Here is a 115,343-nt window from a genome sequence, read left to right as displayed (position 1 = left end):
GACCCAATTAGTGAAAGTGAAGTTTACCAGAACTATTTGCAATTTTCGAAAGGAAAAATGGCCTTGTTTATTTCACATCGCTTGGCATCTACTCAATTTTGTGATCGAATCATTTATTTGAGAAAAGGTCAGGTGATTGAGGAAGGAAACCACCAATCATTATTAGCTTTAAAAGGGGCTTATTATCACTTATTTGAAACCCAAGCCTACTATTATCGCGATGAAATTGAGGAAGCGCCAGAAGAAGTCATTATGGAAGGGGGGATTATCTAATGAATAAGAAGCAGTTGTTTATTAGGACGTTTAAAGATGTTTGGAAGATTGGTAAAGGAGCTTTTCTTTATCAGTTGATGACTTCCTTGTTGGTGGGGGCTGTCCCTTTTCTAAATTTTATCTATTTATCTAAAATAGTGACCACTCTTGCCCAAGGTCGTTTCGATGAAGTTTATACCTATGTTTGGCATTATTTACTTCTCTTTTTTACGGTGAACTTTTTAGCAAGTTGGCTTCAACCCATTGCTTCGAAGAAGGATCAATTAGTTAAGAAAAAAATATTAGCGGTTCCTTATGAGAAGATATTGACGACGAATTTTCACTATGCAGATGATTCCGAAACGAAGGAAAAGCTCTTTCAAGTACATCGAGACCAGTTTAATAATGGGTCGAGTTTTCATCTAATCTATCAGCATTTTTACGGATTGATAAGAAATGCGGCTAATTTATTCTATGCCCTGTTACTATTATGGCCCCTTTGGCAAGCTAGGGCTCACGAGACAATAAATGGTCTCCATCCGTATTTTATGAATATCATTTTGATCATAGTCGTTGTTTTGGTTGCTGTATTTCAAACTTACTTATCTCAGAGAACCATGCAAGGAGTAAATGAGTTAGCAGAATGGTTGGTAAAAGCGAATAATTTATTTTCTTATTTTTATATCACCTTGATAGAAGTTGAAGCAGGAAAAGAAATTAGACTTTACCATTTATATCATAGAGTGAGAGATACAATGGAGCGCTTTTTTTCTGAATTATCAACTTTTCAGCGCGTGTATTATGGTGGCTTTGGTAGGGTGCGTTTAACGAATCATGTAGGATCACAGATTGTTACAAGTTTTGTATATCTCTTAATTGGAATTCGAGTAATTCTTGGAAATATGCCCATCGGAATGTTGATTCAGATGATAGGAGGAATTGGGCAATTAATGTCGGCTTTAGTGGACACCCTGAATTTCCTGACTCTTTTTGCACAAACGGCCCCGATGGAACGATTCTATGAAATTATGGATCTTCCAGATGAGAATGCTAAGGGATCTATTCCGATTGAAAAGCGCTTAGATAATCATTATCAATTATCGGTTGAAAATTTATCCTTTACGTTTCCTGGTAGTCAAGAGCCAACGTTGAAGAATATAAGTGAAGAGTTTGAAATTGGGAAGCATTATGCCATTGTGGGTGAGAATGGCTCAGGTAAAACAACTTTTATTAAATTACTGATGCGTTTGTATGAACCAAACCAAGGCAAAGTTTTCTTGAATCATATTGAGGCAGATAAGTATTCACTGAGCGAGTTTTATCAATTGTTCTCCGTTGTTTTTCAAGATTTTCGCTTGCTAGGATTGACCATTGCAGAGAATATCGCAGTCCATCCCAACTATGAAGCGGATAGAGTTCGAAATTCTTTGGAAGAAATTGGTTTGACTTATTTCACTGATTCTCTTGAAGAAGGGGTCAATACTTATTTAGGAACAGAGTATGATGAGAATGGGGTTGAAGTGTCGGGAGGACAGGCACAAAAGATTGCAATGGCACGTGCGATCTATAAAGATGCACCGATCATGATCTTGGATGAACCAACGGCTGCACTAGATCCTGTGGCTGAGTTTGAAATCTATCAGAAATTTTCGGAGATTGTTAAAGACAAAACGGCTTTTTATATTTCACATCGCTTATCTAGCTGTCGCTTTTGTGATGAGATTCTCGTCTTTGATCAGGGGAGCATTATTCAGCGAGGCACTCATGAAGAGTTAGTTAAAGAAAGGGGGAAATATCAAGACCTATGGCAAGCTCAAGCTCAATATTACCAATAGAGTGATATTTCTAAATGCATAGACGATGCTCACCGTTTTAATTAGTGAACGGAAAAAGAATAATTAATTGATCCTAATATTAATAAATGATAAAATTTAACCTATCAATAATTAATTATATTTAATTTTGAAAGGATGATTTTGATGAAAAAAATTTTTTCGTTGTTGACTGTCATGATGGCTTTTATTTTACTGACTGGTTTTACAAGTGGTAAAGATGATTTAAAAGAAAAAGTATTTGTGGGCGAAGTAGATGGCATGGAAATAGAATTAACTTATTACTATAAAGGGGATCAGGTCTTAAAGCAAAAGACTGTCAATAAGTTAACCTATGAATCTCTTGGAGTTGAAGATGAAGAAGGAGCAAGAGAAATACTTGATCCAATCTCTGAAACCATGCAAGATACAGAAGGATTGAAAGAAAAATTGGACTATAAAGATGATCATGTGATTGAAACAGTCGAATTAGATTTTGAAAAAGGCGATATTAATGAATTAGCAGAAGTTGCCAACCTCGAGACTGAAGGCGATTTAGATGAAGGAATAAGTATGAAGAAAAGTGAAGAGTTTCTATTAGAACAAGGCTTCAAAGAGAAAAAATAAAAAAACGCCTTCACTATTGAAGGAAATTATTGATCGGGTTCGACTTTTCAAGTCGGACCTTTTTATATTATGGCATCAAAGCTTTATATGGGATTCATAATAAGAGAATGGTTGACTTACATAGGAGCGAAGTAATCTGATGTTCGGTCTTTGGGCGGATCCTATTCACTCTTAAGTGTTTTATTCTAATGTATAAGATGATAACAGTTTAGAAGTTCAAAGTGAGGAGGGGTCCTATGAAAAATTGGATACGTGTCAATATTGGATGGTTAGTTTTATTTATCATTTCATCGATTTATATTATGGTCAGAGAAGTCGATTCCATGGGGACCATTCAAACCCCTGAGATGAAGTTGTGCCAGATGATGATTGTGATCGGCTTTTTTAGTTTAGTGGCTTCGCTTCGAAATGCTTGGCACCAAAAAATGAATGTACAGCAAACAAACGAAGTATAAAATATCGCAAAAGTTTTTTTCTTTTGCGATATTTTTGTATTCATTGAAGAGTGAGTCAATAAATGAGACTTAGTTATGGTGTTAGAGAGACGGGTTTTGTGTTAGTAGAAGTTTTTAATGGTTATTGAGGTCAAAGCTTTCGCCAATGGATGGAATAAAGCCTTGATTTTCATCTAAAGAATTAACAAAGGCTTGTGGATCTTGTTCGATTAGTGGGAAAGTGTTGTAATGAATGGGGACCACTTTCTTAGCTTGGAGCCATTGTGCAGCTAATTTTGCATGTTCAGGCCCCATGGTATAATTATCGCCGATTGGGATGAAGGCGAGGTCAATGTCATAGAGTTTGCCATAGAGACTTAAATCGGAGAAAAGTGCAGTATCTCCTAAATGATAAAGTGTTTTATTCTCTATTTCTAAGATAATACCAGTGGCTAATCCAAAGGTAAAAGGCTTATCATCAATCCAAAGTGAAGAGCCATGAATCGCTTGAGTGAGCGTCACTTTACCAAAATCAAATGGATGACTTCCTCCTGGTTGCATGCCATGTACTCGGACTCCTTGATTTTCAAGATAGTCAGCAAGTTCCAAAACGGTGATGACTAAGGCATCATGTTGCTTTGCTAGCTCAAGGGTATCCCCAAAATGGTCAGAGTGAGCATGGGTTAATAGAATCACATCTACTGCTAATTGTTCAGGCTTTATTTGACAGAAAGGATTGCCATTGATAAAGGGATCAATAATAAGACGTGTTCCTGTTTCTGTAACGATATGAACGACAGCGTGTCCGTAATGAGTAATTTGCATGAAGAATCCTCCTTTTAGGATGTATTTAACGAAGTGGCACGACTATATATTAAATTATGGCAGTTAAGTTAAATTTATACAACTGAGGAGAGCGTTAAAATAGATTGAAATTTACTGGGTGAAAAAAGCTTGACACAAAATAGGATTACTTGTATATTGAACATACCGATGGTATGTTATAGGGGGCGAGCCGATGTCACGTGAGGGAACGGGAGAAGATTCTAGAAGGCAAATTTTAGAGGTTGCTGCAAAGCTCTTTTTTGAAAAAGGCTATGACAATACAACAATACAAGATATTGTAAAGGGTCTAGGTGGAATGACTAAAGGAGCTGTTTATCACCATTTTAAATCGAAGCAGGATATTTTTGAACAAGTGATGGAGTCTTTCTCAAGAGAAAGTGAAAATGAAGTGGTGGAGGGTGATACGGGATTAGATAAAATTAAAGCGCTACTTGTTCGTGAATTTTTGGAAATGGAGAAGCAGGCAATTGGTTATTCAGGTCGTGTGTTATTACAGACACCGCGAATGATCGGAGAGCAGTATAAAGCAAGCTTTGATGAAGGGGTGCCATTGATCGAAGCCTACATACACGAAGGGATAGAAGATGGATCGATTAAGACCGAATTTCCCCGTGAAGTTGCTGAACTTTTGATGGTGACTTTTAACCTTTGGATGGGGATCCAGATGGGGACTTATTCTAGTGAGGAAGCCAAGAGGAAGCTTGTTTTCTTTCAGAAAATATTTGATTCGATGGGAATCCCAATCCTTGATGAGCAAGTAATGAATGCTGCTAATCAATTAATCGACTACTTAAAAAATTATCAACGCAATCTTTTGTAGATCATAATCAGCTTTTCGAGGCTGATTATGTTTCTGAGCTAAACATACCAGCGTTATGTAACGCTGGTTATAATTCCCTCCGTAACATACTATCGGTATGTAATGTTGTTGCCGAACACTCTTTAGTTAATAAGAAGCGATTCTTCCTATGTTCAGACATAAACAGTAAAAAATTAAGGGAATTTGATCTTGATTGAGAGATTTACTTCTTAAAAAGATCAGCTTGCCATTCATCAATGGAGGAAAATATGAAAAATATATCAACTTTACTTTTAGTGGCTAGTCAATTTTTTTCGGTGATTGGTTCCTCTTTGGGACAATTTTTAATTCTTTTGTATATATTAGATCACAGTCACTCTGCTACAAGTTTTGGGACGTCAATGGCTGTGATCTCATTAGGGCGATTATTAGCTTTGCCTTTTGGTGGAGTGCTAGCGGATCGGTTTAATCAGAAAAAATCAATGCTGCTACTAGACACATGTTATTTATTCTTGACGATAGTATTGATATTTTTTATGGATATCTCAACTCATTATGGTGGTTTGTTTTTGATTATTTTTGTTCTTGGAATGCTTTCAGCATTTGAAACGCCGGTGGTTCAAGCGGTTCTACCTAAATTAGCACAAGGAGATTCATTAATTAAAGTTAATAGTATGATTTCGGCAATTGGTCATCTCGGTATTATCTTAGCACCAGTTATGGGGGGGAGTTTTTATGGCGTGTTTACAATGAAGATTAACTTATTCATTTGTTGTACGTTATTTGTTTTTGCGTTGAGCTGTGAAGCCCTGCTTAAAATTGAATCAGAAAATGTTAAACAGCAGCAATCTTCAGTGATTCAAATGGATAGAAATGATTTGAAGGAAGCTGCTAACTATCTTTCAGCCAAAAAAATTATTTTGCAGGTTACACTGTGTGCGACTGTGTTAAATTTATTGATAGGGTCGATGATCCAAACCTTGATTCCTTATATTGCTAGAGTCTATTTAGGGGTCGGGAATATAGAATATAGTATATTAAATATAAACTTTGGTTTGGGAAGTCTGTTAGGAGCGATCATTTATGGAGCTTGGTCTAAGAAATTGGCAAGAAAAAATCTCTGGTTCTTACTTTTCTTGTCAGGTATTTGTATGATGGTTGTTTCTTATGCGCTCATGCAGAGACTGAGTCCCACCAATAGTTTCTGGATAATGAATGGGGCTATTAGTTTAACTTTAATTATGTTCTCAATGATTTCAGTTCATTTAATGAGTTATGTACAGGTTAAAAGTCAGCCTGAGTTGATCGGGAGGGTGATGTCCTTTGTCTTCTTTCTTTCAATGTTAATGACGCCAGTTGGACAGTCCCTTTATGGCTGGTTAGCTGAAACCATTAATGCTCAATCGCTATATATACTCGTTTTAATCGTCGGTATTATAACGATTCTCTTAAGTATCTTGATTAAACCGCTTATGAAAAAAATAAGAATGAGTGTTTAATTTAGTTGATGTGGAAGCCTTTACTTTCTAGTATAATAGCTTTAATTAGGAGGTGGGACTTTTGAAAATAATGATTATTGAAGACGATAAAGTTATCCGACAAGAGTTAAAAAAGCAATTGGAAATGTGGGGGTACGAGATTGTGCTGGTGGAAGATTTCTATCAGATTATGCAAGATTTTCATCAATCAGATCCTCACTTGATTCTTTTAGATATTAATTTACCAAGTTTTAATGGTTATCACTGGTGTCAAGAAATTCGTAAGGAGTCTCAAGTACCGATTCTTTTTATCAGTTCGCGAACTGATAATCTCGATCAGATTATGGCCATGCAGATGGGAGGAGACGATTTTGTGCAGAAACCCTTTGATATTCCGGTGCTGATTGCTAAAATTCAAGCTGTTCTGCGTCGTACTTATGATTTTGCTAACCAAGTGAGTGAAGTTTTTTCAATCGATGCTAATAAATTAGATTTACGTCAGGCAACACTCAGCAATCCAGAAGGTACGGTAGAATTGACACAAACAGAAATGCTTATTTTACATTCTTTATTTAGTCATCCTAATCAATTTGTTAGCCGAGATGAATTGATCGAAGCCTGTTGGCAAGGAGATCATTATATCGATGAGAATACTTTATCGGTTAATATTTCTCGTCTTCGTAAGAAAATGCGGGAAATTGGTTTGGAAGGGTTCTTAGAGACGAAGAAGAATGTAGGCTATCGATTAGTTGAGGGAGAAAGATGATTGATTTTTTGAAGAAGCAGACATTAGTATTTACAATGGTGGGCTGGGCCTTGTTAGTGTTTACGTTGATTTTTTTCCTAATGCAATTGCCCTTGTATGGTTTGTTGCTTGGAAGTTTATTAATTCTTTTTATTTTGATGATAGCTTTAATTCTGGAATGGACGCATTATAAAAAGAAAATCAATCTAGAAGAAGAAAATCAATGGCTTAAAGATGAGATAAAAAGCTTAAAAGAACAGCGCAGTTCAAATATGAAAGAAATGGAATCCTACTTTATTCTATGGATTCACCAAATGAAAACTCCTATTACGGCAGCCAAATTATTACTCGCTAATAGTAAAAACCAGACACTCACTTCTCTTTTATTAGATATTGAAAACTATAGTCATTTGGCGATGAGCTATTTAAAGTTGACCCATCCTGATCCAGATATGCTCATTACCAAAGTCAAGATGGATGATTTGATCAAACCCCTATTGAAAAAATATTCGCCTGTCTTTATTCAGACCAAGACAAAGTTAGACTATCAACCTATTAGGGTAGAGGTTATTACGGATGCCAACTGGTCGCAGTTAATGGTAGAACAAGTCTTAAATAATGCTTTGAAATACAGTGAGGGGAAAAGGATTTCGATTTATTTTAAAGATCATTATTTGACGATTGAAGATCAAGGACCGGGGATTAGCCATGAGGATTTACCTAAAATTTTTGATAAAGGCTATGCTGGTTTTAATGGAAAGTTAAATGAGAAGTCGAGTGGCTTGGGTCTTTTTATTGTAAAAAGCATTGCACAACGTTTGGATCAAAAAGTATCGGTCGAATCTCAGTATGGTCATGGAAGTAAATTTACAATTTCGTTTAAGTTAGCTGACTAACTTACAGAATTGTAAGCTTGTTGTTAGATTAGATGAAGGCAAGGCAAGCGTCTTATTTATAGAATAAAGACATCAATAAAAAAACTATGAAATGAGGCGTTGAAATGTTATTAGAAGTTCAAAATGTCAAAAAAGTCTATGGAAATAAGGACAATCAAACGCTTGCTTTGAGGGATATTAATTTAGGTGTGAATACAGGAGAATTTGTGGCGATTATGGGAGAATCGGGCTCAGGTAAATCAACCTTGCTAAATATTATTGCGACGCTTGATTCGCCAAGTGAAGGGCAAGTTTTAATTAATGGAACCAATACGAGTCGCTTATCAGAAAGTGAAGTGGCTAAATTTCGGCGGGAACGCTTAGGATTTGTTTTTCAGGATTTTAATGTTTTAGATACTTTATCAAATCGTGATAATATTCTCTTACCTATGGTTTTATCCAATATGAAAGCTGATATTATGCAAGAGGAAGTGGAACAAATCGCACCTCTTCTAGGAATCCAGGATTTGTTAGATAAATTTCCGTATCAAATTTCTGGGGGGCAATGTCAAAGGGTAGCGATCGGAAGAGCGATTGTGACACAACCCGATATTCTCTTGGCTGACGAACCAACAGGCGCCTTAGATTCTAAATCATCGGAAATGATTATGGAATTGTTTCAGAAAATCAATCAGAATCGGCAAACGATCTTGATGGTGACTCACTCGATAAAGGCTGCTGCTTACGCAAGTCGAGTCCTCTTCATAAAAGATGGCATTGTTTATCATGAAATTTATCGAGGAAATGATGATCTGCAAGAATTTCAGCAAAGAATTTCAGATTCACTCTCTGTCTTGAGTAAAAGGGGTGAATAGCGATGCAGGGATCTATTTTATGGAAATTAAGTAAACAGAGTCTTTTAGCTCATAAAAAAACGACCGTTCCCTTTGTATTGGCTACCTCTATTTTAACGGGCCTTCTTTATATTATGATTTCCTTATTGGACAATGATTATGTACAAAATCGTCATGAAGTGTTACCGATGATCATCACGATGGCTGTAGCGATAAGTGGCTTGTTTACTTTCATTTTTGTGACCTATGCGGGTCTCTTCATTGCCAAACACCAATACAAAGAAATCGGATTATATAGTGTGTTAGGGATGGAGAAAAAACACTTAAGAGCGATGGATCGGATTAAATTGTTAATAGAATACCTTATTGTGATGGTAATTGGGTTACCGGGAGGCTACCTGTTTGGTCATTTGGTGTTTCTCTTCTTGAATCGATTGATGGCTAATACCGGCACAGGCATCATGGATTATCCATTTAGTGTTAGGGCTTGTTTAATCGTGCTTATCTTAATGGGAACCCTGTTTCTTATGATTCATATTATGGCGTCGGTAAAACTATCGATATCAAATCCAGTTGCTTTGATTCAGTCTAGTAGTAAAGGGGAAAGCGAGCCGCGCTCTAATTGGTTAGCCTTACTAATTGGTTTAATCGGAGTGGGAACAGGCTATTATTTAGCTTTAACGAGTGAAGGGTTTATTTCCTCTATTGGAACAATCTTTGTAGCGGTTATATTGGTAGTGATTGGTAGTTTCTTTCTAGTGGGGTCGCTCAGTATTTTTGTTCTGAGAAGCTTGAAACGCCGTCCTAACTACTTCTATCAAGCCCAAAATTTTTTATCTGTGTCGGGGATGCTTTACCGGATGAAAGCCAATGCCGTAAGTTTAACGGGGATAAGTATTTTATGTGCTGGGATTCTGATGATATTAGGGATGACGGTGTCGACCTATCGCTCGATGGAATTAGCAGCAGATGATGCCTTGCCAGCAGATTATCAAATTTACTTCCCTGAGGCTAGCACGACTGGCGAAATTGATCAAGCTCAATTAGATCCAATAGTAGAGGACCTTTCAAAAGTCGTTCAAGTTAAGCAAGTTACCCCTTTTGTTGGTTATGGGGCTTCGGTTCAAATGGAAGGTAATGTGGTTTCTAAATTTCAAAGTCAAGGGATGATGGGGATCGCAAAAGTCATGCCAATTGAAGACTATAATAAGGCTTATAGCGAGAATCTTCAGTTGTCTGCTGATAGTATCGGGATGATTTCTAATCAAAAAGAATACAATGATTATGCTTCCATTGTTTTTCTAGATCAGGAACGGAAGGTTCAATCATTACCTAGTAAATATTTGGAGAAGAATATTCCTATTGATCAATTTCTATTCGTGGTTCCTTCTACGATTTCTTTAGAAGAGGTTTGGGAACACTATCCGACAACGGATTTTAAAACAGGGGAGAGTTTACCTTTTGATCTAACTCGGAGTGTGAATGTTCAAGCTGAAGGTTCATTTGCTGAAGTTCAAGATCAGGTAGATGAGATTGCTGCGAAACACAAAGTAGGGATTGCAAGTAAAGAGGCCATTCGAAAAGAGATGTATGAATTAAATGGGGGAGCGCTGTTCTTGGGAATTCTGGTGACCATTGTCTTGTTAGTAGGTGTTTTCCTCATGATTTACTTCAAGCAGATTTCAGAAGGTTATCAGGATCGTCGAAATTATCAGATTATGAAGCAGGTAGGCTTGCCAAACGCCATGATTAAAAGAACGATTCGATCACAAATCATCTGGCTCTTTGGTCTGCCAATAGGGATCGCCCTGCTGCATTTACTGGTGTCTTCACGCCTAATCTTTAATATTCTAGCCTTAGTAGGAGTATTTGATCGTGCTTTGTTTGTTAATAGTAATGTCATAGTAGCGGTTGTTTTCTTGCTTGCCTATTTCTTAATGTATAGCATCACCTCTCGTACCTACTATCAAATTGTGAACAATGAAGAAAGATAAGGCCTTTAATCTTCTAAAAAGCTTATTCCTCAATGAGTGGGTAAGCTTTTTAGCTTCTTATAATTTGTATAATGTTGGTTGTTTTTTCCTCTCAATCTAATTAGTTGTGTAAGATAATTTACTTGCTATAATAGATTTATATGGATGGTAAAAGCGTTATCATGGCGTTGTAAAGGCATATTAGGAGGAAAGACATGGAGAAAAATTATCAAGCAGTGGCTGATTATGTGTTTGAGGGACAAAAGAATCGAAAAGAAATCACCAAAATCACAAAAGACCTTGCAAAAGATTATACGGTAGAGGACGCTTATAAGGCTCAGGAGGTTCTGTTAGACCTATGGAAGAAAGAAGGCGCTAAACTTCTTGCTCCAAAAATGGGACTGACTTCAAAAGCTAAATGGGATCAAATGGGAGTTGATTCTCCTATTGTGGGCTATATTTTTGAAGACATGATCGAAACGATGAATGAAATCCAATTTGATCGTTATATTCATCCAAAAGTTGAACCTGAAATTGGGATTGTTCTTAAAAAGAATTTAAAAGGCAATGATCTAACGATTCAAGATGTATTGGATAATATTGATTATGTATTTTCATGTGTGGAAGTGATTGATAGCCGTTATGAAAATTTTGATTTCGATTTGGTGTCGGTGATTGCGGATAATACGTCTGCAGCCGGAGCTGTATTTGGCAATGAAAAAACGGATCCCAAAGCCTTTGACTTATCAAAAGAGACAGTTAAATTATATGTAAATGATGAGATTTATGCTGAAGGTGATGGATCAGCTGTCTTAGGTCATCCGGCAGAAGCAATAGTGGCCTTAGCCAAACATTTAAACCAGTATGGAGAAGAAGTGAAAGCAGGACAACCGATTATGACAGGTGGGATTACGGCTGCTCCATTGATTCAGCCAGGTGATAAGATTAGGGTAGAATATGATCATTTACAAAACTTAGAGATTACAGTTCGATAAGGAGGACGATTATGCCATTTGTCAGAATTCAATTAAAAGAAGGACGCACTGCGGAACAGAAGCAAGAGTTAGCTCAAGCGATAGTAGAAGCCATGGAACAACAAAATTTTGCACCGGCTGAGAATGTTAGGGTAATTTATGAAGAGATGGCTCCTGAAAATTTTTATCCAGGCGACCTGTTTAAAAAAGAAAACTAAACACTATATATAGGGGTTTGTTTGGGTTTGACACAAAATGTTGTGCTGAACTTCTTGCTTCTAAGGATCAACTCTGCTAGACTATTTATGAATTCGCTCAAGACAATTTCATACGACCTTTAACAATGGAATCCAGTGTAAATCTGGAACGGTCCCGCCACTGTGAAGCCTTCAGGCTAAGTCAGATCTTTTGTTACAGGTTGAGATGCTATTAATATTTCGAGGCAAAATATTAAGATCCCTAAAGGGGCAGACCATGCCTTTTTAGGGATTTTTTTATTGAATGAAATATATTGCGAATCAAAAAAAAAGTTAAAAGGAATGTGAAAAATGATTTATTACCAGTCTATAATCGGTAATACACGAGAGTTTGTACTTAAAACTGGAATTGATCACTGTGAAATAACTCCAGAGAATTATGACTTTATTGAGGTAGATGAAGCTTTTATATTGGTAGCTCCTACTTATGCGTCTGAGACGACCTATATTATGTCAGAATTTCTATCTTCTTATCAAAACTATCGATATTGCCAAGGAATATTTGGGGGAGGCAACCGAAATTTCATGGATTTATTTTGTTATACGGCGAAGAATTTAGCAAAAGACTTCGCTCTTCCCTTGCTTCATTTGTTTGAATTTCAAGGGAATTCCCATGATGTGAACCAATTGATAAAGGAGCATGAAAATTTATGTCAGAATTTAAGCAAGTAAGTATCCAAGAACCTGTTTCATATTTTGAATTGAATAATCAGTTGAATATTCCGATTGATGGACAAATACCATTAGAAAAGGATCAAGAGGCTGTTCGAGCTTATTTTATTGAGCATATTAATCCGAATACGGTATTTTTTCATCATTTGGAGGAAAAGCTAAACTATTTAATTGAGTGTGATTATATTGAAGAAGAGGTTGTTTCTGCTTATGATTGGGAGTTTATCCAGCGATTGTTTAAACATCTTTATCAACAGAAGTTTCGCTTTAAGAGTTTTATGGGAGCTTTTAAATTTTATACTCAATATGCCTTAAAGACACGAGATGGGCAGCGTTACTTAGAACGTTACGAAGATCGGATTGCTTTGATGGCTCTCTATCTCGGACAAGGTGATCCAGATTTAGCATGGAAAATTGCAGATGAGCATATTCATCATCGTCTGCAAATGGCAACTCCCACTTTTCTAAATGCTGGAAAAAAAGCCAGAGGAGAAATGGTTTCATGCTTCTTATTAGATGTACAGGATAATATGGAATCGATTGGACGAAGCATTAACTCTGCACTCCAGCTCTCTAAACGCGGTGGGGGTGTGGGGATTAACTTGACTAATTTGAGAGAAGCAGGATCTCCTATCAAAGGGATTCAAAATGCCGCTTCAGGAGTGGTTCCTGTGATGAAATTATTTGAAGATGCTTTCTCTTATGCCAATCAATTAGGGGCTCGACAAGGAGCGGGAGTTTGTTATCTATCTGTCTTTCATCCAGATATTTATGCTTTTCTATCCACTAAGAAAGAAAATGCTGATGAAAAGGTCAGAGTAAAGACCTTATCTTTAGGTATCATTGTTCCAGACCAGTATTACCATTTGCTAAAAACGAACCAGCCAATGTATTTGTTTAGCCCTTATGATGTAGAACGTGAGTATGGTTTGCCTTATGCTTATGTCGATATCACGGCTGAATATGACAAGATGGTCGAAAATCCTAATATTCGAAAATATCAAATAGCTGCTCGTGAATTGGAACAAGAAATTTCAAAACTCCAGCAAGAATCTGGCTATCCTTATGTCATCAATATTGATACGGTAAATCGGGCGAATCCTATCGCAGGCCGTGTGGTAATGTCGAATCTTTGTTCAGAAATTTTCCAAGTTCAAGAGCCTTCTATTCTGAATGAAGATCTTTCATATAAGCATGTAGGAGCCGATATCTCTTGTAATCTGGCGTCGACAAATATTCTTGAAATGTTGAAAGGTAGCGATTTTGAAGCTTCGGTTGAAACAGCCATTCGGGCCCTGACTCAGGTGTCAGATTTAAGTCAGATCCGCTCAGTTCCAACGGTTGAGCGAGGTAACCAAGACTATCATTCAGTTGGATTAGGAGCGATGGGGCTCCATACGGCGCTCGCTTATCATCGCATTCCATATGGATCAGAGGAATCTTTAGAATTTACAGATCTTTATTTTCGCTGCTTAAGATTCTATGCACTTAAAGCGTCTAATAAAATTGCCCTTGAAAAAGGAACGACTTTCAAGGGATTTGAATTCTCAGCTTATGCGGATGGAAGCTATATTCAAGAACATTACTTAGATCAAGCGGATGTAGAGATTCGGTCTGATAAGGTAAAAGAAATTTTTAGCAAGGTGGCAATTCCTAGGTATGAAGATTGGTTGGCTTTAAGTCAAGAGATTCAGGCGGGAGGCCTCTATCATGCATATTTATTAGCAGTAGCCCCCACCGGCTCCATTTCCTATATTAATGAAACGTCTTCTTCTTTGCATCCAATTGTGCAGAAGGTTGAGCATCGTCAAGAGGGACAAGTAGGTGCTATTTTTTACCCGACTCCTTACTTATCGAATGAAACCATGAATTATTTCTGTTCAGCTTATGAAATGGATCAACGGCAAATCATTGATGTGTATGCTCAAGCTCAGAGACACGTGGATCAAGGGATGTCACTGACTCTCTTTATGAAGTCGGATCTACCAACCGGTCTTTATGAGTGGAAGCAAGGAGGAACGACTAAGATGACCACTCGTGATCTTAACCGATTGAGAAATTATGCGTATGCTAAAGGAATTAAATCCTTGTACTATGTTAGAACTTTTACGGCAGATGAGGAATTGATAGGTGCGAATGATTGCGAATCATGTACGATATAAGAGAGGGGATAGAGGATGTCATTTTTTAATGAAATTATGGCTCAACACTCACATTCAGGTGAAGTGGAATATTATAAAGCGATTGATTGGAATCGTTTAGAAGATGCCTTAGATAAACAAACTTGGGAAAAATTAACGAGTCAATTCTGGTTGGATACGCGGGTTCCGGTCTCTAATGATTTAGCGGATTGGCGCAGTCTCACAGAAATTGAGCAAGAAGTGATTAATCATGCTTTTGTAGGATTGACTTTATTAGATACCCTTCAATCAGAGGAGGGGGCCAATGTGATGCGAGAAGATATTAGAAGTCAGCATGAAGAAGCCGTTTTGAATAATATTCTTTTCATGGAAAGTGTGCATGCTAAATCTTATTCTACAATCTTTATCTCGCTCAACGACAGTAAAAAGATTGATGAAATTTTTGCGTGGGGAAACCAACAGCCTCAATTACAATATAAGGCCAAGGTCATTAATGAAATTTATCAGAGTGGGACGGCCTTGCAGAAGAAGATTGCGTCTGTCTTTCTAGAATCTTTTCTTTTTTATAGTGGATTTTATGCTCCGTTGTGGTATTTAGGAAATGCTAAATTAGAGAATGTGGCAGAGATTATTAAGTTAATTATCCGTGACGAATCGGTGCACGGCACTTATTTAGGTTATAAATTCCAGCTAGCCTTTCGTGAGTTGAGTCAAACAGAGCAGAAAGAATTAGAAAATTGGATGTATCTCTTACTGAATGATCTTATGACCAAAGAAGAGGCTTTTGCCCATATTGTATATGATGCGATTGGTTGGACGAAAGAAGTGAAGGTCTTTATGAGATACAATGCTAATAAGGCCTTGCAGAACCTTGGCTTTCCACCACTGTATGCAGATGGGATTGCCGAGCGAGTCAATCCCATTGTGATGAATGGACTTTCAACGAATACTAGTAATCATGATTTCTTCTCTCAGGTAGGATCGGGTTACTTAATGGGGGAAGTAGAAGCAATGAATGAAGAGGATTATGATTTTTAAAAGGAGAATGGAAATGATTAAATTATATACAAAGGCAGATTGTATTGCTTGTATCTTTACCAAGCAATATTTAGACCAAGCACAGATAAGCTATCAAGAAATTAATGTCATGGATCAAGAAGAAGTAGTGGATGAGCTTAGAAATAAAGGCTTTTTGCGGTTGCCAGTCATTGAATCGGATGTATATGAAACTTTTTCTGGTTTTGATGTTGAAAATTTGGAAATGCTTGTTGAAAAAATACATCAACCTGCTTAATGAAACCAACTCCCCCATCTGATAGATGAGGGGAGTTTTGTTTTTAAAATGTGAAAAATACTCATTTTCATTGTAGATGCTCTTGAAGGACTCAAAACCTCATGATAAACCCCTTCCAAAATCAGATTTTGATGAGAATTATTAAACATTCAGAAAACGCTTGCATTGTAAGCGTATCAAACTATATGATGGCTGTGATGCAATGATATGTTCCAAATTGTGGGACTGATGAGGTAGAGGAGTGACACTATGAAGAGCAAAGATTTTCAGCATGCTTTTAAAGCTAGCCTTCCTATTTCTGTAGCTTATTTTGTATTAGCATTAGGCTTCGGGATAATGATGCAAGCAAAAGGTTATAATTGGTTATGGTCGCTAGGAACGAGTATTTTTGTTTATTCTGGATCCATACAGTTTATGGCTCCCATCCTCTTAAGTAGTCAAGCAGGTCTTATTTCTACTGCTATCTTAACTCTGATGGTTAATTTTCGTTTGATGTTCTATGGCATTAGTCAATTAGAGCGTTACAAAAATGTAGGGTGGCGTAAATTCTATTTAATACACAGTTTAACAGATGAAACTTTTTCAATTGTTTGTAATGATCATTTGCCGGTTGATCTTAATCGCAAAAATTATTATTTATATGTATCCATGCTTAATCATTTCTATTGGATTGTAGGGGGATTGGTTGGAAATTTGGTAGGCGATCGGTTACCATTCTCTACAGAAGGGGTAGACTTCGCCTTGACTGCCTTGTTTTTTGTGGTGGTGTTGAATCAATGGGAAGCGACTGATAATCATAAACCTGCTATTTATGGGATTATTTTTTCTATTATTTTCTTTTTAATTATTGGGCCGAATAACTTTATGCTACCTACAATGATGAGCGTAATAATGGTCCTATTAACAGAAAAACGCTTGAGAGGAGGAAGGCCAGAATATGTCTAATTTACATTCCCTTCTTTTACTAGTGGTAATGGGAGCGGTGACGGGCTTTATTCGCTTTTTTCCATTTATTGTATTTAAAAATCAGACTCCTTTATGGGTCATTTATCTAGGACAGGTCTTTCCGTATTCGATTATGGCAATCTTATTTATTTATTCTATTAAAGATATTGAATTTATGTCTTCTCAAGGATTAGCAGCTTTATTAGCCTGCGGGGCAATCTTTCTCGTTCATAAATGGCGACATTCGACCATTCTATCAATTTTGGTGGGAACAGCGGTCTATATGATTTTAATACAAGGAGTCTTGGCTTAGGCCAAGGCTTTTTTGATTAGTATTTATGATGGATATAAGATATCTATCATAAACAGTAATTAGTGAAAAAATATACAATGCGTTAGAATAAGGCTGTATACAAGTAGAATAGCCTTTTTTCTTTGTAAAAATTGAGGACGGGGAAGTGGAGAAAGAGAATGAAACAAGCTGAATATCTTAACCAGTTATCTGATTTGGTAGTTGAGATGGAGGATGAAGCGATTGTAGAACTGGTCGATGAATATGTGGCTGCGGGTTACGACATTAAAGAAGGGATGACGGGGTTAATTGATGGAATGAACCGTTGTAGTGAACTCTATGAGCAAGATGAGTACTTTATTCCTGAGCTTATTCTCTGTTCTGATGCGATGTATGCAGGGATCAATCAATTTAAGTCTTATATGGAAGTTGAAAGTCAAGAAAGTCTTGCGACCGTTGTTCTAGGTGTCCCAGAAGGGGATACTCATGATATTGGGAAATCATTAGTCAAGCTCATGCTAGAAACGGCTGGATTTAGAGTGATTGATTTGGGGCGGGATGTTCCTTGTCAAGCGTTCATTGATACTGCTATTGAACACCAAGCACAAATCATCGGTTTATCGACCTTGATGTCGACAACGATGAAGGAAACCAAAAAAGTTGTCGACCAACTCAAGGCTGAAGGTCTACATCCTGGTATTAAAGTAATTATTGGAGGCGCACCGATTACCCAAAAATTTGCCACTGAGATTGGGGCGGATGGTTATAGTGAGAATGCTACGGAAGTGGTAGGGCTTGTTAAACAAATCCTAGGACTTAAGGAAGCGGAGGTTATTGCTTGATGGACTATATTATCCCTCATGATCAAATGCTTCCCAAAGAAAGAATGGCTGCTTTTGTTAAGGGTGAAGAATTTGATCGCTTACCTTGTGATATGATGTTGTCTGAGAATATTGCTCCTTATCTTAATATTAAAACCAATGAGTATTATTTTAATTCTGATTTTCTTTTACAGGGGGAAGTCTATAAAGTGAGAAAACTCGGATTTGAAGGCGCAGGAACTGGAATCACTTTGCGTGGAATAGGGGAAGCCTTGGGGTCAAAACTAGAATATCCACCTAATCGAGCAGCTCATGTTGTGGATCCGATTCTAAAAGATTATGCTCAATTGGCGTCTTTGGATGTGATTGACCCCTATAAGGATGGAAGAATGCCGATTGTCCTTGAAGCGATTTATAAGATGCGCGAAGAGCTAGGTGATATTGTTGATGTGTCTACTTCTATTCCTGGTCCGATCTCAGCTGCCCATGCAGTACGGGGAGAAAAACAAATCTTGCGCGATATTATCCGCCGTCCCGATGATTTTGCACGTTTATTAGATTTTATGGTGGCATGCGGATTGACTTTTGCGGAAGCTATGTACAAACAAAATGGTCTGACCTGTTCCATTGCAGATCCTATGTGTTCAACCGTTCTATTGAATCCTAAGACCTTTTATCAACAAGTGTATCCACATCTCAAGGCGTTAGTGGATGGGATCTATCAGATTACAGGTTCTAAACCTTCTCTTCATATCTGCGGCACGACGAAAGAAATATGGCCCTATTTGCGTGAACTGAACTTATCTACCTATAGTTTGGATAATTTGGAAGATGTAGGGGAATGCAAGCAGGTAATGGGCGATAAGATGAGAATTATTGGAAATGTGGATCCCGTTGGGGTCATTTGCAACGGGAGTCGTGAAGATATATTTGCTGCGGTTAAGTATTGCATTGAACAAGCTTACGATTCGCCATGTGGGTACTTTGTCGCAAGCGGTTGTGATATTCCATCAGGAACCCCAATCGATAACTTTAAGGCCATGCAAGATGCCACCCGGTATTATGGGCAGTATAAGGATTTGTATCAATAGGAAATGTGAAACATCATCTACAATTAGTAGGTGATGTTTTTTATTTTGTCTAGAAAAGTTTTGTGGAGGAATAGATAGAATTCTCTATTACAATGGGGTCTTTAATGGATCTATTTCGCGTTAGTTAAGCATAGTATGTTTGTTAAAAGGGAGAGGTCCTTCATCAAAATAAATTTTAGCCAAATGTTAGAGGAGCAACATTTTTTATTTATAGATAATGATAATATATAGTTACAAGAGATGGAAACGCTATCATATCCCCAGCGTTTTCCTCTCTTAAAGAAGAAGTTGAAGTGCAATTAAATGCTCAACTTTGAGCAATCTTGTTGGGGTAGAAATCTTAGTTAAGGGAGTGGTTAATTGAAAGAAATGTTGATTGTGACAAATAATCCTTTAGTAAGAGAGGCTTATGCGAATCATGACTTTGTGGAAGGTGCCTTCTACGAGGTAATGCAAGTCGTAAGAGACCATCTCTATCAGGGGCATTATCGGCTTTTGACTCATCCCTTGCCTGCTTCTAGTCGGATGTTTTTGACACCTGCACGGTCAATTATCATACGGTCGAGTGAGCCGGATCCCTATTCAATGGAATTGATACAACAATCGATGGATAACTATCAGAAAACGATGGGAATTCGTCAACCAGATTTTAATCATTTGGCTGATTATCAGTTGCTTGATTTTCAATTATTAGAAAAAGCAATTGAAGAGCAGGAAAAGTTGGATCAGTTGCAGGGGAGTGAACAGTTTCAAAAGGTTTAAGTAAAAGGAGGAAGCTTATATGAAGTTAGAATTGCATAATATTATAATCAATGAAGTTGATTTTGGGGATCAGACAAAGATTGAAGGACAGAAGCTGTGGATTAATAAAGAAGAAATGATTGCTGAATTAGAGAAAGTTCCGGATGTAGCTAAAGTGACAATTGATCTTGCTCGTCCAGGTGAAAAAGTGAGAATTGTCCCTGTTAAGGATGTCATTGAACCTCGCTGGCGTGAAGAACGTTTTAATCATTATCCGGGTGTGACAGGCGATCTAGGTCAAGTTGGCGATGGCGTTACAAAGGTGATGAAAAATGTTGCCGTTGTGACGATTGGAGACATTGTTGGTTTCCAAGAAGGTGTTGTGGATATGTGGGGGGAAGGTGCTAAATGGACACCGTTTTCTCAGACACTTAATGTGGTAGTGGATATTACACCAGTCGAGAATTTAGAACCTCATGAACATGAGAAAGCTTGTCGTGTGGCAGGATTAAAAGCAGGAGAATATCTTGGAAAAGCTTTGGAGGAAATGACAGCAACGGATATTGAAAAGCATGAAATTGCTGATGTGAAATCTTCGATTGAGACATTCCCTGATCTGCCTCGTGTGGCCTATGTTCAAATGATGATTGCACAAGGGTTATTACATGATGTTTATATTTATGGTGTTGATGTGAAACAAATCTTGCCAACGCTTATCAATCCTTTAGAAGAATTAGACGGGGCAGTCGTATCAGGAAACTGTGTGGCTGCTTGTGATAAGATTACGACTTACCAACACCAAAATAATTCAGTCATTAAATCCCTGTTAAAAGAACATGGAAAAACCATTAATTTTGTGGGCTCGATCATGGTGCCTGAATTAACGACTTTAGATGGTAAGTTCCGGACAAAAGATTTCACTATTAAACTCGCCCAAACATTAGGGGTAGATGGTGCGATTGTTTCAGAAGAAGGATATGGTAATCCTGATTCAGATTTAGTGATGATTGCTGAAGGACTTGAGAAATCAGGCATTCAAGCAGTATTAATTACAGATGAATGTTCAGGATGGGACGGTGACTCTCAACCACTAGCCGATGCCAAGCCAGAAGCTAAGGCAGTCGTTTCGACAGGAAATGTGTCGCATTTGGTTCATTTGGAGCCTGCAGAGAAAATTTTAGGTAATGATAAAGCTTTAGAGAACCTTGCGGGTGGTTGGGATGGCTGTGTTTCAGAAGATGGAACGATTGTCTGTGAATTAAATGCGGTCATCGGAGCAACCTCTGAAATTGGCTACCATAACTTGACTGTTGAATTGAAATAAAGGAGGGACACTATGAAAAAAGTACTATACTATGTCAACCAATTCTTTGGACAAATCGGTGGTGAAGATAAAGCTGGAATTGAACCCATGATCAAAGAAGGTCCAGTAGGACCCGCAGTTGGAATGCAAAACATGCTAGAAGATGCTGAAATCACTCATACGATTATTTGTGGGGATAACTATTTTAACGAAAACATTGAATTGGCTCAGCAATATATTATGGAAAAATATGCTGAAATTCAACCTGATTTAGTGATTGCAGGACCTGCTTTTAATGCCGGACGTTATGGAATGGCGATTGCAGGAGTGGCGAATGCCTTAAAAGATAAAACAACGGTGGTTACAGGGATGTATGAAGAGAATCCAGGTGTGGATGCTTGTCGAGTGCATGCCTATATCGTTCCAACTGGAGATTCTGCAGCTACCATGCGGGATGCTTTACCGCCGATGGCTGAATTAGCTAACAAAGTCTTGTCAGGCAAAGAAGTCAATTATGAAGAAGATCATTTTATGGCTCAAGGTCGCCGTCTAACAGTGTTTTCTGATAAGATCGGATCGGATCGTGCAGTAGAAATGCTCTTGAAGCGTTTTAATAACGAAGAATATGAAACAGAATTGCCAATGCCGGCATTTGACTCTGTTCCAGCCGCTTTACCGATTACTGATATGGCGAATGCGACCATTGCGCTGGTAACAACTGGAGGTATTGTTCCAGAAGGGAATCCAGATCGTCTACAGTCTGCTTCTGCTCAGAAATGGGTGAAATATGATATCTCAGATTTAGATGAATTAAAAGGTAAATTTATTACAGTTCACGGTGGTTTCGACCCTGTCTATGCCAATGAAAAGGCTGACCGAGTAGCTCCATTAGATGAATTAACTCGTCTGAAGAAAGAAGGAAAAATTGGAGGAGTCTACCAATATTTCTATGCGACAACAGGGACAGGAACATCTGTTGGTAATTCAGAAAAATTCGGTCAAGAAATTGGACAAGAATTGGCCGACGCAAAAGTAGATGGCGTTATAATGACTTCCACCTGAGGGACTTGTACTCGTTGCGGAGCAACGATCGTAAAAGAAATTGAACGTTTTGGTATTCCAATTGTGCATATGGCTACGATTACGACTATTTCAGAGTCAGTGGGAGCCAATCGTATCGTTCCAACGATTGCGATTCCTTATCCAGTAGGAAATCCAGAATTAGGAGCCAAAGAGGATTCACATGTTCGAGATGAATTAGTGGAACGTGCTATTCGAGCTTTATCTACTGAAGTTGCTTCTCCTACTATCTTTAAACAACAGTAAAGTATCATGGAGGATAGCAGTAGATTAGCTATTGCTATCCTCTTAAATAAAGGGAGGTTAGGAAATGGAAAAACTCGACAATCAAGAAGTGAACGGTCGTAAAGTAATCAGCTATGGTGGAGCCTTTATAGCTCTTTTAATTGGTTCAGGATTTGCAACGGGGCAAGAGCTAATGCAATATTTTGCCGCTTATGGTTATATGGGAATTGTAGCGATTGCTTTAGTATTTATTTTATTGACTGTTCTTGCGATTGAATTGATTTATGCTGGATATACACAGCAATTTAAGAATCCTAATGATGTCTATACTTACTTTGGAGGAAAAATAGGTGGGAAGTTTTTTGATATTTTTGCTGTTTTCTTCTTGTTCTTATCTTATACCGTTATGATAGCTGGAGCCTCAGCAACAGCGGTGGAGCATTATAATGCCCCTTCATGGCTGGGTGGGTCACTGTTAGCGGTGGTCGTGATGTTAGTGGTTATTTTAGGTTTGAATAAAATTGTAGACGTTATTGGAACGATTGGACCTATCATTGTTCTTTTAACGATTATTGTTGGGATGATCACTATCTTTAGGAATTTAGATGGTTTTGCAACAGCTGGACAACGTTTACAAGAAGCGTTAGATGTTGGTATAATGCAAGTAGCATCTTCTAACTTTGTTCTTTCAGCTGTTTCTTATGTGGGGTTCTGTTTAATTTGGTTGGCTGCCTTTGTATCGGGTATCGGGAAAGGTGCCAACTCAATTAAAGAGGGGAATCATGGGATGGTTCTTGGTGCCCTTGGATTCTCTTTAGCCTGTTTAATTATGACCTTAGCGATATTTGTGTCCATTGATCAAGTTCATGATTCACAAATTCCAGTTTTAATTCTAGCGGGCGAAATTCATCCATGGTTGGCCACGATCTTTTCGTTTATCATTTTTGCAGGGATTTTTACAACAGCGGTTCCTCTCTTATGGAATGTGGTGGCTCGTTTTGCAGAGGAAAGAACACAAAAATATACCCTCTTAACAGTTGCACTTGGAATCATTGGCGCTTTTATTGGATTAGCTTTGGATTTCAGTCAGTTAGTCAACATTGTCTATGTACTAAACGGATATATCGGTGCAGTATTGATGGTGATTATTATTTTCAGAGGGATTCAGCGTAGAATAGCTAAATAATAAATATGAAGGTTGATAAGTATGCTGTACGATAAATTGTCGAAATTACAATTATTTCAGGAAATCTCACCCAAGGCGATCGACTGTATTAATCAACTTCCCTATATTGATAAAAGGTATGATACAGACGAGAAAGTAGCTGACTTTGGGGATAAAATTGATTATATTTATGTGATTTTAAAAGGGGCTCTAAAAACAAACGAATATACTGTAGCTGGTAAGGAGATTGTTTCTTCGTATTATCTTGCTTATGATGCTTTCCCTTTTTATCTTGTCTATAGTGGGGTTGAAAAAATTCCTTATAATGTTTTCTGTCATAAGAAAGCAGAGGTCTTGCTACTTCCCAAGCAACAATTGATGGCTTGAATTGACTTAGACATGAGTTTCATGAAAAATGTAATGATTTTTATTTCTAAATATTGTAATTACAATAAACAAGTGATCCGGACGACGACATATAGTAAGGTGATTCAGCGCTTAGCATTTTGGTTATTGACAGAAGATAAAGGTGAGAGTGGCTATAAAATGCCGGGAACTCAAGAAGTTTTTGCGGATATCCTTCAAACGAATCGTTCAAGTCTCAATCAAGAACTACAAAAACTCTGTCACATGGATGCTATTTTATTAAAAGGCAGAATCATTAAAATTATAAATCGACAGAAATTAATTAATATTATCAACGAAAATATATAATGGTTTCAATCACCCAAGGAGTTTTTCTACAGGAGGAAAAGCTCCTTGTTTTATTTTTATTGTTAAGCTGAAAGGGTGTTATGGGTTGCCTTGATTAGTAAATAGGCTTGTATAAAGGCTATTTAAAAGTAACGGATCTACTATTTCATCTATTTAAAACTTCAATGAAACAAAGCTTGAAAACCTTTTGACTGTCTATCGGCAATCTTCTACAATAGAGAGGATAAATTGGATAGAAAGAGTGATGGTATGCCCGATATTTATATTATTGCTGGCTTTCTGGGAGTGGGGAAAACAACCTTAATTGAGGGATTGATTGACAGCACGGATCAGCCTTTACTGCTTATAGAAAATGAAGTAGGCGATCGCTCTATTGATGGTGATTACTTGGTTAAAGCAGGTCAAGTACGAGTAGAAAATCTTTTATCTGGGTGTATCTGCTGTAGCTTATACCAAGATTTTAATCAAGCAATTCAAGAAAATCAGGATTCGGAAATTATTTTGATTGAACCGACAGGAGTTGCAGAGCTTTCACGTATTAAAGCCAGTTTAAAAGAATTTGGGCAAGTTTATGCCATTACTTTAGTGGATTCAGACGATCTTCTAGAATGTGAAGATGTGTTTGGTTCTTTTTATGTAGATCAAATTCAAGCAGCTGATACGCTGATTTTAAATGAACGAGTTCAATCGAGTAGTGAAGAGGCCAAAATGAAGCTCGAAAAGATGAATCCTCATGCCCGACTCTATCATTTAAACCTCTCTCAAGTGACTTTAAGCTTGCAAAATTTACATTTTCAGAATTCAATGGTAATTAAAAAGTTAGAGAAAGAAACAGCAAATCTAACCATGGAGACGGTTACGATCAATCAGGGTGAATTTCATGACTTGGTGGACTTGCAGGCAGCCGTTCATTCCTCCTTAATTAAAAGTCGGGTGCATCGAGTGAAAGGATATGCGAAGATGAATAATCTTTATTATAAAATTGATTACGCTGCGGGGGAGTGGCATGCGCAGCCGGTGGATCCAGTGGACCATTTAGGTTTAGTGGTAATTTGGGGTTAGTTTTCTTGTCGAATAAGCTGTTGAAAGTTTGCGACAAGTGACCGCAGCCAATAGAAATTTGCGGTATGAACAAGTAAATAACTGATTCAATTTTAGCCTAAGTTCAAAACTTAGGCTATTTTAATTGACTAATAAATAGGCCAGTGTTAAGTCTGGCATGGTATGAAGATCCAGTCCACTTACTTGGAAAAGTTTTTGGATTCGGTAAGTTAAGGTGTTGCGATGAATAAATAAGTCCTTTGCGGATTGACTAAGATTACCTCCGTTATGGAAAAGCTGGATGATCATTTGCTTATTTTCTGGTTCGATCAATAGTTGTTGTTGCAGAGCGTCTAAAATTTCACTTCGACGAACAATCCGATGGCTAATTTGATGAAGAAGTAAGGTACTGATTAAAGTTAAATGTTGGCTTTTGATGGAAGTGATTTGATTATAAAATAATTGAAACTCACTAGCCAAGTGTGATGAGATTTTTAAGGGGGCGTGGACAGGAAGGCCTAGGATAGACTTTGTAATGATATCGAAGTCATCGTCAAGTGTTATTAATAAGCCTTTGAGGAATTCAAATTGCTCGCTTTCCCATTTATTTTCTGCTATTGAACCAACATAATGTTGAGTCCCAAATATTTGCATCTTTTCTAGACTTGGGAAAGATGCAATAAGCGTTTCTTGCCAAAGCTGAGAATCGAAAGCGTTTGAAAGCTTATCCACTTGTAAATAAAGAAAGCGTACCGGCTTATCAGAAACCATCGAAGAGAAGGGGAGAAGGACAGGATTAAAAGACCTTTGCTTGTTAGGATCTTGAACTTGAATGTTCTGACTGAGTAAGTTTAATAAAGCGACTGTTTTTGGATCGAGTTCTGAATAGGGAATATAGAGTCGGTCTGTATGGTAAGGAAGCATGAAATATTGTTCAAGATCAAGTGGTAATTTAGGATTTAGTTGACTATTAGGGAAAATCTTTTGGATATCATCTAGCACTCTATCACTTCCTTTGATTCACTAATAGTAGTTTATCAAAAGAAGCGATAACAAAAAAGCAAGTTACTCTGAGAGAAGTAACTTGCTTGATGTGAATCAGTTAACGAATAGCTTCTTCCGATTCTTTGTCAAAGAAATGTGCTTTGTTCATGTTAAAGACAATCTTTATCTGGTCATGAGGTTGATACTGATCACGCACGTTTACCCGAGCAATAAATTCTTCTTCTCCTTGGTGGAGGTAAAGCATGGTTTCTGCTCCTAATAACTCAGCAACGGTTATTTCTGCTTGAATAATGGAGTCTGGCATTGAATCTAGAACGGTTGGATCTGCCTGAATATCTTCAGGGCGAATACCAAAGATGATTTCTTTTCCATTATAGCCCTTGTCGTTGAGAAGTTTTTGCATTGGTGGACTGACCGGCAGGCTTAAATCAGATTGATTCATAATTTTACCGTCTTGATAGATTACATTGAAAAAGTTCATCGCAGGAGAGCCTATGAAACCAGCTACAAAAGCATTCTTTGGCAGATCATATACTTCTTGGGGACTTCCGATTTGTTGAATGAAGCCATCTTTCATGATGACAATTCGGCTCGCCATCGTCATGGCTTCCGTTTGGTCGTGAGTCACATAAATAGTAGTGGTATCTAAACTTTGGTGAAGTTTGGCAATTTCAGCTCGCATTTGGACTCTAAGTTTGGCGTCTAAGTTAGATAGCGGTTCATCCATTAGGAAGACTTTGGCATCACGTACAATCGCGCGACCAAGAGCAACACGTTGTCGTTGGCCACCTGAGAGTGCTGCTGGTTTACGTTTTAAATAATCTGATAGCCCTAATAAGTCTGCTGCATGCTTGACTCTTTGATCGATATCAGCTTTTTTATGTTTACGTAATTTTAATCCAAAAGCCATATTATCATAGACTGTCATATGAGGATATAAGGCATAATTTTGGAAGACCATCGCAATATTACGATCTTTTGGCGCGACATCATTCATTAATTCGTCATCAATGAATAATTCTCCTTCTGTTATTTCTTCAAGTCCCGCAATCATGCGCAGAGTGGTAGATTTTCCACAACCAGAAGGCCCAACAAAGACAATGAATTCACGATCTTGGATATCGAGATTAAAATCGGTGACAGAATAGTTATCTGCTCCGTCATATTTTTTATAAATGTTTTTTAAATTAATTTCTACCATTAGTCATCCTCCTTTTTAGGTATCTTTATTGTAATTGAAAGCGTTTAATAGTTCGATGGGCAATTTGCACAAAAAGAGGTTGTTAGAGAGGTGCTATAAAGAAGATATTTATTTTGGTTTGATATTTTTATGCTGAATTAGTGAAAGAGTAGGTTTATGTGTTGAGGAGAATGGGGTAAAATGAGTATAGTTTGTTTTTGAATATGGATGTTTTAGAATCATTCTACGAAGAGATAGAATAAAAAGGTGATAAAGTGAAATATGAAATAAAATCATTTGGAAATGTGAATGGGCAGAATTATGATGAGATTTATATCTATCATGAAGATATAATGATTTCTTTTTCAAACCTTGGGGCTCGAATTAATCGTTGGCAAATAACCCATTCTAACGGAACAAGTGAAAAATTAATCGTTTCTAATCAAGATGCTAATCAGGCTTTTGAAAATAAGGAGCGTTTTTTCGGGGCAAGTGTTGGCCGAGTTGCTGGACGAATTGGAAAGGCAAAATTTGATCTGAATGATCACATTTATCAGTTGGAAAAGAATGAAAATGATAATCATTTGCATGGTGGCCATCATCCTTATGACTTATCGCTCTGGGAATATCAAGTGATTGAGACTGAGCACAAAATTTCTGTCGCATTTACTTATATTGATCCTGATGGAAATAATGGGTATCCAGGTACCATTCAAAACAAGGTGATTCATAGTTATGATGCTGATCATGTATGGACGGTCGAATACTTTGCAGAATCTGATAAGGACACTGTGTTTAACCCGACCAATCATGTATACTTTAATTTAAATGGTCACTACCAAGAAAGCATTGCCAATCATCATATACAAGTATCTGCCTCTCATTATGTGCCAGTTCGAGCGGATGGTTTACCAGTGGGTAGGATTGATTCGGTTGATAATACCCCCTTTGACTTGCGCGAGGGAGTTGGATTTGGACAAGTTCTCAATGCCGATCATCCGCAAGTTGTCTTAAAATCAGGTTTCGACCATCCGTTTGTTTTTGATGCAAAACAGGAAGAACGAATCGTGGTTTCACTCGTTGAGAAGCAGCGCCAATTAACGGTTAAAACGGACTGTCCGTGTGTCGTTATTTATACGGTTAACTTACCTGATTCAATCATTTGGGCTGATGGTGAACAAGTTTCTTCTCATGGAGCCTTTACTTTGGAAACACAGCATTTGCCTAATGCTATGAATGAAGAAGGTTTTGGGGATGTCACTCTCAAGGCGGGTCAAAAATATTATAGTCAAACAAGTTATCACTTAACTTATTAAGAGAGAAATAGGGAGGATTTAGATGGATCAAGAACAGCTGCACAAAGAATTTAAACGGATTTTTCAGAGACCGGCAGAAAGAGTTTTTTTCTCACCAGGTAGGGTGAATTTGATTGGTGAGCATACTGATTATAATGGGGGCCATGTTTTTCCGTGTGCCATTACATTTGGGACCTATGGGTTGGTTGCAAGACGAGATGATCATCAAATTGTCTGTCATTCTCTAAACTTTGAACAAGATGGATTGAAGGCTTTCTCAACAGAAACGATCCAGTATGAAGAAGAGGATGGCTGGCTCAATTATATTAAAGGGATGGTTAAATATCTGCAAGAAGAAGCGGGACAAATTGTTAAAGGATTTGATTTTTTAATTTATGGAAATATTCCGAATGGGGCAGGGTTGTCCTCATCTGCTTCGATCGAATTATTAGTAGGTGTGATTGTGAATCAATTAGCCGATTTGCAGTTAAATCTAATTCAATTGGTAAAACTGGGACAAAAAGTAGAAAATGCCTTTATTGGGGTGAATTCTGGAATTATGGATCAATTTGCCATTGGAATGGGGCAAGCTGAACAGGCGATTTTTTTGGATGTTAATACGCTTGAATATGAACTGGTTCCGGCAGAGTTTGGGGAATACTGTCTCTTGATTATGAATACAAATAAAAGGCGTGAACTAGCTGATTCAAAGTATAATGAACGTAGAAGTCAGTGTGAAGCCGCCCTCAAAAAATTACAAGCTGAATTATCGATCAATAGTCTAGGTGATCTGACAGAAGCAGAATTTGAACAGAATCGCTATCTGATTGACGATGAAACACTTGAAGCACGGGCAAAACATGCTGTTTATGAGAATGTTCGCACGATAAAAGCGCGAGAAGCTTTATCGGGAAATGATTTAATGACTTTTGCTCAATTGATGAATCAATCGCATGATTCTCTAAGAGAGGATTATGATGTAACGGGAATTGAATTAGATACCCTTGTCGAGGCTGCTAGAGAGCAAGATGGGGTCTTGGGAGCAAGGATGACGGGAGCTGGCATGGGAGGGTGTGCCATTGCTTTGGTGCATAAAAGAAAATTGGAACAGGTTCAAGAGGCCATTGCTGAGAGATATACCAGTGAAATTGGCTACTCGCCAGACTTTTATGTGGCGAATGTAGGTGCAGGGACACAAGAAATTCCAAGATAAAATGAAGGGTGATAGAATGAATGCTTCGGTTGATCAAGCAATAACAAGTTTTATAAAATTGGCAAAGGAGTCCCAGTTAATAGAAGCAATCGATGAATTTTATATAAGGAATCGATTATTGGCACTGCTTGAACGAATTAACTATGAAGATCATGGGTCGAATGATGGTTCCTTATTGGAAAATATGGATGTAATGGTTAATTATGCGGTTGAGCAGTCTATCATTGACGGGACTCAAAGCGAGCGAGAACAAATGGAAGCCGCGATTATGGATTTAATTACGCCACTTCCTTCACAAGTGAATGCTAAGTTTTGGGCTTTGTACCAAGAAGATAAAGCCAAAGCAACGGATTATTTTTATCATTTGTCCCAGACGAATGATTATATCAAGACGCGTAATATCGCCAAAAATATCGAATTTAAAACACCAAGTAAATATGGTGCGTTAGATATTACGATCAATCTTTCCAAACCAGAAAAAGATCCAAGAGAAATAGCGAAGGAACGGCAGCAAGTCCAAACAAACTACCCTTTATGTGCCTTGTGTATGGAGAACGAAGGCTATCAAGGACATGTAAAGCATGCTGCGCGACAAAATCATCGCATGATACGCATGGCAGTGGGAGAAGAAGTATATGGTTTTCAATATTCACCTTATGTTTATTTTAATGAACATTCGATTTTCTTGAATGCTGTCCATAAACCCATGTCCATTAGTCGTAAGACATTTAATAATCTTTTAAATATTATTGAAATTTTCCCTCATTATTTTGTAGGCTCTAATGCGGATCTCCCAATTACGGGAGGATCAATCTTGGCACATGACCACTATCAAGGAGGGCGTTATGAATTTGCGATGGCTAGAGCAGAAAAGCTTTCCGAATTTCACTTGAAAGCCTTCCCCGGTTTGATAATTGAGCATTTAAATTGGCCGATGTCTGTCTTAAGGTTGCGTCACTCAGATAAGGACTATCTTGCAGAGGCAGCAGAGTTAATTTTAAAGCATTGGCGTGGTTATTCTGATGAAAGCTTAGGGATTTATGCGAATACTGAGGGCGATATTCATAACACGATTACTCCGATTGCTCGTTTTAAAGGGCAGGAATATGAATTGGATCTAGTGTTGCGAAATAATCGAACAAGTTCAGAATTCCCAGATGGTATCTTCCATCCTCATCCGGATGTTCAACATATTAAGAAAGAAAACATTGGCTTGATCGAGGTAATGGGGCTGGCGATTCTTCCGCCAAGGCTGTTAACTGAATTGGAAGCTGTTCAGAGTTTTCTGATGGGGCGAAAGGAAATCGATGAAGTGGCAGCTATTCACCAAGAATGGGCTTTGGAATTAAAAGAACAAGTAAGTGATCAAGAAGAGCAGGCGATTACGCAAGTCATCAAGCAAGCTTTAGGACAGAAGTTTGAAAGAATCCTTGAGGACGCAGGCGTCTTTAAGCTAGATTCAGCAGGTATAGCAGGGATTCACCGATTTATTAAGAGTCTTCAATAAGACCATGTTGTACTTGTTTGATAAGACGATAAAAAACGAGAGAAATGGTAGGATCATTTCTCTCGTTTTGATTTATTCAATTTCATTCACCCATTTTTTTGACTTGACTCGAATTAATCCTATAATCACTTTAGTGACTTCCTCCATTGAGGCAAGAAGAACAACCCATTGAATAGGAAGTTTTAATAGACTGGCACCCATGAAAGCTAAGGGAACACCTACTAACCAAACACTTCCCATTTCAAGGTACATAGAATATTTGGTATCTCCGCCTCCGCGAAGCACGCCGACCACTAGGATGGCATTGAAACCCTTAAGTAGAAAGACAATCCCCATGTAACGAAGTAGGGTGACACAGAGTTGGTAAACATTGGGACTAAGGTTCGGAAACAATTGTAAACTGATATTGGGCGTTAAGGCAAGAAAAAGTCCAACTAAAGTTCCGATTATGGCTCCCATTTTTAAGAAGCGAACACCATAGGGATAAGCATTGTCAAGGTCTCCGCGTCCAATTGTATTTCCGATGATGACGGTACAAGAGTTAGAGAGTCCCCGAATTAAGACAAAGGCTAAGTTTTGAATGGCAACGACGACTTGAATAGCTGCAGTTGCTTCCGTTCCTACGATCGCATAGGCGACGCTATATAGAACTTGGCCTAAGCCCCAAAAAGTTTCGTTAACGATGACGGGGAAGGTGATACGCATGAAGCGGTGGATAAAGTCACTTTTATATTGGAACATCGGTTTGAGCGGTCCTCGCAAAGGACTGTCATATCGTGTCACAGCGTATGAAAGGACTCCTAGTTCAGCGAAACGGGCAATGATCGTTCCAATAGCTGCTCCCACAACTCCTAGGGCAGGAAAGCCTAACTTCCCAAAAATAAGTATATAATTGAAGAAGGCGTTAAATATAAAGCCAACAATCGCGCCTACTAGGGGAGCTCGTGGATTCCCCGTGGACCTTAGAGAAACCCCATTCACAAAACTGATCCCTGTGATAATATATGAGAAAGAGACTACGCTTAGATAACGAGCCCCTGCTTCAATGACCGAAGGATCATCGATCATCAGGCTAATGATCTGTTTAGGAATTAAAATCGCAAGGCTGGTGAAGAGCAATCCTACTATGATTGCGATAATAGTGGAGAAACTATTGACCTTTTGTAAACTTTGGTAATCTTCGCGTCCATAATATTGTGAGATAATCACGGAAGAACCGGTAGCTGTCCCGAAACAGATCATCGTAAAAAAGAAGAAGACTTGATTAGCTAAGCCTACTCCTGCGATGGTTTCCGATCCTAAAGTTGATATCATCATAGTATCTAGAGTGTTTAGAGAGGAAACGATTAAACTTTGTAGGGCAATAGGGATCGCAATTGCAAGCATACGACGGTAAAATTCTTTATTTTCTTTCATAGACTCACCTCACTGTAAACTAGCCCTATTATACCGAAATTAAGGCAGTAAGAAAGGAGAAAATGAAAAGTCTTTTTAAGAATGATCATTTATTCAGAAATGGTCCCTTTCATCAAAAAAAAGGATATCTTTGATTGATAATCTTTTCACATACTGGCATAATAAACTTATTAAAAGGATCGGAGGAATTGTTATGACAAAGTGCGTTAGACCGAGCTGTGATCATGAATTGGGTCCAGATCAAGTGGAAGTAGATGGGAAAGTATATTGTTGTCAAGCTTGTGTTGATCACTGTACCGATGAAGAATGTGTACGAGAAGAATGCAAGTGTGGCGGAAACGGAGAGTGCGGTTGTCAGAGTACAGATGATTGCAAGTGTCAAAACGAAGAAAAACATGAAGGTTACTGTCAAGGCCATGGTCATCATGGCGGTTGCTGCAAAAATAGATAAAGAAAAGTGCTGATCTGAATTGATCAGCACTTTTTGTTTAGCCGTTGACGAGTCGTTTACGAATTCGATTGGAAAAGACTTCGACGAGAAGAATTAATATAATTAATCCGATTAAAATGGCACTCACTTCTTGCCATTTAAAAGTATTCATCGCAAAAATTAAAGGAGCTCCAATGCCGCCCGCTCCCACCAAACCGAGTGTCGTGGTATCCCGAAGATTCATATCAAAGCGATAGATGGTAACGGATAAAAAAGCGGCTGCTAATTGAGGAAGAATTCCAAAGCGAATTTTTTCAAGATTCGTACAACCCATTGACGTCATGGATTCTAAAACGCCCTTGTCTAATTCTTCAATGATATCGACATACAGTTTGGAAACCATCCCAATTGAAGTGAGTGACATGGTTAAGACACCCGTCATGGGTCCTTGACCAGAAACAGCCACAAACATGAGACCATATACCATCGCTGGAACGGTACGGATGGCGACGACTAGTAGACGTGTAATCGCTACAATATAGGGACCAACAATGTTTTCAGCCATTAGAAAAGAAAAGGGAATGGCCAGTAATGAACCAAAGACAGTTCCTAGGAATGCAATGGAAAGAGTCTCGAATAAGAGAAAAGGGACTCCCTTTTGCGATTGAAAATCGAGAAGAAAGTCTATATCAGGTGTAAGGATTCCCTTGATAATATTTCCAGCAATTTCTAATGAATCGGCTTTTAGGCTAGTTAAGTTAAGTGAGAAGGCTGACCAAAGGATTGCACAAGTGAATAAACAAGTCAAGATTGTATTATATAGAAGATGAGAAGGTTCTTGCTTGAGTCTTTCTTGAATTTCTGTCTTCATTGGGACCTCTTTATGTTAGGCGTTTACGGAAATGTTGGCTCATCTGTTCAATGATGAAGACCACTAACATTAAAGTAAATAAGATCATTCCCACGGCAGGATAGTTGCGCCAAGAAATATGAGTATTGATGAGTTGACCAATTCCCCCAGCCCCTACATAACCTAGAACTGCTGAATAGCGGATATTTCCTTCAAAGTTGAAAAGCGAGATGGAGAGGAAGGTTGGTAACAATTGAGGCACCACAGCAAAGCGAAAAGCTTCGACCCGAGTCATACCCATCGATTCCATTGCTTCAAAAGGCCCCATCTCGATATTTTCAATATGTTCATACATCAACTTTCCAACATAAGATAATGAAAAAAGAAAGACTGCAACCGTTCCTGCAGTAGCTCCAATATCAAAAATGAAAGTCGCAATTAAGGCAATAACCATGGTGGGTAAGGTTCGAAAAATGCTGAGAATTAATTTAAAGAAAGCATTAATAAAGGGTTGGTGGGTAATATTGGATGCTGCCCAAACAGAAAAAGGAATGGAAACCAAGGCTCCAAGAAAGGAACCGATGACAGACATTTGGATGGTTTCAATTATGGCTTTCCGTATATTGTCCATAAATTCCCAATTAGGAGGGAACATACTTGTTAAAATGGTGAAAAACTTTGAACCATTTTTCATCAGGAGCTCAAACTCAAAATCCGTTACTTTAAGCGCTAAACCAGTCAAGATAATTGAGCAGAGACTGATGAGTAATTGATAAGATCGAGGTTCCGTTAGGACCTGCCCGTTGATTGTATAGGTTTCTCGTTTAAACATATGATTTCTCCTTTCTAGAAGGAAGTGAGTTAATTTTTTCTATTTGTTCCCCATAAATGTCTGCCAAAATGTTTTGGCTGATTCCACTGACTGGGCCAAAATAAATAATTTCTCCTTTTCGACTGCCCAATATTTTATCGGCGTAATCTAAGGCTAATTCGATATGATGAATGTTTAAGAGGATTGTTATTCCCATTTCTTGATTAACTCTTTTGAGGTCATTAAGTACCATCCGAGCGGTGACAGGATCAAGAGAGGCTACGGGTTCATCTGCTAAGATAATTTCTGGTTGGGTGGCAAGCGTTCTGGCTAGGGCGACACGCTGTTGTTGGCCACCAGAAAGTTGGTCCACTCGGGTATAAGCTTTATCTAGGATGCCAACCTTATCAAGTGCTTCTAAGGCTCTTTGTTTCATCTCGCGAGGAAAAGATCCTGCTAATTTTTGCCAAAAAGATAGCTGAGGAACGTTAGCGACTAAGACATTTTGCAGGACTGAAATTCGACTAACCAGATTAAAAGATTGAAATACCATGCCAACTTTTTGGCGAAATTGGCGTACTTCTTTATTGTTGAGTTGGTGAATATCAGTATGATTGACGGTAATCTGTCCGGAGCTAATGTGGTGCATTCGGTTGATGCAGCGTATGAGGGTGGATTTACCAGCACCAGAAGGACCTATGATGGCGACAAATTCCCCTTCTTGAATGGTTAAGTTAATGTTCTTTAGAGCATGAACCTGGTTGGCATATACCTGTTGACGGCTTTAAATTCTATCATCGTTTACTCCTTCATCCATATAAATAAACGTTCCACTAGCTTCCTGCTAAGCAGAAATTCATAGCGGAACGTTTGGTAATCAGTATCCGTACTTTAATTAGTTGTTAGCTTCTAATAATAATTCTTGTGCTTTGCGCTCGTTATCATAATCCGAGTCACTAGCTTTTTCGTAGCCTTCATGTGAATAGATGTTAAAAATAACTTCACATGTTTTCTCATCTTCAGTAAGATTGATTAAAGCTTCAGCGACGGCTTCTTTTAATTCATCGGTCATGGTATCAGAGTTCTTAGAAACAGAAACCGTATCGTTAAAGATAGCATCTGTAATTAAAAGGGTATCTGTATCCGTCCAAATATCGTTCTCTGCTCCTAATTCGCTTTCCCATTGTTCCGCATAATCGCGATGTCCATCTGCATAAGTTAGAAGAATATCAACTTGGCCAGAGGCAAGACGTGAGAAGGCAGTCAGATAAGAGTCAGATTGAACCGCATTGCTTAAATCGGCAATTGACTTGTCGTACTTATCAGAAAGTTTCAAAGCTGGATAAATATAGCCGGCTGGAGATGTAGGAGACATAACAGACATAACAGACCATTTAGCAGAGTCGAGATCTTCCCAGCTTAATTCTTCTCCTTTATTAATTTTATCTGCTAATTCTTTTCCTTTCTCAGATGGACCTGCAATGGCTAAGGCACGTTAGTAAGTAACTTGTTCATCCGTTGCTTCGGTTGGCTCGTTTTCATTCCAATCAACCGGATTATCCGAATCATTTGATAGACCAGCGCGAGTAGCAGTTAGAAGGACTTCTGAACCATCATCATATAAAACGTAAGTACCACCAGGAATAAATCCAACATCGATGGTTCCCGCTACTAGACCTTCACCGACAGCTTCATAAGATGTCCTAACTGTGATATCAATTTCGCCTACTTCAAAGCCCAATTCTTTAATTCATCAATCAAAAGCTGTTCCAACGGCTCAGTAGCAGTTACGATTTCTTGAGGATCACGTGAAGGAACGAATCCCATTGTAATCTTATCAATTTCTTCTTGAGCAGAAATTGATGGGACTTCTAATAGGGAAGTGAAGGCAATAGTAGAGAGTTTGATGGCACAATTATAGCATTATCTAGCGATTTTGCTGTAAAGTTTATGTAAATTTTGAGTAAAGATTATGTAAAGGTAAAGCATTATAGAAGTAAAATTTATAATAAAGTTAGAGGATTATTAATTTTTTTTGTTTGTATCTTTACTAAGGTTCATAGTAAGGAGCCCCAAGCCAGCTAAAATGCTATAGCTTGTTAATGCCATTATTTCATTACGATCCTTTTCTCCAGTAGTTGGTAAAATAGATTGTATCTCAATTGACGAGTTATTATTTTCTTCTAACTGAGTAAGTGGCTGAATAGATTTTTTAGTCTTCTTATACTTTTCCGGTTTATTTGGTTCTTCCGGTTTATTTGGTTCTTCCGGTTTATTTGGTTCTTCCGGTTTATTTGGTTCTTCTGGTTCATTTGGTTCTTCTGGTTTATTTGGTTCTTCCGGTTTATTTGGTTCTTCCGGTTTATTTGGTTCTTCCGGTTTATTTGGTTCTTCCGGTTTATTTGGTTCTTCCGGTTTATTTGGTTCTTCTGGTTTATTTGGTTCTTCTGGTTTATTTGGTTCTTCTGGTTTATTTGGTTCTTCTGAATCATTAGATTCTTCAGACAATGATTCATCAAAAATGATAATTTGATTTTTTAAAGATCGATGGTTGTTAAAAGTTAAATGGTCTTTATTGCCTGTTAAAAGCCTCACAATAATATGTGTTTTGTCTTCGCTTAAATTATCTTTGAAAGAATTCTCTCCAATTCGTAAAAGAGAGTTAGGTAGAATTACTTCTTTTAATAGACCAGATTTAAAAGCGGTACTAGCAATGCTCTTAATTCCTTCTCTTAATATTAAATTTTTGAGAGTTCTAAATTTAACATTTTGAGAAAATGCGGAGTTGCCAATATCTTTAACAGATCCAGGTATTATTAATTCTTGAATACGATGAGAGCTAAAAGCACGGTCAGCAATCTGTTCAACAGAAGAAGGGATATCTAACGTTTGTAAGGGGGCTCCCATAAATGCGGAAGAACCAATTCGAATGATACCTTCTGGAAGAGTGACATTTTTTAAGTGGATATTTCGTGATAGTAAACCATCAGCAATTTCAATTAAGTTTTGTGAGAAATGAATGCTCTCAATTTGATTCAATGAGAATACACCTTTGCCAGTTGAAAGAATAGAATCTGGCATAAAGACTTCTTTTAATTGATTACCATTGAATGCAGAATCACCGATATAAACTAACGAGTCAGGAAATATGACGGTCTGAAGATTATTGAGACGAAAAGCATTGTCCTCAATTCTTTCAAGAGTATTCGGTAAAATAAGGCTTTTAATTCCATTTGGAGATTCAACCACATCGGTACCAAAGAATACTTGATCTGCCGGCATTTCAAACGCCCCAACACCAATACTAGTAATAGGTTGGTCTAACAAGTTTGAAGTAGGTAAGATAACATCTTTATTGATTGCAAATTTTGATTGACCGCTTTCTGAAAAACCTGTGATAGTGTTCCCGTCATAAGTGAAGTCAACCTTTGTGTATTGAAGAGAATCGTTTAATTCTAGTAAAAGCATTGCTGATTTTAGGGCGTTGTTAGCTTCTGCCAATTCTTCTGGTTTGGCATTTATTTGTTGTAGGATTTCTTTAGCAGCAGATAATTTAACTGCAACTTCTGACCATGTTTTTTCAGTAAATAGTTCAGACGCTAATTCTTCAACTTGTTGAATTGTATCTCTCAACTGGCTGGTATCAGGAGCTGATTCTCTTAGATAAGCAAGAGCTTCTGTGAGGTTATCACTAGCAGTATTTATTTCTGTTTGTTTTGATAAATTATCTGAAAAGATTTTTTTACTTTCATCGAAAATATTTTTAAAAGCTTGATAAGCATCTGTTGGATAATTGCCTTCAATGATTTTATTAGCAGAGGAAATTAATTGCCACAAAGGATCGCGATTAATACCTGGACTCAAATTTATAATTTTATGATAAGGACTGTTTGCGATATAAGTAGAAGAGTTAAGATGGTCAGGGTTACGAGTGAATAAATGAACGACCCCCGTGTTCTCTGGATCCTCCCCAATCTGTTGGTTAGGATTAATTTCTCCCTTACCTGGATTTCCTTTAAAGACATAATCCCTAAATTTAAAAATAGAGTAGGGTAAATTTACTTCGGTTAGTTGATTATTCATAAAGGAATAGTTATCTAGTTGAATGGCTTCTACATCATCTGAAATAATTAATTCTGTAATATCGTTGTTAGCAAAAGCAGAATTACCGATTTTCCAAATAGTTTTAGGAATATTTACTTCGGTTAGTTGATTGTTTTCAAATGCCCCTGAGTCTATCATGACAATTCCATCTACTAAATGAAGTTCTTGTAAGCCAGTATTAGCGAAGGCAGAATTACCAATTATAAATTCTGATTGCGGAGCAATTTGATCAAATGTAAGAGAATTGAGTTGAATGTTTTTAAAGGCATTGGGAAGAATACCTTCAATCGCCTTTGCGCTAGCTGGATCACTAGAATCGGTAAGTAAATAAGCGGGAATCATTAGGTCTTTGTTCGCTTGAAGTTTTTCAAAACCTGACTGACTAAAACCACTAATGCCAAATTTAGTAACTGGAACTTTCATAGGCGCTTTGTATTGGAATTCTTCATAGGTAAAATCAGTTGAAATCCATTCTGGTTTTAAGAGGTCTAAAACTAGGGTGAATTCATTTTCTGTTGTGACACTGTCAATATTTGGTGTGACATATCCTGTTTTTTCTTCAAATACAGTACCTTTGAAACTTGGACTTGTTTTGAGAGTAATTTGATTTTGAGAGAAGTCCACTTGATTTAAGTCCCATTCAAGCTCTTTTGTAACAACATAGTCATTCATGCCTGAACTATCATTTTTATTCGGATAAATGGCGGCTAGATTAATATTAATATTTCCTTTGAGAAAATTCTGTAATTCTTGAATGCTTTGGGCAGTTGTTTGAAGTTTTCCTAAATTTATATTGACATTACCACTATTACCAATTCGAGTATTAAAAAGAATTGAGGCATGTTTTTGTGGATGAGTAAAATTTATCTGGCTAAGTTCGGGAGAAATGCCTGAATGGATGATCAAATAAGCAGAGTTTTCATCTCCGGAAATATTTAAAGTATCCACTGCTGTTCTTGCAAAAGATGAAGTCATCAAATGTTCTAAGCTAGATGGAAGAGTTACTGTAGGAAGAAGCTGTTCATCTGCTTGAAAGGCCTGCTGTCCAATGATCTTTAGGCCCTCATTTAGATCAAGATGGATCAAATTTTTGTTGTTTGAAAAAGCTAAACGATCGATATTTCTTAAGCTATCTGGCAAGTTTAATTCAGATTCTCCTGCAGCTAAAAAGGCTCCTTCTCCGATAGAAGTAAGTCCTTCTGAAAAAGAAAGTTGAGTTAAAGTCGGAATACCAGCAAATGCCTGTTTATCAATTGATTCAATAGATTTGGGTAGGGTAATTGATTCAATTGTTTTTTTTATGAAGGCACGCTGATCGATCTTTTTAACGGCTACACCGTTAATAGTTTCGGGAATTATAATATTGGTTTCGGTACCTACATAATTTGTAATAGTGTTAGTGGTAGAATCAAAAGTGAAATCGGTTTCGTTGGAAGTTACAAAAGTTTGAGGTTCTATTTTCCCAGAAGTTGCTGTATTTGAAATGGGACTTATTACAGGAGTTTCACTTAAAGATAGATCGGTTTCAACAATTTGGTTAGTAGAGCTGTTGAGATCATTTTCAACTAGATTTTGGGTGGCTTCTGTGTTGCTTATGACTTCTGCTTCTTCCTCAATCGCAAGATCATCTTCGTTATCGACAAGAGGAGGGGATACTGAGAACTGTTCATCATTTACTGATAGGTTGGTGGAAACTTGGGAAGAAGAAGGAAAGTTTTCTTGGGCATTTGCGTTCTGAGATAAACAAAGATTAGAAGAAAAAATAAGTGCAAGCGCTAAAGAAGATTTTAAAGGTAAAGAATTTTTTGATTTCATATTATCAACCCTTCGTTAATTATTATTGGGAAGTTATCCCTTTGTTTTATTATATTCTAGTAGTTAAACGATACAAAGATCGATAAAAAAAACAAAAAATTTATTAGATAAGTTTGAGGGGAGAAGACAAGTATGATTGCTTTTTGTGATTTATTTATCATACTTAGTGATAAATGATTTTTTTCATACAGTAGAAAATCATAATGGTTGAAAGTGAAAGGTGGTTTATAAAGAAGACGTTAGTTAATTTTTTGCTATGAGTTTTTATGATGGAGTATCCTGGAATAGCTCGAATGTGAAAGAAAGATTTTCAGACTCATATAACATCAGTAATAAAGTTTTATTGAAAAAAGTAATTTGTTATAAACACTTCAATTTTATAGAATGATGAAGATTCAAGTAAATAGTTGTAAAAGGAGGTAAAGTCTATCGAATATCCACGTCAATTTGTTTTGTGTTCGCATTGCATAATCAATCAACTAGCCGTAGTAAAAGGTGAGAAAAGAGCAGCTGGGGCTTTTCCATTTGTGAAAATATTGATTGATAAAGGAATAGGAATTATTCAGATGCCTTGTCCGGAAATGAACGAATTAGGACCTGATCGTTTACCGATGTCGTATGAAGATTATAATCAAATTCAGGGATATCGTGAACGATGTCAAATTTGGTTGTCTCCAATTTTTAAACAAATTCAACAGTATTTGGCTCAGGGAGACCATTTTATTGGGATTATTGGTATTCATCAAAGCCCCAATTGTTCAATATCTAATCAACGAGGCGTCTATATGGAAATTATTTTTGAATGGTTAAAAACTCAAGGTCTTGAAGTTCCCTTTATTGAAGTTCCAACTGATTATTGTGAAGGTGACGAAGGAAAATTTTCAAATGAAATTGAAACATTTATCAAAGGGGGAAAAAATGAAAAATAAACAGTCAAGAATTAAGATTATTACTTTGTGTGCCTTAGCGATTGCTATTAATGTGGTCATTGGACGAACAGTTTCTGCATTATCGATTCCTTTGTTGTTTCTAGATACAATGGGTACGATCTTTATAGCGGCTAACTTCGGTATCTTTTGGGGAGTTTTAACTGGTCTTTCTACTAATCTACTTGCAGCTGTATTAGGTGGCGGAGCAGTGGAAATACCATTTTCCTTAGTTAGTATTGCTGTTGCAATCATTGTGGCGCTTATCTCTAATGGGAAATTTTCTTATATAAAGGCCATCATAGCTGGGATTTTGATGGGGCTTATTGCACCTGCTGTTGGAACCGTTATTCGTTTAACTTTATTCGGTGGGTTTACTGGATCTGGAACGGATATTTTTATAGCAGCATTACGAGCTTCAGGGCAATCAATGTTTACATCAACGTTTCTGGCAACAGTTGTATCTAATATGGTTGATAAAATTGTTTCATGTCTAATTGTTTCATGGATTAGCCAGATGCCAGCTATTCGTAAACATTTGGTTTAAAAATAATATAAAAATCAGGGGATAAAGCCCCTGATTTTTTGTGTTTGTTATTTATAACTGGATAGAAAATTATTGAGATAACTGATCAAAAGCTTCGAGGACTTTGCCCGAATAGACCATTCCAGGGCCACCATCCATTAGGATTGAAAGGTTCGCAAGTTCTGCTAGTGATTCTCGATCGCCACCTGCTTCGATGTATTTTGAGACATGAACAGCAATACAAGATTCACATTGCTTAGCGATGGCAAAGGATAAGAAGATTAATTCCTTGGTTTTCATGTCCAATGTTTCGCTAGCATATGCAATTTTAGTTAATTCATCGTTAGCTTTGAAGAAATCGGGACTTATTTTAGCCAATTCTCCAGTATTGCCCATGCAGTTTTGTAAAGTGTCTTTGAAATCTGTCATTTTATTACCCCTTTTTCTCATGATAGGTCAATTGTAGCCTTTTTTATTAAAAGATAAAGGTAAGGAAGCTTTATATCAGTTAATATAATAAAAGCCTAGATCTTATCATGAATGCCAATTAGTTTTAAAGAGAGGCGGTGTATATAATGGAGGTATCAAATCTAAAGGAGTGTTTTAAACGATGGCAAATTCTTATGATGTAATTATTCGTAGTACAGGTATGGGAGCTGGGGAACAACCTTTAACAGAGAACTTAATGAAAGGTTTCTTGAATACTTTAGCGAATACTGAAAAAGCACCAAAACATGTTGTGTTATATGGAGAAGCGGTTAAATTATCTTGTAAAGGATCAGACTCAATTGAAGATTTGAAAGCTTTAGAAGAAAAAGGAGCGAAAATCCTTTCTTGTGGCATCTGTACGGACTACTATGAAATTGAAAACCACATCATGGTGGGGGGAACTACAACAATGCGTGAAGTGGTTGATATTATGACAGAAAGTGAACTATTAATTGAGCCATAATAGGCAATAGAAAAGTGAGGTTAAAGGAACATGGAAACGACATTTAAGCCGTTTGCCACGACTTTAATTGGATCGATGCCACGTTCACCACAACTTTTAGCTGCAAAAGAAGCCTGCCAGGAAACTGGCGACTGTGATCACTATCATAAATTGGTTCATGATGAGTCAAAAGCTGTCATGGACCTTTTTGATCGTGTTGGGATTGATATTGTAGTTAGTGGTGAAATATCTCGTGATAATTATATGTCTTATGTAGCGGATCAAGTAGATGGAATCAAACTCTATTCTACTGATGAAATTAATGAATTACTTGGCCATAATGATGAATATGTTCAGAGTTTAGAAGAGATGGATGCGGCAGATAATTCGATGAATAGTCCCGTCTGTGTGGCAAAAATTGATACACAAGCTGATTTAAACATGACTGAACATCAATTAATCAAGTCATTGACGGATAAGCCTTATAAAGTCACTTTACCGAGTCCCTATTTATTAACTCGATCGATGTGGGTGGAAGGAATTTCGGATTCAGCTTATGATGGACGCCGTCAATTGGGACAGGATATTGTAGCCTTATTAAAAAATGAAATTCATCGACTCTATGATAATGGGGCACGTGTGATCCAAATTGATGAGCCAATTTTGTCTGAAGTGGTTTTTCAGCGGGCAGAAGGAGATACCTCGTTCTATTGAGGGACTTTGGGAGCGAAAGTCAAGGTTGACAAAGAATTAGTTTTTGCCCAGTCACTGATCCAACCCGTTTTGGATGAAATCAATCAACTTGAAGGCTGTATTTCAGCGATGCATGTTTGTCGAGGGAACTGGACTAAGGATGAGACCGTCTTATTAGAAGGCGCTTATGACAAATTGGGTAGTTTCTTTAATAAATTAAAGGTCGACATGCTGGCTTTGGAGTTCTCAACGCCTCGTGCAGGTGAAGTATCCAAGTTGTTTTATAATAACTTTCTAGATGAGAGGATCATTCTTGGTTTAGGAGTGGTGAATCCTCGTAACGATGTGGTAGAATCAGTAGAACAAATAATGGCTTTAGCAGAAGAGGCGCTTGAATTCTTGCCGCCTGAAAGGATTTGGTTGAACCCTGATTGTGGGTTTGCAACGTTCGCTAACCGTCCTTTAAATCCTTATCCGGTGATCGAAGAAAAATTAGCGGTTATGGTAGAAGCTTCGAAACGTCTTCGAGAGAAGCATTGCTCATAATATGAATAATAAAAAAGCAGATTTCCATATTTGGAAGTCTGTTTTTTTGTTTTAGGATTTACTCGTAAAGAAATGAATGAAAATGATTGTTTTTGATTGATTTTGAAAGAAAATGCATGTATGATAAGAATAGAGGTGATGGAAATGCTTACAGAAGAGCGGCATCGTCAGATTTTACAAGCGTTAGAAACAAAAACATTTCTAACAGTTAAAGAGTTGGTAGAGGCCTTACAAGTTTCTGAATCAACCATCCGAAGAGATTTGAGTTTGTTAGAAGAAGGAGACTATTTAGTTAGAGTCCATGGAGGAGCTAAGCGGGGACAAGGCTTAGCAGATGAACCAGATGTCAATCAAAAAATGGCCTTGAATCCTGAACTCAAAAGCAAAATGGCGAAGAAGGCGGTCTCGTTGATAGAAGCGGAGGAGACGATTTATGTGGATGCTGGAACGTCTACTTATGCTTTACTGCAAGCTTTGGATTTAACGGATGTTCGGGTTATTACCAATGGCATCGATCATGCGCAACTCTGTCTGGAGAAGGGTATTGAAACTCGTCTATTAGGAGGGAAAATCAAGTCTGAAACGAGGGCGATTATTGGCCTGACAGCTTTAGATCAAATTCGTTCTTATCATTTCCATAAAGCTTTTTTAGGAATTAATGGGATTGATTTGCAATATGGATTGACAACCCCTGATGAAGAGGAAGCAATGATTAAACAAGCGGGAATCCAGATGGCGAATCGGACGTTTGTCTTAGCAGATGTTTCAAAATTTGATCAAGTGGCTTTTGCGAAAGTGGGGGATTTAGATGAAGTAACCATTATTAGTTCTGGAATGAATGCCCAAATGCTTAGCAACTATCGAACAGACACACAGATAATGGAGGCATAAATGAATTATACAATAACTTTTAATCCGGCCTTGGATTACGTTGTTCAAGTGGAAGATGCCAAATTAGGTCAACTCAATCGTATCCAAAAGGAAGATTATGTTATCGGGGGGAAAGGAATCAATATATCAGTTCTCTTGAATAACCTGGGTGTCCGCTCTATCGCAACCGGCTTTAGTGCGGGTTTTACAGGTGATTACTTAAAAGCAGAGTTAGAGAAACAGTCAATCTCTCATCACTTTATTGAGGTAGAGGGCGTCACTCGGATCAATATGAAGTTGAAAAGTGATTTAGAGACAGAGTTTAACGGAGCGGGTCCTACAATTAAAGCCCAAGATTTTGCTCGCTTGTATCATTACTTAGAAGAAAGGTTAAGCGAAGAGGATCATGTCTTTCTAGCTGGTAATATGGCGCCCGGTATGTCTGCTGATGATTATGTTCAGATTGCTGCGCTCTGTCAATTAAAAGGTAGTAAATTTATTCTGGATACGAATCGCGACTTATTAACAGCTTGTTTAGTACACCGTCCTTTTATTATTAAACCGAATCGGGATGAATTGTCAGAGATTTTTAACTTAGCCATTGAGAGTATTGAACAAGTGATTCGTTATGCAAAAGAATTACAAAATAGGGGGGCAAGAAACGTTCTGGTTTCCTTAGGTGGAGAGGGGGCTGTCTTAGTTAGTGAAGAAGGTAAAATCTATCGTTCTGGAACGCCAAAAGGAAAGGTTATTAATTCAGTAGGGGCTGGAGATTCAATGTTAGCAGGTTTTATGGCTGAATTTGAACACTCTCAATCTTATGAGAAGAGTTTGAGACAAGGAGCTGCTGCGGGATCAGCAACGGCTTTTTCAGTGGGTATTGCGAATGGAGAGATGATTCATCAGTTGATTAATGAAGTGGAAGTAAGTCAATTAAAGGAGGAAAAATAATGCGAATAGCAGATTTATTGAATGTGGAAGCTATGGATTTAGATTTAAAAACACACGGCAAGTCAGATACGATTCGCTATCTGGCAAAAAATTTAGAAGAAGTCGGTGGAGTGGAGAATCTTGACGCCTTAATTGAAAAATTAATGGCTCGAGAAGAACAATCAACGACCGGAGTGGGAAATGGCATTGCGATGCCTCATGCTCAAGAGGCAAGTGTTAAAAGTCCAACGATTGTATTCGGTCGCTCAAGACGAGGGATTCCTTGGCAATCTTTTGACGGTCAAGATGCGCGTTTAATTTTTATGATTGTGGTTCCTGAAGGAGGGTCAAGTGATCATCTTCAAGCGCTGGCATCCTTATCGAAAGTCTTAATGAAAGAGGGCGTTTCTGACCAGTTACTTGCAGCGAATACGGCTAAAGAAGTTGTTGAAATTTTCCAAGAACATGAAGAAGTGGAAGATCGTGAAGAGACAGTAGCCACTTCTGTAAATAATGCTTCAAAAGAGAGTGTGGCTACTCAGTCTGATGAAGAAGTTCCTTTTATTGCTGCGGTAACAGCTTGTCCGACTGGTATTGCGCATACCTTTATGGCTGAAGAGAAATTAAAGGCAGCTGCTCAAGCAGCAGGAATTCCTATTAAAGTGGAAACAAATGGACAAGCAGGTATTGCTAATAAATTAACACAAGCCGATATTCAAAAAGCGTCAGCGATTATCGTGGCAGCAGATAAGCAAGTGGAAATGGCTCGCTTTGATGGAAAGCCAGTGATCATTAGAAAAGTAGCGGATGGGATTAACAAGGCGGATGAATTACTGGCTCAAGCGGCTCAAGCCAAGGCACCCATTTATCACGCTGATCATCAGGCTGTTAATGAAGAAATAGAAGACGAGGAAGCAGAGAGCTGGGGACGTCAAATTTATAAGCATTTGATGAACGGAATTTCTCATATGTTACCTTTTGTGGTTGCGGGAGGAATTTTAACAGCGCTATCTTTCTTCTGGGGGATTAATTCTGCTGATCCATCGAGTCCAGAGTATCATATAATTGCTCAGACATTGAAAACGATTGGAGGACTAGCCTTCTCCATGATGTTACCGATTCTTTCAGGTTACATTGGTCAATCAATTGCCGATCGTCCAGGTTTGGTATTGGGGATTATGGGAGGGATTTTGGCTGATCCTTCTAAATTTTCAGGTTTTACTCCAGAGGGAATCTTTGAGAATGCTGTTCCTTCCGGGTTTTTAGGTGCTTTAGTGGCTGGTTTCTTAGCAGGGGCCATTATTAAGCTATTACAAAAACTTTTTGCCTGGATGCCGAAGTCTTTAGAAGGAATGAAGTCCATCTTTATCTTCCCAGTTCTGGGTATCTTATTGATGGGAGTGTTGATGCTATTTGTGGTGAATGGTCCAATGGGGGCTGTGATGAACGCCTTGATTAATGCCATCAATTCTATTCCGCAAGAGTGGGGGATCTTACTTGGCTTCGTTGTAGGGGCGATGATGTCGATTGATATGGGAGGGCCAATTAATAAGGCTGCCTATGTAACAGGAACAGCACTAGTGGCTCAAGCTCAGGGCGGAGGATCTGATGTGATGGCCGCTGTCATGGTAGGCGGGATGGTTCCTCCATTGGCAATTGGACTTGCGGCGACGATTGGACGTCGTCTTTGGTCGCCAGCTGAACGTTCTTCTGCATATGTGAATTATGTCATGGGAGCTGGCTTTATTACAGAAGGGGCGATTCCTTTTGCGGCGGCCGATCCCCTTCATGTGATTCCAAGTCTCGCATTGGGAGCTGGAGTGGCAGGGGCGCTATCAATGGCCTTTAATTGTGTGAGTTTGGTGCCACATGGTGGAATCTTTGCGGTAGCAGCTCGAGGAGTGACGAACCCGATGATGTATCTCATTGCTTGGCTGGTGGGCGGCTTGGTAAGTGCTTTATTATTAAACTTCTTCCGCCGTCGTTCTGGAAATCGCTATGAATAATCCTTCATAAAAGACATCCGCTTAGCTAAAAACTAAGCGGATGTCTTTTTTATTTTTTGTTGGCTAGCAGTCTTTCGACTTTGAAGGAACCTGCTGTGAATAAAACGCCAGCGTAGAGTAAGACAATGGGGATGGTGGTCCAAAAGTCTCCACGATCGATGTATTGAAAGACCCAGTGAAAAGGACTTAAATATTTGATCATTTCGAATTGATCAAGTTCTTTTCCAATAAAGGTCATAATAAACATGAGAGTGGGAATCAGAAAACCAAACCCTAATATAATGCGGCTATCTTTAATATATCGGAAGAGGAAGATCATCAGACCATTATAGAAGAAAGCCATACTCAAGATGATAATTAATAATGGAGCAAGGTTAGCTAGACTAATGTTTAGAACTAGACAGGAAATAAGCATGGTCATAAAGCTATTGAATAGCATCGCAAGTGAGTATCCTAACAACAAGCTACCTAATACGAGCCAGGAATTGGAATTCGCAGTGATGCCGCGTTTTAAGACTTGTTGAGAACGTAATTGTTCTAAATCAGCTGTGGTGACCATGGCGCCCATTCCCATATAAAGAGTGATCATGATTGCCATTAAGATTAAATCGTCTTCTATTCCTTTTGTCATAAAGTTTAAGGTGGGTTGTTGAGCTTCAATATTGAGCGAGGCGGGATCGATTTGATAGTGATTAAGAACTTGATGCTCGATGGCTCGATGAGAACTTTGAATGAGATCAGCTTCCCAAACGGGATCCCGATTTTCACCGTTTAAAGAATAAGCGATGATGGATTGTTCTGGATAATTTTCAGGGATTTCATAGACAATGGCTAATTCTCGTTCTTCAAGTTGCTGAAAAGCTTCTGAACGATCCTCTGTAAAATAATGAGTATTTTCTTCTTGCATATGAGCCTGCACCACCTGAGAAATCCAATCAGAATGGTTAATCACTGCTATTTCTGAAGTAGGAGCCACAGAATCTGACTCATTAACTTTAGCAAAAAAGATAATAAAAACCAAAGGCATAAACAGTGTTAAGGAAGTAAAACTAAGATTAGAAACGAGGCGTTTTGCATGAAAGAAGACCAAATTGGATAAGTTTCTCATTAGCGTTCCTCCTTTAATTGTTTCAGATAGATGGTGATAAGGGCCATGACGATGCTCACAATTATGAGCCAGAGAGCAATCGGCCAGTGAGTGGTCCAATGTCCACTCTTCAAGTAATGGATGAGAGGTTGTTGAAAGAGTTCGCGCATGGGATTGCTCGCAATCCACTGAGCGATCGGTCCAGAGAGAATATCATCCATTGGGAAAATAATTAGAAACATATAAAGATACATTAGTAAATTAAGAACTATCATGACATACTTGGTTGGAATTAGGTAATTGATTAAATGATAGAAACTGAACAGTAAGAAAGAGAAAAGTCCCATCCAGAATAGATAGAAAAGTGGATTATGAGCAAAGGATTCTGGTGAGATTAATTTCCAAATTAAGATGTAAAGACTGGTATAAAAAGTGGTTAATAAAGTATGCGATATGAGATCGAAGCTAACGGATTGAGCAGCACTTAAAGGGACGGTTGAAATTCGTTTGCGTAGGCCGGAAAATTCTTTTTTAGAATTTAGGGTTGCAGCTGATATGGCAAGAATAAAAATTAAGTAATGCATGGAAGCGATCGATGAATATTGGGTAGAGGACAGCGTTTTATCGGTAGAGAAAGATTTTTGTTCAAAAAGCTCCTGATTAAGGTCTTGGGTTTTCATCTGTAATGTTTCCATTATAGTTGGGTATTGTTCACCACTCTGCTGGATGAGTTCATGATTTTTGGCTAGTTGTGTCTGCCATTGACTGATAAAGTGCTGAAGGAATTGACCTTGCTGATGGGAAACGTTTGTTTTTCCTTTGATTTCAACAGCTGTTTGGGAGAGCTGGTCGGAATAGTTTTCTTTAATCAAGAGGTTAAAATCAGCTTCTTCGGCATTTTTAATTTCAAATAGGCTTTGATTTTGTTGATCTTCTATTAAGTTGACCAGTTCTTGTCCATAACTCCCTCGATCTTGGTTATCTAGAGATAACTTAATGGGATCAGGTTTGAATTCTGGTTGGTAAGAAGAGGAAAAAGAAAAAGCAAAAAAGCCCGACATGATTAAAGGAATAAGGAGAATCGAGATGAGCGATTGCCAAAAAGAATGCTTGAATAGTCGAAACTCCGTTAATAAGTAGTAGCATAACTTGTTCATCTTTTCCCTCCTAGTCTCTCAAAGTTTTCCCTGTTAAACTCAGAAAGGCTTCTTCTAGACTGAGCTCTTCGCGCGATAAAGAATGAATTTCAATTGATTCTTGGTGTAATAGTTCTAAAAGCTGGTGACTATCAAATTCAAGTGGATCTACGATAAGTTGATAGGTTCGTTGTTCTTGTAAAACTTTCTCTACCCCTGTTAAATGGCTTAAGGTATCAGATAGGTTAAGGTCTGGGTTGACCACTTCTAGGTGCCATTTGATGGAATCTTGAACCAGCATTTTAATCTCTTCTTGACTACCGTAGGCGATTTGTTTTCCATGATCCAAGATATAGATACGATCGCAAAGGGCTTCTACTTCTTCCATGTAATGTGAGGTATAGAGAATAGTGGTGTTAAATTCTTGATTCATTTGTTGGATGAATTCAAAGATATTGTTTCGTGATTGGGGATCGACTCCGACCGTAGGTTCGTCAAGAATTAGTAATTTAGGTTGGTGCATGATGGCCGCTGCAATATTCAGCCGTCTTTGCATACCGCCAGAATAAGTTTTAATGGCTTTTTTATTGGTTTCTTTCAGTCCAACTGCTGACAGAGCCATTGAAATCTGATTTTTCAGATGGTTTCCATGGAGACCGTATAAGCCGCCAAAATATTCGAGATTAGCCTTTGCCGAGATATCTTGGATGAGTGCGATTTCTTGAGGAACTAATCCAAGTTGCGCTCTGATTTTAGTGATATCTTTTGGCACCTTTAAACCGTCAATATAAATACTTCCTGAATCAGGGCGTTGTAGCCCAGTGATAATATCAATGAGCGTTGACTTGCCGGCTCCATTAGGTCCAATAAGACCAAACGTTTCTCCGGGGGCAATGTGGAATGAGACATTCGACAAAACCGATTCTTTGGCATAGCTTTTAAAAATATTATCAATGGTGATTTGGCTCATAAATGATTCCTCCTTTAATTGAACAACTTTATTTTAAGTCTAATCGTTACCTATTGGTATTCACTAGGGTCATGGGAAGGCATGACTTAAGTCATTAAAAAAAGGAGCAGAAAGTAACGGCTCCTGAAAGTGATTATTTAATTCCCTTTTCGAAGGCGAAAATGGCTAATTGGGTCCGATCTCTAAGCTCTAATTTATCGAGGATTAAAGAGACGTTATTCTTGACGGTTCCGAGTGAGAGGTAGAGTTGGTCGGCAATCTCTTGATTATTCAGGCCAGAAGCCACTAAGCGGATGATTTCCACTTCCTTTTCTTTTAATTGGTAGTTTTGGGGCTTAAAAGACTGGCTCAGTGATTTTTGTAGTACTAAATGATGGCTGATTTTTCCGTCAAAGACCATATTGCCTTGCATCAGTGTTGAGATGGCTTCGGCAATCTCTTGGTGGCTTGAATCTTTGAGTAGATAGCCTGAAGCCCCGTATTGAAGCGCCTGGCTAATGTATTCGGAATCTTGAAAAGTGGTTAGAATTAAAATTTTTATTGAAGGGTCGAGTTCATGAATCCGCTGGGTGGCTTCGATACCATTCATTTCAGGCATACGAATATCCATTAAGATGCAGTCCGGTCTTTGTGCTTGGCAGAAGGCAAAGGCTTCTTTTCCATTTGAAGCCTGCCCGATAATCTCTAACTCTGAAAATGATTGGAGCAGAATAGCCAGTCCAGAACGAATCAGTGTTTCATCGTCTACTAAGAGAATTTTAGTCATGAGTTAGTCCTTTCTATAAAGTACAATTCGAGTACGGAAACCTTTACCTTTAGAAGTAAAGTGTTGAAGCTTACCTCCCACGAGTTCAATGCGTTCTTGTAAGCCAGTCAGACCAACTGAAGGAACAATTTGATCCGTTCCTCTACCGTTGTCCTCCATTGTAAAAATCAAACTTTTATCGGTAAAGTGCATATTAATTTGGATCTGGCTCGCATGGGCATGTTTGGCTGTGTTCGCAAGAAATTCTTGAACAGCGCGATAGAGTGTCTCTTGTTGCTCATGGGTGAGACTAAAAAGGGCATCGTTATAATAGAATAATAAATGGATATGACTATGATTTTGGAAGTCATCCATGATTTGTTGAAGTTTCTCAATGAAAGAAACGCGATCATAATGGATAGGTTTCATTGAATGGACAATCTGGCGAACTTCTTGTAGTCCTTTCTGAGTGAAATCACGCAAATGATGAGCCATCTCCGCCACTTGAGGTAAGTGATCTTGACTTAAGAGGGCAATGGCATCTAACTGAATAATGACCGTCGAGAGTACATGACCAGCTGAATCATGGATGTCTCTTGATAATCGATTTCTCTCTTGTAGCGTTCGCACTTCTTGTAAGGTCTTTTCTTGGGCGATTATATGTGCTTGCTGTGTTCGCAATTCATTCTCTTGAATCTGCCATTGGAAACTTTTCTCCCTTAAGTCTTTTTGTTCTCTTTTGAGCTTGGCAATTAAATGAATGAAGGCCCAAGCACATAAATAGAAAGCAAGATGACTGGGATCAATGATGATCGACTGGAAAAATGAATAAATAAAGAGGATTAACAAAGATATGAGTCCCGCAATTAAAGCTTTTTTCTCTTCTAAGATTGAATATAAATCAATTATATAAACCAATAATAAGAAAAAATCAAAATGAGGATCCATTTTAAATTTTAAGAATAAGATGAGATATGAAAAGAATAGAAATAAAATAACGAACGGTCGGTTATGAGTATAATACCATTTAATCTGGTGAATAAGGACGAGCAGTAGATAAATGATGATGGGGCCAGACCAAAAGTTCTGAATAGCATAAGAGAGTAGAAAGGATATTAAGATAAGTAGATATTGAATGGGACGCATGTGATCACCTCATAGTATGGATTTTAACAGAAGATACGATGTTTTACATCTTAAATTTGCAGAATATTAGAGTCAAAACATTATATAAAATCTTATGTTAATATAATGAGATTTTTCAAATCAAATTTTCATAAAAATAGCATGGTAATTTGAATTTATTCGGGGTAAAATAAAAGCGGTTCCAAGAAAACGATATCATTTTTTCAAAAGATAAAAATTTGTGTATTTTATCAGAAAATTTATTAAAATTTTTATTTTTTGAAATTTTAAGGCCAAAATAGGGGATATTGAGGCTTAAAATGAAAAAAGGGTGATAATTTCTTATGGAATATTAATTTTTGCGAATAAAGACACCAAACCGTTGACAGCGTTTTCATGCGTTGGTAAGATGAAATTAATACAAGGGTTTGAAAGTGAGGTAATGAACAAAGAAAAAAAGAACAGTCGGTTGTTGGAAAGCAAATTATAAGGAGGAAAAAAATGAAGAAACAAATTAAAAAAGCGATTGTTTCGATTATGGCTGCCTTTACTTTAGGAAGTCTTGCAGCGCCTATGACAAGTTTTGCACAAGAAGAAGGGGAACTCGTACCCGAATATAAAGCAACTTATTTAACGGACCCTACTTCACTTGATTATACCTTCTCAATGCGTGATATCAATACTAACCATACGGTGAATTTTATTGATGGACTTTATGAGAATGACCAATACGGTAACTATATCCCAGCAGTGGCGGAATCACATGAAGTGTCGGAAGACGGATTGACTTACACTTATAAAATTCGTCCCGGTGTGATGTGGTATGACATGAATGGTAATGAATGGGCTGAAACGACCGCTCATGACTTTGTCACTGGCTTGCAACATGCGGTAGAAGTTCAATCTGAAATGCTACCGATTGTTCAAAACTCAATCAAAGGCCTCAATGAATACATTAATGGTGAAATCACTGACTTTGCTGAAGTTGGGGTAAAGGCAGTCGACGATTACACTTTAGAATATACCTTAACCAAGCCTGAACCATACTTCAATTCGAAGACAACTTATGGTATTTTATATCCGATTAATCAGGAATTCTTAGATTCTATGGGGGCTGATTTTGGTAGCCTATCACCGGATTCTATTTTATACAATGGACCGTTCTTATTAACCAATTTAACAGCTAAATCACAAATTGAATATGTGAAGAATGAAAATTATTGGGATGCAGGCAATGTCTTTGTGGATACAGTATCATTTACATACAATGACGGATCAGATCCTGAAGTTTTTTATCGTCTTTATAAGGATGGGGCTGTATCATTCTTTACTGTTCAACCTAACTTACCAATTTATAAAGAAGTAAAAGCAGAATTTGAAAATGAAATTACGCAGCAACGAAGACAGGGTTCTGCTTTCTTATTACAATTTAATATGAACCGTATTAAGCATGAAGCAACTGGTAAATCTGATGATTCTCAGCATGAAGATACACATTCTGCTATCTTAAATAAAAAATTCCGACAAGCGATTATGTTCGGCTTTGATCGTCATACTTATATGACTCAATTATTTGGAGAAGAATTTGCGGATACAGATATTCGTAATACATTAGTCGCTCCAGAGTATGTTAATGTGGGAGAAGAAAATTTTGGTGATGCAACACTGCGTCATTTACAAGAAATGGATCCTGAATTATACGGAGATGTTAATTTAGAAGACGGGCAAGATGGATTCTATAATCCTGAAAAAGCTAAGAAATTAATTGAGGAAGCTAAGGCTGAGCTAGAAGTTGACGGTGTGACTTTCCCGATTCAAATTGATATTCCTGTATTAGAAACTGTACCACTTGCTGTAAATCAAGCTAAATCATTAAAAGCAACAATTGAAGAATCTTTAGGATCTGACAATGTTGTAATTAACCCTGTATTACTTGCTCAAGACCCTTACTTAGCTGCAACCTTTAATGCGACAGTTGCGGCAGAAGTTGATTATGACTTTACGAATGAGTCTGGATGGATTCCAGATTATCTGGACCCCTCAACTTTCTTAGATATTTATCATCCAAAAAATGGTACTTTCTTAGTGCCGATTGGATTTGATCCAATTCTTCAAGAAGGAGCAGAAGATCCATATGCTGAGGCTCGTAAAGAATCAGGCCTTGAAGAATATGGAACTCTGGTTGATGAAGCAAATGCAATTACAGATGATATGGATGCTCGTTATGATGCACATGCTAAAGCTCAAGCTTGGCTAACGGATTCAGCGATTGCCATTCCAATTCGTACGGGTGGTTCTTTATTACGTGTGACAAACGTTGTGCCTTTCTCTGGACCGTATGCTTTTGCAGGAACTGGTGGTCAACGCTTTAAATTTATGAAAGTTCAAGCAGAGCCTGTTTCAAAAGAACAATGGCAAAAAGCTTATGATGAATGGGAAGCTAAGAAAATAGACGCCAGCAGTATCTCAGGTGAAAAAGAAGAGGCTGGCGACGAATCAGATTCGAAAGAAGAAACTCAAGAAGAATCAAAAGAAGAATCTGAAGAAACTAAAGAAGAATCAGAGGAATCAAAAGAAGAAGAAACATCTGAAGAGTCTGCTGAATAAGCGTTAAATACAATGAGATCTTAGATGAAAAAGGCTGAGAAATTAGCCTTTTTCATTTATTATAGGAGGATTCATAACATATGTGGAAATATATATTTAAACGAATTCTTCGGTCACTATTTTCGATCTTCATGGTTACAACCCTAGTCTATGTAGCTGTGTATGCGCTAGTGCCGAGAAACGCAATTTTTCGAGATGACCCCGCCGTTACGAAGTTAAAATCTCAACCAGATAAATTATTAGACTATCAAAATACAGCCTTTCAAAGAATGGGCTACCATCATTATTTAAGTCAAAAACATCTGCAAGAAACCATTCAAAAAGATTATCCTGAATTTACGAATAGTGAGAGTGCTGCTAATCAGGCGATTGTCGACAAATGGGCAAAAGAAAATTCCGATTGGAAAGTGGAGCAATTGCCAGTATCAGGTGCTTATTTTGCAACCGATGATATTTCGATTGGGACACGAGTGCTAAGTTTCTATAAGAATCTATTTGAACTAGACCATCCTTGGCGTGTTCAAGATCCAGAGAATCCTGACCTGAAGCGTGGCTATCAAATTACCCACGATAAGACCGCAGGCTGGTCGATAACCGGTTCAGGAACCAAGTATTATTATCAAATATATTTCAATAAAACATTCCCTTTTATTCACCAAAATTTCTTGAAAATTAATTTGGGAGTTTCTTATCCAACTTTTGCAGGACAACCGGTAATCGATGTAATTACGAACCCTCAGGGACGTCCTAAAACGGAAGAAATTACATTAGAAGATGGAAAGACTTTCAAATCATCCTTAAATCCTTTTACCCGCTATTATAAACCAACCAGTGAAATTTCACCGACAGAGAAGCGGATGTTTGATAATAATTATGCCGGAGCTAAAAACATTAACCAAGATCCTTCCATGATCCAAATTTCAATGATCAATGGCTTGTTTGGGGTCAGCTTGATGTATTTAATGGCGATTCCAATGGCAGTGCTAATGGCCCGCTATAAGGGGCAATGGATCGATAAGTTGGGAACCGTCTTTATTACCCTCTTGATTTCAGTTCCAGCCTTAGCCTTTATCTTCTTTGCGCGTCATGTAGGGTCTCAATTCTTTGATATGCCTGACTTATTCCCGATCTTGGGGGCAGGAAATGTGAAATCATATATTATGCCAATCATTGTCTTAGCCATGTTATCCCTGTCAGGGAGTGTAATGTGGATGCGCCGTTATATGGTCGATCAACAGTCATCTGACTATGTAAAATTTGCTCGTGCAAAGGGGCTCAGTGAAACTGAGATTTCGCGAAAGCATATCTTTAAGAATGCAGTCATCCCAATTGTAAACGGAATTCCTGGTGCCATTATCTTCTCGATTGCAGGTGCGACCATGACAGAAGCAGTGTTTGCTATTCCAGGTATGGGGAAAATGTTGCCAGATTCTATCTTGGCACATAATAATCCGATTGCGATTGGTTTAATCTTTATCTTCTCTGTTCTGGGTGTGGTGTCTGTTTTACTTGGTGATATTGCTATGACATTAGTTGATCCAAGGATTCGCTTAGATGTGAAGGAGGATAAATAATGGAAAATTCAGTAAAAATTAATGATGCTTCCTTCCAATATGTCGAAACGAGTAGAAAAGAAGCAGAAAAAATTGATTCCCCTAAGTATTCCTATTGGGAATCTGTCTGGCGGACTTTTCGACAGAATAAAGTAGCCATGTTCTTTTTAGTGGTGATGGTCTTGATCTTGTTGATGTCCTTTATTCAACCAATGTTTTCAGGCTATGATCCGATGGATACCTCTAAAATTAACGATTTATCCGCACGTTATGTGGAACCGAGTGCTGAACACTGGTTTGGTACGGATGCTGATGGACAGTCCTTGTTTGATGCAGTTTGGGCGGGATCTAAGACCTCTCTGTCTATTGCCTTTCTTGCGACTTTTATCACAGCTGTAATTGGAGTGACCGTAGGTGCTTTCTGGGGGATTTCTCAGAAGGTGGATGTGGTCATGTTAGAGATTTATAATATTTTCGCTAATATTCCGATGCTCTTAATTGTCATGGTTTTAGCCTATTCTTTAGGAAGTGGTTTTTGGAACCTTTTATTCGCAATGTGCTTAACGTCATGGATTTTTACGGCCTATTTTATCCGGGTTCAAGTTATGATTATGCGAGATCGAGAGTATAATTTAGCGTCTCGAACACTCGGGACCCCGACTAAAAAAATGATCTTTAAGAATATTTTGCCTTACTTAACATCAGTAATTGTGACTGATTTATCGAGAGCTTTACCACTCTTCATTAGTACAGAGACTTTCCTATCCTTTATTGGGGTTGGGTTAAGTTCTGATATCGTATCTCTAGGTAAATTAATTCAAAAATATTCAACCAATATTGCTTCTAAACCTTATTTATTCTGGATACCTGTAGCAGTTCTAGCTTTGATTTCTATCTCTCTCTATATTGTGGGGCAAGCCTTAGCAGATGCGACAGATCCTAAGAACCATGTCTAGGAGGAGATTGAAATGACAGATAAAAATAAAATTTTAGAAGTAAGAGATCTTAAGGTTAAATTTAGAGTAAGGGATACCGAATTAACAGCCATTCGTGGTATTGATCTTGATCTTTATGAAGGAGAAGTTTTAGCCCTTGTTGGGGAGTCAGGATCAGGGAAATCCGTTTTAACTAAGACCTTTACTGGGATGCTTGAGAAAAATGGTTATATACCTGAAGGTAAGATCGTCTATAAAGGAAATGAGTTGCAGAATTTCACGAGCCATAAACAATGGTTGAAGTATCGGGGAAAAGAATTAGCGACTATTTTCCAAGATCCCATGACTTCCTTGAACCCGGTTCGAACAATCGGAAGTCAAATTACGGAAGTAATCACGAAGCACCGAGGAGAATCCGAAGGAGCGGCTAAGAAGATTGCCATTGATTTAATGGAACGAGTGGGAATTCGTGAACCTGAAAAGCGTTTTAATGATTATCCATTTGAGTACTCAGGAGGGATGCGTCAGCGGATTGTCATTGCGATCGCACTGGCATGCCGACCGAATGTACTGATCTGTGACGAACCTACTACTGCATTGGACGTTACCATTCAAGCACAAATCTTACGCTTATTAAAAGACCTTCAGAAAGAGTATGAATTTACTATTATTTTCATTACCCATGACTTGGGAGTAGTTGCTCAGATTGCTGACCGAATCGCGGTAATGTATGCGGGTCAAATCGTAGAGACAGGAACAGCTGAAGATATCTTTTATGATCCGAAGCATCCCTATACTTGGGCGCTCTTATCATCTCTACCTCAATTGAGTGATCCAGAAGAAGATTTATATTCGATTGCCGGGACGCCTCCATCACTCTATACTACGATTGAAGGCGATGCTTTTGCACCACGAAGTCCTTATGCTATGCAGATCGATTATGAAGTGGAACCTCCTATGTTCCAAGTGAGTGAAACACACTTTGCTAAGACATGGTTATTGGATCCACGTGCACCAGAAGCGACGAAACCTTCGGTGATTCATAATTTACATGACCGATTAAAAGAAGTTCACGCGGACGACGTGATTTTTAGAGAGGAGTAAAATGATGGCAAATAAAGAAAAAGAAGTACTAGTCTCCGTTAAGGACTTAGAAATTTCCTTTGGAGAGGGGAAAAATCGCTTTGTTGCCGTTCAAGATGCTACTTTTGATGTCTATAAAGGCGAAACATTCTCTCTAGTAGGAGAATCTGGATCCGGTAAAACAACGATCGGACGTGCAATTAATGGTATTAATAAAACCTCTGATGGCGAAATTCATTTCAAAGGTAAGCGAATCAATACCCAATTATCCGACAAGGAAAAACATCAATTAATCGGGGATATCCAGATGGTCTTTCAAGACCCATCTGCCTCTTTGAATGACCGTGCAACCGTTGAATATATTATTTCTGAAGGTCTCTATAATTTTGGTCTCTTTGAGAACGAAGAAGACCGTCTTCAGAAAGTAGAAAATATGCTGAAAGAAGTGGGACTCCTTTCAGAGCATATGTATCGTTATCCGCATGAGTTCTCGGGAGGACAACGTCAGCGGATCGGGATTGCGCGTGCCTTAATTATGGAGCCAGATTTAGTGATCGCAGATGAGCCGATTTCTTCTCTTGATGTGTCGGTTCGAGCGCAAGTTCTAAACTTATTACGTAAGTTCCAACGTGAAAAAGGCTTAACTTATATATTCATTGCCCATGATCTTTCTGTGGTTCGTTATATTTCAGATCGGATTGCGGTGATTCGGAATGGACGTATTTTGGAAGTGGCTGAGACAGAGGAGCTCTTCAAAAATCCGATTCATCCTTATACTCAGGCCTTGTTGTCAGCCGTACCAATTCCAGATCCAATTCTATCTCGAAGAGTCCAATTAAAAGTCTACGATCCTAATATGCATGATTATGAGACTGATAAACCAAGTGTCCGTGAAGTGATACCGGAACATTATGTCTATTGTAACGATGTAGAATTTGCTGATTATCAAAGTAGATTCCATTAATATAAAGTAGCTCCTGCTAGGCAGGAGCTGCTTTATTGTTTCTAAGCAATATTGTATACTAATAGTAATGAAGGAAAGAAGGTGGCTCATGAAAGTCTGGCTAAGTTTTCTCTTAATAACGTTCTTACTTTTGGGAAATGGAAATAAGATTTATGCGCATGAAATGCTTCCTCAAACAGGAGAGAGGTCCTCTTGGTTAGTTATTTTGATTGCATTCTTAGCTCTAATAGCAGGAATCTTTTTAGTAGCTAAACGCAAAAAGAAATAGGCTCATAGAAAACAGCAGGTCAATAGACTAGCTGTTTTTTTATTCGGTCAATTCACTTGTATATGTAATGGTTACTTTTAAAAGTTGTTTTGTAAATCTTTACAGGAACTTTACCTCAAATTTACTTTAAATTTACAAACGTGAATTATAATGAACTCAGATTTGATTTCATAATAAATAAAATGGAGGTAACACCGATGAGAAAATCATTGTTATTGTCATGTGTAGCGACTCTTTGTGCAACTGCATTTATGAACTTTGCTCCCTTAGTATCGGCTCAAACGGCTGAAGATGTAAAAGATTACCCAGTGGTAGAATTAGAAGAAGGACGTCCTTTAACAGAGGATTTAAGCTTAGTGAATGAGAATGAAGCGAAATATGTTTTCTTATTCATTGGTGATGGAATGGGGAACATTCCTGTTTCAGCGGCAGAATATTACTTAGGCCCAGATAATGGAGATGAAGGAAATGGTGTGGCAGAAGCACAGCCATTAAACTTCTCACAATTCCCTGTTATCGGATTACAAAACCCAACAGATGCTGACCACTATGTCCCAGATTCAGCTGCAACGGCAACTGCTTTTGGTACAGGAACAAAAATTAATTCAAATGTTATTGGATTAACGCCTGATATGACAACGCAAAGTAAATCAGTTGCTGAGAAAGCTCAAGAAGATGGAAAAGCAATTGGAATTATTTCGACTGTTACTTTAAACCATGCAACACCCGCTGCTTTCTATGCAAATGTTGAACACCGTAACAATTATTACGATATCGGAACTCAAATGGCTGCTTCTAACTTTGATTACTTTGCAGGTGGATCTTTAGGAGATCGTACGGGTGAAGAAGAAGATCAAAAAGACTTATACGAAGTATTAGAAGAAGCTGGTTATACAGTAGCAGATACAAAAGAAGAATTTGACGCCATCTCAGCAGATTCTGAAAAGGTTTATGCACCAGCTGAAGATTTATCACTGGCTGATGAGTCTTCTATGAAATATGCGATTGACCGCGAAGAAGGCGAGCAAACATTAGCAGACATGGTCGCTAAAGGGATCGAAGTGATGGGTGATAAAGAAGAAGGATTCTTCATGATGACAGAATCTGGTAAGATTGACTGGTCAGAACATGCCAACGATGCAGCGACGACTGTTAAAGAAGTTATTGATTTCCAAGATGCAATCCAAGAAGCAGTTGATTTCTACTATGAGCATCCAGAAGATACTTTAATTGTTGTAACGGCAGACCACCCAACTGGTGGATTTACAATTGGTAACTCAGAAACAGGCTACGATTCTTACTTCCACTTATTAGATAATCAAAAAGTATCACAAGAAGCATTTGATGTGATCTTTGAAGAAGCAAAAGAAGAAAATCCTGAAATGACATTTGAAGAGGTTGTTCCATTATTAGAAGAAAACTTTGGTTTTGTATTCGACTTAGAAATCAAGGAAGAAGTTTTAACGAATGCAGAAGCTGAAGCAGCTGCAGAAGAAGAAACTGAAGAGAAAGATCGGATGTTAATTACTGCTGATGAATTAGAATCATTGAAATACGCTTTTGACCAATCCATGTTAGAATTTGAAGAGCGTAATGCAGGTCAATCTGATATCTTACAAGGATTCCATAGCTATACACCAATCTCAATTACAGCTACTCGCATCTTAAACAAAAAAGCTGGATACGGATGGACAACAGTTGACCACTCGCCAGAACGTGTACCAGTATATGCAATGGGTGCAGGAGCTGCTATGTGGGAAGGTAACTATGAGAATATCGATTTAGCTTATAAATTATTAGCTGCGATGGGCTTATATGAAGGTGGCGAAACAGCCGTTGAGAAAATTTCAGTAACGGGTAAGGCTGGAGCATCAGAAACTGAAGAAGAAGCTGGTTCTGAAGAAAGCTCAGAAGAAGCAAGTGCTGAAGAAACAAGTGCTGAAGAGTCTTCAGAAGAAACAAGCGCTGAAGAGACAAGTGCAGAGGAAAGTGCTGAAGAAACTTCAGAAGAAACAACGGTTGAATAATCTCTTTGACAAATAATAAACACTGTGAACGCAGCGTTAGATGACGCTGCGTTTTTAGTGATAGAAATAGGTGGAAAGATGACAAAGTTATGGACCTTATTAGTGAGCGTAGTGATTGTTTTAAGTGGGGCAGGAAGTCAAGTTTTGGCAGCAGAAAGTATTAGTGATTTACCCTTTGAAGGATATTATTTAGCTCCGGAAGACCATGCGATTGAAGGCTTGCTTTTTGATGAAAACCAGTTATTTATTTATCTTGATGAAGCCTTTGCAGAAAAAGCAGAAGGGCAAGAACGAGTGGCCTTTTTGGAAGAAATGCATAATTTTCCGCATCCTGATTTAAAGCAGTATACGGATAGTGTGGCGGAACTTTATTTAGAAGAAGCTCAGCTAGATTATGATCTGAAAGATATTTATCAAGAAATCACTGAAAAGATTACTCCTGAGATGTCACAAGCTGATGTGATGGATCTTATTAATAATCGGATTCCAGGTATTTATTATACGGAAAAGAATGAATTCAAGTATTATTTGATTGCTTCTCCAAGTGTGGAAGAAGTCGATGATCAATGGCAGATTACACTGTTTGGGAAGGAAATTTTTACTTTCGATCAGCAAGAGGATCAAGCCGTTCTAATAGATCAAGATAAGGTAGAATACCAGTTTATACCTGGATTTAGACCTTAGTAGACGAGGAGTTTAGTATGAAAAAGATTGTTACTTTATTGTTACTATTGATGACGACAGTAAGTGGAACTTGGCTTTCTGTGGCAGGACAAGAAGTGGATGCTGAATCGCTCGAGGAGAGTGTAACGGCTGACGAGTCTTATGATGAATCAGAAGATCCACATAGTCATGATGAAGACCAGAATCGAGGATTTTCAGCAGATGATCATCATGGGCATAATCATGGACCATTGAAGGCTAATTATATTCCCAGTGAAATTTTGAATCCTGACGGTTCTCGTTATGAAGCACCTGAGCAGGTGAAAGAATATGTTGGACTCTATACGGGAGCAATTCAAATTGATGAGATGAAGGTAAAGATTCATTTCGTTCTTGAAATATTTGAAGATGGTTTGTTTAACTTAGCTCATTATTATGAGAATAATGAAGAAGATAAGGGGTTGCGTTTCTTTGTGAATGCAGATGAAAAGCTAGAAGCGCGCGGAGCTGTTTATCAGGATCTATCGATTTTAACGGGAGCCTTACGTGAAGCCGACGGGGGTATCGGTGCAGGAGTTGTCGGTCAGCAGATTCAACCTGTCGTTTTATTAGATGAAAAGGGAGAACCAGCTGAAATGGTCACTTATATGGATCTTGCTTTTGGTTTGAGAGATAATTATTCGAAGCCCAGAGTCTATTCCAATGTTGGTTTAGCCATCATTGATGAGGAGTTGATGTTAGATGTTAATCAGTTGATTGGATTGAATTCAGAAAAAGATCATGTAGTACAATTAGAAAAAGTCGAGACCTCACCTGATCAAGCCTTAGTTGAACAAAGGACCTATGAATTACTGCAGGATAATTTTGATCACAACTTGAATTCCAAGGGGGATTTTGATTTAAACTTTGAAACGGCTAACGAATTTGTACAGGCTGTTCTGATGATGCAACTTAAAACGAATGCCTCTTTTCCTCAGGAGACAGATGTGCAATTGATTGAAGCAGAAAAAGTTCAAGGAACGGATTCTAAAGGCAATGAAATAAAGGCAGAATATGTGATGAGTCTCAATGATGAAGTCTTATTTGCTTCTGTTGGAGATCGTTTATATATGGCGAACGAATTTGATGGGAGTGGCGATAGCTATCAGAATGTAAAGTGGAAATCTAATTAGCTTGTGATTCCTTAATGCGAATGATGACATTTGGTCTGAGTAAATAATTCCATAGGTTGTAAGAGAGGGACTCTTGTATGAAAAGCAATAGTTCCTCTTCATTTTATTTTTTATCAATATTTAGACTGATTTTTTTGCTAGTATTCATGATATGATAGTCGAGAGGTGATTAAGATTAAACAAAATAATCAAGCAGAATTACAGCGGTTCGCTACAAATGTATACCATAATATTAAAATTTATTTAAAAACAAAAGGTAAGCTTTTTATTGTCGGTTGGCTTTTCTTATCAATTGCCTTGGGTTTGTTAGAAATCACAGGTTGGGTTTGGATTGCTTTGGCCATTATGTTTATTGATTTACTTCCGGTTATCGGTTCAGGGATGGTATTTGTTCCTTGGGCATTGATTGAAATGTTTACGGGAGATATGCAAAGAGGTTGGATTCTATTAGGAATCTATGTTGCTCTCATCATTCTGGAACAAGTTGCTGAGACCATTTGGATGGGGAAATCCATGCAGATGCCATTCTGGATTCCGTTAGCGATTACTCTGACTTGTTCCATTGCTCTCGGACCTCTGGGGATATTGTTAGCAGCTTTGTTGATTCCTGTCGCTTCGACCCTCTATCAGCAAGGAAAAATTTAAAACGCAAGAAAGCCGAAGCAGAGACTTGTTTGGGCTTTTTTTTGTAAATATGATAAAGTAGAATTTAATGAGATTATAGACTTAGGAGTGCACATTATGAAAAAGAAAAGGCTAGATCAATTAATAGCTTTTCTATCTGAACATACCACGGTTACGATCCAAGAATTGGCTGATCAGTTCAACTTATCGACTATGACAATTCGTAGAGATTTGAAAGAATTAGAAAAAATGGATTTAGTGAGACGGTCACAAGGAGTGGTGACCTTTAATACTTTTGAGAATGTTGAGATGGATTATAATATTCGCTGGCAGACTAATTTGCAATACAAACAAAAAATTGCTCAACAGGCTCGAGAATGGATTAAAAATGGCGATACGATTCTGTTAGATTCTGGCACCACGACTTGTTGTTTAGCGAAAGAGTTATATGACTTTCAAGATTTAACCGTGATTACGAATGATTTAAATATTCTAAAGATCTTATTGAATTATGAACATTTAACAGTCATTTTTGCAGGGGGAAATGTGGGCCTATCTTCAGGGATGAGGGTATGTAGTGGTTATTATACGCAAGAGTTTCTCAAGCAATTCCGAGTGAATACCGCTTTTATTGGGGTTATGTCCTTGGATATGGAAGCGGGTTTATTTCATTCAACTGCTGACCTCGCTTTGACCAAAAAAGAGATGGTAGGAATTGCTAATCGAAAAATTGTGCTGGTAGATAACAGTAAGTTTAATAAACGAACCTCTTTTAAAATATGCGATATACAAGAGATCGACCATATTATCACCAATCGCTTTGAGAAGGAAAATAAGCCTTTGTTTTCAGAGAATATTGATATTACCTATGTTTGATCGGTTTATACAACCACTAGAGAAAGTCTAGTGGTTGTTTTTTATTGATTTTGATTTGTTAATTTTCAACTCAAATTAACAGACTATTTACAAAAAATATACACAAAGTTAACTTTTAAAAGCTCATTCTTTACATAAAATTAAAATGAAATTTACACTCTGATGATAAACTTCAAATGTGCAGAAAAATTGTTGAGATGAGGCACGTTTTGATGGAGGGGGTAGAGGATGAAGTTTTCGGTTATTGGTGACTTACATTATTCTAATAACCTACTTAATGTAGAAGAATTTGAAGAAATTAGAGAATTTTATTTTTATCATTTTATGAAGTGGTTCTTTGAAGATGATGCGGACTTATTTTTCTCAATTGGAGATTTAACCAATACCGGGCATCCTGATGAGGTCACTGGGATTTATAAAATCATTGAAGATGTTCGAGAAGGTAAAGAGTTTATTCATGTTTGGGGAAATCATGATCTCTATACACAAAAGAAAGAAGAGTTTCAAGGGCAGACCCAGACGAAACCTTACTTCTCATTTGCTCATGAGGGCATTGCTTTTATTGTGTTAGATAGTACACGTGAACAAAACATGGCAGACTGGAGTGGCTATCTTGATGACCTTCAACTTACTTGGTTAGCAGGGGAGTTGAAACGTTATGAAGAGATGACGGTTGTTATTTTTTGTCACCATCCTGTTTATGATACGACCATGTTCTCAACTCAGGATAAGGCTTCGATTGTTGAAGAAGTTCCCATTCGAGACTTAATTTTTCAACATAAAAAAGAAGCATTCTTTATTAATGGCCATACACACAATGACAGTATCACAAAGATACAGAATTGGAATTTTATTCAAATTGCTGATGTCATGGATCAGCCCACTGTTCGTCATTTTGACTTAACAGATGGTTCGATGAAGATCACGAGTAGCACCTTGGATGAGAAGTATCGTCAGTACGGTACTTGGTTAGGATCACGGATGCAATATTTTCAATTGCTTTATCGCGGTTATCAAGGACTTGAGAATCGTGAAACAATTATTAACTTTTAAGGAGAAAAAATATGAAAAAATTTATTAACAAAACCATTAAATTAATTTCTGCTGCAACATTATCACTTTCTTTATTTGGAGCATTTGGTCATGGTACAGAAGCAAATGCAGAAGATAAAATTGAATTGACATACTGGTATGCATTTGGTGGAAATATTGAAAAGACGAACTTAGCTTTGGTGGAAGAGTTTAATGAAAGTCAAGACAAAATTCATGTAACAGCTGAGTATCAAGGTAACTATGAAGAGCTGCATTCAGCTACTCAAGCGGGAATTGTAGCTGGAAATGCGCCGAATGTCACGATTGTAGAAGGAGTGACAATGGGACCATTTAGTCGTTCAGGAATTCTTGAAGACTTAACCCCGTTAATTGAAGCCGATTCAGAAGCCGTGAATGTGGAGGATTTCTTCCCTGCATTATTAGAAAACTCATATGTGGATGAAGGAATGTATGGACTTCCAATGTTCCGTTCCACTCCAATCTTTTACTTAAATAAAACCTTAATTGACGAATCAGGGGTAAAAGTGGATGACTTAGAACAAGAATGGACTTGGGAAGATTGGAATAACGTTGTAAATAGTGTGGGTGATAACACTGATGCAGCAGGGATGTCATTCTATATGTATGTATGGGCTTTAGAAGGAATGATTCAAACAGCGGGTGGTAATATGCTGAATGAAGAAGGAACAGAAGCGATCTTTAATCAAGAACCAGGTGTAAAATTAGCGGAACATTTAAAAGCTATGTATGAAGAGAAAAAATTAAAGGTTCCCGTAGGTGATTCAGCAGCCGATACGGCTAAACAAGATTTTGCGAACCAACAAGCAGCTATTATCGTACAATCAACAGCAGATATCCGTGATACGGTTGATTTATCTGCGGATCAAGGATTTGAAATCGCCACAAAATTCTTCCCTAAATCAGAACAAAATTCAGTTCCAACCGGTGGATCTAATCTTGTAATGGTAGCAGGACAAAGTGAAGAAGAAAAACAAGCTTCATGGGAATTTATGAAATGGATGACTTCAACTGAACAAACCATTACAGCTTCTCAAGGCACTGGTTATTTAGTCACTCGTCAAAGTGCGGCTGATTCAGACGTTATGCAAGAATTCTACAAAGAGTACCCTCAATTCCAAGTTGCATTAGATCAATTAAAATATGGTAAAGGTCGTCCAATGGTTGAAGGATATTCTGAAGCAGAAAAAATTATTGGGGATGCTTATTATGCCATCATAGTAGAAGGTGCTGAGATACAAGAAACTTTGGATGCAGCTGCAGAAGAAGTCAACGCTTTAATCGCACAATAATATTATTTAGACAGATCAAATAAAAGCAATAGGGGAGATTCTGTCTCCCTTATTCTTTATTAGGGGGAGAAACAATGGCAGAAATTATACTAAAAAATGTTAGTAAAATCTTTGATGGTGGAGACCATGCAGTTAAAGATGTAACGTTAACCATTCCAGATAAGTCCTTTACTGTATTAGTGGGGCCATCAGGATCTGGGAAGTCAACGTTGTTAAGAATGATTGCAGGATTAGAAGAGGTAACAGAGGGAGAGATTATTGTCGACGGTGAAGTAGTGAATGATATTTCCGCACGCAATCGTGATATTGCGATGGTTTTTCAGAACTATGCCCTTTATCCATCAATGACGGTGCGAGAAAATATTGAGTTTGGTCTCAAAAATAATAAAGTACCAAAAGAAGAAAGAAATAAGCTCATTAAAGATGTGAGTGAAATTGTTGATTTAGTGACTCATTTAGATAAAAAACCTTCGCAATTATCTGGGGGACAGCGCCAAAGGGTTGCGCTGGCTCGTGCGATGGTAAAAAAACCAAAAGTCTTTATTTTGGATGAACCATTATCTAATCTAGATGCTAAATTGAGGGTTCAGATGCGTGCTCAATTGATTGAATTACATAAGCAATTGGGAACCACTTTTGTATATGTAACCCATGACCAAGTAGAGGCGATGTCAATGGGGACGCATATCATTCTCTTAAACTTTGGAGAGGTTCAACAATTCTCATCTCCTCATGAAATTTATCATCAACCTGAAAATATGTTTACGGCTACTTTTATGGGGACACCTCCGATGAATATTGTGAATATCAATAGTCTAAACCAAGATCAACAAGAAGGGCTGTTAAGTAACGATCAGGTCACTTTTATTGGCTTTCGACCAGAAGTTGCCCGCATTAGCCAAGAAAATAATCCTCAAGAGGGTTATTTGACTTTAGCAGGAAAATTGGTCGCATCAGAAATGCTAGGGTCTGAAACAGTTCATACTTTGGATATTCCTAATCATCGGATAACCGTTAAGGATTTCTATAATGAAATGCCTCAGGAAGAAGAGCTTTGGATTCATATTCCTATTCATAAAATCAACTATTTTGATCAGGATCACCAACGTCTGAAAGGTGTGGATGATCATGCCTAATAAAATTAAGCCATATTTGTTTGTAGCGCCGTCAATTATTATTTTCCTCTTGTTCTTTATTTATCCAATTTTATATATGTTGAATCTTTCTTTTCATGATTGGAACTTTATTAGTCCCGATATGAAATTTGTCGGATTAGATAATTTTTCTAAGTTATTTGCTGATCGGACGTTTAAGAAAGTGGTTCAAAATACACTTGTTTATACGATTGGGCAGGTTGGAATAACGGCTATTTTAGCTTTAGTCATTGCGGTTGTCTTAAATCATAATACGCGCATCCATAAATTTGTTCAGAGTGCGATTTTTTCGCCACATATTATTTCTTTAGTCTCTGTTGCAATGCTCTGGAATTGGTTATTAGATCCAGATTATGGTTTTATTAATTACATGTTATCTTGGTTTAATATCGATCCAATCAATTGGTTGGGTGACCAGAAAACAGCTCTATTCTCACTCATTATGGTACAGGTGTGGAAATCATTGGGCTATAATGTCATTATTTATTTATCAGGATTACAAGCGATTCCTAAAGAAATTTATGAAGCAGCGGAACTCGATCGTGGGAGTCAATGGTCAATTTTCACTAAGATCACATTACCGATGTTGTCACCTACCATCTTTTTTGTCATTATTATGAACATTATGTCTTCATTCAAGGTCTTCGAAACGGTTCAGATTATGACCGCAGGTGGTCCGGTTAATGCAACCAATACATTGGTTTATTACTTATATGAACAAGGTTTTGTTCATTTCAATATGGGATATGCTTCTGCTGCTGGGGTTATTCTCTTTTTGATTTTGGCAATTGTGACGATCTTTTATTTCAGATTACTGAATAAGAGAGTTCATTATAAGTAAGGAGTTCATATGAAAAATCATAAAAAAATACTGAATTATCTGTTATTATTGTTGCTGGCTTTGATTTTTATTTTTCCATTTTATTGGATGTTAGTGACGTCCTTTAAAACAAGGTCAGAGACCTTGCTTTTTCCTCCAACGATGTGGCCGACTAAATTTCAATTTGAAAATTATGTGACGGCATGGGAGTCAGGCCCTTTTATTCAATATACAATTAACAGTATTATTTCCAGCCTGGCTATTGTAGTTCTTCAGCTGTTAACTTGTATTCCGGCAGCTTATGCTTACTCAAGATACCAGTTTTTAGGCAAAAAGCTCTTTTTTGCTATTACGATTATTACGCTGATGATTCCAGCTCAACTTATTTTTATTCCTGTCTATTTACAATTGAGTAAGGTGCAATTGATTGATACTCTATGGGCTTTAATTTTACCTTGGTCAGCTTCTGCTTTTGGTATCTTTATGATTCGGCAAGCGTTTATGCAAGTTCCTAAGGATTTGATCAACGCTGCTGAATTGGATCATGCGAATGAATTTCAAATTATGACCAAAATTATGATTCCATATGCGAAGCCAACGATTATTACGTTTTCTTTGTTTTCTTTTATTACGCATTGGAATGATTATTTCTGGCCATTAATTATGACGACTACTGCTAAAGCCAGAACTCTGCCTGTAGGGATTTCGGCGTTAAGAAATGTGGAAGCAGGGGTTGCTCATAATATTGTGATGGCAGGAAATGTTATTCTCGTTATTCCTCTCTTGATTGCTTTTTATTTCGCTCAAGAGCAAATTATGAATGCATTTACTTTCTCGGGTGAGAAGTAAATGGTTTATTAAGAAACTTAATAAAAGCAGCTAGATTTTTCTAGCTGCTTTTAAAATTAAATAAGCTCTTGCATCACTGCAAGAGCAAATCTCTACTTCTATGGGGAAACATAGAAGTAAATCACACTAATACATCATATTATATATAAAATTAATATATTATGCTATTCAAAAAATTTTTTAAAATAAAAGATAATGAAAAAATTATCTTATTTTTGATGAAAAATAAATAAAAGATAAAGTTAATTTTGCTTTATATAAAGCGAAAAATAGCGGTCTTTATTTTTGTCTGTAATAATATTGAGGGTCGCTTTTTTGTTATTTTAATTATTTGCAGATTCATTTGTTTAAGAATACTGTGATAAAAATAAGAAAGCACCTTCTAGTTTCAGAAGCTATTCTCAATCATGGTGGCTTGATCCACTGATTATAAAGTTTCTGTTTCACTGAAAGGTGTTTAATTTATTTATGAATTAGGCTTTTCTAAGGCCGAAAGTCCAGTAGCCCATACCATCATCGATCATTTTCCAAGCTTCATGACCACGGGTACTATTATTTCTAAATGGTCGATCATTCGGATCGTTGATAAAGACTTTCCCTTGGTCATAACCGCGGATGACCATGATATGTCCTCCTTGAGTGAAATGACCTGCTTTTGCTGAGACAACGCCAACTTGGCCTGATTGAACAGCTTGCATCGCAGCGTTAAAGTCTCGACCGTGATAGGTGTAGTCATAGTTGAAATCACGGGCAAAGGCACCGAAAGCGGACCAAGCAGTGCCTGCTCCATAGACATAGTGATCGAGTCCTGCCCAATTGGCAAGGACGGTTGGATCAACAATTTCTCCTTTGAAGTAAGAGTCTACCATAGCAAGCGAAACGATTGCGCAGCCATTTTCCCAGATGCTTTGTGAGACATCATTTCCATAGTGATTATTGGCCCAACGCGGATCACGTTGACTCAATAAGGGAACATTTAATTGATTGAAATGTTGGATTGACTCGTTTAAGGCTGGCCAGTCCACACTTGTTCGATCAATGGCTGAATCAGCTTTTGGGTTGGATAGAAAGAGCTGATCTCCTGAAAAAATATAGTTAGAGGTAAGATTATTCCATTCTTTTAATTGGGCAATGGTGATCCCATTATCTGTTGCAATACGCCATAGGTAGTCTCCGGATTGAACGGTATAAGTTTTAGGGGGTGCAACAGGTTCTGGTGTCTCAACTGCTTCTGGTGTATCAGGTTGGCTAGCTTTTGGATCGGAAACAATTAATTGGTTGCCACTGTAAATATAATTAGAGGTTAATTGATTCCACTCTTTGATTTGATCGATTGTGACACCGTTATCCGATGCGATACGCCATAAATAATCACCTGATTGAACGGTATAAGTTTTAGGTGGGGTTGCATTGGGTGTTGCAACAGGATCAGAGGTTATATCTGATTCGGGTGTGGTGATCGGTTGGCTAGCTTTTGGATCGGAAACAACTAGCTGGTTACCGCTATAGAGATAATTGGAAGTTAACTGATTCCATTCTTTTAGTTGTTGGATGGTGATCCCATGTTGATCGGCAATCTTCCAGAGATAATCACCCGATTGAACCGTATGGGTTTTAGGTGCGGCTGGATTAGATGGGCTTTTTACGATTAAATTGTCGCCAGAGAAAATATAGTTGGAATCCATTTGATTCCATTCTTTTAGCTGTTCAATCGTAATTTGATTTTCACTAGCAATCTTCCAGAGGGAATCGCCACTTTTAACAGTATAAGTAGATTCGCTTGTGCTAGCTTGGGCGCGTGTTTGAATCTGATCGTTGTTAGCAAACTCAATGAATTCTGAATTAGAGTCCTTACTTTCAGAAGAAAGGGTTGATTCATTCAAGTCTGGATCTTTTTTTGTTGCAGTTTCATCTGTTGGGTTTTGAAGTGGACGATCAGAGGTGGTTTCGTCTGTTATGTTTTCAGAATCTGGCGTTTCAGTTTCTGACTCTTGTGTATTGTCAGCTTCTTCAGTACTCGCGACTTTTTCTGTACTTGAACTTTCTTCGGTACTAGTGACTTCTTCGGTACTAGTGACTTCTTCGGTACTCGCGACTTTTTCCGTACTTGAACTTTCTTCGGTACTCGCGACTTTTTCCGTACTTGAACTTTCTTCGGTACTAGTGACTTCTTCCGTACTAGCGATTTCTTCTGTACTCGCGATTTCTTCTGTACTCGCGCTTTCTTCTGTACTGGCGACTTCTTCAATATTCGAACTTTCTTCGCTACTCATAGCTTCTTCCGTACTGTCAACTTCTCTCGTGCTAACCACTTCATTGGTAGTGGAAACTTCTTCAGAGTTGGTTACCGCTTCTGTATAGGTTGATTCTTCAAGAGTAGAAGCTTCCTCAAAGACAGTAGTCGCTTGTAGGAATGAAGATTCTTCCTCTTCGATATTATGAGAAGAAAGGCTTGAATCCACTTCTACAGGAAGACTAGTAGGATCCCCAGATTCAAAAATTTCTTCGGCAGCGACATTTTGACTGAAAGAGAGACTTACAACGCCAGCGAGTGTCATGGCAGAAAATGATAACCATTTTTTCCTCATAGTTTTTATCCCATCCTTTATTTGTAATAACAACATTATTATAGAGGATTTAATCGATAGAAAGAGCAAATTTAAAGGGTTTTAACAATCCTGTAATATGTTAGGAAAGAAGCGAAATGGTCTATTAATATAAATGATAAATAGACACTTGTGGGAGAAGTAAAAGATGACGAGAGAACCTAGTAAAATTGGTGGCTAAATGGTATGATTGAGATGAAAGCGTAATCGCATGAGCCTGCTCATTATGATATTACTCTTTCAGAATATATATTCAATGGAGGATCCAAATGAAGAATAGTTTAGTTTTATTAGCCAGTTTAATGACACTAGCTGCTACGATGCCAGTCTATGCTCAAGATAGCACTGATGCTGAAAGTATTGAATCTGAAATTGCCACTAAAAAAGAAGAATTAGAAAAGTTAGAAGAAAAGTTAAAAGAATTAGCCGGTGAAGATACATCAGATGATGCTGAATCGACTGATGGCTCAGAAGAATCTTCTGATGAAGATGGAGAAGATGATGAGTCTTCAGAAGGAAGTGATGTCATTGGTGAGACTTTTGAACATATGGGAATTGAAGTGACCATTGAAGATGTTTACTTAACAGAAGAACGTGAGAAATATAATGATGATGAGTATGAATATGTGTTACGTATTGAATATACTATCGCTAATAATACTGAAGAAAGCTATAGTGCAGGCTATGACTTTGAATTATATGTAGATGGTAAGAAAGCTGATGATTATTATTTCAGCGATGACAAATCTGACAGTATCTCGCCTGGCAGACAAACCGATGTGATTAATTCATTTGGCTTCAATAATGAACCAGAGAATATGGAATTAGAATTTAAAAATTACATGGAATACTCTGGTGAGGCACCTGTGATCATTCCATTAGAAGATTTAGAAGTTAGAAAAGCTGAATAAAGAAAGAATTGTGAGCCCCCTATTTAAATAGGGGGCTTTTAATGTGCGATTAATGGCGCATCTTTAATTTTCGCTGGTAAGGTTGTTATAGGTCGATTCGAGTTGAGCGATAGCATGCTCACTTTTTTCATTTAATTTGTCTGTCCATTTCTCGGCATTTGCTAGGCCGCTATCTGTATCTTCAATACTAACTTGAGAGAATGCTTGACTGGCTTCGGCCATAATTTTAGCAAGCTCATCCGTTTTTTCTTGGTAGACTTTCTCAAGGTTTTGATGGTCTTCGTTTTGGCTTTGAGAGTCTTCTAGTAATTCTTCTGATAACAGATCAGCTTTATTGGCTAGTTTTTCAGAGTAATGAAGGTAGATTGTTTCGTAGGCTTTCTCAGGATCAGTCGAGTCCACAGACACTTCAAATAACATCTCTTCTTCAGAATTTTGCTCTGGCAGTGAACTACTTTCTGTTGTTTCAGTAACGGTTGTTTCGAGAACATCCTGTGCTTTAGGCGAACAGGCGGCAAGAGTGAGAAAGCTAGTTAAAAGTAATAGAAGTTTCATCGTATCCTCCTTTAGATAATGGCAGTATTATATCAGTAATAGTAGCAAAAGTAACGAAATAGGATTTAGTCGTGAATGGGGAAAGAGATCAAGGATCTAAACCAAAAAAATTTATAATAAAAACTAATAGTTCACATCTCTATATATAAATTTTGATTTGTTGTGCTATGATCGTTTTGAAGGCATTTTTTTGCTTAATATGATGAGGATGGGATGATGAAATGAGAAGGAGAAAATGTAAAACTTTATTAGCTTTATTTACAGTAGGTTCTTTGTTAGTGACAAGTACGGGACAGTCGTTGTGCCCTGTATATGCCGAAGAATCGGTGGATATATTAGCGATTTATTTAGATCCACAAGCTTCAAAATTCAAGGAGAAAGATTGGTATATTAACCTTGATCTTGTGAAGGAAGAAAGTTTACAGGCTATCAAAAAAGAACAGGAATCGATTGGGAAATCCATAACCTTGGAAGAAGTGAAAGAAGAAATTCAGCGACAAATGAATATGGGGCTTCCTGTATATGTAGTGCAACCTGGTGATCATTTAGATCTTTTGGCCCAGGCGATTGAAATTGAGGTAGAAGATCTAGCTGATGCGAATCAATTATCAGTAGGGGCTGAACTTTTAGTAGGGGATGTTTTAACGGGGATTCTACCCAACTCTGATCAAGTCCTTCAGGAGAAATGGTTGGAGAATCAGTCAATGGAAGAAGAACGAAAGGCAGATGAAGATCTAACGTTCCCTGAACAAGAGGAATTAATCGAGGAAGTAAAAGAGACAAGTGATGAACTTTCAGAGGAAGTAGCGGAAGAAACAACAATTGAAGAAGCTCACCCCACTGAACCTGATCCCAACGAACCGGTGTTATTTGCAAATGAGATTCTACGTCAAGAAGTTCTTGCTCATTTGAAAGACCCGAGCAATTTATGGGACGCATCAAAAGCCTTGATCCATGCTGAGGAACATTATCAACCGACTTATGAAGATATGGCGAATTTAAAGACTTTTCGAAGTATTCTACTCTATCAAGACCAAGACGTAGCCGATCAATCATTGATGGGTCTGGAGGCTGCTCAGAATTTAGAAACGATACAGATTTCTTATTCTGATGTTGCTGATTATCAAGCTCTTGGTAATTTAAAGAATTTGAAATCAGTTCAGCTGTCAGGGAATGGTTTAGCAGAAATAGACTTTTTGGCTGATTTATCTCAATTACAAGAATTAAATCTTTCTTCAAATAATATTGAATCGTTAGCGAACCTTAAGAACCTTACTCAGTTGAAGCATTTGACTGTCGATAATAATCAGCTTCAAGATCTAGAAGGATTAGAGAAGATGGATCAATTAGAATATCTTTATGCGCTTGACAATCAAATCGATAATCTAAAAGGCATTCAACCTCTTTCAGCGTTAAAATATCTAAATGTCGATCATAATAGGTTAACTTCAATTGACGATTTAGGTTTTAAACCTAATATGGAAGTTTTAGATCTCAGCCAAAATACTTTAGACGATTTATCGCTTGTGGCAGAAATGCCAAAATTAAGAGCTCTATTCGTTATTTCGACTAAAAATATTACCGACTTAAAGCCATTAGAGAATTTAGCGAACTTAGAAGCTTTGTCGATTCGCGATAATCAAGTTTCAGATATTCGTCCTTTAAGTCGTTTGAACCAACTTAAATATCTCCATCTTTATGAGAACAAAATTGATAATATTGAAGCAATTTCAGGCCTTACAGAGTTAAGAGAACTGAATATTTCAAAGAATCAGGTGGTTGATATTACTCCAATTAGTGACATGCAAAAATTGCGGGTCTTTTTTGCCTATCAAAATCGAGTGGAAAATCCTAACCCGATCGTTGGATTGGACAATTTACGGATAGCTAATTTATCTGAAAATAGCATTTATGATTTATCTGGTCTGATTACACAAATGGAGGCTCATAATCGTCAAGGTTATGTAGTGGATCGGGGAATGAATTCATTAATAATGGATCAATACATGATTTCATTTGAAGAAGATATTGTTAAAATTGAGTTTGCGAATCCGATTAAAAATATACGTAATCAATTTGTAGCCGTTGACACTAATACACGTGCAGAAGATGGAATGTATGAAGGAGATCCTATTCAAAAGGCCGTAGATGCATACAATCAAGCAATAGAAAGTTTGGCGAATCAGGGAGTATCCATTGTTTCTAGGACTGAAGTAGCTGATAATGATACATTGGTGATCCGTCTTTCTAGTGAGTATTTTGATCAAGAAGGAGAAGAGGTGTCGGTTCAGCTTCCATTCTTTGAACGAGAGGCCATCTCGTATGATAGTTTCTATTCTGATTTTCCGGAAATTTTGGATCCGATTCTGGACGGAACTTTTGCGGATAGTCCTAAACGTGAAGGAGAATCGTATGCTTTGACAAATCCTTTTAGTGGAATATTAGAATTGGAATTTAATAAAACACAGTCAGTAGATGGAGTGTTAGAAAGATCAGAAATTTCAGAAGAAACAGTTGTTCCTTCCGATTCATCAATGGATTACAGCGAAGAAACTGTTATAGATGAAGTAAGGGATGACGAGGACATAACAGGATTCGATATGACGGAAGAGGTAAGTGCTGAAGAGTATGTATCTGAAGAAATATTGTCAGTAGAAACAGAAGAATAAGAGAATCAATATATTTTCTTGCTTTATGTGATGGATGGTGTGCAGATTAAATATTAAAAAAGATCTCCTACCTCTTAGTTGGATACTAAGGAGTAGGAGATTGTTTATATCCAATCAAATGGCATGGGACCTTTAACTTCTATCGGTTCAGTTTTACCGTTTTTGATTAGATCAACCAATTCTTCTGTCGTCCGGGCATAACCCTCTAATTTAGTGGCATAGATCCCAACCCGGTCGACAAAGTGTGAATCGCTTCCGCCCGTCGGTTTAAAACCACGTTTCGTGCAATATTCCATGGCTAAATCATTTTCTTCTTTTAGAGTAGAGCCATTCAAGACTTCCACACAGGTTAAATTTTCAATCGTAGCCAAGCGCTCTTCCAAGCCACGATTGTTTTTGCGAAAAGGATGACAGGCAATGGTGACGCCTCCTTGTTCATGAACATAGTTGATAAAGTCTTGGGCATTGATTCTTTCCTTAGGAAATTCATCAATTCCGAAAGCAATAATGTCTCCTTGTAAAGAGAAATATTCAACCCCTACAAAAATAGGGAAATTGACTTTCTTAGCGTATTCCGTAGCAAATTCCTTGAGCCCCATACTGTCATGGTCTGTAATGGCAATTCCTTCGAGCCCTGCTGCTTTTGCTTCTTCAACAATATCCTCTAATTTTTGGTGGCTATCTGGCGAGTTTCTTAATTCATGGGTATGTAAATCAACGATCATTCGCTTCCATCCTTTACAATCTATTTCTGGTCCTGTTCAACTTTGATTGATAATTTGTTTAAATCCTACAAAAATAAATTATAGCATGAGTGAAGGATACAAAAGGATAGGTAAGAGCGTTGGTGGTTGATTAATTTGAAAAAATAATAAAATGCTTTTGTAGGTGGTTTTATTGATATAGGTAGAGTTTCAAATCATTTGATGAAGTTTATGGTGAATTAATGATTTATTTATTATTTTTTATAATAAAAAAGTGAGCAATCTTATAGGAATAGAAGTAAAGTAAGCTTTGTAATATTTAAGGTGATTTTATCTAGCTTATAATATTCTGTACAAAATCAACTAAATTCGGAGTTATCTGTATCAACTCATATTTCGTTTTGTTATAGAACATCTGTTATTTCCTTAAAAATATTAATTTACTATGAAAGTATCATTTTGTTTAATTATTCTCTTGATGTTACTCTTTATAGAATGATAACATTATATATAAGAAAGCGGATTCAATGATATTGATAAGGAGATGCTATCTATGATATTTAAAGTTAAAAATGTTATGTTAGTGGGTCTGTCTGCTATATTATTTGGAAGCGCATTTTATTCAATTCCAATCCAAGCTAATGAAGCAAATGAAGTAGAAGCACCTGTCGTTAGTCCTGACGGTGTGAGTACAAGATGCTTGGAAAGCATCGGCATTGATATTAATTCTGATGTATATTATATTACAGATTCTCAAATGGAAACGGTTCTTAGAGAAATTGGATATGATATTCCATTAACAGAAGATTTCTATACAACCAGCTTTGAAGGGGTAACTATAGTTGAAAAAGTAGATCGTGGCTCTTGGAATATTTATGTAAGTAGATCTTTCATAAAAAAATATTATTATTCTGGCGCATTTTTGGCGGATGCATTAGCAGCTGTTGTTCTGGGGCTAGGAGCGGAACTGGCCGGATCCTTGTCTGTTACTGCAGCAGTAATAGCTGGTGAGACTGATTTGGGAGTATATTTTAAAATAAGCAATTGGCAAGTTGTAGAAGCGGGGCCACAATAATGAAGAATTATAGTCCAAAAGAAAAAGCAGTCATTCTATTGAGTTTTATGGTTCCAATGATAGGTAGTGTGTATTCGATTATAAAAAGAGATATGTTTACATTTATAATATGCCTATGTTTATTCAGTATTTATTTTTATAGATATAAGAGAGATCTTTTTTAGAACATTTGTTATATAAAAGGGAATATATCTGATTAACATAGGGTGAAAATAAATGCCTCTTGAATCTTGATCCAGATTTAGGGGGCATTTATTGATTGGGAATTTAGTCCATTGACAGGCAGAGCGTACGAAACAAAATCCACCCGTTAGATGGGAGGTCTTCATTGTTATGTATGGAAGGTGTTATTGCCAAGTTAGCCTGTAACAATAGGTAGGGGGTTGAGATGAAGCAATTATTAATCATACGTGGAAATTCAGGAAGTGGAAAGACGAGTCTGGCAAAAGAGATTCAGAAGGAATTTGGAAGAAATACACTTCTTATTTCTCAAGATATGGTGAGAAGAGAGATGCTGAGGGTCAAGGATGGAAAAGGGAATTTGTCCGAAAATTTATTAATTGACCTTCTCGAGTATGGTCATCAACACTGTGAGTTAACAATCTTAGAAGGAATTTTAAATGCTAATTGGTATCAATCCTTATTTGAAAGAGCTTGTGAACTTTATGGTGATAGCATTCATGCTTATTATTATGACTTAACCTTTGAAGAAACGCTCAGAAGACATGCGGGACGTGCTCAGCGTTATGAATTTGGTGAGGAGGCCATGCGTAGATGGTGGAAGGAGAAGGATTATTTGGAGATCATACAAGAGCGCGTGATACAGGAAGACCAATCGTTAGTTAAGACTAAAGAAAGGATTATAAAGGAGCTGCAGGGCTAGTATAAAGCTATCAGAAGTTCTTTCGATAGATACTTCAAATATTTTCGTTCAAATTTATTTTTTAAAAAAGAAACAAGATAGTTATAAGGAAGAAAGTCATCATGCGAAAGTATAATATAAAAAGTATTACTTCTATCCATTAGGTCGATTCTCATAACAGGTTTAATATAGGCATCAAAACTCTATTTTAACTAATATGCGTTTATTTAGTCTTGCTATTTATAAAGATGAGAAAGATTTTTATTAACGTAGAGGGGCGATTGAATTTAAAGATTGTATTCTATAATTAATTAGAGAAGAATAGAAAGATCCTCCAAGAAAGAGCTCTGGAGGATTTTATTATGTATTACTCTCATAGGGATTAGTTGAGTTGAAAAAAGTACAAGAAATCAGAGGCTTAGGTTCTCTGATTTTTTTAGTATTATCCAAAGATTTTTATAAAGAGGTTTAAAATTTTTCAAAAAATTGAGCGTTAATTTTGTTAGTGTAGTAGTTAATTTTGTTAGTGTAGTAGTTAAGTTGATATCATTATATTTGAAATAGAGAACCATGTTATCTATTTTTTGTTCATTTTAAACAAAAGACAATCTAATAATGAGCAGAATGAACAATGATTTTGAAACCGTTTTACAATAAAATGAAATAAGGACGAAAATGAAGGGGGATTATGAGAAATGATTGAAATATTACCTGAAGAAATTGATCGCCAAATGGATTGGATTTCTAGTATTTCGGATAAAGAAGGAAAGGGGACGACGCGATTATTATATAGTGAATCTTGGGTTAAAGCGCAAAATTCGTTAAAAGAGTTATTTGAAAAAGACGGAATGAAAGTCGAGTTCGATGAAGTAGGCAATATGTTTGCAACGATCGAAGGATCTGAATCACCAGAAACGATTATAGCTTCGGGTTCTCATGTGGATACTGTTGTCGACGGAGGACGTCTAGATGGACAGTTAGGGATCATGGCAGCTTATATGGCTATGAAGGCATTGGTTGATGAGTATGGTCAGCCTAAAAAGTCTTTACGCATTGTTTCGATGGCTGAAGAGGAAGGGTCACGATTCCCATATGCTTTTTGGGGGTCAAAAAATATATTTGGAATCGCTAAAAAAGAAGATGTAGAGAATATTTCTGATAATAAAGAGGTTCCTTTTGAAACAGCCATGACGGAAGCTGGTTTTGGTTATCTAACAGGGGCACCCCGTTTCAATAACTTTGATGCTTTTATTGAATTACATATTGAACAAGGAAACTTTTTAGAAAATTCTGGAAAAAAAGTTGGTATTGTGAATGCGATTGTTGGACAGAAACGTTACACCGTTAAATTAAATGGTGAAGCAAATCATGCAGGAACGACATTAATGAAATATCGTAAAGATGTTGTAGAGAGTTATGCAAGAATTGTAACGGAAGTCATTGATAAGGCAAATGAAATCGGTGATCCTCTTGTGGTAACGTTTGGTCATGCTGAAGTCACACCAAATGTTGTGAATGTTGTACCAGGTGAAATTGAGTTTTCAATTGATACCCGTCATACCGATCAAAAGGCTTTGAATGAATTTGCTGAATACATCGAGAAGGTTATTCAAAAGCATGCGGATGCAAAAGGGATTCAAGCTGAGTTGAACTTATGGATGGATGAACAGCCTGTTCCAATGGATCAGGAGATTGTGTCAGTCTTAGAAAATGTGTGTGACCAGAATGGTTTGAATTATCAGGTCATGCATTCTGGTGCCGGGCATGATTCACAAATATTTGCTCCACGTGTTCCAACTGCTATGATTTTTGTTCCTTCTATTAAAGGGATCAGTCATAATCCTGAGGAGCATACAGAAGCGGTAGATATTGTGCAAGGTGTTCAAGCCTTAGCTGAAGCATTAAAAGAACTAGCATATTAAATTTCATATTAAAGGAGAAAATGATGGAAGTTACTAAGAAAAGTTATCCAGAAAATTATTGGAAACGCATTGTATTTACATTTTGTATGGGGTGGACCATTATTTGGATCTATCGGTCTATGTTATCCCCAATCTATGAGGAAATTCAAGGGACAATAGGGCAACAAAGTAATGCTGCAATGGGATTGATCTCATCTTGTTATTTCTTTGGATATACAGCACTTCAAATCCCATCGGGTTTACTTGTAGATAAATTTGGTCAGAAAAAAGTATTGATTCCAGGCTTTATTATTTTTGCTTTGGGAGTATTCTCTATTGCTTTTGCTCAAAATTTAATGATGATTTATATTGGAGCAGTTTGCGCAGGGGTAGGATGCGGAACTTACTATGGCGCTGCTTTCTCTTTGACTGCTCAACATGTGCCGGCTGAGAAAAAAGGTCTATCAACAGCAATTGTTAACTCAGGTTCTGCACTCGGTATGATTTTAGGGATGGTTGGTTCTTCATTTGTCGTGAAACAACTACAGTTACCTTGGCAGACAATGGTATTGATTTCTGCAGGTTTAATTGTTTTTCTAGTCATTTGGTTTGCGCTTATGGTTGTTGATTCTTCAAAAGTTCCAACTCAAACAGTTGAGGTTGTTGATAACGATGGAGTAGAGCAAGAAGAAGTTGTATCTGTGGAATCAAAAGGACTCTTTAGAAAAGAATTGCTTGCTTCTTATCTTTTATACTTTACCACTTGCTATGCTTATTATTTAATAGTCACTTGGTTGCCAAACTTTTTAGAAAATGAACGTGGTATTACAGGTTCAATGATCGGGATTATTACTTCAATGATTGCTGTGACAGCTGTACCTGGGGCTTTATACTTTGCGAATCTATCTGATAAACATAAGTCTAATAAAGAAAAAATTATTATTGGTTTAGAGATTGCTGCATTTGTTTTAGTAGCGGGATCAATCCTTGCACCAAACGCTGGTATACTGGCTGTGGTTCTATTGGCTTATGGATTTTTAGGAAAACTAGCCGTAGATCCTGTTCTAATATCTTTCGTATCTGATAAAGCTTCTAAAGGTAAAATGGCTTCGACACTTGGAACTTTTAACTTTTTCGGTATGTCTTCTTCAGTTGTTGCACCATGGTTAACTGGTTTGATAATTGACAAGACAGGTTCCGGAGAATTAGGATTCTATATAGGTGCGGGTCTTCTAGCATTAGGAACTTTAATATTTATGATGGCATCAAGAAAACCTGCAAGATAATGATTGGCATTTGGTAGGTTTAGGGGTGTATTAAACAGACCAAGTAACAATTTATGTTGCTTGGTCTGTTTGTTTTTTATAGATAATTTTATTTTTAAAAATTTCATCTTTTATTGCCCGCTTAAAGGAGGGAAATATGAAAAAAATCAGTTTAACAAATCAAATCTTGATTGCGATGGTCGTTGGAATGATTGTTGGAAGTATTATTGGTCCCCGTATTGAACCATTAAAAATATTGGGAGATATCTTCTTACGTTTGGTGCAAATGTCTGTAGTGGTTATGATTATGGGCGCTGTTATTGAAGCTGTAGGGTCTTTGAATCCGAAAGAATTAGGCAAGTTTGGTTGGAAATTAGCTGTTTGGTTCATGGGAGGAACTTTTGTTGCTTCTATCTTGGGAATTGCGGTTGGTTTTCTAATAAAACCGGGGTCGAGTGTGACAATGGAGATTCCATCAAATGTCGAACTTAGTCCAACAACCGAAATCTCAACTTATGAAACGATCTTAAATTTTTTTCCAAATAATATTGTAACATCAATGACAGAAGGAAATATGATCCAGGTGATTATATTTTCAATTCTATTTGGATTAGGGATGAGTTTATTATCTGTGCATACCGATTTAGGAACGATCAAAGCCGGAATTCATCAATTTAATCAAATCATAGTCCAGATGGTTACAATGATAATGAAAATGGCACCTATAGGTATTTTTGCTTTGTTGGCTTGGGTAACGGGAACGATTGGTTTTGAAGTGATGATTCCATTAGGGAAATTTATTTTTGCTATGGCCTTAGCTACGGCTGTATATTTGATTATATGGATCGTTTTAACTGCTACTATATGTAAAGTTAACCCGATACTATTAGCCAAAAAATTGACTAGAATGACAGTAATGGCTTTTACGACTACTTCCTCTGCTATCACCTTACCGGTAAAAATGGAAGATCAAGAAAAATTACTGGGAGTTAGTAAAAGAGTCTCTGGTTTAGTTGGACCGCTAGGGATGGCAATGAATAGTAACGGTCTAGCTATATTTTTAGCGATTGCTTCTATTACTCTGTCACAATTTTATGGACTGGAATTTGGAGTGAAAGAAGCGATCTCTACTGTCCTTCTTTCAACATTAGCAACTTTAGGTACAGTTGCGGTTCCGGGTGGAGGGCTAGTAGCTTTAGCCATTGTTATTCCTAGCTTAAATTTACCTTTAGAAAGTATTGGGATTTTAGCGGGGATTGATTGGTTTTCTGGAATGTTTAGGACCGTTTTAAATGTAGATGCGGACGCTACAATAGCCATGATTCTTGCTCAAGGAGAAGGTGAGCTGGACCATCAATTATTAAACACTCCAATGGATGACATTCCATAAAAAATAGAATGCCTTCTTTAGAACATTCTGCTTTAAGATTTTTAATAAATAATAGTATAAATAGAAATTTAATTTACTTCCCTGCCAACCATTTCAATAATTCTTGGTAGACGGTGGTTCCTTTGGCAATATCCAGACGATCAAAGTCGTGTACATCTCCTTCGAGTTCAATGAAGTGGCTCTTGCTTGCTGTGTTGGCAAGATATTTTGATTGGCGAGCGGGAACGTCAGGGTCGTTGTTGCAGTGAACGAGAAAAGTAGGTGGTAAATTCTCGATTTGTTTCTTCTCTAGTGAATAATGGCTTGCTTGAGAAGTGTTTTGAGTCAGGAAGTCCAGCCACTTGCCTTCCTGTCGCGCATATAAATAGATGAGGTAGCGCTCATTAGCTGTCCCTTTGGTGACCGGTGTGTCCTGGATCAAAGAATCGACAATTTGACTGGAAACTTTTTGGGTCTGTTGGAAGTGAGGATTGGGAAAAGTAAAATAGGGATCTTGTAAAGTATAATAGCCATAGAAGCTAATAATTCCTTTTAGGAATTTAGAATCGATGACGGTTGAGAGGTAGAAGGCGAGATAGGCTCCTGCCGAGCGACCAAATAGATAAAAGTTAGGCTCTCCTCTCTGCAATGCATTGAAGCCTTCTTCCGTATACCATTGGATGGTTTCAACAAGCGATTGGCAGATGGTATCTATTTTACTTTCAGGTGCTAAAAGATAGTCTAGGGCAAGGATGGAATAGCCTTCCTTTGTCAGTAGGTCCAAGTAGGGTTCTGGGAGGTCTTCACGCTCGCCAAAAATAAGGCCCCCTCCATGAAGATAGATCAGGAGATCTTTTGAGCAATTGTCAGGGTTATAGTAATGCGTAGCAGAGAGAGAATATGAGTCGTTCGTTACAATGTCAATCGTTTTTTTCATATGGCTATCATCCTATAGTTAGTTTATTTAAGTGTATCATGATCCGCTTATCAACAGGCACAAAATAAGATCAAAAGAATGAATAATTTTGTTCGAAGTGAACAAAAAAGTGAGCCTTATTTGTGGGTTAAGCGATCGATAGATCGTGTGGAAACGTTTATAATTATAATAAAGGAGGGGTTTTTTTGTTATTAACGAAGATACAAAAAGGGAACTATCAAGATTCCATTAATTTAATGCTGTTATCGGCAGAAGTAAATAAAATTGAAGGTGTGACTCAAGCACAAGTTATGATGGCAACAGATGCCAACAAGGATATCTTTAAAGGAGCAGGCTTAGCGACGCCTGAATTAGAAGCAGCGGGGGCCAATGACCTTGCGATTGTGGTTGAAACAGAAGATGAACAAATTTTTGACCAAGTCTTGGATGTGATTTCAGACTTCTTAAGTGATCTTTCTGTTAAGAAAGATTCATCCGGCAATAAAGAGGCAGACAGCTGGGAAGAAGCTTTAACTGAATTACCAGATGCTAATATGGCTTTATTCTCAATTCCTGGAGAATATGCTGCTGCTGAGATTGAGAAAGCTTTAGACGAAGGACTGCATGTCTTTTCGTTCTCGGATAATGTCGCTTTGGAAGATGAAGTGCGATTAAAAGAAAAAGCGCATGAGAAAGGTCTTTTATTAATGGGACCAGATTGTGGGACAGGAATTATTTCCAGCATTCCGATGGCTTTTACTAATGTGGTCAAACCAGGCAATATTGGGGTAGTTGGTGCTTCAGGCACGGGTATCCAGGAAGTTACGACCATTATTGATCGATTAGGTGGTGGCGTGGTTCATGCAATTGGAACCGGTGGACGTGACCTAAAAGAAGCAGTGGCAGCTCGGACGATGATGGATGCTATTAGTGCTTTAGAACATCATTCGATGACGGATGTGATTTGCGTTATTTCGAAACCACCTGCAAAAGAAGTTCGTGATGAAGTGGTTAAATTATTGCAATCTTTATCCAAACCTGTTGTCGCAATTTTCTTAGGTGAGAAGCCAAGTGAACATGATGGGAATGTTTATTTTGCTTATACTTTGGATGAAGCAGCTAAGATTGCGGTGGATTTATCAAATGGGGAAGAAATTAAGCCTAATTATACGGAAGAGAACGACAACCAAGTCGAAGCGGATATCCAAGATAAAACGGTTAAAGGGCTTTATTCAGGTGGAACGCTAGCGAATGAAGCAGCTATGATCATTGCGGATGCGTTAGAATTAGGAGAAATCCAAAATGAAGAAGGTTATATCCTGAATACCCAAGGCTTCCAAATTATGGACTTAGGAGATGATGTGTACACCCAAGGTAAACCACATCCAATGATTGATCCAAGTATTCGGATTGCCAAGTTGAAACAAGCCTTTGAGGACGATAGCACAGGTATTATCTTACTAGATGTGGTCTTAGGTTATGGTTCTCACCCTGATATGGCGAATGCGTTAATTCCTTCTATCAAGGAACATTTAGCGAAGGCGGATCAAGTAAAACGTGAAATTCATGTTGTAGCGACCGTAACCGGTACGGCTAATGATCCTCAAGATTACAACAAAGCCGTAAAAGACTTGAAAGAAGCAGGAGTCTTAGTGGAATCAACTAATGCTAAGGCAATTCGTTTGGCCTTGAAATTGATGGGCGTTGAATATCAAATAGCTGACAAACAAAAAGTTGATTATGCGGGTGAAACGGTTGAAGTTCCTGCTCCGAGTGACCCTTTATTAGATTTAATTAATACTTCACCACGGGTCATCAATATCGGAATTGAAAGCTTTGTAGATCCGATTCATAAATATGGAGGTAAAGCCGTTCAATATAATTGGCGACCAAAAGCAGGTGGAGATAAAAAGCTGATTCATATTCTTAATGAATTGGAAAAACATTCTGAAGCGATCGATCAAGCGAATGAAACAGTGATTGGACGTATGCGGGATTCTCAGCCTTATTTAGTCGATGCAAAATATGCTAAAGAGGTCATTCCTGAATTGAATACGGATGAGAAAGTGGTGCTTCATGCAGGTCCTCCAATTGACTATGCCAAGATGACAGGACCGATGCAAGGGTCAGTGATCGGCGCAATGTTGTTTGAAGGTTGGGCTAAAGATCAAGAGGATGCCAGAAAGCAACTCGAAGCAGGCGAAGTGAAGTTTATTCCGTGTCACCATGTAGGAGCAGTTGGCCCTATGGGGGGAATCACCACGGCTAATTTCCCTGTTTTCATTGTGGAGAATAAGGTTGATGGCACGACTGGCGTTTGTATCATGAATGAAGGAATTGGAAATGTCCTTCGATTTGGAGCAAATAATGAAGAAGTAATTAATCGTCTGACTTGGATGAAGGAGGTCCTTGGACCTGTTCTAGGAGAAGCATTACGCAAAATCGAAGGTGGCATTAATGTCAATGTCATGATCGGAAAGGCGATTACGATGGGGGATGAATTCCATCAAAGAAATATTGCAGCGTCACTGGTCTTCTTAAAAGAAGTGGCTCCTATTATTACATCATTGGATATTGACGAGAAGCATAAGCAAGAAGTGATTCAATTCTTAGCGGATACCGATCAATTCTTCTTGAATATCGCTATGGCGACTGGTAAAGCAATTGTGGATTATGCACGTAAACATGAAGAAGGTTGTATCGTGACTACTATGGCACGAAATGGAGAGAATTTTGGAATCCGCATTGCGGCGCTAGGAGATCAGTGGTTCACCGCACCGGTTAATACGCCGAAAGGATTGTACTTCACCGGTTATAGTGAAGAAGATGGAAATAAAGATATTGGAGACTCTGCTATTACAGAAACGATTGGTTTAGGTGGTTCAGCTATCGTAGCGGCTCCTGGTGTAACACGCTTTATTGGAGCTGGAGGATTTGAAGATGCGGTTCGAATCTCCGATGAACAGTCCAAAATTGTGGCAGGGCAAAACCCGAATTGGTCGATTCCAACTTGGGACTTCCGTGGAACGAATTTAGGGATCGATATTCGTAAAGTAGTAGAAACAGGAATTGAACCGATTATAAATACAGGTATTGCCCATAAAGAAGCAGGCGTCGGACAAGTAGGGGCGGGTACGGTTACTGCACCTCTTGAATGCTTTGAGAAAGCTCTCATCGCTTATGCTGAATCTCTAGGCATTCAGGTCAATGAATAATGTCAGAAAGCTTCGTACAAGTCTAGAGGTCAGTAATTACCTGTCGCCTTTGTCGGAACAAGTTTATGTGGTCGAGTCCATCTATGAACAGGGCTTCAATCTAAAAGAGAATTCGACAAAATCAAATCAGGATCGAGTTTACATTTCCTGTCAGGCACCTTTAAAGCGTTCAGTTATGGGAATTCAATTAACTAATGAAGAGACTTTTCAGGTGATTCTAGCCAACCTTCGTTTGGGCGAACGACTGCATTTAAAGGAAAAGTCCTGGCGTGTTTACTCGCGTCCCGTCGTGTTAGAAATAGCATTGGATGAGGTTCACTTTTATGATTGTGAACTCCCTAGTGGGAAGCTTTATCTGACGGATATTCGAACAAGCGAGCTAATGACTTACATAGAAAATTCTAACTTGCTTGAACAATCAGCCTTTTATCAATTAGCGCCTTTACATCATCTGTATCAAGAATGGATAGAGGAGAGCGAAAACTCTCCTCTCCTTCTGGATTCAGTCAAAATAACCCGCTTAATCCAAAAAATGATTGGAAAAGGCTTGGGTTTGACTCCTTCTGGGGATGACTTTCTCCAAGGGATGATGGTAATGGAGGCGATGATGAGTCAAGAAAATCAAGGAATGGTCAGGATCGGCCATGCAGTTAAGCAACTGTTAAACCAATATACGACCAGTCAGGTTAGTCTCAACTACTATGATGCGCTTTTCTCTGGTTATGCTAATCAAGCCTGGGTGCAATTAGCTCATGCTCTCATTCATCATGATAGCTCACAAGCCCCTCTTTTTCTGCAGAGGATTGAGAATTATGGGCATACGTCAGGTAAGGATATGTTATTAGGGGTCAAGATGTATATAAAATTACGAAATGATTTGGAGGGTTTCAATGAGTAAAAAAATTGTCGTCGCGCTTGGTGGGAATGCGATTTTATCGACGGATCCAAGTGCAAAAGCTCAACAAGAAGCTTTAGAGAGTACCGCAAAGTATTTAGTAGAGCTCATTAAACAAGGCAATCAGTTAGTGATTAGTCATGGGAATGGGCCACAAGTCGGAAACCTATTATTACAACAGAGTGAGGCGGATTCTGAGACTAATCCAGCCATGCCCTTAGATACCTGTGTGGCAATGACGCAAGGAAGTATTGGTTATTGGTTACAGAATGCGATGAAGAAAGCTTTAGAGAGTTCAGAATTAGAACGAGAAGTTGCCTCTATCGTGACTCAGGTAGTAGTGGATAAAAATGATTCAGCATTTACAAACCTAACGAAGCCGATTGGTCCGTTTATTAGCCAAGAAGCAGCTGAAGAAAGAATGAAGACGAGCGATGAGCAGTATGTAGAAGATGCGGGGAGAGGCTATCGTAAGGTAGTGGCTTCGCCTAAGCCAATTGATATTCTTGAAGCAAGTGTAATCAAGAAACTAGTGGAACAGGATGTGATTACGGTTTCTGCTGGGGGTGGTGGAATTCCTGTCGTTGAAACGGAAACAGGTTATCAAGGAATTGAAGCAGTCATTGATAAAGACTTTTCTTCCGCGAAATTAGCAGAATTATTGGATGCCGATTTCTTACTAATCTTAACGGGTGTAGACCATGTCTATGTCAATTACAATCAACCTGATCAACAAAAGCTAGAAAATGTTACGGTAGAAGAAATGACCCAGTGGATTCGAGAAGAGCAATTTGCTCCAGGAAGTATGTTGCCTAAAGTAGAGGCAGCGATTCAATTTGTTGAGAATAAACCAGAAGGGAAAGCTGTAATTACGTCTTTAGAGAATGTGAAGGCTTATTTCGAAGGTGGTTCTGCAACGGTTATTACAAAGTCATAGAATAAGAAAAGGAGAATAAAGAATGGGATATAAAAATAATAATACGGGATATCGTGAGGGTTTATTAGAGAATAGAGCAGTTATAAAAAAAGGCCTTTATGCCATTATTCCGCATGACGGTCTAGTCAATAATTCAATTCCAGGTTTTGAGAATGTTCGAATCTCTATCTTAGGATCTGCTGCTTTAGGTGGAAGTTTTAATGATTATATTGCAGAATTTCTAGAAGGTGGTAAGAATGAGTTAGGCTTTGGTGGTGAAGGTCTCGAGACTTTTGTTTATGTCATCTCTGGTAGATTAAAAGTTAGCGATGGTAAGGAAGAACATATCTTAACCGATGGGGGCTATGCTTATTTCCCAGTCAATGAATTGATGTACTTTGAGAATGGCCAGACTGAAATGACGGAAGCTTTCCTTTATCAACGCCGTTATGAAGCCATTGATGGTCATGAAGCTTACAAAGTAGTGGGCAATAAGGCAGATTTAGAACCAATTGAATACGAAGGCATGAGTGATGTGCTCTTATGGGACTTCTTGCCAACAGATGATTTTGGCTTTGATATGAATATTCATATTCTAGAATTTCAACCAGGAGCGAGTCATGGTTATGTAGAAACTCATTACCAAGAGCATGGAGCTTATCTCTTATCAGGTCAGGGAATGTATAATCTTGATAATGAATGGTATCCCGTTGAAAAAGGAGACTATATCTTTATGGGACGTTACTCACTACAGTGCGCTTATGCTGTGGGTCGTGACGAGCCATTGGCTTACGTTTACTCTAAAGATGCCAATCGTAACCCTCAGTTATAGGAGGTGAATAGATGACTCAAAAGAACGAAACGGTTAAAGTAACAGCTAATCGTCTGCATGAATTAATCAAGAATAAATTAATGCAGGCAGGGCTTCCAGAAGAAGCGGCTGAAGAGACTGCAAACCATTTGACGTATGCTGATTTATCAGATATTCATTCTCATGGGGCGGTGCGAGTGGCGTATTATGCGGAGCGGATTGCCAAGGGTGGCGTGACCCTTGAGCCAAATATTAACTTTACTCAGACAGGACCTGGGACGGCTACTTTTGATGGTGATAATGGTCAAGGTCATTATGTGGCTAACCTTGCCCTTGAGAAAGTGATCCAAATGGTCAAAGAAAATGGCATTGCCATGGTAGGTGTGACTCATGTGAGTCATACAGGAATGTTGGCATATTATGTAGAGAAATTAGCAGAAGAAGGCATTGTCAGTCTTTCAATGACTCAATCAGATCCAATGGTTGTACCATTTGGAGGGGCAGAGAATTATTTTGGAACCAATCCGATTGCATTTGGAGCTCCTAGAAAAAAAGGGCGTCCGATCTTTTTCGATATGGCGACAACAGTTCAAGCTTGGGGGAAAATCTTAGATGCACGTTCAAAAGGTGATTCGATTCCTGATACCTGGGCAGTTGATAGTGAAGGAAATCCAACGACTGATCCTCATCAAGTGGCAGGCTTACTTCCAATAGCAGGACCTAAAGGTTATGGCTTAATGATGATTGTGGATATTCTGGCTGGAATGATTTTTGATTTACCATTCGGGAAACATGTTTCTTCGATGTATAAGGACTTAGATAAAGGTCGCGACTTGGGACATGTCTATATTGCAGTTGATCCTAGTCGATTCACGAGTCTTGATCAATTCACGAGCAATATTGAACAGATGGTCGATGAATTGCATGCGATTCAACCTGCTAAAGGCTTTGACCAGGTTTATTATCCAGGAGAACTGGCCATCGAAAGTACTGAACGAAATCTAGCGGAAGGTATTGAGATCCCTAAACATATTATTGATTATTTAGAATCGGATACGGTTCACTTTGATCAATATGGGAATAAGGGTGCTTTCGCGGAATAAATATCCTTTGGGAAAGAAGATCAAAGCGAGATTCTGTTTGGTCTTCTTTTCTTATAGGTTGCGCTTTGTTAGGAAGCTAGCTCCTTCCTTGCTATAATAGGAAGGAAGGAGATGGTTTTTGTGGTCTTACTCGAACAATTGCTAAATACAGATTATATAACCGATATGGTCCTATTGACCCAACCCGATACCTTACAGAATCAAATGGTAAGTAATATCGAAATAACCGAAACGCCTGATGTTGAATTCTATATTAGTGCTGAAACTTTTATTTTGACAACTGGAATGGTCTTTAAAGATAATCAGTTAAAATTGATTGACTTTATTGATTCACTTATCCGGGCGAAAGGTTCTGGTTTGGCCATTAAGAGTGGTAGATTCCTTGGAGGGAAAATTGATCCACTTGTGATTGAGCATGCTAACAAGCAACACTTTCCTATTATTAATATTCCAGATAAGTACCCGTTGGGACGGCTTTTGCATCAAATGTCAAATTATATTTGGGACCAGCAAAAGGAAGAAATTGAATTTGCTTTAGAAATTCAGAAACAATTTTCTGATTTACTTTTGAATAATACGTCGGTTGGAAAAGTAATTAATGAGTTCAGTAAGATTATAAAGTGTCCGATTATTCTTTTAAGTCCTTTAAAGAAGGTCATTGCTTACTCTCAATTTTTTGTTCGTCAAAAAGACTGGCTCGAAAGTATTGAAAGCCAATTTCAGCAGAAGTTTTATCAGTCAGAGGTACCGGATGATTATGTCAAGATGTATGACCAAAAACATCAGACATTCATGCTTTCGGTGAGTAATGTTTTTGTTTTTAAGTATTTTCCCCATTATTTGTTGATTCTAAATCCGGAAAATATGACCTATCCTATTTCCACCTTTACGATTGATCAGGCCAAGCTTGTCTTATCTTATATCTTGTACAAATCTGAAATGGTGTATAATACCTACCTTCATGCTTCTTCCAGCTTTATGCTAGAATCTATGACCAGCGATTCACACGATAGAAGTGTCTTGTACAATGCAATTGAGGATATTCATTTAATTGATTCGAATTATTATCTCGCAATTGAAGTCAATGTCCCAAGTGCGCTTGATCCTATGCGAAAAACAGTAGAATTATATGAAAAGTATGCCTTAATTGTGGACTGGTTGAAAAATTATGGTGAAAAATATTTTGAAGATATGTTTCTCTTCCAGAAAGATGCTCAGTCTGATATCTATATTGTGCTTCAAAACCATAATATTAATGTCGAAAAATGTCTATTAAAATGTCGGCATGACCTCGCTGAATTAGTCGATATTGACTTGATTTATAGTGTAGGAGAAGCGGTTATTTCCTTGGACCAACTGCCTAAATCTCTGGATCAAGCCCAACTTGCTTTTAAATCACGCTTCTCTGATTATAATAGAGAGCCAATTACCTATTATAATAATTCTGGAGTTCAACATTTGTTTCATAATATTAATGCGAAGGAAATTGAGTATTTCTGTGAATCGGTCCTGAAAGAGTTAGCTTTTCCTGAGACAAATAGCCAAAAAGAACTTCGAACGACTTTGAAAGTCTATTTGGATAATCAATGTGAGACCACGATTACTGCTAATCAATTATTTGTTCATCGCAATACGGTGAAGTATCGAATTGAGAAGTGTCAGGAAATTCTAGGAACGGATATTCATGATCCTAAAGCCTCACTGAATATTCGCGTTGCTTTGAGTTTAAGTGTGTAGCGATTCTGCTCTCACTAATGAACGGAATGTTTGTATTAATTAATCTATTAGGTTATTTTAATGATTGTTTATTATAATCCCAATGATTTGTGCGACTTTTTTAATAAAGTTAGAAAATTGTTAGAAAAGGAACAGTCGAAATAGATTAAATATGATAAAACAGAGGTAAATAACGAGGAGGAAACAATATGAAAAAATTAGAAGGAAAAGTTGCCATTATTACCGGCGGTGTTTCGGGAATTGGGGCAGCAACGGCGCGTTTGTTTGCTGAAGAAGGCGCAAAGCTGGTCCTAGTAGATATTAATGAAGAAAAGGGCCAAGCTTTTGTTGAAGAGTTAAATGAAGCAGGACATTCTGAAGTACTCTTTGTAAAAGCTGATGTAGCGAATGAAGCGGACGTGAAGAATATTTTTGATCAAACGAAGGAGAAGTTTGGAAGCTTAGATATTCTCTTCAATAATGCGGGAATCGGGGAAGTTCAGCCTTCCCATGAAGTAACTTTTGAGCGTTTCCAACAAATTGTGAGCATCGATTTAAATGCAGTATTTGCTCTATCACAAATAGCTATTCGTGATTTCTTCTTAGAACAAGGAGCGGGAGTGATTGTCAATACAGCTTCTATGTATGGTTGGGTTGGAGCGGCTGGAAGTGCTGCATATAACGCTGCTAAAGGTGGAGTGATTAACTTGACTCGTTCGCTTGGTGTGGAATATGGCGAGCAAAATATTCGAGTAAACGCCCTTTGCCCAGGCTATATTGATACCCCAATTATCCCAGAGGACTATAAGCAAGTGCTAAAAGATACCATGCCAATGAAGCGATTGGGAACTTCTGAAGAAATGGCAAAAGCGGTTCTATTCTTAGCGAGTGAAGATTCTTCGTATATGACTGGAGCTTCTATTACGATTGATGGTGGTTTTACCGCTCAATAAGGTGTAAAAGCAGCGGATAAATAATTGGAATGACTTAGCCAAGATAAATTTTATCTTGGCTTTTTTTTACAGATTTTTATCAAAGTGGAGAGGTGCTTAAGTCTACGGGGAGTAGTCTTAAGCCTGTATTAAAATAATATCAAGAAATTTTTCAAAAATTTAAATAGTCAATAATTTGCAAATAAGTTTGACAAGAAGTTTATTTCATGGTACATTAGTAAATGTAGTAAGTAATCATTTTAATATATTTTTTCCATTTCATTATGTAAATTATATCTCTTAAATTTAATTAATTATTGCAACAAAAAAAGATGCTTAAGAAGCACATGGAGGATTTACATTATGGAAAACGGAACAGTGAAATGGTTTAATGGCGATAAAGGCTTTGGTTTTATTACAGGACAAGACGGAACAGACGTCTTTGCACACTTCTCAGCTATTGAAGGTGACGGTTTTAAAACATTAGACGAGGGACAAGCAGTCTCTTATGATGTCATCGCTGGCCCAAGAGGCAACCAAGCGGCTAATATTACTAAATTATAAAAATAGGGTCTGGAGATTAGACATTTAAAGTCCAGACTTTCTTAAACAACTGGCTTTCCTTTAAAGGAAAGCCAGTTGTTTTTTTTTGGGAAAAAGAAAAATTCTGAGTAGAGGACGATACAATAAGAAGGCTATCCCGATATTGGAATAGCCTTCTGGAGTGATAGGGTGCTGGATAATTTTTATTAGTTGATCGATTTGAATTCAGGATTCCAATCGAGTACGACATAGTTTCCATTTGATTCTTGATCAATTTTCTTAATCCATTCTAATTCATTATAAGCACGAGCTCCTAGGATTAGGTCTTGGGTTCCTGTACCTAACATAGATTGATTAATGAGCCACCAGTGATGGTTAATATTTGCCCGGTCTAGGTCTTGGGCTAAGCGGTGGGTCTCATAATAGGGGGTAGCTTCGGCTAAGGTAACCATCACTACTTCGGTTTCATCAGACTGAATTCGTGGTAAAAGCTTCTGAGTGGCTGGATCGATATCTCCTGAAGAACGCTCTATTTCTTGCGAATAAGCTCTCGAGGAATCGAGCAATAGAATCGTATGGCCTGTTGGAGCAGTGTCAATAACGATCGTCTCATTCTCATTTGCTTGGTCTACAATTTTAGCAAAGGCTTTAAAAACAGCAATTTCTTGAGTACAGGGGGATTTTAAATCTTCTTTAACATAATCGAGTTGGTCTTCATCCATAAATTCGCGTGATTTAGCTAAAGTTTCTTCAGAATACTTGCGTAATTCTTCTTTTTCATCAATATGTTCAACTTTGATTCCCTTAGTTTCATTTAAATAGAGATGGAGATGGTCTGCTGGATCAGTTGTTGCTAAACGAACATTTTGACCTCTATCAGATAAAGCATGGGCAATTTCAACCGCAACAGATGTTTTTCCAACTCCACCTTTCCCCATAGTGAAGATAATTTGACGTTTCTGTTCGATTAAGTCGTCAATCAATCGCTCAAAAGGAGGGAATTCAGGTATTTCATCAGCGAAATGATGAGGCAACTGATCCTGTTCGACTTCTAAGAAAATTTTTAATTTGTTGACTCCTGTAACATTATAAGGTCTGAGCGGAACATAGTAGTGATCAATGGCTTGTAAACGATCGGATAAGTTGTCAAGGGCTTTTATCTGTAGGCTGCGGTAAGTTTCGGCAACCTCATCATTGGCATTTTCGAGAAGGCCATTAATAATCAACTGATGATTTTGAATACCAATTTCAGAGAGCTCGTGGAGCGACCGATTGGCTTCAGCGATTGCTGCGCCTTGTGGGCGGGTTACCATGAATAAAGTAGTCATTTTTGGGTTATTTAAGACTTTTAAAGCAAGTTCATAACGTTCTTGTTCCTCAGTTAATCCAGATAACTGCCCCATGCAGGACGTGCCAGTTGTATTCTCGTCGAAATAGCTGGTCCAAGCAGATGGAAGTTCTAACATTCTAAGTGTATGACCTGTGGGGGCAGTATCAAAGATAATGTAATCATTTTCTGCTCGTACAGTCGGATCACTTAGGAAAAAGGCAAATTCATTAAATTGTGCGACTTCAAGAGTACAAGAACCTGAAAGCTGTTCTTCCATATTATCAATAGCTTCTGAAGGAAGGATGTCACGGTAAGGTCCAATGACTCTTTCTTTATAATCATCGACCGCTTGGTCAGGGTTGAAATTGGCTACCTTCAAGTTTGGAATTTTAACGATAGGTCGTGCTTTATTTGATAACTCTGTTTCAAAGACATCCTGCAAATTGGAAGCAGGATCTGTTGAGACAAGGATAACGCGTTTACCTTTGTTTGCTAGCTGTACAGCTGTTGCTGAAGCAATAGTTGTCTTACCAACTCCGCCTTTTCCAGTATAGAAAAGATAAGGGGTTAATGGCATTTGATCAGGATGATAAAGTTTCATATATCTCACTCCTTTTGTGATGGATTAAAGGTTTTCGTGACTCATGTTAGAAAAGTTGATTCCAGTATATTCTTGAAATTCTTTTGGGCTTGGATAGGCACCTGTTTTTACGACTTCTCCGTTGACTATGGTGATGGGGAGAATTTTTTTGCCGTTCTTATGAATTAGATCGATTGCAACACCGTTCTCTACAAAAGCCTGGGGCGATTGTGAAAGATTATAACGATTGGCTTGGACACTCTCGCTTGATTTGAGTTGGTTAAAGATATTAGCAATTTCAATCAGATTCTTATCGAAACTGGGACCACAGATTCCTGTTTCGCAACACATAGCAGGTTCGAATAATTCTAATTTAATCATTTGATTTCTCCTTTTTTCTTTGTTTAATGATAGGATCACAGAGACAGTGATCTTTGTCTTTGGTAAAGATTTGGTGTAAATGGCTATCGATTTCAGCAATTTTATCTTCATTGAGCGTATAGAAAATCCAGCGTCCTTCTTTGGATTTGTGGACAAGGTCTTCTGAACATAAGACTTTCATATGGTAGGAGAGAGTAGGTTGTGAGAAGTTAAAAAATTCAAGAATCTCACAAGCTTTTAGACCTCCACAAGATAATAATTCAATGATTTGAAGGCGATTAGGATCAGCAATTGATTTGAGAGTATCACTTAGTTTCTCGTAATTCATTTGATATTTCCTTTCTAGCAGGTTGGTATTTCGTTGGGAATTGATCTTTGGTAGAATTAGCAAATTTAACTAAGAATAACATCAAAGGCACTTCGGTTAAGACACCTACCGTGGTGGCTAAGGCAACAGGTGAATGAACTCCGAATAAGGCAATGGCAACAGCCAAAGCTAATTCAAAAAAGTTAGAAGCGCCAATCATGCCCGCTGGTGCCGCGATAACGTAAGGAAGTTTCAAAAATTTAGCTATTGTGTAGGATAAGCCAAAGATTACAAAGGTTTGAATGGTTAATGGAACAGCGATCAATAAAATATGAGTAAAATGACTGACTAAGGTATTCGCCTGAGTAGCAAAAATATAAATTAGCATGAGTAAAAGCCCCACCGTTGTTATGCCATCAAACTTAGTGACAAATTGTGTATTAAAATATTTTTTTCCTTTATTCTGGATGACAAATTTACGAGTTAAGTAGCCTGCAATGAGTGGAATTAAGACAAAAAGTATCACGGATAGAATAAGCGTATCCCATGGAACAAACACTTCCTCAACCCCAAGAAGGAATTTGACAATAGGGACAAAAGCTACTAAGAGAATTAAGTTATTGGTTGCTACCTGTACGACCGTATAGGCGGGATCTCCATCTGTTAGCTCGCTCCAAACAAAGACCATTGCTGTACACGGTGCTGCTCCCAGAATCACCGCACCTGCTAAATATTCACGAGCAATATCGGCTGGTAGAATAGCTTGGAAGACATAGTAAAAGAAAAAACCGGCAATAAGATACATAGAGAAAGGCTTAACTAACCAGTTGATGATCCAAGTGAGATAGAGTCCTTTCGGATTCTGACTAATGCGCTTCACACTGGTAAAGTCAACCTTCATCATCATGGGAAAGATCATAATCCAGATTAAAACAGCGCTGATAAGTGAGACATTGGCAAATTCAAATTGATTTAAAAATTGGGGGACTTGAGGTAGGAGACTTCCAACGACAACCCCTCCAATCATACATAAGATAACCCAAAGCGTTAAGTATTTGTGGAAAAAACTAATTCCTTTTGTTTTCATAAGCATACCTCCTGATATTGATTCATAGATAACTGTCTATCTATTATTATATAGAAACTTGTCTATAAGTCAATGCGTATGTTAAAATTCATTTAAACATAATGAGAATTGATGCATCAACGATAGAGGAGGAAAGTTAATGGCAACAAATATCATCGATCTGAGGTCTGCTCAAAATTTTCGAGCAAGTCACCTTCCAGAATCAATCAATCTAAATGAAAATAATTTTTTGAAATATGCTAAAGCGCTTTTTAATGAGGGAGATTATTTTACGTTTATTACTTCTGAGAGCTTAGAAGTGGATTTCACACGCATTCAAAATCAGTTGAAGGAATGGAAGATGGAGATGGGAGAGAGTCGTCCTATTGAATCTTTCACCGACACCGGCTTTGAATCACTTCAAGTCATCAACGCACAAGATTTCTTAGCTTTAACCGATGATTATCTTTTATTAGATGTGAGAACTTCAGAAGAGATAACACGTCCTGCCCCTGAGAAGAACTTGGTTCATATTCCTTTAGCAGAATTGAATAAGGAACTTGCTCAACTGGAACAAGGGAAACCTATTTATACTCTTTGTGGTTCCGGAACGCGTGCAACGGTTGCAGCCTCGATCTTGAAAAAGGCAGGCATGGAAGCAATTGTAATTGATGGTGGTATTGCAGCGGTCAATGAAGCGCTAAGCAGGAAGGATTAATAAATGGCAGTAAATTTTGGCCTTTTTATGGCCTTTCTAGTGTTACTATTACTTAGTTGGATTTACTGTTTAGTAGGATGGAGAAGAAATCATGATTCCTATAGAAGGCATATTTTTAAGCGGTTGACTATTATATTAGGTCTTTTATTGTTAATCCTAGTGGCACCTGTTGTTTGTTATTTTTTATATTAAAAGAAGGGCGAAATTTTAGCGAGAAATAGATAGAACTGGTGAGGAGAAGTTATGATTCAAAATAGAGTAAAGCATTATTTACAGAAGATCAATCATGTGATTAAGAAAGTTTTACAAGAACAATATATTGGGACCTATCTTCATGGTTCTTTAGTTCAGAATGATTTTGCTTGGAATCGTTCGGATATAGATTTAATTATTTTAATTAATGGAACTCTTGAAGAAAAAATGAAGTTAGATTTGTTAGCAAAAATTGATGCTTTATCTCAGCAAGGGCCTAAAAAAGGGATTGAACTTTCTATTTTGAACACAGCAGACCTAGAAAACAATGGTCAAAATATTTCTTATGAATTTCATTATTCTCCTTATTGGATGGTAAACATTCGACAAGAAGGATGGGAAAAGAAACCAAAGGAAGAGCGGATTGATCCGGATTTATTGAGTCACCTTTATAATATTAGAGTTCAGGGACAGGTTGTAGAGGGGCCTCCAATTCAGACTGTTTTTCCTTCCATTACTGAACGGGATTTTCTTGAAAGTATTTCTTATAGAAAAGAAAATATTGACTTGAAACAAATTGATACGATCATGAATTTATGCCGAAGACATGCTTATGATCAGACCAAGCAATTAGTATCGAAAACACAAGGTCTTCATATTGTTAAAAATCTTTATCCTGAATTTGCTAATTTGTGCGAGGAGCTATTGAGGGATTTCAAAAATGGAGAAATAGAGATTAACCATGGATGCCTGTCAGAAATAAAGAATTTAATGCTACGAATGGGATTGGAGGGCGTTAGTCATGAATAAAGTTGAAATCAGAGGAATTGAAGCTTCTGACTGTCAAGAATTATTTGATTTATATCAAGAAGAAGGCTGGTTATCTTTTAGCCAAGAAAAAATACAAGCATTGATCCATCATTCTGAATGGCTTATCGCTGTGGAAGCAGGGGAAATATTAGTACCTTACAGATCATGTGCTTACCCTCTATTTATGTGAAATATTGGTTCGTAAAAAAGCTCGCAAACAAGGAATTGGAAAATTATTAATTGAAGAGTTAAGGAAAAATTATTCTGGTTTACGGATTGATTTGATTTCTGAAGAAGATCCATTTTATCAAAAACTTCATTTCTCGGATAAAGGAACAGGCTATCGAATGTCGCTTAGATAATAATTTATTATTCAATTTATTATTCAGAAGAGGAATAATTAAAAATCACTTAAAACTTGCTTTTGTGACCGGCCAGTCATATACTATTGTATGACTGGTCGGTCATTTTGTTTGGGGGGGAAATGAATACCAAAAGAAACTTTTTATAATTTAAAAGAGTCAAAACAGCATCAGATTATCGATGCGGCAATCAAAGAGTTTGCCCAAAATTATTTTGATTCAGCAAGTTTGACTCAGATTGCAAGTCAAGCAGGGGTGTCTAAGGGGAGTATGTATCAATATTTTGAAGATAAAAAAGAGCTTTATTTCTATGTATTAGAAACGATTCGACTTAAAAGAAAAAATTATTTTGCTGAAGGTTTAAATAAAGACCATGATGTGATGGCAGTTCTTCGTCGAATATTTGAAAAGGGGCTATATTTGCGAGGGAGAATCCGTTACTAGTAGCGGTTTGGCAACGTTATCTTCATGAGCAAAATTTAGAGCTAAAACAAATGATTGACGATCGGTTGAAGTATCAGGAAGGCGATTATTTTATTCATTTGATTCAAGAAGCACAAGCACAAGGGCAAGTGCGAACTGAAATCCCAGCCTCCTTAATAGCTCGTATGATTTATCAAATCAATCAGTTATTAATGGAAGAGATCGATTTAAATCATTTGATGTTAGGTGATCGTGAAAAAATAGAAGAATATCAAAGGATAATGGAAGATTTACTCGAGATGTTAGCTAGAGGTATTCTGAGTTAAGCTAACTTAATAAAACTTGGAGGTTTTTATGGATGGTGAATGGAATCGCTCTTATATTGGCTTTAATATATGGTGTCATTGCTGTGTTTCAAGTTTATCTTGCTTTAGGATTTCCATTTGGAGAATATGCGTTGGGGGGATTTCATCGCATTCTTCCGAGTCATTTACGAATAGTGAGTCTGATTAATTGTATTATTCTACTGTTAATGGCGGTGCTTTCCTTGATGAAAGGTGGGTTTTTAACGGCCCCAGAATGGTTATCGCTTCAAACAGGGTTATGGGGCATGACAGGGTTTATGTTTATTAATACACTGGTTAATTTCTTTTCTAGAAGTACGAAAGAAAAGAGGGTGATGCCCCCTATCTCATGCTTGTCAGGTATTTTGAGTTTAATCCTTGCTTTAAATTAAGCAGTTCAATCGCGAAGTTAAACAAGGCTAATAAAGAAATGGATAGCCCCTTTTAAAAGGAGTGAAATTTTTGTGTTTAATCAATATTAACAACCAAATATAAAGATGGTAAAATAAAGATATCTTTTAGGGCGATAGGTTTGTTATCAAAGGACTTTTTTACCGTTTAAAAGAATTGGGTTAAGACAAGATGCCTGATATCACTTAGCAAGTGCTATTAAAATGTAGTTATTTTATCTTTGAATAGGAGCTAACCATGATGAAATCTTCGCTTAGGAAGTTGTTGGTGTGTGGTTTATTGTCCTGGATGATCTTGGTGAGCGGGACGCAGTCAATTGAAGCGGTCCCGCCTAACTTTGATCAAATAAAAAGAGAATATAAAGAGACTTTGGAGATTTTAAAGCCTCACTATGGATTTTATGTATCTGGATCTGAATCTTATGAAACTGGCAAGTTGAATAGACAACATTCTCGGCTTGATGAACAGATCATTGGAGAAATATTTGCTTTCCTTTCTAACTGTGATGATGAGTATTATAGGGAAAGGGGCGATGCGATCTCAGATAAAAAAAGTGATCAACAAGAAGAAAAAGATGATAGTTGGATTTATCTGCCAGATGAACTGGATGGGTATCTATACCAAATTAATTTCGCGCTCTCTTTTGATGAATATATAGGGGGAGAAGCCTATCCTCTTTCACAATTGCCTGAGCAAACCTTTAAAACAAAGGAACTTGAAGAGCTTTATCAGCGTACCTATAGTATTACGAAGAGTCATTATTTGACGATCTTAGATCCCAACCATCTCCTTTTAACTTCTATTTCTGATAATGATACCGTTCGATTTGATTTTATGACAAGGATCAGTCAGGATCCTAACGAAATTAAAAGACTGATGGATTAAAAAATTTTCAGTAAATCGATCAAATTCTCTCACGATAAGTGAGAGAATTTTTTGCTTTTAATGATTGAGAGTTATAAATGAGTTAGATCTGTCGATTATTCTAGAGATAAAAGGAGGAAGATTATGCAAAATAAAATTGAATTAGTAAATATTTCGAAGCAATTTAAAAATGAAACGGTGTTGAAGAATATTACGATGACAGTAGAGGAGAAGGCAGTCTATGGACTTTTAGGTCCGAATGGATCAGGAAAATCAACGACTTTAAAAATAATAACCGGAGTCCTAAAACCTACAAGTGGTAAAATTTATATTAATCAGGAAAACTGGAAACAAGAGCACCTTAATAAAATTGGAACGATGATTGAAGGTCCCGCTATTTATCCCAATTTGACTGCTTATGAGAATCTAGATGTGTTAGCGACATTACTACATATTTCTAAGGAGAGGATTGGCGAGGTTCTTGAAATCGTAAATTTGACGACTACAGGAAGTAAACTTGCTAAAAATTTTTCTCTAGGTATGAAGCAACGCCTAGGAATTGCCATGGCTTTATTGAATGATCCTGAAATTATCATTCTGGATGAGCCGACTAACGGGCTAGACCCAGTTGGGATTAAAGAATTGAGGGAATTAATCATCTCTTTTCCGAAAAAAGGGAAAACGGTTATTTTGTCGAGTCATTTGTTGAGTGAGGTGCAACAAGTATCAGACAAAATAGGCATTATCCACCAGGGAGTTTTGGCTTATGAAGGAGAGAATTCAAAAAGTGAGCAGGAGTTAGAAGCATTATTTATGGAAATTATTTCGAGAGGTGAGCGAGATGTATAATCCTTATATTGCGACAGAGTGGCTCAAGTCCAAACGGACAAACAGTCGACACCTTATGCTTATTGGTCCGATAATTTTTATTGCTTTTTGTTACTTCATGACTCTATTAATGGGGTCTACACCTGAAGGAAAAAGTTTTTTGATGGCGGTTGCTTTTAATTGGTATCCTTCTATTATATTGCCTATTTTTGTGTCGATTTTTATTGTTTCAATTGTAAACCGAGACCGGCCTGTCCATCAGGTGATATATAAGGTTTACGCAGTAGATCGGGCCAAAGTTTTTCAGGCTAAGCATTTTTGGGTTCTCGTAAACGTTGCTTGTGTTATTTTTATTGCCAGTATCTTGTTATATTTAGTTAATTTTATTTTGATAAAAGATGTAATTTTGGTTAGTGAAATTATTTATTCAAGTCTAATGTTATGGATTGGGATACTTCCTTTAATTGCGACGGGCTTTCTGCTTAGTCGATTATTACATCCAATTTTGGTCCATTTGGTGCTTTTTGTGTTGAATTTTATACCGGCCGCTATTCTAGCGAATACTTCTTATTGGGTTTACTATCCATGGTGCTATGTTATGAGATTAATGGCGATCACGGCAAAGGTTCATCCCAATGGAACCTTTTTACCACCTAGTCACCCGATGTTAGCCAGTCACAATCTTTATTTAGGGGTTGTTCTTAACCTGATTGCTTATATGGGGCTTATTGGATTGGACTGGTTAGTGTATAAGAAAAGGTGGTCAACATGCTAGGAATTTTGTGGAGTCAATTTAAGAAAACAAAACGTCATCCTGTTCGTTATATGTGTGTGTCATTACCAATTATATATATTTTGGCATTTGTCTTAATGACAAAAATTTGGCCCCATCTATATCCATCAGATCTTCTGCAACTTTATAAATATTTATTATCCGTTGCTTGTTTATTTTGTTTGAGTTTGCTAGTTCCTTTATTGGTTGAGGAAGATCGAGAGATTGGTTTTGCCCATCAGATTCGAGTCGGCGTTAAGAGAAAATATATCTGGTTAGGACAGTGGATCTTTTGTATTCTGCTATTATTAGGTGTTTTGATTTGGACGAATATATTGTTTGGTTTAGTATTTGGCTGGTGGGGTAATATGACTTCGTTTATTCTGTATAGTTTACAGCAGGTTTTTTATTTTGCTCCTGTCCTGCTTTTCTATCTTTTAATGGCCCATTTAAAAGGGCTAACCTCCACTTTTATTTTGGGAAGTTTTTTTACTTTATCAGGGATTCTCTTGAGTTCAACAGGTTTGGGAGATGGTATTTGGTTCTGTCTTCCATGGTTATGGCCTTTAAAACTGGCTTTTATGGCAGATCAGACAGGATGGTTAGGATCGCGTGATTTAGCAATCGGTAATAGTTTGTTGATATTATTTTTATGGTTGGCGACGACACTTTGGTATGATAGGTGGGAGGGTCTTCAAAGAATGGAGGATTAGAGGTGGCTAGAATCTTAATTATTGATGATGATCAGGATTTGTTGAGAATGATGGAACGGGCGCTGATAAAAGATCAACATCAGGTTGAAACAAACCATCAGGCAGAATTAATCGAAGAGTCCCAATTATTGAAAGCAGAATTGGTTATTTTAGATATTATGATGCCAAATATGGATGGCTTTGAATTCTTGAGGAAATATCGTCATAAAATTGATGCGCCGGTAATTTATTTGACGGCTCGCAACCTTGAGCAAGATAAAGTGCATGGTTTTGCATTGGGGGCGGATGATTATATTGTCAAACCTTTCTCAATTCTTGAGTTTCGTTCTCGGATAGCCGCTCATCTTAGAAGAGAGAAACGTATTAAAAGTAGTCGTCTAATTGATGGAAATATTTTCTGTGACATGTTAGGAAAACAATTTTTTGTTGATGAGGCCTTGATTCCTTTAACGGCCTCTGAATATGAGATTTGTGAGCTTTTGATGTTGAATCAAGGACAAATTTTCTCAAAAGAAGATATTTATGTACAAGTATACGGCTATGAGGGTCGTGGGGATAGTCGCTCAAGTATTACTCAACGTGTCAAAGAGATTCGACAGAAGTTCATGCTGATGAATGAAAATCCAATTAAAACAGTCTGGGGGATTGGGTATAAATGGGAAAGAAATCTTTAAATAGAGTCTTTGTTTATTTTTCATTTAAACTATTTGTGCTGACGATCCTGCTTCTTCTCTGTTTAGGCTTGATCACAAACTATGCCATTAGGAATCAAATCATTTATGTTGCGAATTATCCGGAACAAATTGTCGAAGAATTGAGGCAAAAGCCGGTGTTGTTAGAAGAAGATTTAAAAGATTTACCAGATTATATTCAATCTCAACAATGGACTGAAAACCTAGACATTCAAGCTCCTTTTCAAGAAAAAGATCGGGATCATTTAAAGGAAGCTGCTATAACGGGGCGGAGCATTAGTACGTCTATTTTTCAGAATCGGGTTTATCAAAGAGTGATGGTCGAGGATGGCGTTTATATTGTATCTTATCAATTAGTGAGTGATTTTACCTCGAGTCGTTTGCGTCAATGGTTACCTAATGCAGAATTTTGTTTGTTGATAATGGGCATTTTGATTTGGTTGGTAGGCTTTGCTTTAGTAGTGTTGTCTTCAGTCAGACAAATCAAGCAAGAATTGGTGCGATTGAATCGTGCTAATCAACAAGTGAAGGAATTAAATTTAGAAAAGCCTTTTGAAGGATCGAATTTAAAAGAAATTGATCAAATCTTACGTTCTATGGATCATATGCGCCAGTCTCTTTTACATACTTTAAAAGAACAATGGCATATGCAGCAACGACAAAAAGTGAGGTTACAAAGCTTAAACCATGATATTCGAACCCCTCTCGCTCTAATTAAGGGGAATTTGGACTTATTGAAGGAAGAAACAAATGAAGGGAGTGAGGAAATAATAGAAGATTTAGCGATTGGGGTAGAACGTCTGCAATCGGTTTTGGACTTGATAGCAGATGAAGAAAAGCTTGAGAAAAGTAAAGAGGTCTTAAATCAAGAGGTGATCGATCAGTGGATTCGATTGGGCCAATCCATTGCTAAGAAGAAAAATATTCAGATCAAGTTGTTTGATCGTGATTCGTATCCTGTTCCTATTTCGTTGGATGCCTTAACGAGTGTGCTCCAAAACATTCTATCGAATGCGGTAGATTTTGCTCCTGTGGAATCGGTTATTACCTTAAGTTTTGAACGTTTAGCGGATTATTTCAGAATCTCAATTAGTGATCAGGGGCCTGGTTTTAAAGAGGAAGATCTTAAGTCTTTATTAATGACAAAATATACAGGACGAGAAAATAAGACCGATCATCAAGGCTTGGGTTTATATGTGTCGAATAAAATTGTGGGGGAGTATAAGGGAGAAATGTTGTTAGAAAATCGGATTGGAGAAAGTGGAATCGAAGGAGCCAAAGTAACCATTCTTTTGCCAATGAATCTAGTGTCTGATTCTATTACAGACGAAAAAAGATAGGCTGTAAAGCCTATCTTTTTTTAGTGTGGATTAATAAATATAGTTGACGGTCTTTCCTTTGAAATTTTTCAATAGAGTGAGGCCTATTATAATCCACAGGATAGATTGAGTGATCCAAATAATAGGACCATCAATGCGGAATGGAGTCATGGAGAGTAGAGCATTAGTTAAATGCAGACCACCGTGAACTCCAAAGGCTGGCCATAATGATTTCAATCGCAAGGCAAGTGCACCTGCTAGAAAGGCAAAGGCTCCCGCATCAAAAACATAGATCACTCTTTCGATGAAATTTTCTTGACCTCCAGATGAGAGAAAGTGTAAGAGAGCAAAGAAAAGGGAAGATAAGATTAATGATTTAATGGGACGGTTTTTCAGACAATTCATCATCCAACCTCGCCAGATGATTTCTTCAGGCATTCCCTGCATCAGCACCCCTTTTCCGAAGGCTGAAATCAGCGTGATCGCAACGATAGTAGGATTTGAAGTGTCTGCAGCTTCCATTAATCGGTGGTCGAAGTGGAAAGTTTTGGCGAATACCTGCGCCAGAATCATGGCGAGGCTAACGAGTAACCAACCCAGGCAGAAATTACGGATCGAATACTTAGAGAAAGTCCAACCAATCTCTTCAAGACTGGCATTAAGTGAGTGCTTGCTAGCGATTTTGGTTAGGAAGAGGCAAGTGACGAGCACCAAGGCAAAGGTAACCATGCCAATTAACACTTCAACAAACACATGCGACTTGGCGATTGGTTTCAGAAAGGGGACAAAATTTAAAATGATTAAAGGAGCATAATTCAGAAACATTATGAGAACGCCTAAGATAACACAAATAAAATAGGGAATCTTGAGTACAGGAGTGCTGACACTGGCATAAGGGTCTGACGCATTGTGAGTGTACTTGTTCATAATGACCTCCACTAAAAATTGATTTAAGTTTAGTATAGTCGTTGCTTTTAGGATGCGCAAAAGTTAGCGCTTCAATTACTAAAGAAGAAGGAAATGAGGGTCATTAATCTTCAGTTAACAATGGTCCCCTATACTGAAGTTAGCAAAGAATCGAAAGGAGATAGTATAATGAAATGCGTGAAGTCATTCGTACAATTCTTGATGGTTATGGCAGTTTTGTTGAGTGGCGTGAAATTCGTACAAGCGGAGGAAAGGGTTAATTTTACTGGTGAAAGTCTGAATGAAAAGTTAGAGGTTTATATTAATGAAAGGAAAGAGGCAGAGCTTCTAACTTTTCACTATTAAAAAGCTCACCGCTTGGCGTTAGTCCAAGCGATGAGAGGATAGTGTCAGTTACTATTCTACAGGTTTCTCCCCTTTATAAAGGACATTGTGGCAATAGTAATAGATAGGGAAGCCCATTAAAATAACAATCAGTCCCACAACAAAGTTCATCGGGTTAGATGAAACAGCACTTAATAACATAAAGAGTCCACCTAGAATTCCTATAATGGGTGTGATGGGGAAGAGCGGTGTTGAGAATGATCTTTGAATCTCTTTTTGTTTACGTAATTTAAAGACGTCCCATAAGACAAAGAGAATAAAGATCCAAATAAAGAAAATAATTAAGAGCGAAATACTTTCAAAAGTTCCTGTTAACATGACAATGGTTGACAAAATTCCTTGGAAGATAATGGCATTGATGGGGGTGTCTGTTTTGGGATGGATATGACGAATCCATTTGGCGCCGATTAAGTTATTCTGCCTAGCTTGGTAGAGCACATCACGGGTTGCTTGAACAATTTCTGCGTTCATGGTAAAGGTACTACAGATTACCATTAAAATCGTCATGAGTAACACGCCGTGCTGACCAAAGAGTTTTTCGGAGATGTTGGCTCCAATATTCTGAGAATTTAAGAGTTCTTCAGCTGGAATTAATTTGAAACCGACATAATTGAAGGCTAGGAATAAGATAATGAGAAAAGAGATCGAATAAAAGATGGCTTTAGGGAAGTCGCGTTTCGGATTGACCATTTCTTCTCCTAAATTGGCCGTTGCTTGCCAGCCATCATAGACCCACATAGCGCCTAGTAAGGCGATCCCTAATGAAGCTCCGGGTGAATTCGGATCTCCAATTAAGGAGAGATTAATGTTGTTGGCATTTGCTCCGTTCAATAGTCCCAGAATGACTACAATCGCAATAGGGGCTGCTTGGATCACTGCTCCTAAAAGTTGGAAGCGCATGGTTCCTTTTACGGAGAACATTTGAGAGAGGGATAAGCCCCATAAGATGATAAAGGCACATAATTTAATTTGGACATTATTCATGGGTAAGACAGCAGAGATAAAAGTCGCCGTTGCAATGGTGTTAGCAGCTAAGGTGCCAGGATTATTGAGGATGGAAAAGAACCAGCCAGACATAAAACCTAAAGTTTTACCATTATATTCATTGACATAAGAGGTGATTCCACCGATCATGGGTTTATAGGAAGCAACTTCAGCAATCGTTAAGGCCGTGCAGAGGGTGATCACCCCAGCTGCTAGCCAGACTAAAAGTGAAATTCCTGTACTATGTGTGGCTTGAAAGATAGCGGTAGGCTTGAGAAAGATTCCCGTTCCAATAATTTGACCGACACTAAAAGCGATCGCTTCGATCAGGGTAATGTTTTGTTGCAATTTCCCTTCATGTTTTGACATGTTCAAACACTCCTTTATAATAGATTGTAAACGTGTTCAATTGCTTAAAGTAATGATAAATAAGAACTTCATCATAACTCACAAATCTTCAGAAATATTCATTGCTCCTCTAGAAAGGAAAATGAGAATGATTCGAAATACCGAAAAGTTCAAACGTTTTTTGTTGTGTTCGGTGATTATCGCTTTGTCTGCCCAAATCCATATTACTTATCGAGTGGAAGGTTTTATTCTGGCTCTCTCGGTCGCAATTCTTCCGATTATTCTTTTTTTTAATGAAGATTTACATCCTATCTATTTAAGTTTATCGATTGCCATTGCCTCTCCCTTTTTTAGAGGACTTCTCTTGTATATCACGGATGGCTACCATGGTTATCAAATTATCGAATTTATTATAACGGATATGGTATTTTATATGACGTATGGCATTATTTATTATCTATTCTATTGGCATCGGCGCCAAGTGAACCTGACGACCTTTGCCTGTACGATTATTATGTGTGATTATTTATCGAATTTACTTGAAGTTAGTCTGTTAATGGGCTTTCAAGGTTATCAATTGACGCTTTTTAGAGATCTGTTTATTGCAGCATTGGCCCGTGGAGGTATTGGTTGTATTTGTGCCTTTATTTATTATTCCTTGAATATCTTAGTTGATAAAGAAGCGCATGAACGTCGCTACCATTATTTTCTCTGGTCGTCTTCGGCGATTAAGAGTGAAGTTTATTTTATGCAGAAGAATATTAACGAGATTGAGCGTATTATGAAAAATGCTTACCAACTAAATAATAGTTTGAACCAGAACGAGCAAATGGAAGCGGAAGCACAAATCGCTTTAAGTGTCGCCAAAGATGTGCATGAGATTAAGAAAGCTTATAAGAGTGTGATTTCAGGCTTGAATAATTTCTTCGATTCGAAGGATCATCAGCAAATGTCCCTATCGGAGATTTTAAAGATTGTGTTAAGTTATGGGAAATTAATGGTTCGAAATAAAGGGTATGATATTCTGATTATCATTGATTGTGAGATCGATGTGACGGTGACGAAGCATTATTACTTGGTGACTATCCTTTCAAATCTTGTCTCGAATAGTATTGATGCGATTGACAAGACAAGCAATGGTCAAATTCATATTAGAGTGGTTAAAGAAGATTCCAAATATCTTGTATTGGATCTGATCGATAATGGTCCAGGTATCCCTGAAAAGTTTCATGAGATTATTTTTGAACCTGGCTTTTCAACTAAGTTTGATGAAGAGACGGGCGATATCTTTCGAGGCATTGGCTTGTCACACGTAAAAACCATTTTAAATGAACAATTTAATGGGGACATTCAAATGAATAAGAATTACGATGAAGGGGCGTCGTTTCGTTTAATGATTGATCAAGACTGCCTGTAAGGGAGGACGAGTATGAATTTTTACATTGTGGATGATGACAAAGCCGTTTGCATGGTTTTGCAGAATATTGTTGAAAAAGACATGGACAATCAGGTGGTAGGGATCAATCAAGATCCTCAAGCGGCTTATAATGAAATTTTATCAATTGGAAAGTTAGAGATTGTGTTGGTTGATTTGTTAATGCCTAAAATGAACGGAATCAATCTCGTTCAAAAAGTTCTGGCAGAGCGACCGAATATGAAATTTATCATGATCTCTCAAGTGAATGATCAGGAGCTAAGAGAAGAAGCCTATTTGGCTGGGATTGAATTTTATATTGAGAAGCCCGTCAACATTATCGAAGTTCAAACGGTTATCAGCAAGGTTAAGAAGCATTTAGAGACCACGGAAAAGTTGAGGGTGATACAGGAAGTATTGTCCCCCAATCATTCGACAGAAGGCCTTGCGACAGATAAGAAACAGAATCCATTGCAAAAGGTGCCATCCATTCTGAGTGTCATAGGGGTTACATCTGAGAAGCATATTCAAGATATTCTGAGCATTCTTCAGGTGATGGAGAGGGAGCAAAAGAGTTACGATGACCTTGACTTTCAAGGCGATCTGAAGCTTGATGATCATCAAAAGAAAATTTTGACCCAAAGAATTCGACGAAAATTAAAATTATGTTTGGAAAATATTGCCTCTTTAACCCAAGCTGATATAGAGAATGAATGGGTGATTGAATATGGTAATATACTGTTTGGTTATAAAAATATTTATCTTGAAGCATTGAAACTTCAATCACCCACTTCAAAAGGAGGGACCGTTTCACTCCCACGCTTCTTTGAAGGACTACAGATTTTGATCAAACAAGAGAATTGAAAAAATTGTAAAGACGCCTGTCCTCTGCGATGGGTGTTTTTTAGATGAATCTGAGAAATAGCATGGTGATTTAAAAAAGGAATGAAGGTGTTATAAGAAAACTCTTAACTGGTATTTTTTAAAAAAAGGTTGAAAAGTATCGGCAATAATTACGTTGTTTTAATAACGATTTTGAAAAGAAACCTTTACTCTTGTGTATGGTCTAGGTTCGTTTTCTTTTGTTCTGAGTCAAAAGTATATTAGAATAATCTTACAAGCTTTTGATGAAAGCATTGAAAGCAAAACAGGGAGGTTAGGGAATGGAAAATTATCAATTAAGTAATGGTGTAGAAATTCCGAAGGTTGGTTTTGGGACTTGGAAGTTAGAAGAGGGCGAAATCGCCTATCAATCTGTTCTTAAAGCGTTGGAATGTGGTTATCGTCATATTGATACTGCTCAGGTTTATGGAAATGAGCGAAGCGTTGGGAAAGCAATCATAGATTCAGGCGTACCAAGAGAGGAGATTTTCCTAACGACTAAAGTTTGGAATGATAAGGGAACGGCTGAAGAGGCAAAGGCTTCGATTGAAGAGTCTTTTGAGAAATTACAGGTCGATTATGTCGATTTGTTATTGATTCACTGGCCTAATCCTGAAAAATTCCAAGCGAATGATGGCTGGAAAGAGCGCAATGCCCAAGTCTGGTCAGCCATGGAAGCATACTATAATGAAGGTAAAGTGAAAGCCATTGGGGTTTCTAACTTCTTGCAACACCACTTAGAAGAATTGTTCAAAACGGCTAAAATTAAACCTCAAGTGAATCAAATTAAACTTTCACCTGGCTTACCACAAGAAGAATTGGTTGCTTTCTGTCGTGAACATGGCATGCTATTAGAAGCATATAGTCCATTAGGCAAAGGAGCAGCTTTCTCGGATCAAACGTTGAAAGCTTTAGCAGAGAAGTATGATTGTACCGTGGCTCAATTAGCGCTTCAATGGTCGTATCAGCATGAATTCTTACCTCTGCCAAGGTCACAAAATCCAGAGAATATTAAGTCAAACTTAGAAGTGAAGGGATTTGAAATTGCGGAAGAAGACATGGAAACGATGGATAATATTGAAGGGTTAGTAGAGGCACCTGATCCTGACCATATTACTTTCTAAAAAGCAAGAATCTTTGGAGAAGACTATTGACGGATCGACATTCAAATCGCTAGAATAACCTTAAAAGGCTCTTTCGGGATGGAAGGGTCTTTTAGAATGGGCGAATCCATTGGATGGACGCTGACTAACTAGGAGACTACTATGAAACAACTCGATTTACTCAATGGCAAAATATTCCCTACGATGTTGCGTTTATCAACCCCTCTCATGCTGACGGCTTTCATTCAAATGGCTTACAGTTTAACCGATATTGCTTGGATTGGTCGTCTTTCAACCGATGCGGTGGCAGCAGTGGGGCAGGTAGGTTTTTTAATCTGGATCGCAGAAAGTTTGACAGTGATTCCTCGCTTAGGAATGAGTGTTTTGACTTCTCAGAGTTATGGTTCTAAGGATTATCATCAAGCCAGGCTATTTCTCAACAATGGCTTTTGGCTGGCCATTATCATGGGCATTCTTTATGGAACAATGTTGTTGATTTTTAGGGACCCTATTATTCATTTCTTTCGGTTAGAAGAGCAAGTGAATCGTTTAACAGAGGCCTATTTACTGATCATTGCGGTCGGCATGCCTCTCTTCTTTGTCAATCCGGTCTTATCGGGTGCTTATCAATGTTTGGGTAATAGTAAGACGCCGTTTCGGGTGAATGCGATTGGTTTGATCACTAATATTGTCGTGGATC

112 protein-coding genes, 1 pseudogene and 1 riboswitch (2 of these 114 cut by a window edge) are annotated in these 115,343 nt (G+C 37.7%); of the genes and pseudogenes, 87 read left to right on the top strand and 26 right to left on the bottom strand.

The features are described from left to right. The 4 genes from HZY91_RS08875 to HZY91_RS08860 form a co-directional block, all read left to right on the top strand. Nucleotides 1–273, top strand: partial view of an ATP-binding cassette domain-containing protein gene (locus HZY91_RS08875; RefSeq protein WP_197115920.1) — the 3' portion only. 1,545 nt of this gene lie to the left of the window's left edge; only the last 273 of its 1,818 coding nucleotides appear in the window; its start codon lies beyond the left edge, outside the window; its stop codon occupies nt 271–273. Then, nucleotides 273–2,087 (top strand): ABC transporter ATP-binding protein, encoded by a 1,815-nt coding sequence (locus HZY91_RS08870; protein WP_197115919.1) that lies wholly within the window; start codon nt 273–275, stop codon nt 2,085–2,087. Before HZY91_RS08875 ends, HZY91_RS08870 begins: the two co-directional genes overlap by 1 nt. A 144-nt stretch (nt 2,088–2,231) precedes the next feature. Then, nucleotides 2,232–2,690, top strand: a complete 459-nt coding sequence (locus tag HZY91_RS08865; protein WP_197115918.1) for a YehR family lipoprotein — start codon at nt 2,232–2,234, stop codon at nt 2,688–2,690. Nucleotides 2,691–2,926: 236 nt separating this feature from the next. Then, nucleotides 2,927–3,145: a DUF3923 family protein gene (locus HZY91_RS08860; protein ID WP_197115917.1), complete on the top strand. Its 219-nt coding sequence runs from the start codon at nt 2,927–2,929 to the stop codon at nt 3,143–3,145. A 114-nt stretch (nt 3,146–3,259) separates the two neighbouring features. Here HZY91_RS08860 and HZY91_RS08855 read toward each other — a convergent pair whose 3' ends face one another. Next, the gene (locus HZY91_RS08855; protein WP_197115916.1) at nt 3,260–3,949 is read right to left on the bottom strand and encodes a metal-dependent hydrolase; all 690 of its coding nucleotides are present in this window, start codon (nt 3,947–3,949) and stop codon (nt 3,260–3,262) included. A 193-nt stretch (nt 3,950–4,142) separates the two neighbouring features. Between HZY91_RS08855 and HZY91_RS08850 the strand changes: the two genes are divergently transcribed. From HZY91_RS08850 to HZY91_RS08735, 23 genes are all read left to right on the top strand, one after another. After that, on the top strand, nt 4,143–4,790 hold the full coding sequence (locus tag HZY91_RS08850) for a TetR/AcrR family transcriptional regulator (protein WP_197115915.1): 648 nt from the start codon (nt 4,143–4,145) through the stop codon (nt 4,788–4,790). Nucleotides 4,791–5,038: 248 nt separating this feature from the next. Beyond that, nucleotides 5,039–6,268, top strand: a complete 1,230-nt coding sequence (locus tag HZY91_RS08845; RefSeq protein WP_197115914.1) for an MFS transporter — start codon at nt 5,039–5,041, stop codon at nt 6,266–6,268. 70 nt (nt 6,269–6,338) lie between these two features. Next, complete coding sequence (locus HZY91_RS08840) at nt 6,339–7,013, top strand: response regulator transcription factor (protein WP_328752569.1); 675 nt, start codon at nt 6,339–6,341, stop codon at nt 7,011–7,013. Beyond that, nucleotides 7,010–7,888 carry a sensor histidine kinase gene (locus HZY91_RS08835; protein ID WP_197115912.1) on the top strand — a complete coding sequence of 293 codons (879 nt, stop codon included), beginning with the start codon at nt 7,010–7,012 and terminating at the stop codon, nt 7,886–7,888. The genes HZY91_RS08840 and HZY91_RS08835 overlap by 4 nt, the downstream gene beginning before the upstream one ends. A gap of 104 nt (nt 7,889–7,992) precedes the next feature. Beyond that, entirely contained in the window at nt 7,993–8,742 is a 750-nt protein-coding gene (locus HZY91_RS08830) for an ABC transporter ATP-binding protein (RefSeq protein WP_197115911.1), read from the top strand. A 2-nt stretch (nt 8,743–8,744) separates the two neighbouring features. Further along, entirely contained in the window at nt 8,745–10,715 is a 1,971-nt protein-coding gene (locus tag HZY91_RS08825) for an FtsX-like permease family protein (protein ID WP_197115910.1), read from the top strand. 194 nt (nt 10,716–10,909) lie between these two features. Further along, nucleotides 10,910–11,689 (top strand): 2-keto-4-pentenoate hydratase, encoded by a 780-nt coding sequence (locus HZY91_RS08820; protein ID WP_197115909.1) that lies wholly within the window; start codon nt 10,910–10,912, stop codon nt 11,687–11,689. An 11-nt stretch (nt 11,690–11,700) separates the two neighbouring features. Continuing rightward, nucleotides 11,701–11,886 carry a tautomerase family protein gene (locus HZY91_RS08815; protein ID WP_197115908.1) on the top strand — a complete coding sequence of 62 codons (186 nt, stop codon included), beginning with the start codon at nt 11,701–11,703 and terminating at the stop codon, nt 11,884–11,886. 100 nt (nt 11,887–11,986) lie between these two features. Continuing rightward, nucleotides 11,987–12,129: riboswitch (adenosylcobalamin (AdoCbl) riboswitch) on the top strand. A gap of 87 nt (nt 12,130–12,216) precedes the next feature. Further along, nucleotides 12,217–12,597: a class Ib ribonucleoside-diphosphate reductase assembly flavoprotein NrdI gene (nrdI, locus tag HZY91_RS08810; protein ID WP_197115907.1), complete on the top strand. Its 381-nt coding sequence runs from the start codon at nt 12,217–12,219 to the stop codon at nt 12,595–12,597. Next, nucleotides 12,576–14,759, top strand: coding sequence for a class 1b ribonucleoside-diphosphate reductase subunit alpha (nrdE, locus tag HZY91_RS08805; RefSeq protein ID WP_197115906.1), 2,184 nt, complete (start codon nt 12,576–12,578; stop codon nt 14,757–14,759). The genes nrdI and nrdE overlap by 22 nt, the downstream gene beginning before the upstream one ends. 36 nt (nt 14,760–14,795) lie before the next feature. Further along, nucleotides 14,796–15,776, top strand: a complete 981-nt coding sequence (nrdF, locus tag HZY91_RS08800) for a class 1b ribonucleoside-diphosphate reductase subunit beta (protein WP_197115981.1) — start codon at nt 14,796–14,798, stop codon at nt 15,774–15,776. A gap of 13 nt (nt 15,777–15,789) precedes the next feature. Beyond that, a complete protein-coding gene (locus HZY91_RS08795; protein WP_197115905.1) occupies nt 15,790–16,032 on the top strand; it encodes a glutaredoxin domain-containing protein in 243 nt (80 codons plus the stop codon). Nucleotides 16,033–16,281: 249 nt separating this feature from the next. Beyond that, nucleotides 16,282–16,977 carry an AzlC family ABC transporter permease gene (locus HZY91_RS08790; RefSeq protein WP_197115904.1) on the top strand — a complete coding sequence of 232 codons (696 nt, stop codon included), beginning with the start codon at nt 16,282–16,284 and terminating at the stop codon, nt 16,975–16,977. Next, a complete protein-coding gene (locus tag HZY91_RS08785) occupies nt 16,970–17,290 on the top strand; it encodes a branched-chain amino acid transporter permease (RefSeq protein WP_197115903.1) in 321 nt (106 codons plus the stop codon). The genes HZY91_RS08790 and HZY91_RS08785 overlap by 8 nt, the downstream gene beginning before the upstream one ends. Nucleotides 17,291–17,448: 158 nt before the next feature. Beyond that, nucleotides 17,449–18,111 carry a corrinoid protein gene (locus tag HZY91_RS08780; protein ID WP_197115902.1) on the top strand — a complete coding sequence of 221 codons (663 nt, stop codon included), beginning with the start codon at nt 17,449–17,451 and terminating at the stop codon, nt 18,109–18,111. Next, nucleotides 18,111–19,181 carry a uroporphyrinogen decarboxylase family protein gene (locus HZY91_RS08775; RefSeq protein ID WP_197115901.1) on the top strand — a complete coding sequence of 357 codons (1,071 nt, stop codon included), beginning with the start codon at nt 18,111–18,113 and terminating at the stop codon, nt 19,179–19,181. Before HZY91_RS08780 ends, HZY91_RS08775 begins: the two co-directional genes overlap by 1 nt. 369 nt (nt 19,182–19,550) lie before the next feature. Further along, the gene (locus tag HZY91_RS08770; RefSeq protein WP_197115980.1) at nt 19,551–19,943 is read left to right on the top strand and encodes a GrdX family protein; all 393 of its coding nucleotides are present in this window, start codon (nt 19,551–19,553) and stop codon (nt 19,941–19,943) included. Between the two features lie 19 nt (nt 19,944–19,962). After that, complete coding sequence (locus HZY91_RS08765; protein ID WP_197115900.1) at nt 19,963–21,246, top strand: glycine/sarcosine/betaine reductase component B subunit; 1,284 nt, start codon at nt 19,963–19,965, stop codon at nt 21,244–21,246. A 12-nt stretch (nt 21,247–21,258) separates the two neighbouring features. Beyond that, nucleotides 21,259–22,551 carry a glycine/betaine/sarcosine/D-proline family reductase selenoprotein B gene (locus HZY91_RS08760; RefSeq protein WP_235991624.1) on the top strand — a complete coding sequence of 431 codons (1,293 nt, stop codon included), beginning with the start codon at nt 21,259–21,261 and terminating at the stop codon, nt 22,549–22,551. 64 nt (nt 22,552–22,615) lie between these two features. Further along, on the top strand, nt 22,616–23,716 hold the full coding sequence (locus tag HZY91_RS08750) for a YkvI family membrane protein (RefSeq protein ID WP_197115898.1): 1,101 nt from the start codon (nt 22,616–22,618) through the stop codon (nt 23,714–23,716). 21 nt (nt 23,717–23,737) lie between these two features. Further along, on the top strand, nt 23,738–24,082 hold the full coding sequence (locus HZY91_RS08745) for a cyclic nucleotide-binding domain-containing protein (RefSeq protein ID WP_197115897.1): 345 nt from the start codon (nt 23,738–23,740) through the stop codon (nt 24,080–24,082). Nucleotides 24,083–24,103: 21 nt separating this feature from the next. Next, the gene (locus HZY91_RS08740; RefSeq protein WP_197115896.1) at nt 24,104–24,409 is read left to right on the top strand and encodes a helix-turn-helix domain-containing protein; all 306 of its coding nucleotides are present in this window, start codon (nt 24,104–24,106) and stop codon (nt 24,407–24,409) included. Between the two features lie 228 nt (nt 24,410–24,637). After that, a complete protein-coding gene (locus HZY91_RS08735) occupies nt 24,638–25,471 on the top strand; it encodes a GTP-binding protein (protein ID WP_197115895.1) in 834 nt (277 codons plus the stop codon). Between the two features lie 120 nt (nt 25,472–25,591). Here HZY91_RS08735 and HZY91_RS11165 read toward each other — a convergent pair whose 3' ends face one another. Together HZY91_RS11165 and HZY91_RS08725 are read right to left on the bottom strand one after the other, a co-directional pair. Continuing rightward, nucleotides 25,592–26,452 carry a helix-turn-helix domain-containing protein gene (locus HZY91_RS11165; protein WP_197115894.1) on the bottom strand — a complete coding sequence of 287 codons (861 nt, stop codon included), beginning with the start codon at nt 26,450–26,452 and terminating at the stop codon, nt 25,592–25,594. A 100-nt stretch (nt 26,453–26,552) separates the two neighbouring features. Continuing rightward, nucleotides 26,553–27,656: an ABC transporter ATP-binding protein gene (locus HZY91_RS08725; protein ID WP_197115893.1), complete on the bottom strand. Its 1,104-nt coding sequence runs from the start codon at nt 27,654–27,656 to the stop codon at nt 26,553–26,555. A 254-nt stretch (nt 27,657–27,910) separates the two neighbouring features. On the opposite strand from HZY91_RS08725, the gene HZY91_RS08720 reads away from it, so the two are divergent. The 3 genes from HZY91_RS08720 to galT are packed head-to-tail and all read left to right on the top strand — an operon-like array spanning nt 27,911 to nt 31,650. Then, nucleotides 27,911–28,951 carry an aldose epimerase family protein gene (locus HZY91_RS08720; RefSeq protein WP_197115892.1) on the top strand — a complete coding sequence of 347 codons (1,041 nt, stop codon included), beginning with the start codon at nt 27,911–27,913 and terminating at the stop codon, nt 28,949–28,951. A gap of 22 nt (nt 28,952–28,973) precedes the next feature. Beyond that, nucleotides 28,974–30,143 carry a galactokinase gene (locus HZY91_RS08715; RefSeq protein WP_197115891.1) on the top strand — a complete coding sequence of 390 codons (1,170 nt, stop codon included), beginning with the start codon at nt 28,974–28,976 and terminating at the stop codon, nt 30,141–30,143. A gap of 16 nt (nt 30,144–30,159) precedes the next feature. Continuing rightward, complete coding sequence (gene galT / locus HZY91_RS08710) at nt 30,160–31,650, top strand: UDP-glucose--hexose-1-phosphate uridylyltransferase (RefSeq protein ID WP_197115890.1); 1,491 nt, start codon at nt 30,160–30,162, stop codon at nt 31,648–31,650. A 72-nt stretch (nt 31,651–31,722) separates the two neighbouring features. Here galT and HZY91_RS08705 read toward each other — a convergent pair whose 3' ends face one another. Next, on the bottom strand, nt 31,723–33,066 hold the full coding sequence (locus HZY91_RS08705) for an MATE family efflux transporter (protein WP_197115889.1): 1,344 nt from the start codon (nt 33,064–33,066) through the stop codon (nt 31,723–31,725). Nucleotides 33,067–33,259: 193 nt separating this feature from the next. Between HZY91_RS08705 and HZY91_RS11025 the strand changes: the two genes are divergently transcribed. Continuing rightward, on the top strand, nt 33,260–33,517 hold the full coding sequence (locus HZY91_RS11025) for a hypothetical protein (protein WP_235991544.1): 258 nt from the start codon (nt 33,260–33,262) through the stop codon (nt 33,515–33,517). Between the two features lie 37 nt (nt 33,518–33,554). On the opposite strand, the gene phnE (HZY91_RS08695) is transcribed toward HZY91_RS11025, so the two are convergent. From phnE (HZY91_RS08695) to HZY91_RS08675, 6 genes and pseudogenes are all read right to left on the bottom strand, one after another. Next, complete coding sequence (gene phnE / locus HZY91_RS08695) at nt 33,555–34,367, bottom strand: phosphonate ABC transporter, permease protein PhnE (protein WP_197115888.1); 813 nt, start codon at nt 34,365–34,367, stop codon at nt 33,555–33,557. A gap of 10 nt (nt 34,368–34,377) precedes the next feature. Continuing rightward, the gene (phnE, locus tag HZY91_RS08690) at nt 34,378–35,178 is read right to left on the bottom strand and encodes a phosphonate ABC transporter, permease protein PhnE (protein WP_197115887.1); all 801 of its coding nucleotides are present in this window, start codon (nt 35,176–35,178) and stop codon (nt 34,378–34,380) included. Then, a pseudogene (phnC, locus tag HZY91_RS08685) lies at nt 35,171–35,955 on the bottom strand (phosphonate ABC transporter ATP-binding protein). Before phnC ends, phnE (HZY91_RS08690) begins: the two are co-directional and overlap by 8 nt. Nucleotides 35,956–36,052: 97 nt before the next feature. Next, entirely contained in the window at nt 36,053–36,541 is a 489-nt protein-coding gene (locus HZY91_RS11020; protein ID WP_235991623.1) for a PhnD/SsuA/transferrin family substrate-binding protein, read from the bottom strand. A 111-nt stretch (nt 36,542–36,652) separates the two neighbouring features. Then, nucleotides 36,653–36,898: a PhnD/SsuA/transferrin family substrate-binding protein gene (locus HZY91_RS11015; protein ID WP_235991542.1), complete on the bottom strand. Its 246-nt coding sequence runs from the start codon at nt 36,896–36,898 to the stop codon at nt 36,653–36,655. 284 nt (nt 36,899–37,182) lie between these two features. Then, the gene (locus HZY91_RS08675; RefSeq protein WP_197115886.1) at nt 37,183–41,076 is read right to left on the bottom strand and encodes a leucine-rich repeat domain-containing protein; all 3,894 of its coding nucleotides are present in this window, start codon (nt 41,074–41,076) and stop codon (nt 37,183–37,185) included. A gap of 452 nt (nt 41,077–41,528) precedes the next feature. Here HZY91_RS08675 and HZY91_RS08670 point away from each other — a divergent pair, with 452 nt between their 5' ends. Together HZY91_RS08670 and HZY91_RS08665 are read left to right on the top strand one after the other, a co-directional pair. Further along, complete coding sequence (locus HZY91_RS08670; protein WP_197115885.1) at nt 41,529–42,005, top strand: CD3072 family TudS-related putative desulfidase; 477 nt, start codon at nt 41,529–41,531, stop codon at nt 42,003–42,005. Further along, nucleotides 41,995–42,549: a CD3073 family putative ECF transporter S component gene (locus tag HZY91_RS08665; protein WP_197115884.1), complete on the top strand. Its 555-nt coding sequence runs from the start codon at nt 41,995–41,997 to the stop codon at nt 42,547–42,549. Before HZY91_RS08670 ends, HZY91_RS08665 begins: the two co-directional genes overlap by 11 nt. Before the next feature lie 69 nt (nt 42,550–42,618). Here HZY91_RS08665 and HZY91_RS08660 read toward each other — a convergent pair whose 3' ends face one another. After that, nucleotides 42,619–42,957 (bottom strand): carboxymuconolactone decarboxylase family protein, encoded by a 339-nt coding sequence (locus HZY91_RS08660; protein WP_197115883.1) that lies wholly within the window; start codon nt 42,955–42,957, stop codon nt 42,619–42,621. Nucleotides 42,958–43,138: 181 nt separating this feature from the next. Between HZY91_RS08660 and yedF the strand changes: the two genes are divergently transcribed. The 5 genes from yedF (at nt 43,139) to HZY91_RS08630 (ending at nt 48,504) form a co-directional block, all read left to right on the top strand. Further along, nucleotides 43,139–43,480: a sulfurtransferase-like selenium metabolism protein YedF gene (gene yedF, locus HZY91_RS08655; protein WP_197115882.1), complete on the top strand. Its 342-nt coding sequence runs from the start codon at nt 43,139–43,141 to the stop codon at nt 43,478–43,480. Between the two features lie 30 nt (nt 43,481–43,510). Further along, nucleotides 43,511–44,698, top strand: a complete 1,188-nt coding sequence (locus HZY91_RS11010; RefSeq protein ID WP_268888825.1) for a cobalamin-independent methionine synthase II family protein — start codon at nt 43,511–43,513, stop codon at nt 44,696–44,698. Nucleotides 44,699–44,842: 144 nt separating this feature from the next. Further along, nucleotides 44,843–45,589, top strand: coding sequence for a DeoR/GlpR family DNA-binding transcription regulator (locus tag HZY91_RS08640; RefSeq protein WP_197115880.1), 747 nt, complete (start codon nt 44,843–44,845; stop codon nt 45,587–45,589). Continuing rightward, entirely contained in the window at nt 45,590–46,519 is a 930-nt protein-coding gene (pfkB, locus tag HZY91_RS08635) for a 1-phosphofructokinase (protein WP_197115879.1), read from the top strand. Next, nucleotides 46,519–48,504, top strand: a complete 1,986-nt coding sequence (locus tag HZY91_RS08630; RefSeq protein WP_197115878.1) for a PTS fructose transporter subunit IIABC — start codon at nt 46,519–46,521, stop codon at nt 48,502–48,504. The genes pfkB and HZY91_RS08630 overlap by 1 nt, the downstream gene beginning before the upstream one ends. 49 nt (nt 48,505–48,553) lie before the next feature. Here the strand turns inward: HZY91_RS08630 and HZY91_RS08625 are convergent, their stop codons facing one another. From HZY91_RS08625 to HZY91_RS08605, 5 genes are all read right to left on the bottom strand, one after another. Then, entirely contained in the window at nt 48,554–49,612 is a 1,059-nt protein-coding gene (locus HZY91_RS08625) for an ABC transporter permease (protein WP_197115877.1), read from the bottom strand. Further along, entirely contained in the window at nt 49,612–50,748 is a 1,137-nt protein-coding gene (locus tag HZY91_RS08620; RefSeq protein ID WP_197115876.1) for an ABC transporter permease, read from the bottom strand. Before HZY91_RS08620 ends, HZY91_RS08625 begins: the two co-directional genes overlap by 1 nt. Before the next feature lie 10 nt (nt 50,749–50,758). After that, entirely contained in the window at nt 50,759–51,697 is a 939-nt protein-coding gene (locus HZY91_RS08615) for an ABC transporter ATP-binding protein (protein ID WP_197115875.1), read from the bottom strand. A gap of 133 nt (nt 51,698–51,830) precedes the next feature. Then, complete coding sequence (locus tag HZY91_RS08610; RefSeq protein ID WP_197115874.1) at nt 51,831–52,463, bottom strand: response regulator transcription factor; 633 nt, start codon at nt 52,461–52,463, stop codon at nt 51,831–51,833. A 3-nt stretch (nt 52,464–52,466) separates the two neighbouring features. Continuing rightward, entirely contained in the window at nt 52,467–53,588 is a 1,122-nt protein-coding gene (locus HZY91_RS08605; protein ID WP_197115873.1) for a sensor histidine kinase, read from the bottom strand. Between the two features lie 480 nt (nt 53,589–54,068). Here HZY91_RS08605 and HZY91_RS08600 point away from each other — a divergent pair, with 480 nt between their 5' ends. From HZY91_RS08600 to HZY91_RS08525, 16 genes are all read left to right on the top strand, one after another. Beyond that, the gene (locus HZY91_RS08600) at nt 54,069–56,174 is read left to right on the top strand and encodes a peptide ABC transporter substrate-binding protein (protein WP_197115872.1); all 2,106 of its coding nucleotides are present in this window, start codon (nt 54,069–54,071) and stop codon (nt 56,172–56,174) included. An 80-nt stretch (nt 56,175–56,254) separates the two neighbouring features. Further along, complete coding sequence (locus tag HZY91_RS08595; RefSeq protein ID WP_197115871.1) at nt 56,255–57,748, top strand: ABC transporter permease; 1,494 nt, start codon at nt 56,255–56,257, stop codon at nt 57,746–57,748. Beyond that, a complete protein-coding gene (oppC, locus tag HZY91_RS08590) occupies nt 57,748–58,683 on the top strand; it encodes an oligopeptide ABC transporter permease OppC (protein WP_197115870.1) in 936 nt (311 codons plus the stop codon). Before HZY91_RS08595 ends, oppC begins: the two co-directional genes overlap by 1 nt. A 12-nt stretch (nt 58,684–58,695) precedes the next feature. Next, nucleotides 58,696–59,766, top strand: a complete 1,071-nt coding sequence (locus HZY91_RS08585; RefSeq protein ID WP_197115869.1) for an ABC transporter ATP-binding protein — start codon at nt 58,696–58,698, stop codon at nt 59,764–59,766. A 4-nt stretch (nt 59,767–59,770) separates the two neighbouring features. After that, nucleotides 59,771–60,709: an ATP-binding cassette domain-containing protein gene (locus HZY91_RS08580; protein WP_197115868.1), complete on the top strand. Its 939-nt coding sequence runs from the start codon at nt 59,771–59,773 to the stop codon at nt 60,707–60,709. Nucleotides 60,710–60,797: 88 nt separating this feature from the next. Next, nucleotides 60,798–60,977 carry an LPXTG cell wall anchor domain-containing protein gene (locus HZY91_RS08575; protein WP_197115867.1) on the top strand — a complete coding sequence of 60 codons (180 nt, stop codon included), beginning with the start codon at nt 60,798–60,800 and terminating at the stop codon, nt 60,975–60,977. Between the two features lie 197 nt (nt 60,978–61,174). Then, complete coding sequence (locus tag HZY91_RS08570; protein ID WP_235991541.1) at nt 61,175–63,004, top strand: alkaline phosphatase; 1,830 nt, start codon at nt 61,175–61,177, stop codon at nt 63,002–63,004. Between the two features lie 78 nt (nt 63,005–63,082). Beyond that, complete coding sequence (locus HZY91_RS08565; RefSeq protein ID WP_197115866.1) at nt 63,083–63,688, top strand: hypothetical protein; 606 nt, start codon at nt 63,083–63,085, stop codon at nt 63,686–63,688. 17 nt (nt 63,689–63,705) lie between these two features. Continuing rightward, the gene (locus tag HZY91_RS08560) at nt 63,706–64,839 is read left to right on the top strand and encodes a hypothetical protein (protein ID WP_197115865.1); all 1,134 of its coding nucleotides are present in this window, start codon (nt 63,706–63,708) and stop codon (nt 64,837–64,839) included. A 165-nt stretch (nt 64,840–65,004) separates the two neighbouring features. Beyond that, entirely contained in the window at nt 65,005–65,484 is a 480-nt protein-coding gene (locus HZY91_RS08555) for an AI-2E family transporter (protein ID WP_197115864.1), read from the top strand. 96 nt (nt 65,485–65,580) lie between these two features. Then, entirely contained in the window at nt 65,581–66,339 is a 759-nt protein-coding gene (locus HZY91_RS08550; RefSeq protein ID WP_197115863.1) for a DeoR/GlpR family DNA-binding transcription regulator, read from the top strand. 228 nt (nt 66,340–66,567) lie between these two features. Beyond that, entirely contained in the window at nt 66,568–67,392 is an 825-nt protein-coding gene (locus tag HZY91_RS08545; protein WP_197115862.1) for a metallophosphoesterase family protein, read from the top strand. A gap of 11 nt (nt 67,393–67,403) precedes the next feature. Further along, the gene (locus HZY91_RS08540) at nt 67,404–68,702 is read left to right on the top strand and encodes an ABC transporter substrate-binding protein (protein WP_197115861.1); all 1,299 of its coding nucleotides are present in this window, start codon (nt 67,404–67,406) and stop codon (nt 68,700–68,702) included. 74 nt (nt 68,703–68,776) lie between these two features. Beyond that, a complete protein-coding gene (locus HZY91_RS08535; RefSeq protein WP_197115860.1) occupies nt 68,777–69,838 on the top strand; it encodes an ABC transporter ATP-binding protein in 1,062 nt (353 codons plus the stop codon). After that, nucleotides 69,831–70,697 (top strand): carbohydrate ABC transporter permease, encoded by an 867-nt coding sequence (locus tag HZY91_RS08530; RefSeq protein ID WP_197115859.1) that lies wholly within the window; start codon nt 69,831–69,833, stop codon nt 70,695–70,697. The genes HZY91_RS08535 and HZY91_RS08530 overlap by 8 nt, the downstream gene beginning before the upstream one ends. Nucleotides 70,698–70,706: 9 nt before the next feature. Continuing rightward, nucleotides 70,707–71,525: a carbohydrate ABC transporter permease gene (locus HZY91_RS08525; protein WP_197115858.1), complete on the top strand. Its 819-nt coding sequence runs from the start codon at nt 70,707–70,709 to the stop codon at nt 71,523–71,525. 473 nt (nt 71,526–71,998) lie between these two features. Here HZY91_RS08525 and HZY91_RS08520 read toward each other — a convergent pair whose 3' ends face one another. Further along, nucleotides 71,999–74,113 carry a LysM peptidoglycan-binding domain-containing protein gene (locus HZY91_RS08520; RefSeq protein WP_197115857.1) on the bottom strand — a complete coding sequence of 705 codons (2,115 nt, stop codon included), beginning with the start codon at nt 74,111–74,113 and terminating at the stop codon, nt 71,999–72,001. A gap of 287 nt (nt 74,114–74,400) precedes the next feature. Between HZY91_RS08520 and HZY91_RS08515 the strand changes: the two genes are divergently transcribed. Then, a complete protein-coding gene (locus HZY91_RS08515; protein WP_197115856.1) occupies nt 74,401–75,042 on the top strand; it encodes a DUF4352 domain-containing protein in 642 nt (213 codons plus the stop codon). A 63-nt stretch (nt 75,043–75,105) separates the two neighbouring features. On the opposite strand, the gene HZY91_RS08510 is transcribed toward HZY91_RS08515, so the two are convergent. After that, a complete protein-coding gene (locus HZY91_RS08510; RefSeq protein ID WP_197115855.1) occupies nt 75,106–75,597 on the bottom strand; it encodes a hypothetical protein in 492 nt (163 codons plus the stop codon). Between the two features lie 221 nt (nt 75,598–75,818). On the opposite strand from HZY91_RS08510, the gene HZY91_RS08505 reads away from it, so the two are divergent. Continuing rightward, a complete protein-coding gene (locus HZY91_RS08505) occupies nt 75,819–78,266 on the top strand; it encodes a leucine-rich repeat domain-containing protein (protein ID WP_197115854.1) in 2,448 nt (815 codons plus the stop codon). A gap of 104 nt (nt 78,267–78,370) precedes the next feature. On the opposite strand, the gene HZY91_RS08500 is transcribed toward HZY91_RS08505, so the two are convergent. After that, on the bottom strand, nt 78,371–78,991 hold the full coding sequence (locus HZY91_RS08500) for a PHP-associated domain-containing protein (RefSeq protein WP_197115853.1): 621 nt from the start codon (nt 78,989–78,991) through the stop codon (nt 78,371–78,373). A gap of 532 nt (nt 78,992–79,523) precedes the next feature. Between HZY91_RS08500 and HZY91_RS08495 the strand changes: the two genes are divergently transcribed. The 5 genes from HZY91_RS08495 (at nt 79,524) to HZY91_RS08475 (ending at nt 85,463) form a co-directional block, all read left to right on the top strand. Then, entirely contained in the window at nt 79,524–80,045 is a 522-nt protein-coding gene (locus tag HZY91_RS08495; RefSeq protein WP_197115852.1) for a hypothetical protein, read from the top strand. A 388-nt stretch (nt 80,046–80,433) separates the two neighbouring features. Beyond that, the gene (locus HZY91_RS08490; protein WP_197115851.1) at nt 80,434–80,928 is read left to right on the top strand and encodes a kinase; all 495 of its coding nucleotides are present in this window, start codon (nt 80,434–80,436) and stop codon (nt 80,926–80,928) included. A gap of 674 nt (nt 80,929–81,602) precedes the next feature. After that, nucleotides 81,603–82,829 carry an allantoate deiminase gene (gene allC, locus HZY91_RS08485; RefSeq protein WP_197115850.1) on the top strand — a complete coding sequence of 409 codons (1,227 nt, stop codon included), beginning with the start codon at nt 81,603–81,605 and terminating at the stop codon, nt 82,827–82,829. A 23-nt stretch (nt 82,830–82,852) separates the two neighbouring features. Next, complete coding sequence (locus tag HZY91_RS08480; RefSeq protein WP_328752486.1) at nt 82,853–84,094, top strand: MFS transporter; 1,242 nt, start codon at nt 82,853–82,855, stop codon at nt 84,092–84,094. A 136-nt stretch (nt 84,095–84,230) separates the two neighbouring features. Further along, on the top strand, nt 84,231–85,463 hold the full coding sequence (locus tag HZY91_RS08475) for a dicarboxylate/amino acid:cation symporter (RefSeq protein WP_197115848.1): 1,233 nt from the start codon (nt 84,231–84,233) through the stop codon (nt 85,461–85,463). A 73-nt stretch (nt 85,464–85,536) separates the two neighbouring features. Here the strand turns inward: HZY91_RS08475 and HZY91_RS08470 are convergent, their stop codons facing one another. Next, a complete protein-coding gene (locus HZY91_RS08470; protein ID WP_197115847.1) occupies nt 85,537–86,379 on the bottom strand; it encodes an alpha/beta hydrolase in 843 nt (280 codons plus the stop codon). 185 nt (nt 86,380–86,564) lie between these two features. On the opposite strand from HZY91_RS08470, the gene HZY91_RS08465 reads away from it, so the two are divergent. From HZY91_RS08465 to HZY91_RS08430, 8 genes are all read left to right on the top strand, one after another. Next, nucleotides 86,565–89,573: a bifunctional FdrA/YlbE family protein gene (locus HZY91_RS08465; RefSeq protein ID WP_197115846.1), complete on the top strand. Its 3,009-nt coding sequence runs from the start codon at nt 86,565–86,567 to the stop codon at nt 89,571–89,573. After that, the gene (locus HZY91_RS08460) at nt 89,566–90,471 is read left to right on the top strand and encodes an oxamate carbamoyltransferase subunit AllH family protein (RefSeq protein WP_197115845.1); all 906 of its coding nucleotides are present in this window, start codon (nt 89,566–89,568) and stop codon (nt 90,469–90,471) included. Before HZY91_RS08465 ends, HZY91_RS08460 begins: the two co-directional genes overlap by 8 nt. Further along, entirely contained in the window at nt 90,464–91,405 is a 942-nt protein-coding gene (arcC, locus tag HZY91_RS08455; protein WP_197115844.1) for a carbamate kinase, read from the top strand. The genes HZY91_RS08460 and arcC overlap by 8 nt, the downstream gene beginning before the upstream one ends. Nucleotides 91,406–91,427: 22 nt before the next feature. Beyond that, nucleotides 91,428–92,216 (top strand): (S)-ureidoglycine aminohydrolase, encoded by a 789-nt coding sequence (allE, locus tag HZY91_RS08450; protein WP_197115843.1) that lies wholly within the window; start codon nt 91,428–91,430, stop codon nt 92,214–92,216. 11 nt (nt 92,217–92,227) lie between these two features. Then, nucleotides 92,228–93,298 (top strand): ureidoglycolate dehydrogenase, encoded by a 1,071-nt coding sequence (gene allD, locus HZY91_RS08445; RefSeq protein WP_197115842.1) that lies wholly within the window; start codon nt 92,228–92,230, stop codon nt 93,296–93,298. 120 nt (nt 93,299–93,418) lie between these two features. Continuing rightward, entirely contained in the window at nt 93,419–95,035 is a 1,617-nt protein-coding gene (locus HZY91_RS08440; RefSeq protein ID WP_197115841.1) for a PucR family transcriptional regulator, read from the top strand. A gap of 188 nt (nt 95,036–95,223) precedes the next feature. Continuing rightward, entirely contained in the window at nt 95,224–95,967 is a 744-nt protein-coding gene (locus tag HZY91_RS08435) for an SDR family NAD(P)-dependent oxidoreductase (protein ID WP_197115840.1), read from the top strand. Between the two features lie 342 nt (nt 95,968–96,309). Continuing rightward, nucleotides 96,310–96,510, top strand: a complete 201-nt coding sequence (locus HZY91_RS08430; protein WP_197115839.1) for a cold-shock protein — start codon at nt 96,310–96,312, stop codon at nt 96,508–96,510. A gap of 185 nt (nt 96,511–96,695) precedes the next feature. On the opposite strand, the gene arsA is transcribed toward HZY91_RS08430, so the two are convergent. Genes arsA through arsB form a run of 4 tightly spaced genes read right to left on the bottom strand, consistent with a single transcriptional unit; the run spans nt 96,696 to nt 100,174 of the window. Continuing rightward, nucleotides 96,696–98,420, bottom strand: coding sequence for an arsenical pump-driving ATPase (gene arsA / locus HZY91_RS08425; protein WP_197115838.1), 1,725 nt, complete (start codon nt 98,418–98,420; stop codon nt 96,696–96,698). Nucleotides 98,421–98,444: 24 nt separating this feature from the next. After that, nucleotides 98,445–98,780 (bottom strand): arsenite efflux transporter metallochaperone ArsD, encoded by a 336-nt coding sequence (arsD, locus tag HZY91_RS08420; RefSeq protein WP_218958250.1) that lies wholly within the window; start codon nt 98,778–98,780, stop codon nt 98,445–98,447. Continuing rightward, the gene (locus HZY91_RS08415) at nt 98,773–99,108 is read right to left on the bottom strand and encodes an ArsR/SmtB family transcription factor (RefSeq protein WP_197115837.1); all 336 of its coding nucleotides are present in this window, start codon (nt 99,106–99,108) and stop codon (nt 98,773–98,775) included. Before HZY91_RS08415 ends, arsD begins: the two co-directional genes overlap by 8 nt. After that, nucleotides 99,086–100,174, bottom strand: coding sequence for an ACR3 family arsenite efflux transporter (arsB, locus tag HZY91_RS08410; protein ID WP_197115836.1), 1,089 nt, complete (start codon nt 100,172–100,174; stop codon nt 99,086–99,088). The genes HZY91_RS08415 and arsB overlap by 23 nt, the downstream gene beginning before the upstream one ends. Nucleotides 100,175–100,313: 139 nt before the next feature. Between arsB and HZY91_RS08405 the strand changes: the two genes are divergently transcribed. The 13 genes from HZY91_RS08405 (at nt 100,314) to HZY91_RS08345 (ending at nt 108,622) form a co-directional block, all read left to right on the top strand. Then, nucleotides 100,314–100,871 (top strand): rhodanese-like domain-containing protein, encoded by a 558-nt coding sequence (locus HZY91_RS08405; protein ID WP_197115835.1) that lies wholly within the window; start codon nt 100,314–100,316, stop codon nt 100,869–100,871. Between the two features lie 243 nt (nt 100,872–101,114). Continuing rightward, nucleotides 101,115–101,873, top strand: coding sequence for an aminoglycoside adenylyltransferase domain-containing protein (locus tag HZY91_RS08400; RefSeq protein WP_197115834.1), 759 nt, complete (start codon nt 101,115–101,117; stop codon nt 101,871–101,873). Then, on the top strand, nt 101,866–102,063 hold the full coding sequence (locus HZY91_RS08395) for a hypothetical protein (protein WP_197115833.1): 198 nt from the start codon (nt 101,866–101,868) through the stop codon (nt 102,061–102,063). Before HZY91_RS08400 ends, HZY91_RS08395 begins: the two co-directional genes overlap by 8 nt. A 4-nt stretch (nt 102,064–102,067) precedes the next feature. Next, entirely contained in the window at nt 102,068–102,235 is a 168-nt protein-coding gene (locus HZY91_RS08390; protein ID WP_197115832.1) for a GNAT family N-acetyltransferase, read from the top strand. Between the two features lie 126 nt (nt 102,236–102,361). Next, complete coding sequence (locus tag HZY91_RS11005; RefSeq protein WP_197115974.1) at nt 102,362–102,679, top strand: TetR/AcrR family transcriptional regulator; 318 nt, start codon at nt 102,362–102,364, stop codon at nt 102,677–102,679. Between the two features lie 50 nt (nt 102,680–102,729). Then, the gene (locus HZY91_RS08380; RefSeq protein WP_197115831.1) at nt 102,730–102,984 is read left to right on the top strand and encodes a hypothetical protein; all 255 of its coding nucleotides are present in this window, start codon (nt 102,730–102,732) and stop codon (nt 102,982–102,984) included. A gap of 32 nt (nt 102,985–103,016) precedes the next feature. Then, nucleotides 103,017–103,394: a hypothetical protein gene (locus tag HZY91_RS08375; protein ID WP_197115830.1), complete on the top strand. Its 378-nt coding sequence runs from the start codon at nt 103,017–103,019 to the stop codon at nt 103,392–103,394. 256 nt (nt 103,395–103,650) lie between these two features. Then, nucleotides 103,651–104,298, top strand: a complete 648-nt coding sequence (locus HZY91_RS08370; RefSeq protein ID WP_197115829.1) for a hypothetical protein — start codon at nt 103,651–103,653, stop codon at nt 104,296–104,298. Between the two features lie 123 nt (nt 104,299–104,421). Then, the gene (locus HZY91_RS08365; RefSeq protein WP_197115828.1) at nt 104,422–105,126 is read left to right on the top strand and encodes a lantibiotic protection ABC transporter ATP-binding subunit; all 705 of its coding nucleotides are present in this window, start codon (nt 104,422–104,424) and stop codon (nt 105,124–105,126) included. Beyond that, nucleotides 105,119–105,880 carry a lantibiotic immunity ABC transporter MutE/EpiE family permease subunit gene (locus HZY91_RS08360; RefSeq protein ID WP_197115827.1) on the top strand — a complete coding sequence of 254 codons (762 nt, stop codon included), beginning with the start codon at nt 105,119–105,121 and terminating at the stop codon, nt 105,878–105,880. The genes HZY91_RS08365 and HZY91_RS08360 overlap by 8 nt, the downstream gene beginning before the upstream one ends. Next, entirely contained in the window at nt 105,874–106,590 is a 717-nt protein-coding gene (locus HZY91_RS08355) for an ABC-2 family transporter permease (protein ID WP_197115826.1), read from the top strand. Before HZY91_RS08360 ends, HZY91_RS08355 begins: the two co-directional genes overlap by 7 nt. Nucleotides 106,591–106,592: 2 nt before the next feature. Beyond that, the gene (locus HZY91_RS11160) at nt 106,593–107,264 is read left to right on the top strand and encodes a response regulator transcription factor (RefSeq protein ID WP_328752468.1); all 672 of its coding nucleotides are present in this window, start codon (nt 106,593–106,595) and stop codon (nt 107,262–107,264) included. Next, nucleotides 107,246–108,622 carry a sensor histidine kinase gene (locus HZY91_RS08345; protein WP_197115825.1) on the top strand — a complete coding sequence of 459 codons (1,377 nt, stop codon included), beginning with the start codon at nt 107,246–107,248 and terminating at the stop codon, nt 108,620–108,622. Before HZY91_RS11160 ends, HZY91_RS08345 begins: the two co-directional genes overlap by 19 nt. Before the next feature lie 30 nt (nt 108,623–108,652). Here HZY91_RS08345 and HZY91_RS08340 read toward each other — a convergent pair whose 3' ends face one another. Further along, a complete protein-coding gene (locus HZY91_RS08340; RefSeq protein WP_197115824.1) occupies nt 108,653–109,528 on the bottom strand; it encodes a CPBP family intramembrane glutamic endopeptidase in 876 nt (291 codons plus the stop codon). A gap of 168 nt (nt 109,529–109,696) precedes the next feature. Between HZY91_RS08340 and HZY91_RS08335 the strand changes: the two genes are divergently transcribed. Then, nucleotides 109,697–109,873 (top strand): hypothetical protein, encoded by a 177-nt coding sequence (locus HZY91_RS08335; RefSeq protein WP_197115823.1) that lies wholly within the window; start codon nt 109,697–109,699, stop codon nt 109,871–109,873. A 51-nt stretch (nt 109,874–109,924) separates the two neighbouring features. Here the strand turns inward: HZY91_RS08335 and HZY91_RS08330 are convergent, their stop codons facing one another. Next, nucleotides 109,925–111,265, bottom strand: coding sequence for an APC family permease (locus HZY91_RS08330; protein WP_197115822.1), 1,341 nt, complete (start codon nt 111,263–111,265; stop codon nt 109,925–109,927). 127 nt (nt 111,266–111,392) lie between these two features. On the opposite strand from HZY91_RS08330, the gene HZY91_RS08325 reads away from it, so the two are divergent. The 4 genes from HZY91_RS08325 to HZY91_RS08310 all read left to right on the top strand — a co-directional run. Next, nucleotides 111,393–112,661, top strand: a complete 1,269-nt coding sequence (locus HZY91_RS08325; RefSeq protein WP_197115821.1) for a sensor histidine kinase — start codon at nt 111,393–111,395, stop codon at nt 112,659–112,661. 12 nt (nt 112,662–112,673) lie between these two features. After that, entirely contained in the window at nt 112,674–113,522 is an 849-nt protein-coding gene (locus HZY91_RS08320; protein ID WP_197115820.1) for a response regulator, read from the top strand. A 299-nt stretch (nt 113,523–113,821) separates the two neighbouring features. Next, entirely contained in the window at nt 113,822–114,664 is an 843-nt protein-coding gene (locus HZY91_RS08315; RefSeq protein WP_197115819.1) for an aldo/keto reductase, read from the top strand. Between the two features lie 141 nt (nt 114,665–114,805). Beyond that, nucleotides 114,806–115,343, top strand: partial view of an MATE family efflux transporter gene (locus HZY91_RS08310; RefSeq protein WP_197115818.1) — the 5' portion only. The gene runs 815 nt beyond the window's last position; 538 of the gene's 1,353 nt are visible here — the first part of the coding sequence; the start codon lies at nt 114,806–114,808; its stop codon lies off the right edge, out of view.

Origin of the sequence: Facklamia lactis (assembly GCF_015863205.1) — a bacterium.
Classification (GTDB): domain Bacteria; phylum Bacillota; class Bacilli; order Lactobacillales; family Aerococcaceae; genus Facklamia; species Facklamia lactis.
Note: the sequence above shows the minus strand (reverse complement) of the source record. Positions and strands in the feature narration are given on the sequence as shown.

Bases quoted from the DNA above. Each gene is read 5' to 3' on its own strand.
- HZY91_RS08870 (WP_197115919.1), top strand. From the start codon at position 273: ATGAATAAGAAGCAGTTGTTTATTAGGACGTTTAAAGATGTTTGGAAG.
- HZY91_RS08865 (WP_197115918.1), top strand. From the start codon at position 2,232: ATGAAAAAAATTTTTTCGTTGTTGACTGTCATGATGGCTTTTATTTTA.
- HZY91_RS08860 (WP_197115917.1), top strand. From the start codon at position 2,927: ATGAAAAATTGGATACGTGTCAATATTGGATGGTTAGTTTTATTTATC.
- HZY91_RS08855 (WP_197115916.1), bottom strand. From the start codon at position 3,949: ATGCAAATTACTCATTACGGACACGCTGTCGTTCATATCGTTACAGAA.
- HZY91_RS08850 (WP_197115915.1), top strand. From the start codon at position 4,143: ATGTCACGTGAGGGAACGGGAGAAGATTCTAGAAGGCAAATTTTAGAG.
- HZY91_RS08845 (WP_197115914.1), top strand. From the start codon at position 5,039: ATGAAAAATATATCAACTTTACTTTTAGTGGCTAGTCAATTTTTTTCG.
- HZY91_RS08840 (WP_328752569.1), top strand. From the start codon at position 6,339: ATGATTATTGAAGACGATAAAGTTATCCGACAAGAGTTAAAAAAGCAA.
- HZY91_RS08835 (WP_197115912.1), top strand. From the start codon at position 7,010: ATGATTGATTTTTTGAAGAAGCAGACATTAGTATTTACAATGGTGGGC.
- HZY91_RS08830 (WP_197115911.1), top strand. From the start codon at position 7,993: ATGTTATTAGAAGTTCAAAATGTCAAAAAAGTCTATGGAAATAAGGAC.
- HZY91_RS08825 (WP_197115910.1), top strand. From the start codon at position 8,745: ATGCAGGGATCTATTTTATGGAAATTAAGTAAACAGAGTCTTTTAGCT.
- HZY91_RS08820 (WP_197115909.1), top strand. From the start codon at position 10,910: ATGGAGAAAAATTATCAAGCAGTGGCTGATTATGTGTTTGAGGGACAA.
- HZY91_RS08815 (WP_197115908.1), top strand. From the start codon at position 11,701: ATGCCATTTGTCAGAATTCAATTAAAAGAAGGACGCACTGCGGAACAG.
- nrdI (WP_197115907.1), top strand. From the start codon at position 12,217: ATGATTTATTACCAGTCTATAATCGGTAATACACGAGAGTTTGTACTT.
- nrdE (WP_197115906.1), top strand. From the start codon at position 12,576: ATGTCAGAATTTAAGCAAGTAAGTATCCAAGAACCTGTTTCATATTTT.
- nrdF (WP_197115981.1), top strand. From the start codon at position 14,796: ATGGCTCAACACTCACATTCAGGTGAAGTGGAATATTATAAAGCGATT.
- HZY91_RS08795 (WP_197115905.1), top strand. From the start codon at position 15,790: ATGATTAAATTATATACAAAGGCAGATTGTATTGCTTGTATCTTTACC.
- HZY91_RS08790 (WP_197115904.1), top strand. From the start codon at position 16,282: ATGAAGAGCAAAGATTTTCAGCATGCTTTTAAAGCTAGCCTTCCTATT.
- HZY91_RS08785 (WP_197115903.1), top strand. From the start codon at position 16,970: ATGTCTAATTTACATTCCCTTCTTTTACTAGTGGTAATGGGAGCGGTG.
- HZY91_RS08780 (WP_197115902.1), top strand. From the start codon at position 17,449: ATGAAACAAGCTGAATATCTTAACCAGTTATCTGATTTGGTAGTTGAG.
- HZY91_RS08775 (WP_197115901.1), top strand. From the start codon at position 18,111: ATGGACTATATTATCCCTCATGATCAAATGCTTCCCAAAGAAAGAATG.
- HZY91_RS08770 (WP_197115980.1), top strand. From the start codon at position 19,551: ATGTTGATTGTGACAAATAATCCTTTAGTAAGAGAGGCTTATGCGAAT.
- HZY91_RS08765 (WP_197115900.1), top strand. From the start codon at position 19,963: ATGAAGTTAGAATTGCATAATATTATAATCAATGAAGTTGATTTTGGG.
- HZY91_RS08750 (WP_197115898.1), top strand. From the start codon at position 22,616: ATGGAAAAACTCGACAATCAAGAAGTGAACGGTCGTAAAGTAATCAGC.
- HZY91_RS08745 (WP_197115897.1), top strand. From the start codon at position 23,738: ATGCTGTACGATAAATTGTCGAAATTACAATTATTTCAGGAAATCTCA.
- HZY91_RS08740 (WP_197115896.1), top strand. From the start codon at position 24,104: ATGAAAAATGTAATGATTTTTATTTCTAAATATTGTAATTACAATAAA.
- HZY91_RS08725 (WP_197115893.1), bottom strand. From the start codon at position 27,656: ATGGTAGAAATTAATTTAAAAAACATTTATAAAAAATATGACGGAGCA.
- HZY91_RS08715 (WP_197115891.1), top strand. From the start codon at position 28,974: ATGGATCAAGAACAGCTGCACAAAGAATTTAAACGGATTTTTCAGAGA.
- galT (WP_197115890.1), top strand. From the start codon at position 30,160: ATGAATGCTTCGGTTGATCAAGCAATAACAAGTTTTATAAAATTGGCA.
- HZY91_RS08705 (WP_197115889.1), bottom strand. From the start codon at position 33,066: ATGAAAGAAAATAAAGAATTTTACCGTCGTATGCTTGCAATTGCGATC.
- HZY91_RS11025 (WP_235991544.1), top strand. From the start codon at position 33,260: ATGACAAAGTGCGTTAGACCGAGCTGTGATCATGAATTGGGTCCAGAT.
- phnE (WP_197115888.1), bottom strand. From the start codon at position 34,367: ATGAAGACAGAAATTCAAGAAAGACTCAAGCAAGAACCTTCTCATCTT.
- phnE (WP_197115887.1), bottom strand. From the start codon at position 35,178: ATGTTTAAACGAGAAACCTATACAATCAACGGGCAGGTCCTAACGGAA.
- HZY91_RS11020 (WP_235991623.1), bottom strand. From the start codon at position 36,541: ATGTCTGTTATGTCTCCTACATCTCCAGCCGGCTATATTTATCCAGCT.
- HZY91_RS08675 (WP_197115886.1), bottom strand. From the start codon at position 41,076: ATGAAATCAAAAAATTCTTTACCTTTAAAATCTTCTTTAGCGCTTGCA.
- HZY91_RS08665 (WP_197115884.1), top strand. From the start codon at position 41,995: ATGAAAAATAAACAGTCAAGAATTAAGATTATTACTTTGTGTGCCTTA.
- HZY91_RS08660 (WP_197115883.1), bottom strand. From the start codon at position 42,957: ATGACAGATTTCAAAGACACTTTACAAAACTGCATGGGCAATACTGGA.
- yedF (WP_197115882.1), top strand. From the start codon at position 43,139: ATGGCAAATTCTTATGATGTAATTATTCGTAGTACAGGTATGGGAGCT.
- HZY91_RS08640 (WP_197115880.1), top strand. From the start codon at position 44,843: ATGCTTACAGAAGAGCGGCATCGTCAGATTTTACAAGCGTTAGAAACA.
- pfkB (WP_197115879.1), top strand. From the start codon at position 45,590: ATGAATTATACAATAACTTTTAATCCGGCCTTGGATTACGTTGTTCAA.
- HZY91_RS08630 (WP_197115878.1), top strand. From the start codon at position 46,519: ATGCGAATAGCAGATTTATTGAATGTGGAAGCTATGGATTTAGATTTA.
- HZY91_RS08625 (WP_197115877.1), bottom strand. From the start codon at position 49,612: ATGAGAAACTTATCCAATTTGGTCTTCTTTCATGCAAAACGCCTCGTT.
- HZY91_RS08620 (WP_197115876.1), bottom strand. From the start codon at position 50,748: ATGAACAAGTTATGCTACTACTTATTAACGGAGTTTCGACTATTCAAG.
- HZY91_RS08615 (WP_197115875.1), bottom strand. From the start codon at position 51,697: ATGAGCCAAATCACCATTGATAATATTTTTAAAAGCTATGCCAAAGAA.
- HZY91_RS08610 (WP_197115874.1), bottom strand. From the start codon at position 52,463: ATGACTAAAATTCTCTTAGTAGACGATGAAACACTGATTCGTTCTGGA.
- HZY91_RS08605 (WP_197115873.1), bottom strand. From the start codon at position 53,588: ATGCGTCCCATTCAATATCTACTTATCTTAATATCCTTTCTACTCTCT.
- HZY91_RS08600 (WP_197115872.1), top strand. From the start codon at position 54,069: ATGAAGAAACAAATTAAAAAAGCGATTGTTTCGATTATGGCTGCCTTT.
- HZY91_RS08595 (WP_197115871.1), top strand. From the start codon at position 56,255: ATGTGGAAATATATATTTAAACGAATTCTTCGGTCACTATTTTCGATC.
- oppC (WP_197115870.1), top strand. From the start codon at position 57,748: ATGGAAAATTCAGTAAAAATTAATGATGCTTCCTTCCAATATGTCGAA.
- HZY91_RS08585 (WP_197115869.1), top strand. From the start codon at position 58,696: ATGACAGATAAAAATAAAATTTTAGAAGTAAGAGATCTTAAGGTTAAA.
- HZY91_RS08580 (WP_197115868.1), top strand. From the start codon at position 59,771: ATGGCAAATAAAGAAAAAGAAGTACTAGTCTCCGTTAAGGACTTAGAA.
- HZY91_RS08575 (WP_197115867.1), top strand. From the start codon at position 60,798: ATGAAAGTCTGGCTAAGTTTTCTCTTAATAACGTTCTTACTTTTGGGA.
- HZY91_RS08570 (WP_235991541.1), top strand. From the start codon at position 61,175: ATGAGAAAATCATTGTTATTGTCATGTGTAGCGACTCTTTGTGCAACT.
- HZY91_RS08565 (WP_197115866.1), top strand. From the start codon at position 63,083: ATGACAAAGTTATGGACCTTATTAGTGAGCGTAGTGATTGTTTTAAGT.
- HZY91_RS08560 (WP_197115865.1), top strand. From the start codon at position 63,706: ATGAAAAAGATTGTTACTTTATTGTTACTATTGATGACGACAGTAAGT.
- HZY91_RS08550 (WP_197115863.1), top strand. From the start codon at position 65,581: ATGAAAAAGAAAAGGCTAGATCAATTAATAGCTTTTCTATCTGAACAT.
- HZY91_RS08545 (WP_197115862.1), top strand. From the start codon at position 66,568: ATGAAGTTTTCGGTTATTGGTGACTTACATTATTCTAATAACCTACTT.
- HZY91_RS08540 (WP_197115861.1), top strand. From the start codon at position 67,404: ATGAAAAAATTTATTAACAAAACCATTAAATTAATTTCTGCTGCAACA.
- HZY91_RS08535 (WP_197115860.1), top strand. From the start codon at position 68,777: ATGGCAGAAATTATACTAAAAAATGTTAGTAAAATCTTTGATGGTGGA.
- HZY91_RS08530 (WP_197115859.1), top strand. From the start codon at position 69,831: ATGCCTAATAAAATTAAGCCATATTTGTTTGTAGCGCCGTCAATTATT.
- HZY91_RS08525 (WP_197115858.1), top strand. From the start codon at position 70,707: ATGAAAAATCATAAAAAAATACTGAATTATCTGTTATTATTGTTGCTG.
- HZY91_RS08520 (WP_197115857.1), bottom strand. From the start codon at position 74,113: ATGAGGAAAAAATGGTTATCATTTTCTGCCATGACACTCGCTGGCGTT.
- HZY91_RS08515 (WP_197115856.1), top strand. From the start codon at position 74,401: ATGAAGAATAGTTTAGTTTTATTAGCCAGTTTAATGACACTAGCTGCT.
- HZY91_RS08510 (WP_197115855.1), bottom strand. From the start codon at position 75,597: ATGAAACTTCTATTACTTTTAACTAGCTTTCTCACTCTTGCCGCCTGT.
- HZY91_RS08505 (WP_197115854.1), top strand. From the start codon at position 75,819: ATGAGAAGGAGAAAATGTAAAACTTTATTAGCTTTATTTACAGTAGGT.
- HZY91_RS08500 (WP_197115853.1), bottom strand. From the start codon at position 78,991: ATGATCGTTGATTTACATACCCATGAATTAAGAAACTCGCCAGATAGC.
- HZY91_RS08495 (WP_197115852.1), top strand. From the start codon at position 79,524: ATGATATTTAAAGTTAAAAATGTTATGTTAGTGGGTCTGTCTGCTATA.
- HZY91_RS08490 (WP_197115851.1), top strand. From the start codon at position 80,434: ATGAAGCAATTATTAATCATACGTGGAAATTCAGGAAGTGGAAAGACG.
- allC (WP_197115850.1), top strand. From the start codon at position 81,603: ATGATTGAAATATTACCTGAAGAAATTGATCGCCAAATGGATTGGATT.
- HZY91_RS08480 (WP_328752486.1), top strand. From the start codon at position 82,853: ATGGAAGTTACTAAGAAAAGTTATCCAGAAAATTATTGGAAACGCATT.
- HZY91_RS08475 (WP_197115848.1), top strand. From the start codon at position 84,231: ATGAAAAAAATCAGTTTAACAAATCAAATCTTGATTGCGATGGTCGTT.
- HZY91_RS08470 (WP_197115847.1), bottom strand. From the start codon at position 86,379: ATGAAAAAAACGATTGACATTGTAACGAACGACTCATATTCTCTCTCT.
- HZY91_RS08460 (WP_197115845.1), top strand. From the start codon at position 89,566: ATGAATAATGTCAGAAAGCTTCGTACAAGTCTAGAGGTCAGTAATTAC.
- arcC (WP_197115844.1), top strand. From the start codon at position 90,464: ATGAGTAAAAAAATTGTCGTCGCGCTTGGTGGGAATGCGATTTTATCG.
- allE (WP_197115843.1), top strand. From the start codon at position 91,428: ATGGGATATAAAAATAATAATACGGGATATCGTGAGGGTTTATTAGAG.
- allD (WP_197115842.1), top strand. From the start codon at position 92,228: ATGACTCAAAAGAACGAAACGGTTAAAGTAACAGCTAATCGTCTGCAT.
- HZY91_RS08435 (WP_197115840.1), top strand. From the start codon at position 95,224: ATGAAAAAATTAGAAGGAAAAGTTGCCATTATTACCGGCGGTGTTTCG.
- HZY91_RS08430 (WP_197115839.1), top strand. From the start codon at position 96,310: ATGGAAAACGGAACAGTGAAATGGTTTAATGGCGATAAAGGCTTTGGT.
- arsA (WP_197115838.1), bottom strand. From the start codon at position 98,420: ATGAAACTTTATCATCCTGATCAAATGCCATTAACCCCTTATCTTTTC.
- arsD (WP_218958250.1), bottom strand. From the start codon at position 98,780: ATGATTAAATTAGAATTATTCGAACCTGCTATGTGTTGCGAAACAGGA.
- HZY91_RS08415 (WP_197115837.1), bottom strand. From the start codon at position 99,108: ATGAATTACGAGAAACTAAGTGATACTCTCAAATCAATTGCTGATCCT.
- arsB (WP_197115836.1), bottom strand. From the start codon at position 100,174: ATGAAAACAAAAGGAATTAGTTTTTTCCACAAATACTTAACGCTTTGG.
- HZY91_RS08405 (WP_197115835.1), top strand. From the start codon at position 100,314: ATGGCAACAAATATCATCGATCTGAGGTCTGCTCAAAATTTTCGAGCA.
- HZY91_RS08400 (WP_197115834.1), top strand. From the start codon at position 101,115: ATGATTCAAAATAGAGTAAAGCATTATTTACAGAAGATCAATCATGTG.
- HZY91_RS08395 (WP_197115833.1), top strand. From the start codon at position 101,866: ATGAATAAAGTTGAAATCAGAGGAATTGAAGCTTCTGACTGTCAAGAA.
- HZY91_RS08380 (WP_197115831.1), top strand. From the start codon at position 102,730: ATGATTGACGATCGGTTGAAGTATCAGGAAGGCGATTATTTTATTCAT.
- HZY91_RS08375 (WP_197115830.1), top strand. From the start codon at position 103,017: ATGGTGAATGGAATCGCTCTTATATTGGCTTTAATATATGGTGTCATT.
- HZY91_RS08370 (WP_197115829.1), top strand. From the start codon at position 103,651: ATGATGAAATCTTCGCTTAGGAAGTTGTTGGTGTGTGGTTTATTGTCC.
- HZY91_RS08365 (WP_197115828.1), top strand. From the start codon at position 104,422: ATGCAAAATAAAATTGAATTAGTAAATATTTCGAAGCAATTTAAAAAT.
- HZY91_RS08360 (WP_197115827.1), top strand. From the start codon at position 105,119: ATGTATAATCCTTATATTGCGACAGAGTGGCTCAAGTCCAAACGGACA.
- HZY91_RS08355 (WP_197115826.1), top strand. From the start codon at position 105,874: ATGCTAGGAATTTTGTGGAGTCAATTTAAGAAAACAAAACGTCATCCT.
- HZY91_RS08345 (WP_197115825.1), top strand. From the start codon at position 107,246: ATGGGAAAGAAATCTTTAAATAGAGTCTTTGTTTATTTTTCATTTAAA.
- HZY91_RS08340 (WP_197115824.1), bottom strand. From the start codon at position 109,528: ATGAACAAGTACACTCACAATGCGTCAGACCCTTATGCCAGTGTCAGC.
- HZY91_RS08335 (WP_197115823.1), top strand. From the start codon at position 109,697: ATGAAATGCGTGAAGTCATTCGTACAATTCTTGATGGTTATGGCAGTT.
- HZY91_RS08330 (WP_197115822.1), bottom strand. From the start codon at position 111,265: ATGTCAAAACATGAAGGGAAATTGCAACAAAACATTACCCTGATCGAA.
- HZY91_RS08325 (WP_197115821.1), top strand. From the start codon at position 111,393: ATGATTCGAAATACCGAAAAGTTCAAACGTTTTTTGTTGTGTTCGGTG.
- HZY91_RS08320 (WP_197115820.1), top strand. From the start codon at position 112,674: ATGAATTTTTACATTGTGGATGATGACAAAGCCGTTTGCATGGTTTTG.
- HZY91_RS08315 (WP_197115819.1), top strand. From the start codon at position 113,822: ATGGAAAATTATCAATTAAGTAATGGTGTAGAAATTCCGAAGGTTGGT.